We start from the raw sequence: 102244 nt of genomic DNA, 5'->3' as shown, positions 1-102244 counted from the left end.
CATGCGCGTGGCCTTCTCGCTGTTCAAGCAACACGCGATGTTCGATGCCCGCCTGGCGGCCACTGTCGCTTGACGAGAACCATAGAACCTCAGCGGGAACGGTCGCGGGAGATCGGCCGCGGGGCGCCATCGTCCCGCTCAGTTCCCAACCACGTTCAGCGCGGCGGGCGCTTCGCGATCCCCAGCGTCTTCGCCAGGATGCCCAGCATCACCTCGTCCGCCCCGCCGCCAATGGACGCCAGCCGCCCGTCGCGATACAGGCGCGAGACGCGGTTCTCCAGCGTGAAGCCCATGCCGCCCCAGAACTGCAGGCAGGTGTCGGCCACCTGCCGCGTGAGCCGGCCGGCCTTGAGCTTGGCCATCGAGGCCAGCGTCAGCACGTCCTCGCCCTGCACATGCAGGTCGCAGGCGCGGTAGGTGAGAGCGCGCAGGGCCTCCACCTCGGTCTGCAGCTCGGCCAGCTTGAACTGCACCCACTGCTGGTCGGCCAGCGTGGCGCCGAACATGCGGCGCTCCTGCGCCCACTGCACCGTCTCGGCGATGCACTCCTCCATGGGCAGCAGCGAGCTGGCGGCGCCCCACAGCCGCTCCTCCTGGAACTGCTGCATCTGGTAGATGAAGCCTTGGCCCTCCTCGCCGATGCGAAAGCGTTGCGGCACCCGCACCTCGTCGAAGTAGATCAGGCCCGTGTCGCTGCTGTGCATGCCGATCTTGCGGATCTTGCGCGCCTTCTCGATGCCCGGCCGGTCCATCGGCACCATCACCAGCGACTTGTTGCGGTGCACGGGGCCGTCGCTGGTGTTGACCAGCATGCACATCCAGTCGGCCTGCAGGCTGTTGGTGATCCACATCTTCTGGCCGGAGATGACGTAGTCGTCGCCGTCCTTGCGCGCCGTGCTGCGGATGGCGGCCACGTCGCTGCCGGCACCGGGCTCGCTCACGCCGATGCAGCCCACCTGCTCGCCCGCGATGGCCGGCGCCAGGAACTCGCGCTTGAGTTCCTCGCTGCCGAAGCGCGCCAGGGCCGGTGTGCACATGTCGGTCTGCACGCCGATGGCCATGGGAATGCCGCCGCAGCGCACATGGCCCAGCTCTTCGGCCATGGCCATGGCATAGCTGTAGTCGAGCCCGCCGCCGCCGTATTCCTCCGGCTTGTTAAGGCCCAGCAGGCCCAGGGCGCCCAGGCCCTTGAAGATCTCGTGCAACGGGGCGATCTCGGCCTCTTCCCAGGCATCGACCTGCGGATTGATGGATTCGTCGATGTAGCGGCGCAGGGTCTTGCGGATCTCCTGGTGCTCGTGCGTGTATTGCATGGCGCGGGTGTCTCCTGTCGGCCTTCTGGCGCGCGCACGGTGGTGCGCGGCGGGCATACCACTCTAGAAGCGGGCCGCCCGGGAGGCTTGTGCCAAGTGGCTGCCCGGGCCGCGCCGACGGGGCCGTGGCTACCATTGCGGCCTTCTGCGTTTCCGCCCCCGAAAGCACGCCCATGACCCGCCTCGGCACTCCTCTGTCCCCCTCCTCCACCCGTGTGATGCTCCTGGGCTCCGGCGAGCTTGGCAAGGAAGTGCTGATCGCGCTGCAGCGTCTGGGCGTGGAGACCATCGCCGTCGACCGCTACGACAACGCCCCCGGCCAGCAGGTGGCGCACCGCGCCCGCACCATCACGATGAGCGACCCCGACCAGCTCGAAGCACTGCTGTCGGCCGAGCGGCCGCATCTGGTGGTGCCCGAGATCGAGGCCATCGCCACCGCCAAGCTCGAAGAGCTGGAAGAAGCCGGCCTGGTGCGCGTGATCCCCACCGCCCGCGCCGCGCGCCTGACCATGGACCGCGAAGGCATCCGCCGCCTGGCCGCCGAGACGCTGGGCCTGCCCACCAGCCCCTACAAGTTCTGCGACTCGCTGGCCGAGCTGCAGGCCGCCATCGATGGGAAGGACGGCAAGGGCATCGGCTACCCCTGCATCGTCAAGCCGGTGATGAGCAGCTCCGGCAAGGGCCAGAGCAAGATCGACGGCCCCGCCGACGTGCAGAAGGCCTGGGACTACGCCATGGCCGGCGGCCGCGTGAGCAAGGGCCGCGTCATCGTCGAAGGCTTCATCGACTTCGACTACGAAATCACGCTGCTCACCGTGCGCGCCCTGGGCGCCGATGGCCAGGTGCAGACGCAGTTCTGCGCACCCATCGGCCACCTGCAGGTCAGCGGCGACTATGTCGAAAGCTGGCAGCCCCACCCCATGCACCCCGAGGCGCTGCGCAAGGCGCAGGACATCGCCGAGCGCGTGACGGCCGACCTGGGCGGCCAGGGCCTGTTCGGCGTGGAACTGTTCGTCAAGGGCGAGGAGGTGTGGTTCAGCGAAGTGAGCCCGCGCCCGCACGACACCGGCCTGGTCACGCTGGCCACGCAATGGCAGAGCGAATTCGAGCTGCACGCCCGCGCCATCCTGGGCCTGCCGGTGGACACCACGCTCAAGAGCCCCGGCGCCAGCGCCGTCATCTACGGCGGCGTGGATGCCACCGGCATCGTCTTCGACGGCGTGGCCGAGGCCCTGGCCGTGCCCGGCACCGACCTGCGCCTCTTCGGCAAGCCGGAGAGCTTCGTCAAGCGCCGCATGGGCGTGGCGCTGGCCCATGCGGAGGATGTGGACACGGCCCGCGCGCGGGCCAAGGAGGCGGCGGGGAAGGTCAAGCCGCGGGTGGCGGACTGATCCTTCTCGCCGCACCGAACGGGCCGCGTGGCTGGCCGGTTCATCGCCAGGTCGTGACGATGGCGCAGGGGCTGCGCCCGTCCTGGCGCTGACGCTCGGCGCGCCTCAGGCCGAATAGCGCAGCCGCACCTCGCCCAGCCCTTCGATGGCACCGACCACGTCGGTGTCCACGGGCGCTGCCAGCAGCCCCGTGCACGAGCCCGTCGTGACGATCTGCCCGGGCGCCAGCGGCACGCCACGCTCGGTGCAATGCCGGGCCAGCCAGCCCACCAGCCGCCACACGTCCTGCGCCGGATTGCCGCCCGTGGTGCGCGCCGCCTCGGCATCGCCGAACTTGAGCGTGGCCTGCAGGGTGCGCAGGTCCAGGGCCGATGGGGCGAGCGGGGCCGCCTCGCCGACGACCAGCGCGCCGTGGCTCTGAAGGTCGGCCAGCCGCAGCGGCGCGGGTGCCTCGCGGCCGGCGGCCAGGCGGCTTTCCACGCATTCGATCGTGGGCACCACGGCGTCGAAGAAGCTGGCGAGTTCGTTGGGCGTGGGCATGTCCTGCCGCACTTCCAGCAGCTTGCCCACGCGCAGGGCGGCCTCCAGCTCGACCCAGCGCGCCGCGAAACGCGCGGCCGGCAGCACGGCGCCGGAGGCGTGCATGCCGGACGCAGGCAGCGGTGCGCAGTTGGGTTCGGCCTCGGCATTGGGCGCGCCGACCTTCCAGCCACCGATGCCGCTGCCCAGGTGGGCGAGGATGGCGTCCTGCACCGCGTAGGCCTCGGCGGCATCGGTTGGTAGCCAGCCCGTGGGTGCAATGCGGCGGGCAGCGGTGAAGGCGGTGGCCAGTTGCTGGCCGAGGTCGGTGATGGCAGTCATGGAAGCAGCGGTGCGATGAATGAACAGGGCAGCCGGCGAGTATGCCGGCCTCTGCAAGCCCAGCCACGTGGGATGGCCGCGCGGGAAAGCCACGTTGCGGCGGCGCTCGACCTCAGCCGGCTGCGTCCTCGGACCATTCCGCCAGCGCCTGGGCCCGGTACTCGCGCGGCGTCAGCCCCTTGTGCTTGCGGAAGAAGCGGCCGAAGTAGGCCTCGTCGCCGAAGCCCAGGCTCACGGCGATCTGCTTGATGCTGTTGGGCGTGTAGATCAGCTCGCGCTGCGCCTCGTGCAGCAGGCGCGCATTGATCACGTCCAGGCTCGACAGCCCCAGCACCTCTCGGCACAGCCGCGTGAGCTGTCCGGCCGTGATGCCCAGCAGCTCGGCATAGGCGGGCACCGGCAGGTGCTCGCGGTAGCGCGCGTCGACCAGGCGGCGGAAGGTCTCGATCTGCTCGGCGCGGCGCGAGCGCGGCCGCGCCAAATGCTCCTTCTTCAACCGGTGCAGCCGCGCCACCTGCACCAGCAGGGCCGTGAGCAGCGACATGCCGGCCGCGGTGTGGCCCGTGTCGGCCAGCCGGTGCTCGGCCTCGATGGCGTGGAAGAGCGGCATCAGCCGCGCCAGCTCGTCGGCCGTCAGCGGCATCAGCTGCGGCGTGCGCAGCGTCTCGCGCAGGGCCGGCATCACCAGGTCGGCCAGCGATTCCAGGGGCCGCTGCGCGGCCGTCACCACCGGGCCGTCGGTGTCGTCGGAGAAGCGGAAGCTGTGCACGGTTTGTGCGGGAACGAGGACCAGGCAGGGCGCCTCGGCCTCCAGCCGCTCGTGGTCCACCAGCACCCGCACGCGGCCCTGCTGCAGCACCAGCAGCTGAAGGAAGGCATCGTGGGTATGGGGCTGGATGTCCCAGTTGTAGGGCTTCGAGCGTTGCGGGATCCACTCGAAGTCGAAGCTCGCGAGCCAGCCGGGACTGGCCTGGTCGCCATAGAGCGAGTAGTTGGGAATCGCGCGCGCCATGCGCCGGAATTGTCCGGGTCTTGGCTGGAATCGTCAAAGCGATGGCCGGTGGCGACGCCCAGAATTCCCTCGGCATCACGACAACAGGAGACATCGCCATGACGGCCCTTTCCACGGCCCATCCGTCCACCGCCTCGCCCGCTGCGGCCGGCGCATCCGCCCACTGGCTGGGGCTCGCGCAGCAGGTCTGCGTGGTCAGCGGCGCGGCCAGCGGCATCGGCGCCGCCATCGCCCGAGCCCTGGCCCAGGCCGGCGCGCGCGTGGCCCTGCTGGACCGCGATGCCGAGGGCTGCGCCGCCATGGCGCACCGGCTGCAGCAGGACTTCGATGCGCAGGCGCTGGCCATTGCCTGCGACATCTCCGACGAGGCCGCCGTGGCAGCCGCCGCCGCGCAGGTGCGCGAGTCGCTGGGGCCGTGCAACGTGCTCGTCAACAACGCCGGCCTGCTGCGTGCCGGCGGCCTGGCCGACGTGGGCCTGGCGCAATGGAACGAGGTGCTGGGCATCAACCTGGGCGGCTACCTGCTGTGCGCGCGGGCCTTCGGCGCGGACATGCGCGCGGCCGGCCGCGGCAGCATCGTGAACGTGGCCTCCATCTCGGGCCGCTTTCCGCAGAGCGGCAGCGGGGCCTACAGCGCCAGCAAGGCTGGCGTGCTGCTGATGTCGCGCCAACTGGCCGTGGAGTGGGGTCCGCACGGGGTGCGCAGCAATGCGGTACTGCCCGGCATGATCCGCACGGCCCTGTCCGCGAAGTTCTACGAAGAGCCCGGCTTCGAGGCCCGACGCGCCGCCATGACGGCCAGCCGCCGCATCGGCGAGCCCGAGGACATCGCCGATGTCGCGCTCTTCCTGGCCAGCCCGCGCTCGGCCTATGTCAACGGCGCGGAGATCCTCGTCGACGGCGGCATGGCCAACATGCTGATGGACATGGTCCCTCGCCCTGGTTTCAACAAGCAATAAGGAGACATTCCATGAGCAAGGATTTCGACCTGCTGGTCGTCGGCTCCGGCGCGGCCGGGCTGACCTGCGCCATCACCGCGAAGAAGCGCGGCCTGACCGTGGCCGTGCTGGAGAAGGAGCCCGTCTTCGGCGGCACCACGGCGCTGTCGGGCGGCGTGCTGTGGATTCCGATGGGCCCGCATGGCCGGCAGCAGAACCCGGCCGACACGCGCGAGGCCGTGCGCACCTACCTCATGCAGGAGAGCGGGCGCTTCTACGACGAGGCCACCGCCCAGGCCTTCATCGAGCACGGCCCGGCCATGGTCGACTTCCTGCAGCGCGAGACGCAGATGCAGTTCGTGCCCACGCTGTACCCCGACTACCACTGCGACGCCCCCGGCGGCGCGCAGGTCGGGCGCTCGATCCTGGCCGCGCCCTACGACATCCGCGGCCTGGGCGAGGACATGGCGCGGCTCAAGCCGCCGCTGGAGACCATCACCTTCATCGGCATGATGTTCAACTCCTCCAACGCGGACCTGAAGCACTTCTTCCGCGCGACGAAGTCGCTGACCTCCGCGCTCTATGTTGCGCGGCGCCTGGCCACGCACATCAAGGAGCTGGCACTCTACCGCCGCGGCGTCCAGGTCACGAGCGGCAACGCGCTGGCCGCACGGCTGGCGCGCTCGGCATTGGATCTGGGCATTCCCATCCTCACCAGCACGCCCGTCCGCGGCCTGCTGGAAGAGGGCGGCCGCATCACCGGCGTTCGCGTGGAGGGCGAGGGTGGCCCGCGCGAGCTGCGCGCCCGCCATGGCGTGGTGCTGGCCTGCGGCGGCTTTCCGCACGACGCCAAACGCATCGCCCAGGCCTATCCGCATGTGCGTCGCGGTGGCGAACACCTGTCGCCCACGCCCGAGAGCAACACGGGCGACGGCGTCAATCTGGCCGAGGCCGCCGGCGGCGTGGCCGACATCCGCTATGCCGACAGCGCGGCGTGGATGCCCGTCTCGCGCGTGCCGCTGGGTGGTGGCCGCTTCGGCGTCTTCCCGCACCTGCTCGACCGCTACAAGCCCGGCGTGATCGCGGTGCTGAAGAACGGCCGGCGCTTCTGCAACGAATCGGAGTCGTACCACGACGTGGGCGCGGCACTCACCCGCGCCTGCGAAGGCCAGACGGAAACGGTCATGTGGCTGGTCTGCGACAAGGCCTGCCTGGCCAAGTACGGGCTGGGCTACGTCAAGCCCGCACCCCTGCCCATCGGCCCGCACCTGCGCAGCGGCTACCTGCTGCAGGGCCGAACGCTGGCCGAACTGGCGGCCGAGGCGGGCATCGACCCGCAGGGCCTGGAAGCCACGGTGCGCGCCTACAACCCGCCGGCCGAACGCGGCGAGGACCCGGCCTTCGGTCGCGGCAAGACCGCCTTCAACCGCTACCTGGCCGATCCCGAACACCGGCCCAACCCCTGCGTCGCACCCGTGGCGCAGGGGCCCTTCTATGCCGTGCGGGTGGTGATGGGCGACCTCGGCACCTTCGATGGTCTGCAGACCAGCCTGGCGGGCGAGGTGTTGCGACGCGACGGTCAGCCGATCCCGGGCCTGTATGCCACCGGCAACGACCGCGCGAGCATGATGGGCGGCGCGTATCCTGGGGCCGGCATCACCCATGGACCCAACATGACCTTCGCTTATCTCACGGCCCACCACATCGCCGACCAGGCCCTGGCGCCGCGCGCGGTGCCTGCCGCCGTCGTGCCGGCGCGGGAAGAGGTGGCCGTATGAACGCTGCCGCCGTGTCCGCACCGCCCGCCATCGCGGCGCCGCCGGGCAAGCCGCTGGTGGACCACCGCATCTACACCATCGCGCTGCGCAAGATGCCCGAGTTCCTGCAGGTCTTCAACGAACTGGCCATGCCGGTGCTGATGCAGACCCTGGGCCATCCGCTGGGCTTCTGGACCAGCCTGGTCGGTCCGCAGAACCAGTTCGTGCATTTCTGGGCCTACGAAGACCTGGCCGACTACGAACGCCGCAGCGCCGCACGGGACGCGCATCCCGACTTCGCGCGCTACCTTGCCGCCTCGGGCCACCTGATCACGGCGCAGGAGACGCGGCTGATCCGGGCGGTGGCGATGCCGGGGTGGGTGGCCGGGGCGTAGGGCCTCATCCGGCCCGGTGCGTTTCGAGCCACTCCTTCAGCGCGTCGTTCATCCGGGTCTGCCAACCGGGGCCACTCGCACGGAAGGCTGCGAGCACCTCATGGTCGATGCGGATGGCCACCTGCTCCTTGGTGGCGGAGCCGGCCGGACGCCCGCGCCGGCGCGCTGCTGCCTGCATGCCCGCCTTCATCTCCTCGCGCGAGAGCGGGCGGTCTACTTCATCCTCGCCGTCCCAGACGAGGTGCCGGTCCTTCGGCAAGGCCCGCACAGCGGCAGCGACTTGCGCGCGGGACATCTCATTCACTTTCGAGCCACTCATCGTAGACCTCGCATTCTTCGCGGCTGGCGGGGCGGAAGCTGATGATCCTGGCCGCGCCGTCGCGGTCGGTGTGAACGACGGTCAGTACCGCCAGGACCTCTAGCACATACGAGAAAGACATGACCCGCAACTCGCCGCCGCGTTGGACGTCGACGTCGAGCCGGTAGCGCGAGTCGAGCACCCGATGGGCGTCGGCGAAGTCCAACCCGTGCTTGCGCAGATTGGCTGCACGCTTGGCTTCGTCCCAGATCAGTCGCCTCCCCATCGAATTATTGTAGATGCGATAAATGGCCGGTGGGCGCCGTGAAGTGACCCCCATCCATCACCCCGATCTCCGCCGCGAGCCGGGGCATGAATTCCATCTGGTCCAGCACGTCGCGCTGCAGATCCACGCCGGGTGCGATCTCGAACAGCTCCACGCCCTCGGGCGTCAGGCGGAAGCTGGCGCGCTCAGTGAGGTAGAGCACCTGCTGGCCGCGCACCACGCCCTGCGGGCCGCTGAAGGTGATCTGGTCCACCCGCTTGACGAGCTTCCTCACCGCGCCCTGCTGCAGCACCCGCAGCCGGCCGTCACCAGTGGCCAGCTTCACGCCCTTGGCCGCCAGCGTGCCGCAGAACACCACCTTGCGTGCGTTCTGCGCGATGTCGATGAAGCCGCCCGGCCCCACGGTCACGCCGCCCAGGCGCGACACGTTCACGCAGCCTTCCTCGTCGAATTCGCCGAAGCCCAGGAAGGCCACGTCCAGGCCGCCGCCGCCATAGAAGTCGAACTGCGTGGCCGCGTCCAGCATGGCCGTGGCATTGCGCGCATAGCCGAAGAGCACGCCGTCCATCAGCGTGCCGCCGTAGGTGCCGTGCTCGATGGTCTGGTAGATGCGATGCTGCTCGTTGCGCGCCGCGATCAGCTTGGCCACCGCGTCGGGTACGCCCACGCCGTAGTTGATGACGGGCCGCGCCTTGTCGGTGTTGAACAGCTCCACGGCGGCGCGGCGCGCCACGGCCTGGCGCTCGCCGAAGACCTCCTGCGCCGCGGCCAGTTCGCGGGCATGGTCGGCGGCCTCGCTCTGCGCGCGGGCGGCGCCGGTGAGCTCACCGCTGAAGGCCGGGTCGAAGGGAATGTCGTAGCTGGTGCGCTGCGCCGGGTCGACCACGATGGCATCGACCCAGGCCGAGGGAATGCGCACCTCGCGCGCCTTGAGCGCGCCGCGCGGCAGCCGCTCGGCCACCTGCACGATCACGCGGCCGCCGCTGTTGCGTGCGGCCAGCGCCAGCGAGGGCGCATCGAGATTGGCGGCCTCGTGCTCGAAGCTGATGTTGCCGTCCTCGTCGGCCGCGCTGGCGCGCACCAGCGCCACATGGATGGGGAAGGGCTTGTAGCGCAGCCATTCGCGGCCATCGAGGGTCAGCACCTCCGCCAGGTCGTCCTGGGCCGCGGCGTTCATGCGGCCGCCGCCGTGACGCGGGTCGCACACGGTGCCCAGGCCCACATGGCTGATCAGGCCGGGCCGGCCGGCGCCGATCTCGCGCAGCAGCTGGCTGCTCACGCCGCCCGGCAGGATGTAGGCCTCGATGCGGTTCTCCAGCGCCAGCTGCTGCATGGCCGGCGACCACACCCAGTGGCCGCCGATCACGCGCCGCACCAGTCCTTCGTGCGCGAAGCAGTTCATGCCCTTGGTCTTCTTGTCGCCGATGCCCAGCGCATGCACCAACGTCAGGTTGCGCGGCGCCTGCGTGGCCAGGAAGCGGGCCTGCACGGCCTCGAACAGGTGCGTGGCCTCCATCAGCCCCCCGCCGCCGCCCATCAGGCCCACGGTGTCGCCATCGCGGATCAGGGCCACCGCCTCGGCGGCCGTCATGAATTTGCCGTCTGCCATCGCGGGCCTCAACGGTGGATGTCGAACAGGGCCGCGCCCTTGCGCAATGCCGACTTGGCGATCACGCCGCGGTGGATCTCGCTGGTGCCGTCGAAGATGCGGTAGATGCGCGCATCGCGGTAGTAGCGCTCGATGGGCAGCTCCTTGCAGAAGCCCATGCCGCCGAAGACCTGCACCGCGCGGTCCACCACGCGGCCCAGCGTCTCGGCCGCATGCACCTTGACCATGGCGATCTGCTCGCGGGCATCGAAGCCCTGGTCCAGCATCCAGGCGGCCTGGTAGACCATCCAGCGCGCGGCGTTGATCTCGATGACGCTGTCGGCCAGCATCTGCTGCACCATCTGGAAGTCGCCGATGCGGGTGTCGAACTGCCGGCGCTCGCCGGCGTACTGCAGCATCAGCTCGCACACATGGCTGGCCTTGCCCACGGCGCGGGCGCCCACCTGGGCCAGGCGCACCACGTTCAGCGCCCCCATCGCCAGCTTGAAGCCCTGGCCCTGCGCGCCCAGCAGGGCGGCGTCTTCCAGCGGCACGTTGTCGAAGAAGAGCTCCACGTGCGGCGTGCCGCGCAGGCCCATCATCTGCTGGTCCTTGCCGACGGTGAAGCCGGGCAGGCCCTTGTCGACCATGAACATGCTGATCTCCTTCTCGCCCGTGCGGGCCGAGACGAGGAAGAAGTCGCTCCATTCGCCGTCGCTGATGAAGTGCTTGCCGCCGTTGAGCACCCAGCCGGCGTCGGTCTTCCTAGCATGGGTCTTGATGCCCGCCGCGTCGGAGCCGGCGCCGGGCTCGGTGATGGCGATGGCGCAGGTGCGCGTGCCTTCCACCGAGGGCTTGAGCCAGCGTTCGACCTGGTCGCCGCGGCAATGCAGCAGCGGCTCGTAGACGTTGCCGAAGGCGCGGCGGATCAGCTGGTCGCTGGTGTGGCCGAACTGCTCCTCGCAGAGCACGCGGTCCAGGTTGGAGAGCCCGCCGCCGCCCAGTTCGGCCGGCATGTTGAGGGCATACAGGCCCAGCGCGCGGGCCTTGTCGTGAATGGCCTGCGCCTGCGCGCGCGGCAGGGCGCCGTGGTCCTCGAGGGTCTGCTCCAGGGGATGCAGTTCCTCGGCGATGAATCGACGGACGGTGTCGATCATCATCTTCTGTTCGTCGTTGAGGGCGAAGTCCATGGTGTCTGGCGATGAATGAATGGGCAAAGGAAGGGCGATGGCCGCTGAAGGAGGCCATGCGCGATGTGTCGGGTTTGCGCCTCTCCCCTCTGGGGAGAGGTGGGGTGAGGGGCCTGGGCGGTGGATGGGCTGCGGGGCAGATAAAGGCCGCGGCCCTCACCCCAACCCTCTCCCAAAGGGAGAGGGAGTCAGGCCACGCTCAAGGCTAGGCACTGCTGAACCAGCGGGCGCCGAAGAAGAAGGGCAGGCGCGAAATGCGGTTGGCGGGGATCAGCATGGCGAGATGTGCAGCGCTGCGGTCAACTCACGAACGGCATCGACGCCCGCAGGCACTGCGCCGCCCACTCGGCCGGCGGCTCCTGCGCCTCGCGCGCATGGTTCGTCACCTCCACGCTCACGGGCAGGTCGGCCGGCAGGGCGGCGAAGAGACCATGCAGTTCGATGCTGCCTTCGCCGGGCAGCAGCCGGGCGCAGCGTGCGGTGTGGATCATCTCGTCGGTGCTGAAGTGCGTGCCGGCCTCGGCATCGCAGATCTGCGCGTAGTGCAGCAGCGCGCGCGGAATGGCGCGGATGTCCGCCAGCGTGCTGCTGCTGCGGCCGAAGTGCAGGGCGTCGACCAGGATGCCCGCATTGCCCGGCGATCCGGCGTTGCGCACCACGCGCAGCGCGGCGGCGGCATCGCGCACGCCGGTCCACGGCATGAACTCCAGGTCGGCCGTCATGCCGAAGGGCTTCATCACCTCGCACAGGCGGGCGTAGTTCTGCGTCAGCCGGGCCTCGTCGCCGTCGTCGCCGGCCACCAGGATGGCGCGGGCGCCCAGCGCGGCGCCGATGTCGTAGAGCGGGTCCCAGCGGTGCGGGTCGAAGTCGGCGTCGATGCGGATGATCTCCAGGTCGAACACGCCCACGCCGGTGTCGCGCAAGGCGGCCTGGGCCTCGCGCAGCGCGGCCGGCTGGCCGATCAGGTGCTGCTGCTGCGCGCCCGGTGCGTTGGGCCAGAGGCGCAGGCCGACGAAGCCGTAGCCGGTCTGCGCGGCCAGGCGCACCGCCTCGGCGGGCGTGCAGCGGTGGCTGCTCAGGTAGGCGAGGGAAAGCGGGCGGACCATGGTCGCTGCGTCACTTCATCGGCGAGACGGCCGTGGGCATCGCGATGGTCGAGACCATCTCGGTGGTCAGGTGGGCCGGCCCGCCCTTGGGCGGCCAGATGCCCTGGGCCACCGCGTCGGCGCGGGCGCGGCTGCGCGCGTCCAGCGTGGGGTAGGCCCAGATGTTGGTGAAGCGCGCGGCGCCGTCCAGCGCCACCATGGCCACCACGCAGGGCGAGAGCTTCTCGCGCGGCGGCAGGTATTCCTGCCACAGGTCGATGGTGGGCTGCGTGCCGCCCGGCTTGATGCCGTAGGTGCGGATCTCGTAGACCGGCCCCTGGATGCCTGACTCGGCACTGGGCCTCGCGGGCTTCATCCAGTCGAAGCCGCGGTAGCTGTGCTGCTCCAGCCGCTGGTAGATCTCGCCGCAGCCGAAGGGGCTGGCGCTGGCCTGCGTGCGGGCGCGCTCGGCCTCCAGCGCGCCCAGGCTGTCGAAGCCGCGCAGCACCAGCATCTGGTTGAGCACGCCGATGTCGGTGAACCAGCAGCCCAGCAGTTGGCCCTGCGCCTCGGGTGCGGTGGCGAAGGCCTGGACGGCGGTGGCGGCCGTGCCGGCGGTGCCCATGGGCAGGGTCAGCGTGGCGAGTTCGTAGTAGTGCATGCGATGGATTCCTCGTGAAGGGAGTGGGGCGCCGTGGCGGCCGAACGCGCAGGCGCCGAAGGTGGCTCCAGCGGCACGCCGGCCGCGTGGTGGCCGGCGATGAAGCCGAAAGTCATGGCCGGGCCCAGCGTGATGCCGCCGCTGGGGTAGTGGCCGCCCATCAGGCTGGCCATGTCGTTGCCGGCGGCATAGAGGCCGGGCACGGGCCGGTCGTGGTCATCGAGCACGCGGGCCTGCGTGTCCACGCGCAGTCCGGCAAAGGTGCCCAGGCTGCCGGCCACCACGCGCACCGCATAGAAGGGGCCGCGCTGCAGCGGGGCCATGCAGGCATTGGGCTGGCCGGGGCGGGCCTCGCCCTGGATGCGGTTGTAGGCCGTCTCGCCCTTGCCGAAGTCGAGGTCGCGGCCGGTGGCGGCCATGGCGTTGTAGCGGGCGACGGTGTCGGCAAGCCCTGCCGCGTCGATGCCGCAGGCGGTGGCCAGCTCAGCCAGCGTGCGGCCGCGGCGCAGGTAGCCGCGCTTGCGCCAGCCGTAGGTGGGCATCGGCCAGGGCTTGGCGGCGCCCAGGCCGAAGCGGCGGAAGAAGTCGCGGTCGCACACCAGCCAGGCCTGCACCGGCTCGCCGGGCGGCGTGGCGGCCAGCAGGCCCTGCATGAAGTCGTGGTACGAGTCGGCTTCGTTGACAAAGCGCCGGCCGTTGGCACGCACGGCGATCAGCCCGGGCTTGGCGCGTTCGATCAGGTGAGGAAAGTGGCCGGTGCTGCCGTCCTTGCGCGGCACCAGCGAGACGGGCGCCAGCGCGGCGGCCTGCAGCAGCCCGGTGGCCATGCGGCCGCCCGCGGCTTCGCCCAGCCGCAGTCCATCGCCCGTATTGCCCGGGCTGGCGGCGGAGTGATGGTCGAGGCCCTCGGGGCCGGCATGCGGCAGCAGGCGGGCCTTGCGCGCCGCGTCGTGCGGGAATCCACCGCAGGCCAGCACCACGCCGCGTGCGGCCTCGATGGCGAGCGGGCCCCGGGGCGACATCACCTCGGCCCCGGCCACACGGCCGTCCTTGTCCAGCAGCCGGCGCGCGGGATGGGCGGTGAGGATCTGCACGCCAGCCTCCAGCGCCGAGGCGGCCAGCGCCGCAACCAGCGCATTGCCGTTGACCAGGCACCGCCCACGGCCATGCAGCAGCCGGTCGCGCGCATGGGCCAATACGCGCCGCGTCACGTACAGGAAGGACGCGGGCGAGGTCGTCGCGTCCAGAAAGTGCCGCAGCTCCCGGCCCGAGGCGATGCCCATGCCCCACAGCGTGGTCTCGGGCAGCGGCGGCTTCAGGTCGCGCAGCCGCGCACCCAGGCGCCGGCCGTCGAAGGGTGCGGCGCAGACCGATCGGCCGCCCGTGCCCGCATGCGGGCTGCGGCCATGGAAGTCGGGAATCGCATTGCCGTCGATGAACTGCAGGGCGGTGCGGCGGCGGAAGAACTCCACCATGCGAGGCGCCTGCGTGAGGAAGGTGCGGGCGCGGGCCTCGTCGAACTGCGCACCCAGCTCGTGGCGCAGGTAGGCCAGTGGTTCCTCCAGCGGCTCGTCGATGCCCGCCGCACGCGCCAGCGGATTGCGCGGCACCCACATCCAGCCACCGCTCCAGGCCGTGGTGCCGCCGAACTGCGGCTCCTTCTCGACCACCACCACCTTCAGCCCCAATTGCGCCGCCGTCACCGCGGTGGCCAGGCCGCCCGCGCCCGAGCCGATGACCAGCAGGTCGCAGGTCAGGGTGCGTGCAGAGGTGGCGGCGGGGGCGTCGGTCGGGCGGGCAGGCATGAAGGGTGCCGTCAGGCGGCGTAAATCGGAAGACGGCCTGGCGGACCGGCCGGTGCCGTCTTCTGGAAGAAGGGCGAGGTGCCGCTGGCGGCCGCCATCTGCGCGGCCGTCTCCAGCAGTTCGGGGGCGAGGGCGCGCATGCGCTCCTCGGTGAAGCGCACGGTGGGCCCGGCGACGGTGATGGCGCCGATGGGCGGCCGGCCGACGGGCTGCACCACGGCGCCGATGGTGCTCAGGCCCGGCGTGTAGGTGTCGATGGTGAGGGCATAGCCGCGCTCGCGCGTGGCGTGCACCATGGCCATCATCTCCTGCACCGTGCGCGGCGCATTGGGGCCGTACTCTTCGGGCCGGCCCAGGCCCTGCCGGGTGGCCAGGGCGATGGCTTCGTCGTCGCTCAGCGCCGCCATCCAGGCCAGGCCTGAAGACGAGCACGACAGCCGCGCATCGCTGCCCATGTCGGGGTCGTAGCGCAGGCCCTGGCGGGCGCCCTGGGCGCGGGCCACCCAGGTCAGGCGCTCGCCGTCGATCACCGACAGCCGCGCCAGCTCGCCCGACAGCTGCGCCAGCCGATCCAGCAGCGGCTGCGAGAAGTCGACGATGCCGCTGTGGCTGAGGAAGGACAGGCCCAGCGATGACAGCTTGGTGGTCAGCATGTACGAGCCCAGCTCGCGCGTCTGGCGCACGTAGCCGGTGCGCGTCAGGTCGGCCAGCAGGCGGTGGGCGGCGCTGCGCGGCATGTTCAGCGTGTCGGCGATGGCGGCCAGCTCCAGCCCTTCGCCGTGGCGCGCCAGCAGTTCGAGGATGCCCAGGGTTCGATCGAGTACGCCGCTCATCGGAGATGTCCTTCTCGTGGTCTTGGAATGAGGCGGGCAGCGTACAGGATGCGCACAGCCGGATCAGCCCAGCGCCACGGTGGCGCCGCGCACGGCGGCGTCATGGAGGGCCAGCGTGGCGGCCAGGGTGCGCAGGCCGTCCGCGGCGCTGCACAGCGGCACCGTGGCGCGGCCTTCGATCAGGTCGACGAAGTGGTCGAGCTGGCGGGTATAGGGGTCGGCGGCATGCACGGCGGTCTGGGTGCGCGTCATCTCGGCATGCCAGCTGCGATCGCCCGCGTAATGCCACAGCGACAGATCGGGCAGCGACAGCGAGCCCTGCGTGCCCGCGATGAAGTGCGAGTTGACGGCCTGCCGCGGGTACTGCGGCTGCTCGCCGGCGCAGAAGTCCCAGCACCAGGGCGCGGTGGCGGTGTCCGACACCATCACCGTGCCCAGCGCGCCGCTGGCGAACTGCAGGCTGGCCACAGCCGTGTCCTCCACGTCGAAGCCGCGCGTCGCCCGGCTGGCGAAGGCCTGCACCGATGCCACCTCGCCCAGCAGGAAGCACAGCATGTCGATGTCGTGGATCAGGTTGATCAGCACCGGCCCGCCGCCGCTCTGGCGCCGCCAGGCGGCCTCGAAGTAGGAATCAGGCTTGAGGAAGGTGGCCATGGCCTGCGCGGCCACCACGCGGCCCAGCCGGCCCTCCTGCAGCAGCTGGCGGGCACGTTGCAGGATGGGGTTGTGCCGCCGGTGGTGGCCCACCAGCACCGGCACGCCGCGCGCGGCCTGGGCCTCGGCCAGGTGGCGGGCGTCTTCCACCGTGCCGGCCACCGGCTTCTCGACCAGCACCGGCACGCCCGCGGCCAGGAAGTCCAGCGCCACCGGCACGTGCGTGGCGTTGGGCGTGGCCACGATGGCGCCCGCGGGCCGGTGGGCGGCCAGCAGCTCGGCATGGCTGGCGAAGCAGGGCACGCCCGCCGCTTCGGCCAGCGCCCGTCCGGCCTCGGTGGGATCGGCAATGGCGCACAGCCGCGCCCGGCTGCTTTGCTGCAGGCGGTCGATGTGCGTGCGGCCGATGACGCCGGCGCCGATGAGCGCGATGGGGGCCTTCTGGGGCATGGGCGGGATGTCTCCTTGGCCGCGACTGTAGGTGGATTTGAAATGAAGTTCAATAGTTGAACATAATTCCATTTATCGATAGGATCGCCGCCAACGCTGCCGCCACCTTCGCCGGCAGACCCGAACATCCAGGAGACAGCCAATGTCCGAGCCCCAGCTCAGCGGCGCCACGCGCGTCCACTTCATCGTGGGAGATCCCATCGCGCAGGTGAAATCGCCCGCGGGCGTCACGCAGGCCTTTGCCGAGCGCGGCATGGACTCCATGGTCATGCCCGCCCATGTGGCGCCGGCCGACCTGGACACCTGGCTGGCCGGCGTCTCGCTGGCCAAGAACGTGGACGGCGTCATCGTCACCGTGCCCCACAAGTTCGCCTGCGCGGCGCTGTGCGCCACGCTGTCGGAGCGCGCGGCCTTCCTCGGCGCCACCAACACGATGCGCCGCACTGCCGACGGCCGCTGGCATGGCGACATGTTCGACGGCCTGGCCATGGTGGCCGCGCTGCGCGACCGCGGCGGCGAGCCCGAGGGCCGCCGCGCGCTGCTGGTGGGCGCGGGCGGCGCCGGCTCGGCCATCGCCCATGCGCTGGTGATGGCCGGCGTTGCGTCGCTGGACATCCACGACGGCGACATCGCCCGCCGTGACGCGCTGGTGGCACGACTGGCGGGGTTGGGCCGCTGCCCCGTCGGCGTCGGCTCGGCCGATCCGGCCGGCTACCAGCTGGTGGTCAACGCCTCGCCCGCCGGCATGCGCGACGACGACCCGCTGCCCGTGGACGTGCAGCGGCTGGCGCCCGACGCCTTCGTGGGTTGCGTGGTCACGCAGCCGGCCGTCACGCCCCTGATCGCCGCCGCCCGTGCGCGTGGGCTGGGCACCGCCACCGGCACCGACATGTTTGCCCGCGTGCGCGACCTGATGGTCGACTTCCTGGCGGAGCCCCAGTCGTGAAGCGGCTGCAGACGCTGGCCGATCTGCCCGAAGGCGCGGCCTTCGACCTGGTGGTCATCGGCGCGGGCGGCGCCGGCATGGCCGCGGCCCTGTTCGCGGCCCTCGACGGTCAGCAGGTGCTGCTGGTGGAGCGCACCGCGCATGTGGGCGGCACCACCGCGCTGTCGGCCGGCACCTGTTGGGTGCCCGGCACGCGCGAAGGCGCCGCGGTCAACCCGGCCGACACGCTGGCCGAGGCCGCGCGCTACCTCGACAACGCCATCGGCGAGCACTCGCCGCGCGCCTTGCGCCAGGCCTTCCTGGACCACGGCGCCGAAGCCATCGCCCAACTGGCGTCACGCACCGAGGTCAAGCTCCGCGCCTACCCCCGGCACCCCGACTACATCTCCGACCTCGAAGGCTCGACCGTCGCCGGCCGTGCGCTGGAGCCGCTGCCCTTCGACGGCCGGCTGCTGGGCGAGTGGTTCGCGCTGCTGCGTCCGCCCATCCCCGAGTTCACCGTGCTGGGCGGCATGATGGTCGACCGCACCGACATCAACCACCTGCTGGGCATGACGAAGTCCTTCGCCTCGCTGCGGCATTCGGTGCGCCTCCTGGCGCGCCATGGCCGCGACCGCCTGCGCCATGCGCGCGGCACGCGGCTGGTCATGGGCAATGCGCTGGTGGGGCGGCTGCTGTATTCGCTCTCGCGCCTGCCCAACGTCACGCTCGCCATGGAGACCGAGCTGATGCGGCTGCAGCGCAGCGACACCGGCGTCGACGGCGTGGTGCTGGCCCAGCGCGGCCAGCGCCGCAGCGTGGCCGCACGCGCTGGCGTGGTGCTGGCCAGCGGCGGCTTCAACCGCCACCCCGAGCGACGGCAGGCCCTGCTGCCCGGTGCCGACATCGGCTGGTGCCCCGGCGCGCCCGGCCACACCGGCGAGGCCCACACGCTGGCCGAGGCCGTGGGCGCGCGTTACGGCAGCGGTGCGATGAGCACGGCCTTCTGGGCCCCGGTCTCGCGCCGCATGCGCAGCGATGGCAGCACCGCCCTGTTCCCGCATTTCGTCATGGACCGCGCCAAGCCGGGCGTGCTCACGGTCAATGCCGCGGGGGAGCGCTTCGTCAACGAAAGCACCTCGTACCACCTCTTCGGCCTGGCCATGCAGCAGCCCGGTGCCGACGGGCAGCCCTCCGTCCCCGCCTTCCTCATCTGCGATGCCGCGGCCCTGCGCAAGTACGGCCTGGGCATGGTGCGCCCGGGTGGCAAGGGCCTCGCGCCCTTCCTGGCCGATGGCTACCTCACGCAGGCTGACACGCTGGCCGGCCTGGCGCAGGCCCTGGGCATCGATGCGCAGCGTCTGCAGGCCACGGTCGAGCGCTTCAACACCCTGGCGCGCAGCGGCGTGGACAGCGACTTCCACCGCGGCGAGACCGCCTACCAGCGCAACCTGGGCGACCCGGCATGGCCCGGACCCAACTCCTGCCTCGGTCCGCTGGAAGAAGGGCCCTTCTATGCCGTGCGCCTCTATCCGGGCGACATCGGCGCGGCCCAAGGCTTTGCCACCGACGCCGACGCGCGCGTGCTCGACGCGCAGGGCCAGCCCATCGCGGGCCTCTATGCGGTGGGCAACGACATGCACTCGATCATGGGCGGCGTCTACACGGCGCCGGGCATCACCCTCGGCCCGGGCCTCGTCTTCGCGCACCTGGCGGCGCGGCATGCGGGCTCGCGCCTGCGCGAGGCCGTCACCCCCTAGCCGCCACGCGCCACACGTGCATGACAGACCGGGCAAACCCCAGTCCCTCATGCACGAAAAGTCCGGCGAATGGCCGGAAATGTCGAAGCAGCCCCAGGGCAGGGATCGAAGAATCCACCCCCACACGCAGCCATGACCGGCGGCCTCGAAAGTCCGGTTGGCGCGGGCCCCGCCCGCAGCCTTGCCACCAGAGCAACGACGACAGGAGACAGACATGCCGACCCTCGGCCAACCCCATTCAACAGCCGGCACGGCGCTGATCACCGGCGCCGCGGACGGCATCGGCTGGGCCACTGCGCAGTGCCTTGCGCAGCGGGGCTGGCGCGTGGCCCTGCTGGACCTGCGCACCGAGGCCGCGCAGGCCCGCGCCGCCGAGCTGGGCCCGCAGCACCTGGGCCTGGGCTGCGACGTGAGCGATGCCGGTTCCGTCCAGGTGGCGGTGGCCGCCGCGCAGACCGCGCTCGGCCGCATCGACGCCCTGGTCAACAACGCCGGCATCGGCGAGCAGGCCGCGCCCACACTGGCGCAGACGGCCGAGGGCTTCGACCGCGTGCTGGCCGTGCACCTGCGCGGCAGCTTCCTCATGACGCAGGCCGTGCTGGGCTTCATGCGCGAGCAGCCGCGCGATGCCCGTGGCAACCGCGGCGCCATCGTCAACATCGGCTCCATCGCCAGCTTCGGCGGCATCCCGGGCCGCAATGCCTACAGCGCCGCCAAGGCCGGCGTGCTGGGCATGACGCGCGCACTGGCCTGCGAGTGGGCCCGCGAAGGCATCCGCGTGAATGCGGTGGCGCCCGGCTATGTGCGCACCGCGCTGGTCGCGGCTCTGGCCGAGCGCGGCGATGTGGATGCCTGCGCGGTGGCCGAGCGCACGCCGCTGGGCCGCATGGCCGAGCCCGAAGAGATCGCCGAAGCCATCGCCTTTCTGGCCTCGCCTGCCGCCAGCTATGTGACCGGCGCCACGCTCAGCGCCGACGGCGGCTGGAGCGTGCTGGGCGCGCCCGCCCAGGCCCTGGCGCCGCTGTGAGCGGGCCGCACCCGGCCGCCACCTTTCCCACCGCACACGCATCACGGAGACGACCTTCATGCTGACCATCAACCTCTTCAACGGGCTGGTCTACGGCGCCCTGCTGATCATCATGTGCTCGGGCCTGGCGCTCATCTACGGCCTGCGCCGGGTGGTGAACTTCGCGCACGGCTCGCTGTACATGCTGGGCGCGTACATCGGCTACTCGGTGGCGCTGCGCTACAACTTCTGGGCCGCGCTGGTGGCGGCGCCGGCCATCATGGCGCTGCTGGGCGTGCTGCTCGACCGCTACGGCTTCCGGCTGCTGCAGGACCGCGATCCGCTCACCGTGGTGCTGGTCACCTTCGGCCTGCTGCTGGTGATCGAGGACTTCGTGCAGACCACCTGGGGCAAGAGCAACCTGTCGGTGGAGGCACCCGCCGTGCTGGCCACCTCCATCGACTTCTTCGGCACGCCGCTGCCGGCCTACCGCGTGGCGGTGATCGGCGTCGGCGCGCTGGTGGCGCTGGGCCTCACCGGCTGGCTGCGCTTCTCGAAGGCGGGCCTGTTCGTGCGGGCCGCCAGCACCGACCCGACCACCACCGCCATGCAGGGCGTGAACACCGATGCGCTGTCGGCCGGCGTGGTGGGCCTGGGCACCGCCCTCGCGGGCCTGGCCGGCGTGGTGGCGGCGCCCTTCCTGTCGCTGTCGCCGTCGATGAGCAGCGACGTGATCATCGATTCCTTCGTGGTGGTGGTCGTGGGCGGCCTGGGCTCGCTGGCCGGCGCCTTCGTCGCCGCCATGGTGCTGGGCATGGTTCAGTCGCTGGGCGCGGTGTACCTGCCCGACCTCTCGGCCATCCTGCCCTTCGTGATCATGGTCGCGGTGCTGATCTGGCGACCCGCCGGCTTTGCCGGTAGCCGGACGTGAACGCCACGCAGAAGACATCAGGGAACCAGAGGAGCGCATTCATGACAAGCAATGTTCGTATCGGCCTGGCCGGCGCCGTGGCGCTGGCGTTGGGGGGCGCGGTGGCGCTGGGCGTGGGCTCGGGCACGCTGCTGTCGCTGTTCACGCAGGCGGTGATCTATGGTGTCTTCGCCTCGGGCGTGGGCTTGCTGCTGCGGCAGAACGGCATGGTCAGCTTCGGCCATGCGGTGTTCTTCGGGCTGTCGGGCTACACCGTGGGCATCGTGATGGAGCTGGGCTGGATGCCGGCCGAGCTGGCCATCGTGGCCACGCTGGCGGCGCTGATGCTCTTCGCGCTGCTGGTGGGCCTGGTGATCGTGCGCGTGCCCGGCGTGGCCTTCAGCATGATGACGCTGGCCATCGGGCAGATGTTCTTCCTGACCGCCTCGCGCTCGCGCGGGCTCACCGGCGGCGCCGACGGCATGAACATCAACTGGCCTTCCACGCTCTTCGGCGTGCCGCAGTCGCAGCTGCTGCAGCCGGCCGTGCTCTTCATGGTGTGCTGGACGGTGCTGGTGCTCACGCTGCTGGTCCTGGCGCTGCTGCTGCGCGGACGCTTCGGCAGCGTGACCGAGGCGGTGCGCGACAACGAGGAACGTGCCCGCTTCATCGGCCTGCGCACGCTGCTGCCGCGCGCCGCCATCTATGCGCTGTCGGCCGGCGTGGTGGCCGTGGCCGGCCTGCTGTCGGCGCTCAACACCGGCTTCGTCTCGCCCGAGGCGCTGCACTGGAGCGTCTCCGGCGTGGCGCTGATGATGGTCGTGGTCGGTGGCTACAAGGCCCTGTGGGGCCCGCCGCTCGGCGCCATCGTCTACTTCATGTTCAAGGACGTGCTGGGCGACTGGGCCACGCACTGGATGGCCATCTTCGGCGTGGCGCTGATCACCGTGATCGTGTTCTCGCCCACCGGCATCGCCGGAGCGCTGCAGAAGCTGTGGAACCCCAGGCGGCGCGACGCGGCATCGCCCGCCACCGCGAGTGCCGGCCACACGGCCGCACCCGCCACGCCCGTGGCGCGCCCCGCCACCTCGGCCCGCTGAGCCGCATCGCAACCAGGAGACAACAGGCATGAGCGACTACGTGCTGCAGGCCCGCGACGTGGCCATCCACTACGGCGGCGTGAAAGCGGTGGACGGCGTGGAGCTGACGCTGGAACGCGGCCAGATCCGCGGCCTGATCGGCCCCAACGGCGCCGGCAAGTCCACCGTCATCGACGCCATCACTGGCCGCCGCCGGCTCACCCGCGGTCAGGTCTTCCTGCGCGGCGAAGACGTGAGCGCCCTCGGCCCCGTGCAGCGGCGCCAGCGGGGGCTCTCGCGCAGCTTCCAGCGCACCAGCGTCTTCGGCCAGATGCGCGTGCGCCGGCAGGTGGCGCTGGCCTCGCACTGCATGAACCCGAAGGACAGCGAGGCCGACGCGCAGGCCGTGCTCGAAGAGTTGAACCTGGCCCACCGTGCCGATGACGTGGCCGAAGACCTCGGCTACGGCGAGCAGCGCCGCCTCGACCTGGCCCTGGCCCTCGTCGGCCGGCCCACCGTGCTGCTGCTGGACGAGCCCATGGCCGGCCTGTCGGTGCAGGAATCGCACGACCTGGCGCGCCACCTCAAGGCGCTGACCTCGCGCTGGAACGTGTCGGTGCTGCTGGTGGAGCACGACATGGACGTGGTGTTCGGCATCAGCGACGCCGTCACCGTCTTCGAACTCGGCCGCGTGATCGCCAGCGGCGAGCCTGCCGCCGTGCGCGCCAATCCGCGCGTGCGCGAGGCCTACCTGGGGAGCGCCGCATGAGCACGACCAAACACCGCAACGCCATGAACGACGGCGTCCTGCTCGAACTCGACCGCGTCGATGCCTTCTATGGCGCGGCCCACATCCTGCACGGCCTGTCGCTGCAGGTGCGCGCGGGCGAGCGCGTGGCCCTGGTGGGACGCAACGGCGTGGGCAAGACCACGGTGGTCAACACCATCCTGGGCCTGGCCAGCCTGCGCGGCGGCCAGGTGCGCGTGGGCAGCCAGATCCTGCTGCGCCCGCGGCCCTACAACGCGGCGCAGAACGGCGTGGTGGTGGTGCCGCAGGGCCGGCGCATCGTGGCCAACCTCACGGTCGAAGAGAACCTGCTGCTGGGCGCCGCCACCGGCCGCCCCGGCCACTGGACGGTGCCGCGCATCTACGAGCTCTTTCCCATCCTGCAGGAGCGCGCCCACACGCCGGGCACCGCGCTCTCGGGCGGCCAGCAGCAGATGCTGGCCGTGGGCCGCGCCCTCATGGCCAACCCCTCGCTCATCCTGCTGGACGAGCCCACCGAAGGGCTGGCGCCCGTCATCGTCGACCAGCTCGCGGTCATCTTCAACCAGGTGGCGGCGCAGGGTACGGCGCTGCTGCTCATCGAGCAGAACATGAGCCTGGTGGTGCGCGTGGCCGAGCGCTACTACGCCATGGCCAAGGGCGCCGTCATCGCGCAGGGCGCGGTGCACGACAGCCGCGAAAGCCTGCAGGACCTGGAGGCGCACGTCATGGTCTAGCGCCATTGACTGCCCCTGAGAACGCCGCTCATACGCCACTCACACGCCGCGCGCGCATCGCCCGCACGCGCAGGCCGCACGCAGCAACCCCGCAAACACGGCTGCCGGACCGTCTTCCGGCGCACATCTTCATCCACCCGAGGAGACACAACCATGCACAGCTCGAACCCATCCATCTCGCGCCGCGCCGCCACCGCCGTGGCCGCGGCCCTCGTCGCCACCGGCGCCGCCATGCCCCTGGCCGCCTGGGCCCAGGGCAAGGAGCCGGTCAAGGTCGGCCTGGTGTCCTCCAAGTCCGGCGTGTTCGCGCAGCAGGGCGAGGAGGTGATGCGCGCCGTCAAGTTCGCGGCCGACGAGGCCAATGCCAAAGGCGGTGTGGACGGCCGCAAGGTCGAGGTGGCCGAGGCCGACGACGAGGGCACGCCCGACGCCGGCCGCCGCGTGGCCGAGAAGCTGGCGCGCGAGGGCAACAACCTGCTCATCGGCTCGATCCCTTCGTCCATCTCGCTGGCCATCGCGCAGAACCTGGACCGCTGGGACGCCGCCTACTTCGTGGTGGCCAGCAAGTCCGACAAGCTCACCGGCGACACCTGCAAGCCGCGCAGCTTCCGCACCAACCACTCGGACGCGATGGACATCGCCATGATCAACGAGTGGGCCAAGGACCTGAAGGAAAGCACCTTCGCCGTGCTGGCCGCCGACTACGTGTGGGGCCGCGACTCGGGCGAATCGTTCAAGAAGGCCGTCGAGGCCAACGGCAAGAAGGTGCCGCTCTCGCTGTATGTGCCGCTGGGCACCAAGGACTTCTCGCCCTACATCGCGCAGCTCAAGAGCAGCGGCGTCGAGGCCATCTGGGTGGCCGAGACCGGCCGCGATGCCATCGCCTTCGTCAAGCAGGCCGAGGAGTTCGGGCTCATCCCCAAGACCAAGCTCATCGGCCATGCGCTGATCCAGAACTTCATGATCAACGCCACCGGCAAGGCGCTGGAAGGCACGCCCGGCAACACGGCCTACACCGCCACCATCGACAACCCGCGCAACAAGGCCTTCGTGACCGCGTGGAAGGCCAAGTTCAACCGCGTGCCCACCGACAACGAAGGCCAGGCCTACAACGGCATGCAGGTGATGTTCGACGGCGTGAAGAAGGCCGGCAGCGTCAAGCCCGCCGATGTGTCGAAGGCGCTGCGCGGCGCGCAGCTCGACACCATCTACGGCACCGTGACCATGCGCGCCGCCGACAACCAGCTGCTGCTGCCCAACTACGTGGCCCGCGCCAAGACGGTGGACGGCGCCATCGTGCCGGTGATCGAGCACGTCTTCCCGCCGTCGATCGTTCCCGCACCGTCGCCCGCCTGCAAGATGTGAGCGGCGCCGTCATGCCTTCCGCCACGGCCGACGACGCCCCCCGCCTGCCCACGCATGTACTCGTCACCGGCGCGGCCGGCGGCATCGGCCGCGGCATCTGCCTGGCGCTGGCCCGGCAGGCCCGGCGCGCCGGCAGCACCCTGCACATCAGCGCGGCGGCCAGCCAGCCCGGCGACAAGCTGGAGCGGCTGCTGGATGAGCTGCGCGCCGAGGGCATCACCGCCGGCGGCGTCACCGGCGACCTGACCCAGCCCGACGCCTGCCGCGCCCTCGTGGCCCAGGCGCAGGACGCGGCCGGCGACCTGGGCGCGCTGGTCTGCAACGCCGGTGCCTCCGGCCCGGGCCGGCTGGCCGACCTGACGGTCGAGCAGTGGGACCACACCTTCCACCTCAACGCCCGCAGCGCGTGGCTGCTGGCCCAGGCCGCCCGGCCGCAACTGGCGCGCACCCGCGGCAGCATCACCGCCATCGCCTCCATGTCGGGGCTGATGCCGCACCCGGGCTATGGGGCCTATTCCCCGGCCAAGGCCGCCCTCGTCATGCTGTGCCGCCAGCTGGCGCAGGAATGGGCGTCCGACGGCATCCGCGTCAACGCCGTCTGCCCCGGCATGATCCGCACCCCGCTGACCGAGGCCGTCTACCAGGACGACGCCACCCACCAAGCCCGCCGCGCCCTGGTGCCCCTGGGCCGCATCGGCACGGCCGACGACGTGGGCGAGGTGGTGGCCTTCCTCACCAGCCCCGGCGCCGCCTATGTGACCGGCCAGGCGCTGACGGTGGACGGGGGCGTGGCGGAACACATGCTGGGGATGATTCCGGGAAGGCCGGGGAAGGGGGCGTAGTGCGGCGGCCGAGCAGGGGTTGCGAATGCCGTGGCGTTACGCGACCGCGTTGTTTTTGATGTCAAAGCTGCCGACGACGGTCCCTGCGCTGCCTCCGGATGCGTTTTGCATCAGGTATTCCTGCTTGATCTTGGCAAAGGACAGGTGGATTTCTTCGAAATGACCGCCACCGCCGCCGCATGGGCTCACCTTCGTGATCAGCACGTCGGAAAGCGTGATTTTCATGAAGTCGAGCGGAAGGCCCCCTGCCTTTCTCAACGTCAAGACAGCCTGGGCGAAGCGCCTGCCAGCAAAGCAGGCCGTCATCAGCCCAGGGGACGCTCGATCAATGTTGTGGATCAGCTCCATGTCATGGGCCGTCGCTTTCGGAGCGCCGCCGCCCGAGCCGCTCATCATTCGTCCCTCCTGATGAACCGCCCAGCTCCACGACGTGATGTCTATTTCTCCGAGATGCTTGGAGTCCTGCGATTCACCGGTGATGCCGTCTATTTTTAGAAAGATATCCGAGGCCATTGATTTCCCTTGAGTTTAGCGAATTATTTTGAGCCAGCCGTAAAACCGGAATGCGAGGTACACGGCAATAGGAAACCAAAGAATGACCAACGAATTGATCGCCGTGAATTCCATCTCTTCCACGCCGATATAGTTCATCAGTCCGAAAATGTCCAGCCATCCTACGATTCGCAGCCAACCATAAAAGGTGCTGTCTGAGCTATAAATCAGCCATGCGCTGGCGAGCACGCCCGCTGGCCATGTGCAAATAAACAGCAGAGTGGCCAACGACGCGCGTACTGCCCTCGAGGTCAAGACCTTCATTCGGTCACCTCGACGACGCCGTATGCGAAGCCCGTTCCGTCGGGTATCGGCATGCGGACGGTCCCAAGCAGCCTCTTGCGCAGCCTGCTGAAGGCGGCTTTGTCGGAAAGTGTGATGCACCCCTCGCTGATATTCAGACGGCCATGCGGATGCAGCCGGAAGTTTCCCCTGCGGACGCCATTCACGAAAGTTTCGTCGTCGACCTTTCCATCGTCTCGGTACAGGGCGAACCATGTGGAATGATCGTTGTCGTTGACCCAGTCGACGGCGGATGTGTAAAGCCTGGAGAAGAATCCCCCGCTGCCTCTGTCAACGATGTAATACCTTCCCACAGGGAGAGGCCCCACGCCCGGCTTGTCAGAATAGTCGGCGTTGTTTTTGGAGCTTCCGTCCCTGCCCGAAAATGCGGCGAACTCGCCGACGCCTTCGCATCGCAGCGAAGACAGTTCACGTTTGTCCAATTTGAATTTGCAGTTGATAGGCATGCTGGGGCCTATTTTCTGCATTGCTTTTCATCAGAAAGGGCATGCCAAAAATGCTAGAGAGTTTGGGCGTTAAATATTTCCGGAAAAAACTGGAGTGATGCTGTCGAATTCGGTGCTGTAGGGGCGCGAGGGCACCGAGCGGCTGCGCCGACACTTGGCAGCGCGCGCTGAGGCCCGTCCAGCGCGACGGCACCGGCGAAGGCGCGCCGCGTTTATCGGGCGTAGGCGAGCCCTTCTTCCCAAGCCTGCGCCAGTTGCTCGCGCAGCGCCGCCGTCACGCGCGTGTCGCCTTTGGCCTCTTCCAGCGTCGCGCGCATGGCCTCTGCGATCCGGACCAACACTTCGGCGGGCTGCGCAACACCGCATACCCGGCGGCCAAAGTCCACCAACTCATCGGTCGTCGGATACGCCTTGGTCTGGTGCTTGCCCGCGAACAGCTTCAGCGCAAGGGTGCGGTCCTCCAACTCAGGTCCGCCCGGCGAGCGGGCGTACCTGTAGATGGAGGTCGTGACGACATCGAACATGGGCGCCAGCCACATCTCTTCGCGGGAGCGATAGAGCAATCCGAAGTTCTTGAGGTGCGCATCGCCGTTGTGGACCATGACGGAAAAGGCCACCTGCTCGAAGAAGCGATGCAGGTTGCTGCTGTGAAGCTGGAACTGACGCAGCAACTCGGCGACCCGCTGGTAGCTGCCCTGGTACTTGCGGTCCGACAGAACGTCGCGCACGCGCAGCCCCGCCAGCGCCGCAATGTCCTCGAAGCCAAGCCGCTCCACGGGGCCCTCCGCGTGGACGACCAGGTCGAAGCGGTCCAGAACCAGCATCTGCCCGTCGTCGGACAAAGCAAACGTCGGCACGTCGATGCCGGCGCGCCGCGCGGCGGTCAGGCACAGATATTCATTGGCCGCCAGTCCGGGGTAGGCAGGACTCGCCGCCTTGACGATGAGCGATGGGATGGGCACGGTCGGGCGGTCCGGCACCATGATCTTGGGCTGCATGCCTGCGATGCCCGCACCCGTGCTCAGGTAGGCCGCCACCAGCTCGCTGAACACCTCTGGCGTGTACGGGGTGCGCAGCAGTTCTTGCTTGCTCAGCGTGCGTGGCAAAGCGGGCGCGGCATGTTCCGGCAGGCTGTACCCGAGCCGCCCAATTCCGTTGCGCCCGACCAGCGCCAGCATGTGCATGGGCGTCATTGGCTGCTTGGGAAACAGCGCGCGGATCCTCATGAACAGGTCGCCTTCGGGAAGGTTCTGATCCATGGGCGGAAACAGGTCGCCGTCCTGCCAGGTCAGGCGCTCGCTGGGCGGCATCAGCAGGGCCACGGTGGGCTGCTCCGGCTCCGGCGACAGGTAGCGAAACTCGTACGTCGACGTCCGCAGCAACTGTCCCGCGTAGACAGCTTCTCCGATGGAGACGTCCAGCAGGCGAATCTTTTCAGGGAGCATCGTCGTCGTCCTGGAACCGCGCTGCGACTTCGCTGGCAGAGGGCAGCCCGGACCGTTCCAGCCGCAGTGCCAGGCCGAGTGCGCCCAACACGGCCAGAAGGGAGGACACGGTGGAGTCTTCGCCCGCTTCGAGCCGGTAGACCACTTCGCGAACCTTGCCCGCCTTCTCGGCGAGTTCGGACTTGTTCATGCCGAGCGCTTCGCGGTGTGCGCGCAACTGACGGCCAAGTTCGTCTGGTAGCCTGATTTTGTCAGTCATGGCTGACATCATAGGCTCGAACGCCGATTTCGTCAGTTATAGCTGACGCCATACGCTAATGTTGAGATAGGGAACTTCCTGTGCCGCTAGCTGGCGCAGGAATGGGCGGCCGACGGCATCCGCGTCAACGCCGTCTGCCCCGGCATGATCCGCACCCCGCTGACCGAGGCCGTCTACGAGGACGCCGCCACTCACCAGGCCCGCCGCGCCCTGGTGCCCTGGGCCGCATCGGCACCGCCGATGACGTGGGCGAGGCGGTGGCCTTCCTCACCAGTTCCGGCGCTGCGTATATGACCGGGCAGGCGCTGACGGTGGACGGGGGCGTGGCGGAGCACATGCTGGGGATGATTCCGGCGAGGCCGGAGAGGTCTTAAGAATGTTGGATATCCGGCAGATTCGATAGTGCTTCCTCTATGTAGGGAAGCAATGCTTTTATATTCAAGGAGCTAATTTTTCCCGCGCGCTGAATCATTTCTGCTTTTAGCAACTTGTTGATTGCTGAAAGCCAATCCTTTTCTATGGTCAGGTCCGAGTTGAACATGTCGTGAGCGTAGCGCTCCTTCAAAGCAAACCCTATCTGATTCCTGTCATCCGAAGACCCATTCATGAACTTGTTGATAAAATCTTCGGGCGCAATGAGATGCAAGATTGGAGTCCGATAATAGATATTTTCTTCGCTATTACTGTGTAAAATTCTCTGACAAAAAAGACGCGTGTCTGTTGTCATGAGCTGTAGAAGTTCTGCTGCTTGTGCTGGGAGGTGGCCTTTGAACGTCCGGCTTCGGCTTTCCTCTATATATCTCAAAAAGCCTCTGAAATCATCATCATCACTACTTGCAAATCCGAGGCCTGCGTACGCGTCGACTTCCAAACCAGTGGATCGAGCACCAGGATAGAACTCCGAGATATCCAGCTTACTCCAAAAATCGTCGATATATCCTTGTGCTTCCGAAATTATATTGGAAACGCTTTTTTGATATATTCCATTCTTGGAAAATTTAATAAAAAGTCCGACCACATGGGCTATTTCTCCGGCTGAACAAAATACACGGGAGTCCCAGTCACCTTGAACTTCAATCAAGACTTTTTCGAAGTCAACATCTGAAAGCCCCATCCCGTGCCAAAGCTTAACCCAAGACGGTTGTTGTTCTTTTTGAAAATATTTGCTATTGCGGATGGACTCATTGATTTCCGAAGAAGGGACGGATCCTGTTGAGAAGAACTTCTCCCATGTTGAAGTCTTTATAAGCTCTGGGTAAAGGTTAAGTCCGGAGTATTTTTTATATATGTCATGGAAAGGCTTGTTAGGATCCACTTCTCGTTGCTTACTGTAAATGTGCGAGAAGATATCGGGAATCAGTCTTCTCAGATCTTGCGGGGCCACCGTGTTCGTGCGCACTTCAAAAGAGTAAACCATGAAAATTGCAAGCAAATCTCTTGTTAGCTGCTTTAGCTGTAAAGCTTCGAAATGCAATTCCTGCAAAAGCCTAGCAAAATCCCACAATGTATGGCGAAGTACTCTAAGGTTCTTATAGTTGGAGTGTTCGTAAGCCTGAATGATTAATGCTCGATTTTCTTCAATTATTGATTTAAGTGGGGTGGTTTCTAACTCCGCGGAAAAAGCCTCTAAAGCGGATTCCAACTCTGGAACTACCTCGAAACTCCGACCTATGGTCTTTTCCTTGATTCTATTGCAGCTTAAATTAAGATCCTCTTGACTTTTCGCCAATTCTTTTTCGTTGGCAATAACTATTGATTTTAAGCCAGCTTGTTCAGTGAATTGGTTTATATAGCCTAGAATGTCAGTGGTAGCTATTGAGCTCCGTTCGAGGTCGTCGAAGATGAGTATTTTCTCTGCGGCAAGAGATACTCTGTCTAAAATACGATCATTAGGAATTCCGCCCGTAACGCTACCATCGTTTTTTCCGTCTGAGTCCAGATCGAAATTTATGGTTGTCTTAAGTGCTCCCCGTAATAAACGGTTTAAAATTCGTACTGGCTTCGATCCAAGCACTGGATGCAGTAGTCGGAAGAATTCGGATTCGATGTCGTCGAATGATTGAACCCCATAGAGACTTACATATAAGGCATGCTTTTCTATCTCGGGATGCATGCCAAGAAAATTCTTAATAAACCAAGTCTTGCCGCTACCCCAAGAGCCACTCAGAAGAACGGCATATCCAGGGGATTTCGGCAAATTACAGTAATATTTGAGAAATTCTCTTATATGATCGTTTTCCTTCATTCTGCTTTTCCCAAATGAGGTGTGTTGTACAAGACCAAATATGCGTATAGGATGCCCGAAGCTACGCGCAAAGGCAATGACGAAAAAAAAGCGCCTGGAGGCGCTTTTTTGAGTGTTGACGCGGATTAAACCAACAACGCATTCACCCTTCGCACATAAGCCGCCGGATCCTCCGGCAGCCCCCCCTCGGCCAGCAGCGCTTGGTCGAACAGGATGTTCGCCAGGTCATCGAAGTGCGCCTCGTCGCGCTCCAGCTTCTTGACCAGCGGGTGCTCGGCGTTCACTTCCAGCACCGGCTTGACCTCGGGGGCCTTCTGGCCGGCCTGCTTGAGCATGCGGGCCAATTGCGTGCTCATGCCGTGCTCCTGCACCACCAGGCAGGCGGGCGAGTCGACCAGGCGGGTCGTCACGCGCACGTCCTCGGCCTTGTCCTTGAGCGAGGCCTTCAGCTTTTCCAGCACCGGCTTGAAGGCTTCGGCGGCCTCTTCGGCGGCCTTCTTCTCGGTCTCGTCCTGCAGCTTGCCCAGGTCCACCGCGCCCTTCGCCACGCTCTGCAGCGGCGTGCCGTCGAACTCGGTCAGGTACGACAGCGCCCATTCGTCCACGCGGTCGGTCATCAGCAGCACCTCGATGCCCTTCTTCTTGAAGACCTCGAGCTGCGGGCTGTTCTTGGCGGCGGCCAGGGTGTCGGCGGTGATGTAGTAGATGGCCTCCTGGCCGTCCTTCATGCGCGCCTTGTAGTCGGCCAGCGAGACGGTGGCGGCGTCGCTGGTGGTCGAGGCAAAGCGCAGCAGCTTGGCGATGCGGTCGCGGTTGGCAAAGTCCTCGCCCAGGCCTTCCTTCAGCACCGAGCCGAACTCGGCATAGAACTTGGCGTATTTGCCCGCGTCCTCGCTGGCCTTGGCGGCGTCAGCGTCGGCCTGCTCGCCTTCCTTCTTGTCGACCACGTCGGTCACGCCGTCGGCGGCCGGCGATTCAGCGGGCGTGGCGGCGGCGGCCTTCTTGGCCAGGTCTTCCAGCATCGACAGCACGCGCTTGGTGCTGCCGTCGCGAATCGCCTTCACGTCGCGGCTTTCCTGCAGCAGCTCGCGGCTGACGTTCAGCGGCAGGTCGGCCGAATCGATCACGCCCTTCACGAAGCGCAGGTACGAGGGCAGTAGCGCCTCGGCCTCGTCCATGATGAACACGCGCTTGACGTACAGCTTGAGGCCGCCCTTGTGGTCGCGGTTCCACAGGTCCATGGGCGCCTTGGCCGGGATGTACAGCAGCTGCGTGTACTCGGTGCTGCCTTCCACGCGGTTGTGGCTCCAGGCCAGCGGCGCTTCGTAGTCGTGGCTGATGCTCTTGTAGAACTCGACGTACTGCTCTTCGGTCACGTCCTTCTTGGCGCGCGTCCACAGGGCGCTGGCCTTGTTGACGGGCTCCCACTCGCCGGTGGCGACCATCTCGCCGCCCTTGTCGTCCTCGCCTTCCTTCCACTCCTCCTTCTCCATCAGGATGGGCAGGGAGATGTGGTCCGAATACTTGCCGATGACCTGCTTGAGCTTCCAGCCGTTGAGGAATTCGTCGGCGTCCTCGCGCAGATGAAGGATGACGCTGGTGCCGCGCTTGTCGCGGGTGATGGTCTCGACCTCGAAGTCGCCGGTGCCGGTGCTGCTCCAGCGCACGCCCTGGTCGGCCGGCAGGCCGGCGCGGCGCGACTCGACCACGATGCGGTCGGCCACGATGAAGCCCGAATAGAAGCCCACGCCGAACTGGCCGATGAGCTGCGCGTCGGCCTTCTGGTCGCCCGACAGGCGGCTCATGAACTCGCGCGTGCCGCTCTTGGCGATGGTGCCCAGGTGGTCGATGGCCTCCTGCTGCGACAGGCCGATGCCGTTGTCGGTGATGCTCAGGGTGCGGGCCTTCTTGTCGAAGGCGACGCGCACTTCGAGGTTGGGCGCGTCTTCGTACAGGGCCGCGTTGTCCAGGGCCTCGAAGCGCAGCTTGTCGCAGGCGTCGGAGGCGTTGGAGATCAGCTCGCGAAGAAAGATCTCCTTGTTGGAGTAGAGCGAGTGGGTGACCAGGTGCAGGAGCTGGGCCACTTCGGCCTGGAAGGAATGGGTGTTCTTGCTCATGTCGTGCTGCTAAGTGGTTGAAATGCCGCCCAAAAACGGAAACGCCCCCAAAGCTTGGGGGCGGTGGGCGGATTATCAACCCCCCTGTCGCGGCCCGAATCGGCCGGACGGGGCAGGCGGTCCGACCGGCGCCAGGGCACCGGCGGAGCGCGCAGCGGCGCTCAGTTGAGCGGCAGCGAGGTCGACTGGCCGATGGCCTCGGTGCCGGCCGGGTGCGCGGCGGCGATGGCGTCGGCCTGGGCGCGGCTGCCGTCGCCCGGTTGCAGCAGGGCGGGCATCACGGTCGATTGGCCGACGGCCTCGGTGCCCACGGGATGGGCGGCGGCCATGGCGCCGGTGTTGACCTCGTCGCGCGACATCGTCGAGTTGAGCGGGGCCATGCCGGTGGACTGGCCAATGGCCTCGCTGCCGCCGCCGTTCCAGGCGGATTGGGCCCAGGCGCCCACGGTGCCGGTGGCCAGAACAGTGCCCAGTGCCAGGCCGGCGGCCAGGCGGAAGGTTGCAGGTGCGCGCATGTCGATCTCCTCGTTCACAACAACAGGGTGGGTCGCGCGCCGGCTGCGCCATGCTGGCCGGCGGACCCGCCTTGGGCCACTCTAGGTGGCGTTTCTGAGTTGGAAATGAGACGGCGACGGCATGTCGCCCAGGTGCACGCGGGCGCGCAGGCCGCTGCGGTGCTCCGGGCCGCGGCGGTTGATCAGTGCGATGCGCAGGCCGTGGCGGCGCGCCACGCTGGCCGCGATGGCCAGACCCAGCCCGCTGCCGCCGACGGCAGCGCCCGGCGCGCGGTAGAAGCGGTCGAACACGCGGGGCAGCACGTCCTCGGCGATGCCCGGGCCTTCGTCCACCACGTCGACGACCGGCTCGCCGGTGGGCAGGGCATGCAGCACGAGGTCCACGCAGCCGCCCGGCAGGCTGTGGCGCACGGCATTGTCGAGCAGGTTGTCGAACAGGCTGCGCAGCTCCACCGGCGAGCCTGGCCGCTGCAGCGACTGCAGCTCGGGCGCGGTGCGAAAGCCCAGGTCCACATGGCGCTGCTCGGCCATCTCGGAGAACTGGGCGACGGCGTCGCGCAGCAGCGGCACCAGGGGCACGGCCTCGGGTTGCAGCGGCTCGGCCGCCTCCTGCCGCGACAGGCGCAGCAGCTGGGCCTGCAGCCGCTGGGCGCGGGAGACGCCGGCCTCCAGCTGCGCAAAGCTCTGCCGGGCCGGGCCGTCGGGAATGTGCGGCCGCAGGTTGTCCAGCTGCAGGCCGATGGCGGTGAAGGGCGTGCGCAGCTCGTGCGCCGCATCGGCCACGAATCGCTGCTGCGCCTGCAGCGCCGCCCGCAGCCGGCCGAGCACGGCGTTGAAGGCCTGCACCAGCGGCCGGATCTCGGCCGGCACCCGCTCGGGCGGCATGCCGCGCGGGCTGCGCTCGTCCTGCGCGGCCACCTCGCGCGCCACGGCCCGCAGTGCCCGCGAGCCGCGCCACACCACCAGCCATTGCAGCAGCAGCGTGGCGGGCAGCAGCGCCAGGATCGGCAGGCCTTCGGCCAGCGCCCGCTTGAGCGAGCGTTGCTGGCGGAAGGCGCGGCTTTGCAGCACCTGCACCCGCAGCCGGTCGACACCGTCGGCCGGTGCGGTGTAGACGCGCCATCGCTGCTCGGGCAGCGGGCCGGTGCGCAGCTCCACGAAGCCCGGCTGGGCCTGCAGCGGCACGGCCAGTTCGGCGGAGGCGGCTTCCTGCTGCCGGCCATCGGGCGTCCACAGCTGCACGACGAGGGCGCCGCGGCGCGCAATGGCCTCGGCGTCGACGGTGGGCAGCTCGCGCACATGCCGGCGGCCGGCGTAGGACTCGGCCAGCGAGCGCATCTGGTCGTCGCGCAGGCCTTCGATGATGCGGCCGTAGACCGCGTAGGCGCCCCAGGTCGTCAGCAGGCCGGCCACCAGGTGCAGCATCACCAGCCAGCCCAGCAGCCGCCGGCCGAGCGAGGACGCGGGCCGGGCGCGCGTCGCGCTTTCAGTCGCGACCATGGCCAGGGGACGGGGGCGCGGCATCGGCCGGGGCGGCGCCCGGTGCTGCCGCCGCCGCGGCGCTCACGCGCCAGCCCAGGCCGCGCATGTTGCGGATCACGTCCGCGCCCAGGCGGCGGCGCAGGCCGTAGATGAGCACGTCCAGCGCGTTGCTGTTCACCTCGTCGTCCCAGCCGTAGAGGCGCTGCTCCAGCTGGGCCCGCGAGAGCACCGCGCCGGGGCGCTCCAGCAGGGCGTGCATCAGCGCGAACTCGCGCGCGCTCAAGGGCTCGTGCCGGCCGTCCGGCAGATGCAGCTCGCGCGTGGCCAGGTCGAGCTGCAGTTGCGGCGTGCCGATGCGGGGCTGCGCGGCGCCGCCATGGCGTCGGACCACGGCGCGCATGCGGGCGAGCAGCTCGCGCAGGGCGAAGGGCTTGGGCAGGTAGTCGTCGGCGCCGAGGTCCAGGCCGGCCACGCGGTCGTCCAGGCCGTCGCGGGCGGTGAGCACCACCACCGGCGTGCGGTCGCCGCGAGCGCGGGCACGGCGCAGCAGGGCGGTGCCTTCCTGCCCGGGCAGGCCCAGGTCGAGCAGCACGCAGGCATAGGCGCCATCGGCCAGGGCACGCTCGCCGCTGAGCCCGTCGGCCGCCCAGTCCAGCGACCAGCCCTCGCGCGCCAGGCCCTGGCGCAGGCTGGCCGCGATCATCTCGTCGTCTTCCACCAGCAGGGCGCGCATGGGGTGTCTCCGGGTCGTGCTCGGCCCGGGACGCTAGGCGCCGACGCTTAAGGCAAGCTGATCGACCCCATCGGCCTGCTGGCGCTCAGAACCGCTCGTCCGCCCCCAGGTAGCGCCACTGCCCCTGCGGCAGCTGCCCCAGCACCACGTTGCCGATGCGGATGCGCTTGAGGCCCACCACGCGCAGGCCCACGGCCTCGCACATGCGGCGGATCTGGCGCTTCTTGCCTTCCTTGAGCACGAAGCGCAGCTGTTCGGGGTTCTGCCAGTCCACGCGCGCCGGCCTGAGCGGCTGGCCATCGAGCGACAGGCCGTGGCGCAGGCGCGCGATCTGCTCGCGCGGAAAGACGGACTGCACGTCGATCGTGCGCTCCTGGCCGCCCATGGGCCAGCTCACGCGCACGAGGTATTCCTTCTCGATGTCCGAGTCCTCGCCGATCAGCTGGCGGGCGACGCGGCCGTCCTGCGTCAGCACCAGCAGGCCGACGGAGTCGATGTCGAGCCGGCCGGCGGGCGCCAGGCCGCGCAACTGGTCGGGCGCAAAGCGCTGGCGGCTGCCGTCGCCGCGCCAGTGGTTGCGTGGCTGCACCAGCGTGACGGCGGGCTGGTGGCCGTCCTCGGCCTGGCCGCTCACGTAACCGACCGGCTTGTGCAGCAGGATGGTGACGCGCTGCTCCTGCTGGCCCTGGGCGCGCTTGTCGACCTCGATGCGGTCGGCCGGCCCCACCTTGACGCCCATGGCGGCGACCTGGCCGTTGACCTTGACCCAGCCGCGCTCGATCCACGCATCGGCCTCGCGCCGCGAGCACAGGCCCAGGTCGGCCATGCGCTTGTTGAGTCGGATCGGGTCGGGCGTGTCGGTCATCGGGAGGGCGGACGAGGGCAGGGATGGCGGGCGGGCCGCCATTCTCCCCTCACACGAAGCCCAGCACCCCCAGCACGGCGCCGACGCCCAGCAGCCACAGCAGGTGCACCCGCGTGCGCCACACGATCAGCCCGGCCACGGCGGCCAGCAGCCAGACGGGCCAGCGCGCATGGCCCGCGACCTCGTTGCTGCGCGCCAGCACCCAGCCGGTGGCCACCAGCAGCCCGACGGCCACCGGCGCCAGGCCTTGCTTGAAGGCCCGCACGCCACGGTGCGTGCGATTGCGGTGCGCCCAGCGCGTCGCCAGCAGGGTCAGCACGCTGCTGGGCAGCAGGATGCCCGTCATGGTGGTGGCCACGCCCAGCAGGCCGAGCAGCCAGGCATGCAGGCCGGCCCCGATGCCGCCGCCGGCGTTCAGGCCCACGTTCCAGCCCATCAGCGCCACGAACAGGATGTTGGGCCCCGGGGCGGCCTGGGCGATGGCCACCGAGGCGTTGAACTGCATCGGGTCCAGCCAGCCCTTCTGCGCCACCAGGTAGCGCTGCATGTCGGGCAGGGTGGTGATGGCGCCGCTCACGGCCATCATCGACAGCAGCATGTATTGGCCGAGCAGGTTCAGCCAGTCGTGCCAGTGCAGGGTGATGCTCATGGGCGACCGCCTTTCAGGGCTTGAGCCGCGTGAAGGTCCACACGCAAGCGGCCCCGCCGACGAGCAGCAGTACCCAGCCCAGCGGCACGCGCGCCAGCGCGATCAGCACGAACACCAGCGCCGCGATGCCCACGCCGGCTGCGAAGCCCAGCGGATGCGCACGCAGCGAAGGAATCAGCTTGACGCCCGTGGCGGCGATGACGCCGCCGGCCACGCTGCTCATGCCGCGCAGCGCACCGGCCACGCGTGGGTCGTTGGCATAGTGGGCATGCAGCACGGCCAGCACCAGGATCACCGCCAGCGGCAGCACCAGCATGCCGGCCAGCCCCGCCAGTGCGCCGCGCAGGCCGAAGTGCCGGTCGCCCAGCATCAGCGCCAGGTTGATGACGTTGGGACCGGGCAGCACCTGGGCCACGGCCCAGTCCTCGATGAACTGTTCCTTGGTGAGCCAGCGCTTGCGCTCCACCAGTTCGCGCTGCACCACGGCCAGTACGCCGCCGAAGCCCTGCAGCGCGAGGATGGTGAAGGAGAGGAAGAGGTCGGCGAGGGATTCGGGTCGTGCGGGCGCCTGGTGCGGGGCGGCGTCGGCATCGGCCACGGAGGGCGGCACTGGCATGGCGGCGGATTATGCGGGCGGGCCTGCGGCGCCCGGGGGGCGGGGTCAGCGGCAACTCAGTTCAGTCGCCCAGGCGACCTGCCTGCTGCCGGTCAGTCGCTCAATTGACTGAGGCGCGGCGCGGCCTGCTCCGACACTGCGTGCGGTCCGGTCTCGCCGGGCCGAAATCCAAGGAGACAAGTGCATGTTCAAGACCACGGCAGCGGGCCTCGCGCTCGCCTGCGCCCTCGGCGCCCACGCGCAGCAGCAGACCCTCAAGATCGCCCTCATCGACCCGCTGAGCGGCCCGATGGCCGACGTCGGCAAGATCTTCGAGAACCATCTGCGCTTCGCGGCCGACACCATCAACGCCGCCGGCGGCATCGATGGCGTCAAGCTGGAGGTGCTGGCCTTCGACAACAAGCTGTCCACGCAGGAAAGCCAGGCCGCGCTGCAGGCCGCGGTGGGCGCGGGGGTCAAGGCCGTGTTCATCGGGGGCGGCTCGGCCACCGTCTCTGCCGTCATCACGGCCGCCAACCGCAACAACGAGCGCAACCCGGACAAGTCGGTGCTGGTGTTCAACTTCGGCGGCATCGATCCTGACCTGGTCGGCAAGAACTGCTCCTTCTGGCACTTCATGACCGAGGCGCAGGTGACGATGCGGATGAAGGCCTATGCCGACTTCGTCAAGAAGACGCCGGAGATCAAGAAGGTCTACTTCCTCAACCCCGACTACAGCTTCGGCCGGCAGTGGACGGCCTTCGGCAAGACCCTGCTGGCCGAGGCACGGCCCGACATCCAGATCGTGGGCGAGGACTTCTTCCCCACGGGCACGGTGAAGGACTTCGCGCCCTACATCGCCAAGATGCGTGCCGCAGGCGCCGACACCGTGGTGTCGGGCAACTGGGGCAACGACATGGCGCTGATGATCCGCGCCGCCGGCGACTCGGGCTACAAGCTGCGCATCCTGACGCACAGCAGCGCCAACAAGTCGACCATGATCGCGCTGGACGCGGCACCGACGGTGCGGCTCAACATGATCGGCGAGTGGTTCCCCGGCGCCGACAACCCAACGGCCGCCAAGCTCGAGAGCGCGTTCGAGGCCAAGTACAAAGAGGCCTTCTATCTGGTGCGCCTGTCCACCGCGACCGAACTGCTGGCCCAGGGCGTGCGCAAGGCCCGTTCCACCGATCCGAAGCAGATCGCGTCGGCGCTCGAAGGCATCTCTTACAAGTCCATCCTCGGCGACGTCAGCGTGCGCAAGGAAGACCATCAGTTCATGGCGCCGCAGTACGTCTATGCCAATCACCCCGTCGATGGCAAGACGGTGAAGAAGGGTTTCGACGGGACGAAGCAGGGCTTCGTCGCTGAATCGCTCACGCCGGTGAGCGCGCTTGCCGTGCCCAACCAGTGCGACATGAAGCGACCGGCGGGGCTCTGACGCCATGACGTCCAGACCCTGGCTGGGAAGCTATCCCGAAGGCGCGAGCTGGAGCGCGCCCCTGCGTCTGACGGCGCTCACGGCGCTGCTGGGCGACGCCGAGCGCCGCTGGCCGCAGCGTGTCGCCGTGCGCCAAGGCGACACGGTGCTCGACTATTCCACGCTGGCGCAGCATGCGCGGCGCGTGGCCGGCGGGCTGCGCGAACTCGGCGTGCGGCCTGGCGTGCATGTCGGCCTGTACCTGCCCAACGTGCCGCAGTACATCGTGGCCTTCTTCGCGGTGCTGCAGGCCGGCGGCACGGTGGTGAACTACTCGCCGCTCGATGCCGGCCAGACGCTGCGGCACAAGGTGGAGGACAGCCGCACCCGGCTGATGATCACCTTCGACGCGCCGGAGCTGCTGCAGAAGATGGCGCCCATCGCTCAAGACGGGCTGCTGCAGACGCTGGTCGTGGCGCGCGCGGACGACTTCGCGCACGCCGCAGCGCCGACGCCATTGCAACCCGGCCCGCGCGTCGCCTTCGCGGCCTTGCTGGCCGCCGAGGCCCTGGCCGCGCCCCATGTGCCGGCGGACCTTGCGCAGGCCATCGCCGTGCTGCAGTACACCGGCGGCACCACGGGGCAGCCCAAGGGCGCCATGCTGAGCCACGCCAACCTGAGCGCCGCGGTGTCGCAGGTGTGGCACACGCTCGTGGGTTCCGGCACGCTGGCGGAGGGCGAGGAGCGCTTTCTGGCCGTGCTGCCGCTGTTCCACATCTACGCGCTGGTGGTCAACCTGCTGTTCGGGCTGTCCATCGGTGCCGAGCTGTCGCTGCACCAGCGCTTCGACCTGGAGGCGACGCTGCGCGAGTTCGTCGAGCGCAAGACCACGGTCTTCCTCGGCGTGCCGACCATGTACGTGGCCTTCGTGGGCCATCCCGACATCGGCCGGCTCGACCTGTCCTCGCTCAAGTTCTGCAACTCGGGGGGCGCGCCGATCGCGGCCGAGGTCTACCAGGCCTTCGTGCGCATGGCCCAGTGCCGCCTGCAGGAGGGCTGGGGCATGACCGAGACCTGCACCATGGCCACCGCCTCGCCCGGCTTCAGCCACTACCGGCCCGGCTCGTGCGGCATTCCCGTGCCCGGGGTGGACGTCAAGGTGATCGACCTGCAGGATCAACATGACCTGCCCGAGGGCGAGCACGGCGAGTTGTGCATCCGCGGCCCCAACGTGATGGCCGGCTACTGGAACCGGCCGGACGCCACCGCCGAGGCCTTCACGCCCGACGGCTATCTGCGCACGGGCGACATCGGCTACATGACGCCCGATGGCTTCGTCTACATCGTGGACCGCACCAAGGACATGCTGATCTGCGGTGGCTTCAACGTCTACCCGCGCAACATCGAGGAGGCGATCTACCGGCATCCATCGGTGGAGGAGGTGATCGTGATCGGCGTCCCCGATGCCTACCGCGGCCAGTCGCCCAAGGCCTTCATCAAGTTCAGGCGGGGCGCGCCGCGGCCCACGCTCGAAGCCCTGAAGGCCTTCCTGGCCGACTACCTCGGCAAGCACGAGATGCTGCAGGCCATGGAAGCCCGTGACGAGCTGCCCAAGACGGCGGTGGGCAAGCTGTCGAAGAAGGATCTGCAGGCCGAAGTGGCTGCACGCGCCTGAGCGCGCCGCGCGGCGGACGCGTCAGGCCCGGCCAGGGGCGGGCGGGGCGTGGCGTCTCAACGTCCGCGCCTGGCCAGCCTCAGGTGCAGCACCCCCATGCCCACCGCCAGCGCCGCGCCCCACCAGTAGTCCACCGGCAAGCCCAGCAGCCAGTGCGGATGCCAGTGCGCATGCACCGGGTCGAGCCGCGCCCAGCCATAGGCCGGGTTGACCACGAACCACAGGCAGTCCTCGCTGACCCAGAAGGTGGCCAGGCCGCCCAGGGCCAGCACGAAGTCGCTCCAGCGCCAGCGGCCGTTGAAGGCCAACGGCATGAAGAAGACCAGCAGCATGAAGCTGAACACCCAGGCGTGGTAGCCGGTCATGGCACGTCCGCCCCAGAAGATGTCGAGCAGCCAGTGGTGCTCGATGCGCCACGTGGGCAGCGAGGTGGCCCAGCCCGCGCCGCCTTCGATCTGGATCTCGGCATTGGCGAAGAAGAAGCCCATCAGCAGCGCCCAGGCGTAGTAGCCGAGCACGCGGCGCAGGCTGCTGGCGTGTCCTTGGGCCAGGGGTGTGGCGATGGTCCAGGTCAGCGGTGCCGTGGAAGCGCGGCCCTCGGTGCGCGTGCCGCGCGGCGGTCGGATGGCGCTCATCGGCCGGCTCCTTCGATCACTTGCGTCAACACGGCGCGCGCGGCGCCCGGCTTGCCCAGCGCGCGGCTGCGCTCGGCCATGGCCCGCAGTCGCGGCGCGTCGGCCATCAGCCGGGCGATCTTGTAGTCCAGGCCGATGGCGTCGTCGGTGAGCCAGGCGGCGCCTTCCTCCAGCAGGTGGATGGCGTTGTGCTCCTCCTGCCCCGGGATGGGCGAGGTCAGCAGCATGGGCCGGCCCAGCGCCATGCATTCGGAGATGGTCAGCCCGCCGGGCTTGGTCACCACCAGGTCGGCGGCGGTCATCAGCCGGTCCATCTCGGTGGTGAAGCCGATGGGCAGCAACCGGCCGGCGTGCTGCGCGGCCAGCGCCTGCAACTGCGCATGGGCCTCGGCATTACGGCCGGCCACGGCGACGAGCTGGAAGTCCTGTCCCGGCAGTGCGAGCACGCGCCGCGCCATGCTGGGCAGGTCCCCCACGCCGGCGCCGCCCGAGACCATCAGCACCACGCCGCGCGCGGTGTCCAAGCCCAGGCTGCGTACGGCCGCCTCGCGCTCGGCGGTGGCCACGTCGAAGGCCGGCATCACCGGGATGCCCGTGACATGGATGCGTGCCGCCGGAAGGCCGCGGGCGCGCATGCGGAAAGCCACCTCTTCATTGGCCGCGAAGTAGCCGGCCAGGCCCGGCACGATCCACATGTTGTGCAAGTCGTAGTCGGTCACCTGCAGCCACAGCGAGGCCGCGAGGCGCGCGCGTTGCTGCTCGCGCGCCAGCAGCTCCGCTGGCAGGAAGTGGGTGCAGACGATGGCATCGGGCCGCTCACGGGCGATCTGGCGCAGCAGGTCGCGGGCGCTCAGCCGCTCGATGCCGCGGCGCAGGCGCTGCGAGGCGGCGCTGTGCGGCGTGGCGTCGGCCTTGCCGTGCAGGTACGACCACACGTCGGGCGCGCGATTGACGAGCCTGATGTACCAGTCGGTGTAGACCTTGCGGAAGCCCGCGGCCACATGCGCCATCGCGTCGATGTGCACGCATTGCCAGCCGGGCCAGTGCAGCTGCGCCGTGGCCGCGAGGGCCTGCGCGGCACGGACATGGCCGTTGCCTGCGCTGACGCTGAGGATGAGAAGCTTGCCGGGTTGCTGAGGTGTCATGGTTCGGTGTTCTGGCGGCGCGCCGCGCGCCGTCCCTGTGGGGCGCGTCCTCCCTGCCGCAGCGCGGGCAGGTCGAGCACCCGCAGTCCACCGTACTCTACGTGTATGACACCTTGTGACGAGAGCGCCATCAGCGACTCGTTGACCCGCTGGCGTGACAAACCCACGAGATACGCGAGTTCCTGCTGCGTGATACGCAGCATCTCGCCCACGCGCGGGAACAGCACCGGGTTGAACAGCGCCGCCAGGTTGCGCGCCACGCGGGCGTCGGTGTTGTTGAGGCGGTCGATCTCCACCGCCGCGATGAACTGGCCCAGCCGCTCGTTGAGCTGGTTCATGACGAAGCGGTTGAAGCCGATGGAATGGTCGAGCAGCCAGTGGAAGCTGTCCAGCGGCAGGCCGGCCACCACGCTGCGCCGCAGCGCGCTCACGTTGTAGCGGTAGGGTTCGCGCTTGATGGCCGTGCCCTCGCCGAACCAGCCGCCCGGCGACAGGCCGCTGTAGGTGACCTGGCTGCCATCGGCGCGGTCGTTGCTCATCTTGAGCAGGCCCTCGATCACGCCGAACCAGTAGGTGGGCGCGCGGCCCACGCGGCAGACCTGCTCGCCCACCTCGGCCTCGCCCACCACCAGCGCGGACTCGGCCCGGCGGCGTTCCGCGGGCGCCAGCGCGTCGAGCCAGGGAATCGCCTGCAGTTCGGCCTCGGTGGCGGGCCGCACCCGGTCGCGGATCCCACGGACAGTGGCCTTGGCGCTGCGTTGGCTTCGTTCGCCCATGGGGAAAGTCCCGAGAGTGGAGTCCCTAGGATTGTCGTCACAACGACACCAGGACGTCAAAGTGACGCCTAAATTGCGCGGCGTGGAACCTCAAGCCAACACCTTCCCCCGCCTGCTGATGGCGCATGCGCGCCAGCGTCCGGATGCGCCCGCCGTGCGCGAGAAGGACCTGGGCATCTGGCAGACCTGGAACTGGTCGCAGGCCGCGACCGAAGTGCGCGAGCTGGCCTGCGGCCTGGCCAGCCTGGGCTTTGCGGCCGGCGCCAACCTGGCCATCGTGGGCGCCAACCGGCCGCACCTGTACTTCGCGGTGGTGGCGGCCCAGAGCGTGGGCGGCGTGCCGGTGCCGCTCTACCAGGACGCGGCCGCCGCAGAGATGGTGTTCATGCTGGACGACGCCGGCATCGAGTTCGTCTTCGCCGAGGACCAGGAGCAGGTCGACAAGCTGCTCGAATGCCGCGAGCTGCAGCAGGCCGCCAAGCCGGGCAGCGCCGGCCTGCGCACCATCGTCTACGACGATCCGCGCGGCCTGCGCCACTACGACCAGCCCGGCCTGATGAGCTACGAGCATCTGCGCGCGCTGGGCCGGGCCTTCGATGCCGCCACGCCCGGTTTCTTCGACCGCGCGGTGGCGGCCGGCCAGCCCGACGACGTGGCCGTGATCCTCTACACCTCGGGCACCACCGGCCGGCCCAAGGGCGTGTGCCAGACGCATGCCAGCTTCATGTCCGCGGGCCGCGGCGGCGTCGAGACCGACCGCCTGGGCCCCGGCGACGACATCATGAGCTACCTGCCCATGGCCTGGGTGGGCGACCACCTGTTCTCGGTGGCGCAATGGCTGGTGGGCGGCTTCACGCTCAACTGCCCCGAGTCCGCCGCCACCGTGATGAACGACATGCGCGAGATCGGGCCCAGCTACTACTTCGGCCCGCCACGCACCTTCGAGGGCCTGCTCACGGCCGTGTCGATCCGCATGGAGGACGCCGCCGCCCCCAAGCGCTGGATGTATGCGAAGTTCATGGCCCTGGCCCGCCGCGTGGGCGCCGACATCCTGGCCGGCCGGCCGGTGGGCTTGGCCGACCGGCTGATGTATGGGCTGGGCAACCTGATGGTCTACGGCCCGTTGCGCAACGTGCTGGGCATGAGCCGCATCCGCGTGGCCTACACCGCCGGCGCGGCCATCGGGCCCGACCTGTTTCGCTTCTACCGCTCCATCGGCGTCAACCTCAAGCAGTTCTACGGCCAGACCGAGACCTGTGCCTATGTGTGCCTGCAGCGCGACGGCGACGTCAAGCTCACCAGCGTGGGCACGGCCGCGCCGGGCATGGAGCTCAAGATCGCCGACAGCGGCGAGGTGCTGGTGCGTGGCGTCTCCGTGCTCAAGGAGTACTACAAGCGCCCCGATGCCACGGCCGAGGTGCTCGATGCCGAGGGTTACTTCCACACCGGCGATGCCGGCGTGATCGACCACGAGGGCCACCTGCGCATCATCGACCGCGCCAAGGACGTGGGCCGCCTGGCGGGCGGCGCGATGTTTGCGCCGAACTACATCGAGAACAAGCTCAAGTTCTTCCCGCAGATCAAGGAGGCCGTGTGCTTCGGCCATGCGCGCGAGGAGGTCTGCGCCTTCATCAACATCGACTACGAGGCCGTGGGCAACTGGGCCGAGCGCCGCGCGCTGCCCTACGGGGGCTATGTGGACCTGGCGGGCAAGGCCGAGGTGCTGCAGCTGGTGCGCGAATGTATCGAGCAGGTCAATGCCGATCTGGCCGCGGAGGAGGGCATGGAAGCCACGCAGATCGCGCGCTTCCTGGTGCTGCACAAGGAGCTGGACCCGGACGACGACGAGCTCACCCGCACCCGCAAAGTCCGCCGCGGCTTCATCGCCGACAAGTACGCCGTGCTGGTCGAGGCGCTCTACGCCGGCAAGACAGAGCAGTTCATCGAGACGCAGGTCAAATTCGAGGACGGCCGCACCGGCAGCGTGAGCGCCACGCTCAAGATCGTGGAAGCGCGCTGCTTCCCGCCCGTGAAGGCCGCCGCATGAACGCCCGTACCTCCGTCCGAAACGGCGCTTGCACCGAAGGTCATCCATGAATGCCACCACCGCCCAGGAGCTGGCCATGGCCGCCAGCGCGCCCGTCACCGGGCGCCGCATCGGGGACGTGATCCTCGACGTGCAGAACATCACCCTGCGCTTCGGCGGCGTCAAGGCGCTCACCGACATCAGCTTCGATGTGCGCGAGCACGAGGTGCGCTCGATCATCGGCCCCAACGGTGCCGGCAAGAGCTCGATGCTCAACTGCATCAACGGCGTCTACCAGCCGCAGGAAGGGCAGATCACCTTCCGCGGTCAGACCTTCCGCCACATGAACTCGCGACAGGTGGCCGAGATGGGCGTGGCCCGTACCTTCCAGAACCTGGCCCTGTTCAAGGGCATGAGCGTGCTGGACAACATCATGACGGGCCGCAACCTCAAGATGAAGTGCGGCCTGCTCGCCCAGGCCTTCCGCCTGGGCCCGGCCGAGCGCGAGGAGATCCGCCACCGCGAGTTCGTCGAACGCATCATCGACTTCCTGGAGATCCAGGCTTGGCGCAAGACGCCGGTGGGCCGCCTGCCCTACGGCCTGCAGAAGCGCGTGGACCTGGGCCGCGCCCTGGCCATGGAGCCGCAGGTGCTGCTGCTGGACGAGCCCATGGCCGGCATGAACGTCGAGGAGAAGCAGGACATGAGCCGCTTCATCCTGGACGTGAACGACGAGTTCGGCACCACCATCGTGCTGATCGAGCACGACATGGGCGTGGTGATGGACATCAGCGACCGCGTCGTGGTGCTGGACTACGGCAAGAAGATCGGCGACGGCGCGCCCGACGAGGTGCGCAACAACCCGGAGGTGATCCGGGCCTACCTGGGTGCGGAGCACTGACATGGGCTTTTTTCTAGAAACCCTCTTCGGCGGCCTCATGGTGGGCATGCTGTATTCGCTGATCGCGCTGGGCTTCGTGCTCATCTATAAGGCCAGCGGCGTCTTCAACTTCGCGCAGGGTGCCATGGTGCTGTTCGCGGCGCTGGCCATGGCACGCTTCGCGGAGTGGTTCCCGAAGCTGCTGGGCTTCGAGAGCCTGCTGCTGGCCAACCTGCTGGCCTTCGTCGCGGCCATGGGCGTGATGGTGATCGTGGCCTGGCTGATCGAGCGGCTGGCGCTGTCGAAGCTGGTCAACCAGGAGCACATCACGCTGCTCATGGCCACGCTGGGCATCACCTACTTCCTCGACGGCCTGGGCCAGACGCTGTTCGGCAACGACATCTACAAGATCGATGTCGGCATGCCCAAGGACCCGATGATGCTGTTCGAGGGCACCTTCGAAGGCGGCCTCCTGGTCAGCAAGGAAGACCTCATTGCCGCATTGGTGGCCGCCGCGCTGGTGCTGGCGCTGAGCCTGTTCTTCCAGAAGACCTCCACCGGCCGCGCGCTGCGCGCCGTGGCCGACGACCACCAGGCGGCGCAGTCCATCGGCATTCCGCTCAACCGCATCTGGGTGATCGTGTGGTCGGTGGCCGGCTTCGCGGCGCTGGTGGCCGGGATCATCTGGGGCTCCAAGCTGGGCGTGCAGTTCTCGCTGTCGCTGGTCGCGCTCAAGGCATTGCCGGTGGTGATCCTCGGCGGCCTCACCTCGGTGCCCGGCGCCATCATCGGCGGCCTGCTGATCGGCGTGGGCGAGAAGCTGTCCGAGATCTACCTCGGGCCCATGCTGGGCGGCGGCATCGAGATCTGGTTCGCCTACGTGCTCGCGCTTGTCTTCCTGCTCGTGCGGCCCCAGGGCCTGTTCGGCGAAAAGATCATCGACCGCGTCTGAAGGACTGCCATGCTGTACAGAGAGAACGGACAGTTCAAGTCGAGCTATAGGGCGGACCAGCAGATCTTCCCGATCCTGCAGGACCGCGTTGCCATCCTCGCGCTGCTGGTGGTGGCCTTCGCCGCGGTGCCCGCGCTGGCGTCGGAATACTGGCTGCGCGCCATCCTCACGCCCTTCCTCATCCTCTCGCTGGCCGCGCTGGGGCTGAACATCCTGGTGGGCTACTGCGGGCAGATCTCGCTGGGCACCGGCGCCTTCATGGCGGTGGGCGCCTATGCGGCCTACAACTTCCATGTGCGCATCGAAGGCATGCCGCTGATCGCCTCGCTGCTGCTGGGCGGGCTGTGCGCCACCGGCGTGGGCGTGCTCTTCGGCATCCCCAGCCTGCGCATCAAGGGCCTGTACCTGGCGGTGGCCACGCTGGCCGCGCAGTTCTTCACCGACTGGGCCTTCCTGCGCATCCAGTGGTTCACCAACAACTCGGCGTCAGGCTCGGTGAGCGTGGCGGGGCTGAACGTGTTCGGCCTGCCCGTGGAGACGCCGGCGCAGAAGTACCTGCTGTGCCTGGCCTTCGTCAGCGTGTTCGCGCTGCTGGCCAAGAACCTCACGCGCAGCAGCATCGGCCGTGAGTGGATGGCCATGCGGGACATGGACGTGGCCGCCGCCGTCATCGGCATCCGGCCGGTCTACGCCAAGCTCACGGCCTTTGCGGTCAGCAGCTTCATCGTGGGTGTGGCGGGCGCGCTGTGGGGCTTCGTGCACCTGGGCGCCTGGGAGCCGGCGGCCTTCAGCATCGACCGCTCCTTCCAGCTGCTGTTCATGGTGATCATCGGCGGCCTCGGCTCGATCATGGGCAGCTTCTTCGGCGCGGCCTTCATCGTGCTGCTGCCCATCTTTTTGAACCAGCTGCCGGGCTGGTTCGGCCTGTCGATGTCGACGGCGCTGGCCTCGCACCTCGAATTCATGATCTTCGGCGCGCTGATCGTGTTCTTCCTGATCGTGGAGCCGCATGGGCTCGCACGGCTCTGGTCCACGTTCAAGGAAAAACTGCGCCTGTGGCCCTTCCCGCATTGAGTTCCCGTCGTTCATGCCCAACCAGAAGGAGACAACCATGAAGCTGAAATCCCTCGTCCTGGCCGCAGCGGCCTTCGCTGCCCTGGCGGGCACGGCCGGCCAGGCCCTGGCGCAGGCCAAGGAGCAGTTCTTCCCGCTGCTGGTCTACCGCACGGGGCCCTATGCGCCGAACGGCACGCCCTGGGCCAATGGCAAGCAGGACTACATCAAGCTGGTCAACGCCCAGGGTGGCATCAACGGCGTGAAGATCGCGTACGAAGAGTGCGAGACGGGTTACGCCACCGACAAGGGCGTGGAATGCTATGAGCGCCTCAAGGGCCGTCCGGGTGTGGCGGTGTTCGATCCGCAGGCCACCGGCATCACCTTCGCGCTGACCGACAAGGTGCCGCAGGACAAGATCCCGCTCATCACGCTGGGCTACGGCCTGGGCGCGTCGCAGGACGGCAATGTCTTCAAGTGGAACTTCCCGCTCATGGGCAGCTACTGGACCGCGGCCGACATCCTCATCCAGCACCTGGGCAAGAAGGAAGGCGGGCTGGACAAGCTCAAGGGCAAGAAGATCGCCCTCGTCTACCACGACTCGCCCTTCGGCAAGGAGCCGATCCCGCTGCTGCAGGAGCGCGCCAAGCTGCATGGCTTCGACCTGTCGCTGATCCCGGTGACGGCACCGGGCGTGGAGCAGAAGTCGGCCTGGCTGCAGGTGCGCCAGCAGCGGCCCGACTTCGTGCTGCTGTGGGGCTGGGGCGTGATGAACTCCACCGCGCTCAAGGAGGCCGTGGCCACGGGCTATCCGCGCGAAAAGATGTACGGCGTGTGGTGGGCCGGCGCCGAGCCCGATGTGCGCGACGTGGGCGCCAATGCCAAGGGCTACAACGCGCTGGCGCTCAACACCTCGGGCACCGAGCCCAAGGTGATCCAGGACATCCTCAAGACCGTGCACGACAAGGGCCAGGGCACCGGCCCGCGCGACGAGGTGGGCTCGGTGCTCTACACCCGCGGCGTGATCATCCAGATGCTGACTGTCGAGGCCGTCAAGCGCGCGCAGGAGCGCTTCGGCAAGGGCAAGGTCATGACCGGCGAGCAGGTGCGCTGGGGTCTGGAGAACCTGGCGCTCGACCAGAAGAAGCTGGACGCGCTGGGCTTTGCGGGCGTGATGCGGCCCATCAGCACCAGCTGCCAGGACCACATGGGCTCCAGCTGGGCCCGCGTGCACACCTGGGACGGCGCCAAGTGGGGCGGCATGTCCGACTGGTACCAGGCGGACGAGGCCATCCTGAAGCCGCTGGTCAAGGCGACGGCGGACAAGTACGCGACCGAGAAGAAGCTCACGCGACGTGACGCCGCGGACTGCCAAAGCTGACCCACCCCCGGGCGCCTTCGGCGCTCCCCCTCCAGGGGGCGACACCTGCGGCCCGGCCAGGCCGGCTCCGCGGTGTCTCCCGCCTGGCGCTGCAAGCGTCCGACCCGCCCGTCCCGTACCGACCATGAGCGACACACCACGCAACATCCTTCTCGACGTCAACGGCATCGAGGTCATCTACAACCACGTGATCCTGGTGCTCAAGGGCGTCTCGCTGCAGGTGCCCGAGGGCGGGATCGTGGCGCTGCTGGGCGGCAACGGCGCGGGCAAGACGACCACGCTGCGCGCCGTCTCCAACCTGCTGGCCGGCGAGCGCGGGGCGGTGACCAAGGGCAGCATCACGCTGCGCGGCGAGCGCATCGAGGCGCTGTCGCCGGCGGCGCTGGTCAAGCGCGGGCTGGTGCAGGTGATGGAAGGGCGCCACTGCTTCGCGCACCTGAGCATCGAGGACAACCTGATGACCGGCGCCTACACCCGCACCGACGGCAAGGCCGCGGTGGCCGAGACGCTGGAGAAGGTCTATGCCTACTTCCCGCGGCTCAAGACGCGCCGCACCAGCCAGGCGGCCTACACCTCGGGCGGCGAGCAGCAGATGTGCGCCATCGGTCGCGCGCTGATGGCCAACCCCAGCATGGTGCTGCTGGACGAACCCTCGATGGGCCTGGCGCCGCAGATCGTCGAAGAGGTCTTCGCCATCGTGAAGGACCTCAACGAGAAGGAGCGCGTCACCTTCCTGCTGGCGGAGCAGAACACGCGCATGGCGCTGCGCTTCGCCAACTACGGCTACATCATGGAAAGCGGGCGCATCGTGATGGACGGTCCGGCCGAGAGCCTGCGCGAGAACGAGGACGTGAAGGAGTTCTACCTCGGCATGGGCGGCGCCGACCGCAAGAGCTTCCGCGACGTCAAGAGCTACAAGCGCCGCAAGCGCTGGCTGGCCTGAGAAGGTGTGAACGGACCCGTCATGCCCGCTCGGCCATGCCGGATCCATTCACACCTTCTGAGACCCGACGCCACCCCCGACCTTGCCGCCAGCCTGTCATGACCGACTTCTACGACGACCTCGAAACCCGTGCGCCTGAAGTGCGCGAAGCCGCCCTGCTGGCCGCGTTGCCGGCACAGATCCGCCACGCGCAGCAGAAGGCGCCCGCCTTCGGCCGCATCCTGCAAGCGGTGGATGCGGCCGCGGTCGACAGCCGCGCCGCCCTGGCCCGCTTGCCCGTGACGCGCAAGAGTGAGCTGCTCGCGCTGCAGCAGGCAGGGCGGGCGGAAGACGCCTTCGGCGGCTTTTCCGCCGTGGCGCGTGGCCCGGCCATGCCGCGCGTCTTTGCCAGCCCCGGGCCCATCTACGAACCGCAGGGGGCCCATGGCGACCATTGGCGCGTGGGGCGGGCACTCTTCGCGGCCGGCTTCCGTTCGGGCGAGCTGGTGCACAACAGCTTCAGCTACCACATGACCCCGGCAGGCGCCATGATGGAGAGCGGCGCCCAAGCGCTGGGTTGCAGCGTCTTCCCCGGTGGCACCGGCCAGACCGAGCAGCAGCTGGAGGCGATGGCCGACCTGCGCCCCGATGGCTATGCGGGCACGCCCAGCTTCCTCAAGATCCTGCTGGAGAAGGCGGCCGAAAAGGGCCTGCGGCTGCCATCGCTGACCAAGGCACTCGTGTCGGGCGAGGCCTTTCCACCGAGTCTGCGCGCACATCTCGCAGGCCTGGGGGTGCAGGGCCTGCAGTGCTACGCCACGGCCGACCTGGGCCTGATCGCCTACGAGACGCAGGCCCGCGAAGGGCTCGTGGTGGACGAGGGCGTTCTGGTCGAGATCGTGCGGCCGGGCACCGGCGACCCGGTGCCCGACGGCGAGGTGGGTGAGGTGGTCGTGACCACCTTCAATGCCGACTATCCGTTGGTGCGCTTTGGCACTGGCGATCTGTCGGCGGTCATGGCCGGACCCTGCCCGACGGGTCGTACCAACCAACGCATCAAGGGCTGGATGGGCCGCGCCGACCAGACCACCAAGATCCGTGGCATGTTCGTGCACCCGGGGCAGGTGGCCGACATCGCGCGGCGCTTTCCTGAGATCGGACGCGCACGGCTGGTGGTCGAGGGCGCCACGGGCGACGACCGCATGACGCTCAAGGTCGAATGCGGCGATGCACCCGAAGGGTTGCAGGAGCGGGTGGCCGCTGCCATCCGCGACGTGACCAAGCTGCGTGGCGACGTACTCGTCCAGCCGCCCGGCAGCCTGCCCAATGACGGCAAGGTCATCGAGGACGCGCGCAGCTACAAATGAACGCACAAAGGCCGCCTGGTGCTTGCCAGGCGGCCTTGCTGAGGGTGGATGTGCCGTCGAGCAGGAACCCGTCTTTCTACGCGCGGGCGTCAGGCGTCTGCCAAGGCGGCGGCGAACAGCTTCACCATCTCCCGGTTGAAGGCCGGAATGTCCTTGGGATTGCGGCTGGTCAGCAACTGGCCGTCGACGATGGCCTCCTGGTCGACCCAGCGCGCGCCGGCATTGGACAGATCATTCTTCAGCGATGGCCAGGACGTCATCTGCTTGCCCTTGACGACTCCCGCATCGATGAGCGTCCAGGGGCCGTGGCAGATGGCGGCAATGGGCTTACCGGCGTCGGCGAAGGCCTTGATCAGCGCGATGGCCTTCGGCTCCAGCCGCAGGGCGTCGGGATTCACCACGCCGCCGGGCAGCAGCAGCGCGTCGAAGTCATCGGCCTTGGCGCCATCGAGCGCCACATCGACCGGGAACTTGTCGGCCTTGTCGTGGTGATTCCATCCCTGCACTTGGCCCTTCATCGGCGAGACGATCTGCGTCTTCGCGCCCGCCTGGTCCAGCGCCTTGCGAGGCTCGGTCATCTCGACCTGTTCGAAGCCGTCGGCGACGAGGATGGCGACCTTGAGGTCCTTGAGGGAATCGGTCATGGGGTGTTCCTTTCGTGTGTGGGTGGGAGTACGAAGGGTTCACCCTAGGTGCCTGCGCGCCGGGCCCCATCGGCCGGAGGCCGCAACCCATGTCGGACAGGTCGACGGGCGTGGGGGCCCGCAGATCAGTAACGCATCTCGATCAGCCGCTCGCGCATGGCCTGCAGCGCCGCGCGCATCCGATCCACCTCGGCTGGCGCGCAGACCGAGAGGATCTCGTCGGTGAGGGCGCTCACCGCCTTTTCCGCCCGTGCGTAGAGGCGCCTTCCCTTGGCTGAGATGGCCACCATCACCGCCCGGCCGTCGTGCTCGGCACCTCCCCGCGTCACCAGGCTGCGCTCCTCCAGCCCGTGCAGCATGCGCGTCAGCCGGGTGCGCTCGTAGGCTGTCCACTGGGCCAGTTCCTGCATGGCCATGGGCCCGCGGCTGTGCAGCGTGCCCAGCGTGCGCCATTCGGTGGTCAGCAGGCCGTAGGGGCGCAGCACGTCCTGCAGGGCGCGGTCGCGCCGGTACACCACCTGGGTGCAGAGAAAGAAGATGTGGTCTTCGAGTTCCATGGGGCCGTGCCTCCGGTCGCGGCCTCGCCAATGTAGCCGCGACGGCGGCGCCCGCCATCCCCTTTTGTGTGCATATGCACGCAGTGGCACGCTCTTTGCTCGAATTGACCTGACGACGTGTCCAGCCCAGGGTCCGTGCGCCAGATCCGTGCATCCGCACGCAGATGGTGGCCGGCGACTTGAACCGCCCCGCAGCGACGGCGCCACAACCTCAACCGACTGTTTGTGGAGAAGCCACGCATGCATGACACCGCCGCCTTCCTGGCCGCGCTGGGCGATGTGCCCGCCATTTCCGATCCCGACGTCGTCCGGCGCAAGAGCCGCGACATGACGGCCAACTTCAGCCCCGTGATGAAGGACGACGCCCTGCGCCACGTGGCCGACGTGCTGGTGCAGCCGCGCGACCGGGCAGACGTGCTGCGCGTGGCCTCGGCTGCGGCGCGCACCCGCATGCCGCTGGTGATGCGCGGGGCCGGCACCTGCAACTTCGGCCAGGGCATTCCGCTCGCCGGTGGCGCCATGGTCGACATGACGGCGCTCGACCGCGTGCTGGGCACCGACGGTCCGCGCGTGCGGGCCGAGCCCGGCGCGCGCATGGCCGCCATCGACGAGGCCACGCGGCCCGGCGGCTGGGAGCTGCGCATCCATCCTTCCACCAAACGGGTGGCCACGCTGGGTGGCTTCGTCGGCGGCGGCCATGCCGGCGTGGGCAGCTGCGCCTGGGGCATCCTGCGCGACCGCGGCAACATCCTCGGTCTCGAAGTGGTGAGCGTGGAGGACGAGCCGCGCACCGTGCAGCTGCGCGGCGATGCGGTCAACCGCGTGCACCATGCCTACGGCAGCAACGGCATCATCACCGCCATCGAGATGCCGCTGGCGCCCGCCTGGGCCTGGCGCGAGGCGGTGGTGGTGTTCCCCGAGTTCATGACGGCGGTGGAGTTCGCGCATGCGCTCTCCACCTCCGACGGCATCGTCAAGAAGCTGGTCAGCGTGCTGGGCGGGCCCATCTGGCGCATGATGCGCATGCTCAAGGACCTGGGCGGCGCGGACCACGACGGCATGGTGCTGGCCATGGTGGCCGAGCCCTTCATGGAGGGCTTCGATGCCCTGGTGGCCGAATTCGGCGGCCATCTCGCCAGTGTGGCGGCCGAGGGCCAGGGCCCTTACCGCGTGCCCATCTACGAGCTGGCCTGGGGCCACACCCGCCTGCATGTGAACCGTGACCATCCCGAGGTGGTCAGCAATGTGGGCCTGTACCTCGACCCGGACCTGGTGGGTGCCATCCGCCGCAGCCACCGCCGTTTCGGCCATCTGCTGGGCATGCATTTCGAGGCCAAGCGCTTCGACGGCAAGCTGAGCTTCCAGGGCTCGCCCTTCTTCCGCTACGAAGGCGACGAGCACCTGGCCGAGATCATGCGCGGCATGGCCGAAGACGGCGCCATGGTGGCCAACAACCACACCTTCCTGGTCAAGGAAGGGGGCATGAAGTCGGTCGACGCCGAGGACCGTGCCTTCAAGCAGGCCATGGATCCGCACGGCCTGATGAACCCCGGCAAGCTGCGCTTCGACGAGGCCGCCGCGCGCGAGAGCACCGGAGGCGATCTGCCCAGCGCCGGCTGGCGTTTCCGTGGCGCCCAGGCCGCCGAGCCCGCCGACGCCTGATGCGCGCGCCTCTCCCATCCATCATCCCCGTCCGAGGACTTCTGCCATGAACGCCCCCCACACCCTCACCCGCCGCAAGACTCTGGCCGCCCTCGGCGGCGCGGCGCTCGTCTCCGGCATGCCCGCCTTCCTGCCGCGCGCCAATGCGCAGGGCCTGACCAAGGTGAGCTTCCAGACCGGCTGGCTGGCCCAGGCCGAGCACGGCGGCATGTACCAGGCCGCCGCCACCGGCATCTACAAGGAGCATGGCCTGGAGGTGGAGATCCGCCCCGGCGGTCCGCAGGTCAACACGGTGCAGCTGTTCATGGCCGGCAGCTCCGACTTCGCCGAGGCCGACGGTTTCCGCGCCTTCGCCTATGCCAAGGACAAGCTGCCGGCCGTGGCCATCGCCGCCTTCTTCCAGAAGGACCCGCGGGTGCTGATGTCGCACCCGGGCACCGGCAGCGACACGCTGGCCAGCCTGAAGGGCAAGCCGCTGTTCGTCGCCACCACCGGCCGCCAGACCTACTGGCTGTGGCTCAAGGCCAAATACGGCCTGACCGACGACCAGCTCAAGCCCTATGCCTTCAGCCTCGCGCCCTGGCTGGTCGACAAGCAATCGACCGTGCAGGGCTACCTGACCAGCGAGCCCTTCAACGCCCGCAAGTCCGGCGTGGAGCCCGTGGTGCACCTGCTGGCCGACCAGGGCTTCGACAACTACGCCAGCGTGGCCATGGCCACGCCCAAGATGGTCAAGGAGCAGCCGGAGTTGGTGCAGCGCTTCGTCGATGCCACGGCCAAGGGCTGGAAGAGTTACCTCAATGGCGACCCGGCGCCGGGCAACGCCCTGATCAAGAAGCACAACCCGCAGATGGGCGACGACGTGATCGCCTATGCCATCGGCGCTATGCGCCAGTACGGCATCGTCGAGACGCCCGAGGCACAGGCCGCCGGGGGCATCGGCGCGATGAGTGCGGCGCGCTGGCAACGCTTCTACGATGCGATGGTGGCCGCCGGTGCGCTGGCGCCCGGCCTGGATGTGAAGTCCGCTTACACGATGCAGTTCGTGGGCGGAAAGCGGGCGTGAAACACCCCCATGCCGCTTCGCGGCTCCCCCTCTCTTGCGCCTTCGGCTTGGAGGGGGCGCACCCCGCGGCCTGGCATAGCCAGTTCCGCGGGTGCACGGGCATGGCCTGCTCCGCGGCCCTTCGATCCTTGCGGCCATGCTGACAGCAACGGAGACTCGATCGACATGACCCACGCCTTCTTCCAGCCGCCCGAGGGCGGCACCTACGCCCTGCGCCAGGTGCGCGCGCCGCGCTGCCTGATCGACGATCCGGCGGCGGACCGCCTCGCGCCCGCCGGCGATGGCGATCTCGTCGCACTGGACCTCGCCATTGAGGCCGGCCGCATCGCCGCCATCGCGCCCGCCGGCAGCCTCGCGCCCGAGCGCGGGCCGCACCTGGACGACTCGCTGGCGCTGCCCTGCTTCGTCGACCTGCACACCCACCTGGACAAGGGCCACATCTGGCCGCGCCAGGCCAACCCCACCGGCGACGGTGCGGGCGCCTCGCGCGCGACCATGGCGGACCGCACGAAGAACTGGCATGCCGAGGACGTGCGACGGCGCATGGACTTCGCGCTGCGCACCGCCTATGCAAAGGGGGTGTCGGCCATCCGCACGCACCTCGATTCGCTGGCGCCGCAGGCCGACATCTCCTTTCCCGTCTTCCGCGAGATGCGCGAGCGTTGGGCGGGGCGCATCGCGCTGCAGGTGTCGTCCATCGCGCCGGTGGACATCTTCCTGGGCGAAGAGGGCGTGCACTTGGCGAACGTGGTGGCCGAAAGCGGCGGCAACCTGGGCTGCGTGACCCGCTCGCAGCGCCACCCGGCCGAGGCCACGCCGCCCGAGATCGACGAGGGCATCGCGCGCCTTCTGACGCTGGCCACCGAGCGTGGCCTGGACGTGGACCTGCACGTGGACGAATCCACCGACCCGCGCGCCCGCTCGCTGATCCGCATCGCCAGGGTCGCCATCGCGCAGGGCTTCAAGGGCCGCATCCTGTGCGGCCACTGCACTGCGCTGGCGCTGCAGACCGACGAATTCATCGCCGAGACCATTGCCGCCTGCCGCGAGGCCGGCATCGCCATCGTGAGCCTGCCCACGGTCAACATGTACCTGCAGGACCGCAGCGTCGATGCCATGCGCACGCCGCGCTGGCGGGGCGTGACGGTGCTGCACGAACTCAAGGCGGCCGGCGTGCCGGTGGCCGTGGCCGGCGACAACTGCCGCGACCCCTTCTACGCCTACGGCGACCACGACATGCTGGACACCTACACCCAGGCGGTGAAGATCCTGCACCTGGACCATCCCTTCTCGGACTGGATCCGCGCCGCCAGCGCCACCCCTGCGCAGATCATGGGCCTCGATGGCTTCGGCCTGCTGCGTGTGGGCAACCCGGCCGACCTGACGGTGCTGCGCGCCCGCAGCTATTCCGAGCTGCTGGCCCGCGCGCCCTTCGACCGCGCGGTGATCCGCGCCGGCCGCGCCATCGACACCACGCTGCCCGACTACCGCGAGCTGGACGACCTCGTCATGCCGCGCTGAGCGGCGTCGATGGGGGCGCCGGTGCGCCGGCATCGCGCACGCCCGGCAGGCCGCGCAGATGGGCGGCGATGGCCTCGATGGCATGCCGCACCTTGGCCGGCTGGCCATCGCGCTGCGGCGTCACGGCCCACACGGGCAGGGCGGGCGGCTGCCACTGCGGCAGCACGGGCACCAGGCGGCCGGCCTGCAGGTCGTCTTCCACGTCCGCCCGAACCGCCAGCACCAGACCCAGACCGCTGGTGGCCATCTGGTGCAGGCTGAGCTGGTTGTTGCTGGTCACGCGCACGGGCAGGGTGTGCTCGGCCAGAGCCCCGGCCGGGCCGGTGAGCGAAAGCGCCAGCGTGCGGCCGTCGCGCGGGGCGCCCACCCATTGATGAGCGGGCAGGTCCGCCGGCGTGTGCGGCACGCCGGCCGCGGCCAGGTAGCCCGGCGCGGCGCAGATCAGGCTCTGGAAGTCGCACAGCCGCCGTGCCGCCCAGCCCGAATCGGGCAGCCGGCCGGCGCGCAGGGCGAGGTCTATGCGCGCGTCCACCAGGTCGATCATGGCGTCGTCCACCTGCAGCCGCAGCTGCAGCGCGGCATGGGCCGCCAGCAGCGGCGTCAGCGCGGGCGCCAGATGCCGGGCAAAGCCCACGGGCGCCGACACGCGCAGCTCGCCTTCCGGCGCCTCGCGCGCCAGTGCCAGCTGGGCGCGGGCCAGTTCGGCCGCCTCGACCATGCGCTGGCAGTGGGCGGCAAAGCGCGCGCCGGCATCGGTGAGCGCCAGCTTGCGCGTGGTGCGGTGGAGCAGGGTGACGCCGTGGGCCTGCTCCAGCGCGCGCAGCTGCTGGCTCACGGCCGAGGTGCTCACGCCCAGGCGGCGGGCGGCGGCGCTGAAAGAGCCGCTGCGCACCACCTCGGCGAAGAGCGCGAGGCGCTTGAGGTCGTCCATTGTGAAGCTGGGCTAAATGAAATTGTCTGGATTCTCAGACTTCTGGCTTGATCGTGAAGTCCATAACCTACGGGGCATCGTCATCACACACGGTGCGGACTCCGCCCCAGGAAAGGAACAACCATGAACGTCGCCCTGATCGGCGCCACCGGCTTCGTCGGTGCCGCCCTGCTCGAAGAACTGCTCGCCCGCGGTCACCAGGTGCGCGCGCTGGCACGCACGCCGTCCAAGCTGGCCGCGCGTGCTGGGCTGACGGTGCTCCAGGCCGATGTGCTGGATGCCGCTCAGGTCGCCAAGGCCGTGACCGGCGCCGACGCCGTTGTCAGCGCGTTCAACCCGGGCTGGGAGCACCCCGACCTGTATAACCAGTTCCTCGCCGGCAGCCAGGCCATCGCCGAGGGTGCGAAACAAGCTGGCGTGAAGCGCCTGATCGCCGTGGGTGGCGCGGGCAGTCTTTTCGTGGCGCCCGGCGTGCAACTGGTGGACACACCCGAGTTCAAGAACCATGTGCCGGCCAACGTGGTGCCGGGCGCCCAGGCCGCGCGCGACGAACTCACGCGGCTGCAGAAGGAAGAGACCGCGCTGGACTGGACCTTCGTCTCGCCCGCGCCCATGCTGGCGCCGGGCGAGCGCACGGGCCGCTACCAGTTCGGCGGCGACGCCGTGCCGATGAAGGACGGCCAGCTGGCCGGCATCACCGCCGCCGACCTGGCCGCCGCCATCGTGGACGTGCTGGAGCAGGGCCGCTACCTGCGCGAGCGCTTCGTCGCGTTCTCCTGACCCGGTTGCGGTGCCTCAGCGCACCAGCGGATTGGGCGTGGGCGCCTCCACGCGGCGCAGCAGGTTGCGGTCGGTGTGGTGGAAGGGCTCCGTCTGACCCGCGATCTGCAGCACCGTGTCCTCCTCGTAGCCCCAGGTGCCGTCGTCGTTGATCGTCACCTTGATGCGGAATTCGGTGGTGCGGAAGGCCTCCTGCAGGAAGGGCGCGGAGCAGATGCCCCAGGTCTCCAGCCCCTGCGTGGCGACCAGCTCGAAGCTGCGCGCATCGGCCGCCACGGTGCCGGCGGCCATCGCCACCTGGCCGCGCGGGATGGTCAGGGTGTGCATCACGCAGCCGGTGGCCGGCTCCCACAGCCAGTAGCCCACCTGCTCGTGGTAGGTCTTGACCTGGTCGGGCTTGGTGATGTGGGTGTGGTAGCGCAGGCCATAGAGCAGCTGGGGCCCGTTGGTCACCGGGTCGATGGGCTGCAGGCTGATGCGCTCGACGAAGGCCTGCTTCTTCGGCCCTTCGGCCTTGGGCTTGACGTCGAGCCCGCGGGTGCCCTCCCACACGCCGGCCATGGGCCCGAGCGGGCCCAGGTTGGCCAGGGTGTGCAGGTCGACGTCGCGGGGTTCGGTGTAGATGTCGCGGGCGGGAGCGTTCATGGCGTTTGTCGTGTTGCGGACGGAAAAGCGGCCGGGACTGTAGCGTGAGCACGCCCCGTGCCCGCCGCGACCTGCCCACGTCCTGTGATCGAGCGGCCGCGGAGCAGGCCATGCGCGAACATCCGCGGAACCGGCTCCGCCGGGCCGCAGGATGTGCCCCCTCGAAGGGGGGAGGCGGAGTGCGAAGCGCGCAGCCTGGGGGGGGGCTCAGCTTTGTTTCCAGGGCAGGCCACGCTTGCGCCAGCCGCCCTTGTTTCCACGGTGGCCGTCCGTGTCCGCGTCGCCCTCGAAGCCTTCGAGGATGTTGTAGGCCTCGATGCCCAGCTCGGTGGCGCGCCGGGCCGCGGCCACGGAGCGCACGCCGCTGCGGCACAGCAGCACCACCTTGCCGCCCGGCGGCACGGCCGCGCGCAGGGCCTCGTCGAAGCCGGCGTTCATCGCCATGCCGGGCCACTGCTTCCAGGCCACAGCCACGGCGCCGGGGACGAAGCCCACCCATTCGCGCTCGGCGTCGGTGCGCACGTCCACCAGCACGGCCTGGCCGGTGGTCATCCAGTGGGCGGCCAGTTCGGGCGTCACGTCGCCCGCGTAGCCCTCGGCGGGGCGGGGCTGGTTGTCATCGTGGGAGGCAGGGGCTTGGGTCATGGTCGGCAGTCCGGAAAAAGGGCGGCTGCTATTGTTCCTCCAAGCCCGCCGACCGCGCCGCCGCGGTCCTTTCCCGCCAACGCCTTGCGCCTGCCGCGCGTTGAAAGCCCACCATGCCGAACCGTCCCTGCCGACCTCTCATGCCTGCGCTACTGGCCGTCCTCATGGCCGGAGGCGCCACGCTCGCCACGGCGCAGAGCACCGACACCCGCAAGCCCGGGCCCTTCGAGCGCGCCCAGCAGCAGCGTTACGCCAACACGCCGTCGATGCGGGCGATCCAGCAGGGGGCGGACTTCAACACCCAGCAGCCGCCACCGCCGGTGGTGCCGTCTCCGCCGCCGCGCTGGCACCCGCACCGGCCGCCCGTGGTGATCTACGAGGACAGCCGCTACGCCCCCTGGGGCAATGCGCCCGAGGCTGCACCGCAGCGCCCCGCCAGCCGGCAGGACACGCCGCAGATCTGGTACGGCGGGCCGCTGCAGCAATAGCCAACGCCCGCCTTGGCTACAGTGGCGCCTCCTGCAACCCTGGAGACGCGCCGCATGGCCTCGTCCACCCCTTCCTTCGACTTCGACCTCTTCGTCATCGGCGGCGGCAGCGCCGGCGTGCGCGCAGCCCGCATGGCCGGCCAGCGGGGCGCCCGTGTGGCCCTGGCCGAATGTGCCGAGCTGGGCGGCACCTGCGTCAACGTCGGCTGCATTCCCAAGAAGCTCTACAGCTACGCGGCCGGCTATGCCGAGGCCTTCGAGGAGGCGCCGGGCTATGGCTGGCACATCGACAGCGCGCCGCGCTTCGACTGGAGCCGGCTCAAGACCGCGCGTGCCAAGGAGATCCACCGGCTCAACGGCGTCTACCAGGGCCTGCTCGACGGCGCCCGGGTCACGCTGCTGCGCGGCTGGGCGCAGCTGGTGGACGGCCACACGGTGCAGATCGAGGGCCAGCGCCACACCGCGCGCCATGTGCTGATCGCCACCGGCGGCGCGCCCTTCCTGCCCGACGTGCCTGGCAAGGAACTGGTGAAGATCTCCGACGCCATGTTCGACCTGCCGGCCTTTCCACGCCGGCTGATGGTGATCGGCGGCGGCTACATCGGCTGCGAGTTCGCCTCCATCTTCCGCGGCCTGGGCGCGGAGGTGACGCTGCTGCACCGCGGCGCCCACATCCTCAACGGCTTCGACCACGACGTGCGCGAGTTCCTGGCCCGCGAGATGGGCCGCGCCGGCATCGACCTGCGCATGAACCAGGAGGCCGCTTCCTTCACCAAGGGCGAGGGCGGCGAGATCGTCGCCACGCTGGCGCGCGGCCAGCGGGTGGCGGCCGATGTGGTGCTGGTGGCCACGGGCCGCCGGCCGCTCACGGCGGGCATGGGCCTGGAGGAAGCGGGCGTCAAGCTCGACGAACGCGGCGCCGTGGTGGTCGATGCCGAATACCGCAGCAGCGTGCCCTCGGTGCTGGCCATCGGCGACGTCTCCACGCGTCTGCAGCTCACGCCGGTGGCGCTGGCCGAGGCCATGGTGGTGGTGGACCGCCTGTTCGGCGAAGGTCGCCGCACCCTGGACTACGAGTACATCCCGACCGCCGTCTTCACCCACCCCAACGTGGGCACCTGCGGCCACACCGAGATGGAGGCGCGCACCAGGTTCGGCGAAGTGCGCATCTTCAACAGCGAGTTCAAGCCGCTGCGCCACACGCTCTCCGGCCGCGGCGAGCGCTGCTTCATGAAGCTGGTGGTGGATGCGAAGAGCGACCGTGTGGTCGGGCTGCACATGGTGGGCGCGGACGCGGGCGAGATCGTGCAGGGCTTCGCGGTGGCCATGCGCGCCGGTGCCACCAAGGCCGACTTCGACCGCACCATCGGCATCCATCCGACGGCGGCAGAAGAGTTCGTGACGATGCGCGAGCCCACGGTCGGCTGAGGGTGCGCCGGGCCGCGCGCCGGACGTCGGCGACCGCAGGCCACGGAAGCGTCATGAGGCGCTGGCATGTGCATTGCAAAATGCCCGCATGCCCTACATGCCGCCATTCATCGCCCCCACCCGCTTCACCGATCCCGACGCGGCGCTGGCCCAGGTGCAGCGCATCTACCAGGAGGGCCTGGCGCACCTGCGCGAGTCGATGCAGCGCTTCGTGGCCGGCGAGACACTGCCCGGCCGGGTGCGGGCCTGCTACCCCTTCGTGCGGGTGCACACCCACACCAACACGCGCTATGCCACGCCTGCCACCTCGGGCCTGAGCTACGGCTTCGTGGCCGGTCCTGGTCGCTACGAAACCACGCTGAGCCGGCCCGACCTGTTCGCCCGCTACTACCGCGAGCAGTTCCGGCTGATCCTCGCCAACCACCAGATCGAGCTGGAGATCGGCACCGGCAGCGAGCCGATCCCGATCCACTTCTCCTTCGCCGAGAACGAGCACATCGAGGGCAACCTGAGCGCCGAGCGACGCGCCCTGATGCGCGATGTGTTCGACCTGCCCGACCTGGGCGCGATGGACGACGGCATCGCCAACGGCACGCACATCACGCGGCCGGGCGAGGCCGAGCCGCTGTCGCTGTTCACCGCCGCGCGGGTGGACTATTCGCTGCAGCGCCTGCGCCACTACACGGGCACGGCGCCGGAGTGGTTCCAGAACTTCGTGCTCTTCACCAACTACCAGTTCTACATCGACGAGTTCGTGCGCCTGGGCCACGAGGCGATGGACGACGAGAAGAGCGAATACATCGCCTTCGTCGAGCCCGGCAACGTGGTCACGCGCCGTCGCGGCCTCACGCCCGAGCAGTCGGGCGACCTCGCCGAGCGCATCGGCGCCATGCAGGGCACGCCGCCCGGGCGGCTGCCGCAGATGCCGGCCTACCACCTGGTGCGCGCCGACCGCAGCGGCATCACCATGGTCAACATCGGCGTCGGTCCGGCCAATGCCAAGAACATCACCGACCACATTGCCGTGCTGCGTCCGCACGCCTGGATGATGCTGGGCCACTGCGCCGGCCTGCGCAACACGCAGCAGCTGGGCGACTACGTGCTGGCCCATGCCTACGTGCGCGAGGACCATGTGCTGGACGAGGAACTGCCGCTGTGGGTGCCCATTCCTGCGCTGTCCGAGATCCAGCTGGCGCTGGAGCAGGCCGTGGCCGAGGTCACCGGCTGCAGCGGTGCCGAGCTCAAGGCCATCATGCGCACCGGCACCGTGGCCACCACCGACAACCGCAACTGGGAGCTGCTGCCGGGCAACGAGCCCCAGCGCCGCTTCAGCCAGAGCCGCGCCGTGGCGCTGGACATGGAAAGCGCCACCATCGCCGCCAACGGCTTCCGCTTCCGCGTGCCCTACGGCACCCTCCTGTGCGTCAGCGACAAGCCGCTGCACGGCGAGATCAAGCTGCCCGGCATGGCCAACCACTTCTACCGCGAGCGGGTGGAGCAGCATCTGCGCATCGGCATGAAGGCCATCGACATCCTGCGAGTGGAAGGCACCACGCGCCTGCACAGCCGCAAGCTGCGCAGCTTTGCGGAGGTGGCGTTCCAGTAGCAGCCCGCCGGTTCAGGCCGCTGGCGTGAGCCAGTGGCCCGTGCCTTCCAGGTACGGCGAAGGCCGGGCGCTGCTCCAGCGCAGCGGCAGCGCCCCGCGTCGGCGCCAGCCGCCTTCCACCTGCAGGCGCAGCACGCGCGTGACGCCCTCGAAGCCCAGTGCCTCGGGCGTGCCCGTCAGTACCTCTGCGCGCGCGGACAGCTGCAGCAGGTCGCCCCGCTCGAAGTCCACGAAGAGCAGTCCTGCCCACGGGTGCAGCAGCAGGTTGCCCAGGGTGTTGAAGAAGCGGTTGCCGTGGAAGTCCGGCACCGCCAGGCTGCCATCCGCCGCCACCTGCACGAAGCCCTGCCGGCCGCCGCGGTGGGACACATCCACGCCCTCGGCCGGCCGGGCCGGGTCGGTGGCATGCGGATGCGCGCTGGCGATGAACAGGGTGTCGGCCTGGGCGATCAGCGCGCGGGCGGACGCATCGAGGCCGGTCAGCGCCTCGGCCGCGGGCGGCGCGTGCGCAACTGTGTGCGGCGATGCTTCACGGGCCTGGATGTAGCGCGGGCAATTGCCGAAGCTCTGGCCCATGGCCAGCTCGAAGCCCGCGCCATCGACGGCAGTCACCCGGCCGTTGAGCCGGTTGCGCCGCCGCGTGTGCGGCTCGATGCCGAGCAGGCCCACTGGCGCGTCCGGCCGCAGTGCCGTCGCCATCGGGTCGGCGCCATCGGGCAGGGCGTCGATGCGCAGTCGGCGCGGATCGGGTGACTGCATGAAGCCCGGCGCGCCGGTCAGCAGGCTGGCCCACGGGCGCTGACGTTCGTCCAGGCTGCCCACCACCACGAACGGCAATTGCGCGAAGAAGTCGCGGTGCTGCTGCGGCATGTGGTCGCGGATCACGCGCGGCCCCAGGGCGGCGAGCTGGGCATCCACGCCCTCCTGGCGTTGCAGGGCGATCTCGCCGTCGTGGAAGGTCATGGTGTGTCCCTCCGGGTGCTCAGGCCAGCAGGCCGATGCGCGAGCGCGGCATGGGCAGGAAGCCCGGCAGGGCCTCGATGCGGGCCAGCCAGGCCCGCACCTGCGGATAGGCGTCCAGCGCCACATGGCCTTCCGGCGCATGGGCCACGTAGGCGTAGTGGGCAATGTCCGCCAGGGTGGGGCGGGCGGCGGCCAGGAAGTTCTGCGTGGCCAGATGGGCGTCCATCACCTGCAGCAGGGCGTGGGCCCGGGCCACCGCGGCCTCGTCCGTGGGACGGCCCATCAGCAGGGCGATGCGCGCGGCGGCCGGGCCGAACGCCAGGGGCCCCGCTGCCAGCGACAGCCAGCGTTGCACCCGGGCGGCGCCCACCGGGTCGGCCGGCAGCCACAGGGTCGGATCGGGCGCATACCGGGCGTTGAGGTAAACGAGGATGGCGTTGGAGTCGGCCAGCACCACGTCGCCGTCCTGCAGCACGGGCACCTGGCCGAAGCGGTTCATCGCCAGGAAGGCCGGACGCTTGTGCTCGCCGGCCTTCAGGTCCACGACCTGGCTGCGCCAGGGCAGGCCCAGCAGCGACAGGAACAGGCGCACGCGATGCGCATGGCCCGACAGCGGGGCATCGTGGAGCACGAGGGCAGGGGCGGCCGGGGCCGGCTCGGAGGCGGGGGTGTGTTCAGGCATGCGCCCATTGTTTTTTGATACGGCCGACGGATCAATGCGAATCCATGGAAGACATTGCTCCGCTTTCCGGTGTAATCGCCGCATGGATCGACTCAAGGCCATGCAGGTGTTCGTGCGCATCGCGGAGCAGGGCAGCCTGACGCGGGCGGCGGATGTGCTGGGCAGCTCCCTGCCCGCGGTGGTGCGCACGCTGGCCGCGCTGGAGGCGCACCTGGGGGTGCGGCTCTTCCAGCGCAGCACGCGGCGTGTCGCGCTGACCGAGGACGGCCGCCGTTACCTCGACAGCGCGCGCGAGGTACTGGCCGTCGCCGACGCCGCCGACCGCGCACTGACGCAGGAGGCGGGCGAAGCAGCCGGCCAGCTCATGGTCACGGCGCCGGTGCTGTTCGGCCACATGTACGTCGCGCCCGCGATCGTGGGCTTCATGCGCGCGCATCCGCAGGTGCGCTGCCGGGTTCTGCTGCACGACCGGCCGGTGAACCTGGTGGAAGAGGGCATCGACGTCGGCATCCGCATCAGCCGGCTGGAGGATTCGTCACTGGTCGCACAGCAGCTTGGCAGCATCCGGCGCGTGGTGGCCGCCAGCCCGGCGTTGCTGCGCGAGCGCGGCCTGCCGCTGCACCCGCGCGATCTGGCGAACGCGCCGGCGGTGCTCGGCCAGCTCGACGGTGCGCCCCACTGGTCCTTCGACGTGCCGGACCGGCGCGTGCCGATGCAGGTCCCGCTCGACGTGCGGCTGGCCTTCAACCACATCGCACCGGCCGTGGAGGCCTGCGCCGCGGGCATGGGCTTCGGCCGCTTCTTCTCCTACCAGGTCCTGGGTCATGTGCGGGAGGGGCGCCTGCAGCTGGTGCTGGAAGACTTCGAGCCTGCGCCGCGGCCCGTGAACGTGATCTACCCGCATGCGCGCCACCTTCCGGCGCGCACCCGTGCGTTCGTCGCATGGATGAAGAAGGCCTTCGACGGGCTTCGGCTGTGAGCGCCGCAGGCGCCATCGCCGCCAGGCGGCCGCCTTCTCAGTTCACCGCTTCGCCGAACTCGGCGATGAAGGCTTCTGCAAAGGCCGCACTGCCCGTGATCGACAGGTGGAAGCTGCGCAGCGCCGGGCCCTCCTGCCGCTCCTCCAGGTCGGCGTCCCAGTCGCCGCCTTCCTCCACGGGGCCGCGCCGGCCGCGGAAGCGGCGTGCGGCCCAGCCCATCACCGTCTCGATCTCGGCGCGCACGGCGGCCTCGCGCTCGGGGCCGACGGTGGCCAGGGCTTCGAACAGGCTGCTGTCGTCGCCGCCGTCGCTGTGGTCGAAGAGCAGGTAGTCCAGCGTCATGGCTGCGGGTCCTCGGACGCAGAGGGCGCCGAGGGCGCAGCGGTGGCTGCCGCTGCAGCCGCGGGAGAGCCGCCGGCCGACTTGGCTGCCGCGGCGCGCAGCTTGTCCTTCTTGTTCGGCCGCCTGCCCTTGATGCCGCCGCCGGCCGCCGGCGCATCGGCCGGCGCCGTCTCCTGCGGCTCGAAGCCCGCGATCTGCTCGCGCGGCACGCGCAGGCCCTGGCGCTTCTCGATCAGGCGGAAGTGCGCCTCGGCCGCGGCCGGCACGAAGCTCACGGCCACGCCGCTGGCACCCGCGCGGCCGGTGCGGCCGATGCGGTGCACATGGTCGGTGGGCGAGCGGGCCAGGTCGTGGTTGACCACCGCCGGCAGCTGCGCGATGTCGATGCCGCGCGCCGCCAGGTCGGTGGCCACCAGCACCTGCAGCCGGCCGGCCTTGAAATCGGCCAGCACCTGCGTGCGCTTGCCCTGGCCCAGCATGCCGTGCAGCGGCTCTGCCGCGAGCCCGCCCTTGCGCAGCTTGTCGGCCACGGTCTCGCAGGCGTGCTTGGTGGCGACGAACACCAGCACCTGTGGCCAGCCCTCGGTGGCGATCAGATGGCGCAGCAGGGCGGTGCGGCGGCCCTCGTCCACCGCGATGGCGCGCTGCGCGATCTGCGGCAGCTCGGCCACCGGCGCGGGCGCCGTCACGGCCACGGGGTCGTGCAGCAATGCGTCAGCCAGCTGCACGGTGCGCGGCGCGAAGGTGGCGGAGAAGAGCAGGTTCTGACGCTGCGCCGGCAGCTCGTCCAGGATGGCCTGCAACTCTTCGGCGAAGCCCAGGTCCAGCAGGCGGTCGGCCTCGTCCAGCACCAGCACGGCGCAGTCCTGCAGGCGCAGCGCGTTGTGGCGCGCCAGGTCGAGCACGCGGCCCGGTGTGCCGATCACCAGGTCCGCGCCACCGCGCAGGGCCATCAGCTGCGGGTTGATCGAGACGCCGCCGATGGCGCGCACCACCTTCGGCCGCTCGGGCAGTGGCGCCGCCAGTTCGGCTACGGTGTCGGCCACCTGCGCCGCCAGCTCGCGCGTGGGGACCAGCACCAGGGCGTGCAGCGCGCGGCGCGAGCGGTGGCGCGGCGCCTCGTGCCAGCGCTGCAGCAGCGGCAGCACGAAGGCGGCGGTCTTGCCCGAGCCGGTGTGGGCCAGGGCGCGCAGGTCGCGGCCCTGCAGTACCACCGGAATGGACAGGGCCTGGATGGGCGTGGGCGCGGCATAGCCTTGCTCGGCCGCGGCCTGCAGGAGTTCGGGGCGCAGGCCCAGGTCGGCGTAGGTGGGAGAGGTGGACACGATGCGAAAGGCCGGAAGAGCGCCGAAGAAGGGCTGCGGATTGTCCGCCTTCAGGCCCGGCCTGCGGGCGTGTCGGTCAAGGCGCCGTATGCGCGATGACGGCACGGGCCTTTGCCACAATGCCGCGTGCCTGCCGATCCGACCCCCTCCACCGCCGCCTCGACCGCGCCGCTGCTGCAGGCCCGCCACCTGCGCAAGCGCTATGGCGAGGCCACCGTCGTCGACGACCTGAGCTTCGAGATCGCGCCCGGCGAATGCCTGGGCGTCATCGGGCCCAACGGCGCCGGCAAGACCACCACCATCCGCATGTGCCTGGGCCTCACCGCGCCCGATGCCGGCGAGATCGAGGCGCTGGGCGGCCTGCACATGCCGCGCGATGCGCGCGCCATCAAGGCGCAGTTGGGCGTGGTGGCGCAGTACGACTCGCTGGACCCGGACTTCAGCTGCGCCGAAAACCTGGTGGTCTATGCGCGCTACTTCGGCTTCTCGCGCCGCGAGATCGCACCGCGCGTGCCTGCGCTGCTGGACTTTGCAGCGCTGTCGCACAAGGCCGACGCCAAGCCGGGCGAGCTTTCGGGCGGCATGCGCCGGCGGCTGTCGCTGGCGCGCGCGCTGGTCAACGACCCGAAGCTGCTGATCCTGGACGAGCCCACGACCGGCCTCGACCCGCAGGCCCGTCACCTGATGTGGGAGCGGCTGCAGACCTTGCTTCAGCAGGGCAAGTCCATCCTGCTGACCACCCACTTCATGGACGAGGTCGAGCGCCTGTGCCACCGCCTGCTGGTGGTGGACCATGGGCGCAAGATCGCCGAGGGCCGCCCGCGCGAGCTGATCGCCGAGCACCTGGAGCCGCATGTGGTCGAGGTCTACGGCCAGGGCAGCGCCGGGTCGGCCCAGGCGCTCGCCGAATCGCCCGCCTTGCGTGCACTGGCGCAGCGCACAGAGCTGAGCGGCGAGACCGTCTTCTTCTACACGCGCGATGCGCGACCGCTGCTGGAGGCCCTGGGTACGCACGAGGGCCTGCGCACCTTCCACCGGCCCGCGAACCTGGAGGACCTGTTCCTCAAGCTCACGGGTCGGCAGATCCGGGAAGGCGGCTGATCCCATGAACGAGAACACGAACATGCCCTCTGTCTGGTCGCCGCCGGCCGTCACGCGCCGCTGGTGGCCCGTCTTCCTGCGCAATCTGCTGGTGTGGCGCAAGCTGGCCGTGCCCAGCCTGATCGGCAACATCGCCGAGCCGCTGATCTGGCTGGTGGCCTTCGGCTACGGCATGGGCGCGCTGGTGGGGCAGGTGAAGGTAGGGAGCGAGTCGGTGCCCTACATCCTGTTCCTGGCCAGCGGCTCGATCTGCATGAGCGCGATGAATGCGGCCAGCTTCGAGGCGCTGTATTCGTCCTTCTCGCGCATGCATGTGCAGAAGACCTGGGACGGCATCATGAATGCGCCGGTGGGTCTGGACGACGTGGTCTTCGCCGAGCTGCTGTGGGCCGGCTTCAAGTCGCTGTTCACCGTCACGGCCATCCTGCTGGTGATGCTGGGCCTGGGCATCAGCCACAGTCCCAAGCTGCTGGTGGCCTGGGTGATCCTGGCAGGGGCGGGCATCGTGTTCTCGTCCATCGCGCTGATCTTCAATGCGCTGGCCAAGGGCTACGACTTCTTCACCTACTACTTCACACTGTTCATGACGCCCATGATGTTCCTCTCGGGCGTGTTCTTTCCGCTGGAGCAGTTGCCGGAGGTGGTGCGGGCGGTGGCGGCCTGGCTGCCGCTGGCCAATGTGGTGGCGCTGGTGCGGCCGCTCTTCATGGACCAGTGGCCCGCGCAGCCGCTATTGCACCTGGGCGTGCTGGCCGCCTATGGCATCGCGGCCTTCTGGCTGGCGCTGGGGCTCACGCGTCGCCGCTTCCGCAGCTGAGCCTCGCGCCCCGCCCACCCCATCAGCGGCTGCTGCCGCCCGAGGTTCCGCCGCTTCCCGAGGCGCCGCCCGAACCCGAGCCGGCGCCCATGCTGCCCGAGCCAGAGGTGCCGGAGCTTCCGGAGCCCATGCCACTCGTGCCCGCGCCGGTACCTGCGCTGCCCGACCCCGAGCCGCTGCCCAGACCGCCGGGGCCGCCTGTGCCCGTGCCGGTCGGCCCCTTGCCCCCGCGGTTCCCCATGTCGCCGCTGCTGTTGCCCGATCCGCCGGTGGTGCCGGCATGGGCGCCCGAAGCACCGCTGCCACTGCTGCTGCCCTTGCGCCGGTCATCGTCGCGGTTGCCCATGCGCCCGGTGCTGGAACTGCCGCTCGCGCCGCTGCCGGACTGCTGCACCGTGCTACCGCCGGACGAACCGCCGCTGGTGCCCATGCCCCCTGACGAGGACGTCTGCGCAAAGGCCAGACCCGCACTGCACAGGGCGGCGGCGATCAGCATCGGACGAAAGGGGCGGAATGAAATGCGTGTGTCTTGCATGAGAGTCTCCTTGGGTGGGACGGCGCCGCAGCGATGCGGTACCGGCTCCGGACCCTCCAGCGACATGCCGGTCCTGGCCCAGGAACAACTCCACCGTGAGCCGGCTTGTTCCTGCGCCGGGTGGGGCCAGGCCGACCTGGGCGTAGGCCAAGGCGCCCCTCTGGCGCACGAAAAAAAACAGCGCCCCGTGGGCGCTGTCAGCACAAGACGTGATGGCGGTCCGGCTTATCCGGCGGCCTTCACCTTCAAGCGCCACGCATGCAGCAGCGGCTCGGTGTAGCCGCTGGGCTGCTCGACGCCCTTGAACACCAGGTCCTGCGCCGCCTTGTAGGCGAAGGAGGTGTCGAAGTGGCCCGCCATGGGCTTGTAGAGCGGGTCGCCGGCGTTCTGCTGGTCCACCACCGCCGCCATGCGCTCGAAGGTGGCGTTGACCTGCTCCTTCGTCACGACGCCGTGCAGCAGCCAGTTGGCGATGTGCTGGCTGCTGATGCGCAGCGTGGCACGGTCTTCCATCAGGCCGACGTCGTGGATGTCGGGCACCTTGGAGCAGCCCACGCCCTGGTCGATCCAGCGCACCACGTAGCCCAGGATGCCCTGCACGTTGTTGTCCAGCTCCTGCTGCTTCTCGGCGTCGCTCCAGTTGGGCGTCGCGGTGATCGGCACCTGCAGAAGGTCGTTCAGGATCGCGTCGCGCTCGGCTTCGGCGTCGATCTTCTCCAGCTCCTTCTGCACGTCGGCCACGCTGACCTGGTGGTAGTGCAGCGCATGCAGCGTGGCGGCGGTGGGCGAGGGCACCCAGGCGGTGTTGGCGCCGGCCTTCGGGTGGCCGATCTTCTGCTTGAGCATGTCCGCCATCAGGTCGGGCATGGCCCACATGCCCTTGCCGATCTGCGCCTTGCCGCGCAGGCCGCAGTTCAGGCCGGTGAGCACGTTGTTGCGCTCGTAGGCGGCGATCCACTTCGTGCCCTTGATGTCGCCCTTGCGCAGCATCGGGCCGCCCTGCATGGCGGTGTGCATCTCGTCGCCGGTGCGGTCCAGGAAGCCGGTGTTGATGAAGGCCACGCGCGCCGGTGCGGCGGCGATGCAGGCCTGCAGGTTGACGCTGGTGCGGCGCTCCTCGTCCATGATGCCCAGCTTGACGGTGTTGGCCGGCAGGCCCAGCAGCTGCTCGACGCGGCCGAAGAGCTCGTTGGCGAAGGCCACTTCGGCCGGGCCGTGCATCTTGGGCTTGACGATGTAGATGCTGCCGGTGCGCGAGTTGCGGATGCCGTTGGCGCCCTTGCCCTGCAGGTCGACCATGGCGATGGCGGTGGTGACGACCGCGTCCATGATGCCCTCGGGAATCTCCTTGAGACCGTCGGAAGAGCCCCACAGGATCGCCGGGTTGGTCATCAGATGGCCCACGTTGCGCACGAACATGAGCGAGCGGCCGTGCAGCGTGACCTGGCCTTTGCCGTCGGGCGCGGTGTAGACGCGGTCGGGGTTCAGGCGGCGCACGAAGGTCTTGCCGCCCTTGGCCACTTCCTCGGTCAGCGTGCCCTGCTGGATGCCGAGCCAGTTGCTGTACGCCAGCACCTTGTCCTCGGCATCGACCACGGCCACCGAGTCCTCCAGATCGAGGATGGTGGACAGGGCCGATTCCAGCACCACGTCGGCCACGCCGGCCGCGTCGGTCTTGCCGATGGGCGTGCTGCGGTCGATCTGGATGTCGACGTGGATGCCGTTGTGCCTGAGCAGCACCGACGAGGGGTTCGCCGCGTCGCCCTGGTAGCCGACGAAGGCCGACGGGTCCTTCAGGTGCGTGCTGCTGCTGTGCAGGGCGATGACCAGCTGGCCGTCCTTCACGCTGTAGCCGGTGGCGTCCTTGTGCGAACCGTTCACCAGCGGTGCGGCCTGATCGAGCACCTCGCGGGCGAAGGCGATCACCTTGGCGCCGCGCACCGGGTTGTAGCCCTTGCCCTTCTCCGCGCCATCGGTCTCGGGGATCGCATCGGTGCCGTACAGCGCGTCGTACAGCGAGCCCCAGCGCGCGTTGGCGGCATTGAGCGCGTAGCGGGCGTTGAGGATGGGCACCACCAGCTGCGGGCCGGCCTGCAGGGCCAGCTCGGCATCGACATTCGCAGTCGTGGCCTTCGTGCCCTTGGGCTGGGGCAGCAGGTAGCCGATCTTCTCCAGGTGGGCGCGGTAGGCCGGCATGTCGGTGATGGGGCCGGGGTGGGCCTTGTGCCAGGCGTCCATCTCGCTCTGGAGGCGGTCGCGCTCGGCCAGCAGGGCGGCGTTCCTGGGCGCCAGGTCGGCCACGATGGCGTCGAAGCCCTGCCAGAAGGCGGCGGGCTGCAGGCCGGCGGCGGGCAGCACCTGCGACTCGATGAAGCGGTGCAGTTCGGTGGCGACTTGCAGTCGGTGGACGGTGGTGCGTTCGGTCATGCGTGTTCTCGGGGTGCGGCGGGGCCGCGAATGGGTTGCACGGGGGCGGGCGGTCGGCGTCAACGCACAAGCATGCGGCCGACGCTCGGGCTCCACTGTATTAGAGACAGGGCCGCAGATTAATCGCCGGATGAGGCGTTGATTCGTGACAGGAATGAGGGTAATTGCCGCGTCGGCGCGCTGCATTGGACCGGTGCAGGCTCACACCGCCGGACCCCGCGCGCCGCGACTTTCAGGCTGAAGGAGCGGCCAGACTGGCGTCGATCCAGCCTTCGATGTCTTGGGCGCCGGCAGGCTCGGCCGTGAAGAGGAGCCGAAAGAGAAGCGGCGCCACCAGCCTGTCCATCACACACTCGACGGGTGGCGCGGCCACGCCGCGCGCCTGGGCACGGGCCAGGAGCACCCCGATCTGCATCGCCACGAAGCTCGCGCACCGGCAGGACGGGGGCTCCTCCGGCGACTGCGCGGACAGCACATCGCGCAGCATGCCGCGGCCGGGCTGCGAGGACATCTCCTCGTTGTACTGCTCGGCCCAGGCCAGCAGGTCGCCACGCAGCGAGCCGGTGTCGGCCGGTTCGCCCTCGGGCCGCATGCGCTCGACCGACACATCGGCCAGCAGTTGGGCGAGGTCGCCCCAGCGGCGATAGATGGTCGATGGCGTGACCCCCGCGCGTGCGGCCACCATCGGAACCGTGAGCGCCTCGCGACCATGTTCCGCGGTCAGCTCGCGTGTGGCCCGGTGCACCGCCTCCTGCACGCGCGCGCTGCGGCCGCCGGGGCGGGGCGCGGTGCGGTTTCCAGGGATCGATGAAGCCATGCTTCCAATATTAACGCAAAGAATTTGCGTTAATGACCCACTGCGCACACAATCCGCAAACGCAAATATTTTGCGTTAAAGGAGCTTTTCGATGCCTGCCCCCGCTCTTGCCCCGTCGGCGCCGGCCGCTGTTCGCCGCCTTCCGTCGCGCGCTGCCTTCGCACTGGTCGTGGCACTGGTGATCACCTTCCTGGCCGCGTCGAGCGCGCCCTCGCCGCTGTATGCGCTGTATCGGGAGGCCTGGGGCTTCTCGGCGCTGGTGCTCACCGTGGTGTTCTCCAGCTACGCATTCGCGCTGCTCGCGGCCCTGCTCGTCTTCGGCGCGCTGTCGGACCACCTGGGTCGGCGTACCGTGATCCTGGCCGCGCTGGTGCTGGAGATCGGCGCTGTTGCGCTCTTCTGGCAGGCGGGGTCGGTGGGCTGGCTGATCGCCGCCCGCGTGTTGCAGGGCATCGCCACCGGCATGGCCACGAGCGTGATGAGTGCGATGTTGCTCGACCTGAACCCGGTCCGTGGCGCGCTGTTCAACAGTCTCTCGCCCATGATCGGCATGGCGGTGGGCGCGCTGGGCGCCAGTGCGCTGGTCCAGTTCGCGCCCGAGCCCATGCACCTGGTCTACGAGGTGCTTCTGGTCGCGCTGGTGCTCCAGGCGCTGCTGGCGCTGCGCCTGCCGGAAACCGTCACGCCGCGGCCGGGTGCCTGGGCCTCGATGGTGCCGCGCGCGCACGTGCCGCCGCCTGCCCGCGCGCTGGTCCTGCGGCTCATGCCGCTCAATACCGCCGGGTGGGCGCTGGGCGGCTTCTACCTGTCGCTGGGGCCGACCCTGGCACGGCTCGTGACAGGCCGGGCCACGCCGCTGGCCGGCGGCGTGCTCATTGCCACGTTGGTGCTGACGGGAGCCGCCGCGATGTACGTGGTCCGCCAGCGGCCCGCGCGCCGCGTGCTGCGTGCCAGCGCCGCACTGCTGGCCGTGGGCCTCGCCGTCACCCTGTTCGGCGTGCATGCGCAGCAGGCCCTGCCCTTCTTCGGTGGCACGGTGGTGGCGGGCATGGGCTTCGGCGCCAGCTTCAATGCGGCCGTGCGCAGCCTGGTGCCGGTGGCCACGCCTCACGAGCGGGCCGGTCTCATGTCCAGCTTCTTCGTGCTGAGCTACCTGGCCTTCAGCGTGCCGGCCATCCTGGCGGGCCTGGCCGTGGGCACCTTCGGCCTGCATGCCACCACGCTGGGCTACGGCCTCGTGCTGGTGACGCTGGCGTTGCTGGCATGGAAGACGACGCACGAGCGGGCCTGACCCCGGGCCGCAGCAGGAGGCGCACGCCCGGCGCAGCCCTGCCAGCGCCGCTCTCGCCCACTGAGCGCCGATAACATCGGCGGTTTTTCGGAGCGCGCATGAACCCCGGCCAGGTGCCCATCGACCCCATCGACACAGGCGATGGCGTGCCACGGGCCAAGGCCGCCCGCTCCGCTGCCGCCGACGCGCTGCGCCGTGTTGGACCAGGAACGACCGCATGACCGACACCGCCCCACAGCCCTTGCCCTACACCGGGATCCGGGTCGTCGAGTTCACCCACATGGTCATGGGCCCCACCTGCGGCCTGCTGCTGGGCGACCTGGGGGCCGAGGTCATCAAGGTGGAGCCGGTGGCCGGCGACGACACCCGCCGCCTGCTCGGCGCCGGCGCCGGCTTCTACCCGGCGTTCAACCGCAACAAGAAGAGCGTGGCGCTGGACCTGAAGACGCCCGAGGGCCTGGAGGCCGCACGGCGGCTGGTGGCCACGGCCGACATCGTGAGCGAGAACTTCCGCCCCGGCACCATGAAGAAGCTGGGCCTGGACTACGACACGCTGCGCCGCGACAACCCGCGCCTCATCTACGTGAGCCACAAGGGCTTCCTGCCCGGCCCCTACGAGAACCGCACCGCGCTCGACGAGACGGTGCAGATGATGGGCGGCCTGGCCTACATGACCGGCCGTCCCGGCGATCCGCTGCGCGCGGGCAGCAGCGTCAACGACATCATGGGTGGCCTCTTCGGCGCCATCGGCGCGATGGCCGCACTGCGCCGGCGCGAGCAGACGGGCGAGGGCGGCGAGGTGCAGTCGGCCCTGTTCGAGAACAACATCTTCCTGGTCGCCCAGCACATGCTGCAGTACGCCGCCACGGGCGTTGCGGCCGATCCGATGCCCGCGCGCATCTCCTCCTGGGGCATCTACGACGTCTTCACGGTGAAGGACGGCCAGCAGATCTTCCTGGCCGTGGTGAGCGACAAGCAGTGGCCCGTCTTCTGCCGCGCCTGCGGCCTGGAGGACCTGCTGGCCGACACGCGCCTGGCCACCAACAACGACCGCGTCCGCGCCCGCTCCTGGATGATGCCGATCCTGCGCGAGCGTCTGGCGGCCCGCAGTGCGGCCGAACTGACCGCGCTGTTCGAACAGCATGCGCTGCCCTTCGCGCCCATCACACGCCCGCACGAACTCTTCGAGGATCCGCACCTGGTGGCCAGCGGCGGTCTGGCGCCGGTGCGCATGAACGACGGCCACATGGCCCAGGTGCCGCTGCTGCCCTTGACGATCGACGGCGTGCGTCCGCCCCTGCGCCTGCAGCCGCCGGCCATCGGCGAGCACACGCGCGAGCTGCTGCGCGCCGCCGGCTATGCCGAGGCGCAGATCGAGGCCATGGTGGCAGCCGGCGCGGCCGCCGCCACGGCCGGCTGACTGACCGGTTGGCAAGGGGGCGCGACATGGACCGCCTCACGCAGATGGAGACCTTCGTGGCCGTGGCCGCGCGCGGCAGCCTGGCGGCCGCGGCCAAGGCCGAGGGCGTGGCCGCCGCCATCATCGGCCGGCGGCTCGATGCGCTGGAGGAGCGCCTGGGCGTCAAGCTGCTGCTGCGCACCACGCGGCGCCTCACGCTCACGCACGAGGGCAGCGCCTTCCTGGAGGACTGCCAGCGCCTGCTGGCCGAGGTGGCCAATGCCGAGGCCAGCGTGAGCGCGGGCGGCGTCAAGGCCAGCGGCCATCTGCGGGTGACCGCGCCGGCCGGCTTCGGCCGCCGCCATGTGGCGCCGCTGGTGCCGCGCTTCCGTGAACTGCATCCGGAGGTGACGGTGTCGCTCAACCTCAGCGACCGTGTCATCGACCTCGCCGGCGAGCATTACGACTGCGCGGTACGTGTGGGCGATCTGCCCGACTCCTCGCTGGTCAGCATGCGCCTGGGCGACAACCGCCGCCGCTGCGTGGCCACGCCGGCCTATCTGCGTCGGAACGGCGTGCCGCGACATCCCTCGGACCTGGCGCGCTTCGATTGCCTCACGCTCAGCAGTGACGCCTCGCAGACGCGCGGCTGGGCCTTCCAGGTGCCGCGGCAGGATGGCGAGGGCGTGGAGGTGGTGCACCTGAAGCCCTCGGGCCCGCTGGACTGCACCGACGGGCAGGTGCTGCACGACTGGTGCCTGGCGGGCCTGGGCATCGCCTGGCGCAGCACCTGGGAGGTGGAGGCGGAGATCGACGCTGGCCTGCTGGCGCCGGTACTCGACGAATTCGCGGCGCCACCGAACGGCATCTACGCCGTGTTCCCCGAGCGCCGGCATCTGCCGCTGCGGGTGCGGCTGTGGCTGGACTTCCTCAAGGCCCAGTACGGCCGCGCCGACTACTGGGGGCGCGTGGGCTGAGGTGATCTGCGTTGGCTCCCTCTCCCCTTGGGGGAGAGGGGAGTGGATGCCCGGCGAATGCGCGGGCGACCGCCTACTTCTGCTTCTGATAGGCCTCGTGCGCCGCTTGGCCGCGGTCGGTGTCCTTGCGGCCGCTTTCCAGGTCGTCCAGGGCGCGCTTGCCGCGCTCGGTGGGCTGGCCGTCGCGCGCCTCCTGGCTGTCGGCGGACTGGTCGCGCTCGTGCGGCATGCGCGGCGCGTGGCCGTGGCTCTGCTTGGTGCGGGTCTGGCCTTCGCCAGCGGGATCGGGCTTTTCGGTGGGAGCGTTGCTCATGGGGGCGGTCTCTTGCTTTGGCGGGCGCGGTCGCGCCGCTCTTCGACCCCAATGGTGGCGCAGCGGCTCGGCGCGGCGGTAGGACGCCCCGGCCAGCCGCTGTAGGCCGGCTCAGTCGCGGGCGGCGTTGCCCAGGCGCCGGACCTGCGCCTGGTACTCCCGCTCCACGCGCGCGATGCGGCCTTGCCGCGCATCCTCGCTCACCCACTGCGCCAGACGGGCATGGCGCAGCGCCAGGTCGCGCTGCATGCGCGCGGCCTCCAGCAGCGCGCTGTCGTCGGCGGGCTCGTAGCCCAGGTCGGCCTGCAGCGAGCGCAGCACCGCCCGCTCCGCGTCCGCGCCGGGCGCGCGGCCGTAGTCCAGCAGCAGGTTGCGCAGCCCGGCCTGCTGCTCGGCCGGCAGGTCGCGCCGTACGACGATCTGCGCGGGCGGGGTGGGCAGCGAGGTCCACAGCACCTGCAGTCGCCCCGCCTCGGCGGGAAACAGGGCCTGGAAGCGCTCGAAATCCGTGCTGTTGGTGGTGGCCACGTCGGCATCGCCATTGGCCACGGCCAGGGCGTTGTCCTGGTGGTTGCCCACCGTCTCGGCCTTGAAGCTGGTCTCGATGTCGACGCCATGCGGCAGGAAGAGCTCCGACTGCGGCACGATGAAGCCCGACACCGAGCGGCGGTCGCCGCGCGCGATGTGCCAGCGTTCGGGGTTCTGCAGCACGGCGTCCAGCGAGGCCGGGCCGCCGTTCAGGCGCCCCAGCAGCAGCGCCCGGTGCTCCACCTGCCGCGGGTCGCGCCGTCGGCGCACCTGCGCCAGCACCTGCATCGGGCCGCTCGTCACGGCGTCCAGCGCCATCTTGCCGGACAGCAGCGCGAAGTCGACGCGGCCGTGCTGCAGGGCGCGGTCCAGCGTGTCGTACTGGAAGGCGCTGAACACCGTCACCGGCCGCCGCAGCGTCGAGGCGATGGCCAGCAGCAGTGGCTCCCAGCGGCGGCGGCTCTCGACCGCGTCGCCCATCGGCAGCAGGCCGAACACCAGGGCGGCGGGCGCACCGGCGCGCTCGCCGCCGGGCCGCGCACCGGCCGCGAGCCCCGGCGCCAGTGCCGCGCCGGCGCCCAGGGCGAGGGCACCGACCAGCAGCCGGCGGCGGCCTTCAGCGCCCGTCATCGCGCAGGGCGGCCATCTGTTCGGCGAAGGCCGCGTCCAGCCGCTGCAGCCGTGCCTGGCGGGCTTCCTCGTTCACCCATTGCGCGGTCATGGCGTTCTGGCGCGCCAGCTGGTAGGCCAGGCGGGCCGCCGGCACCAGCGAGCTGTTGTCCGCCGGCAGGAAGCCCGCCAGGTCGTGCAGGGACTTGAGCACCGCCCGCTGCGCCTCGCCGCGCGCGCCCGGCGCCTTGCCGTAGGCCACCAGGAAGGCCTGCACCTGGCCCCGCAGCGCGGGCGGGTAGCCGTTGCGCATGACGATCTGCGCATGCGGGATCAGGTCGGATTCCCAGATCACCCGCAGCCGCCGCGCCTCGGCCGGGAACTGCAGGCGGAAGCGCTCGAAATCCGCGGTGTTGTTGGTGGCCACGTCGGCATCCCCATTGGCCACGGCCAGGGCGGTGGCCTGGTGGGTGCCCACGGTCTCGCTGCGGAAGCGCTCCATGGCGATGCGGTTGGGCAGGAAGAGCTGCAGCTGCGGCACGATGTAGCCCGACACCGAGCGCGGCTCGCCGCGAGCCAGGCGCCAGCGCTCCGGCTCGGCCAGCAACGCCTCCAGCGAGGGCAGGGGCCCGCCCTCGCGCACCAGCAGCAGCGCGCGGTAGCCGGGCAGGCCGTCGTGGCGCGTCACCTGCGCCAGCACGCGCATCTGGCGCAGCGTCACGGCGTCCAGCGCCATGCGGCCCGAGAGGAAGGCGATGTCCACCTCGCCGCGCTGGATGGCCTGGTCCAGCGCCTCGTACGAGGTGACCGACAGCACCGTCACCGGCCGTCCGATGGCCCGCCCCATGTCCGCCAGCAGCGGCTCCCAGTCGTTGCGCGACTCGAAGGCGCCGCCCAGCGGCAGGATGCCGAAGCGCACCGGCGCGGCCGCCGGCGCCGGCGCAGTCGGCGGCAGCACCTGCTGCGCAGCCGACAGGCTGGCGGCCAGGCCGATCCACAGCGCGGCCAGGGCCTGCGCAGCCCGCCTCAGGGCGACGCCGGCGACAAGGCAAGGGCGCCGGAGGCGCCTCTGAGGCTGGCAGTCGGGACGGGCGGCGGCGAGGGGCGCGGGCATGGCTGACTGAACGGGTTAGAGCGAATGCGCAGTCGTGGTGCGGCTGCGGACAATTCACAATTAGAAAACATTCGACGTTTTTTCTGTGACGTTTCTCACATGAGCGCCCTGCCGGGCCGTTCCCAGCCAATGCGCACGGCCGCCGAAGCCGCCGACGGTCCGCCCCGGGCCGCCGCGGCGCGGCCCGTGCCGGCGGCGCACACCGGCCCCGCCACCAGCGCGCCACCGCCGCCGCGGCAGGGGCGCGGGGCGCGTTTCTCGCTGGCGCGGCTGTCGCTGGGCCAGCAGATGGTGCTGCTGGCCGTGTTGCCGGCCACCCTGGCCATGATGGGTGCCATCGGCGTGCTGATGCGCCAGTACCTGGACGGCATGACCGAGCTGGTGCGGGCGAATGCCCAGACCGTGGGCCTGCAGCTGGCCACCGCCGCGCAGGCGCCGCTGGCGCAACTGGACCGCCGCGCCCTGCTGCGGCTGGCGCAGTCCGGCATCGCCCAGCCGCATGTGCAGCAGGTGCAGGTGTGGTCGGACGACGGCGAGATCCTGGCCAATGCCGAGACGCAGGACCGCGCGCGCGGCGCCGGCCTGCGCGCCGTGGTGCCGGTGCCTGCGCTGGACGGTCGCGGTTCTGGCGGGCAGGTCATGGTGGAGATGAGCCTGGATGCCGTCGGCAGCGCCCGTCGGGCCGTCTGGCTCAACGTGCTGCTGGCCCTGGGCGCCAGCCTGGCGGGCGTGGCCCTGGCGGCCGGCTGGGCGGCGCGGCGCATCAGTGCGCCCATCCGCCGCCTGGCGCGCGCCGTCGACCGGCTGGGCGCGGGCGAGGAGGCCCATGTCGCCATCGAGGGCGCGGCCGAGGTGCGCCGGCTGCAGCACGGCTTCAACGCCACCGCCCATGCCCTGGCCGAGGGCCGCCGGCTGCTGCAAAGCCGCATCGAGACGGCCACGGCCGAGCTGGCCCGCAAGAACGCCCAGCTCGAAGTGGCCAGCCAGGCCAAGACCCGGCTGCTGGCCGCCGCCAGCCACGACCTGCGCCAGCCGCTGCATGCGCTCACGCTCTTCGCCGACGGCCTGGCCAATGGCGAGACCGATGCGGGCAAGCTGCAGCGCATCGCCCACATCCGCGAGTGCGTGGACTCGCTGGACCGGCTCTTCCTGGAGCTGCTGAACCTGTCGCAGCTGGACGCCGGCGTGCTGCAGCCCCAGTGGGCCGACTTTCCGCTGGATGCGGTGTTCGACGAGATCAGCCGCAACTTCCGCCCCGTGGCCGAGCAGCAGGAGCTGCGCCTGGTGGTGCGCAAGACCGACCTGTGGGTGCGCTGCGACCAGGTGATGCTCACGCGCGTGCTGTCGAACCTGGTCTCCAACTCGCTGCGTCACACGCCCGGCGGCGGCGTGCTGGTGGCGGCGCGGGGGCGCGGCCGCTCGGTGCGGGTGGAGGTGTGGGACACCGGCATCGGCATCGCGCCCGAGCATCAGTCGCGGGTGTTCGAGGAGTTCTACCAGGTCGATCCGCAGCAGTCGCGCGGCACCCGCGGCATGGGCCTGGGCCTGGCCACGGTGCAGCGGCTGGCGCGGCTGCTCAACACCCGGGCCGAGCTGCATTCGGTGCCCGGCCGCGGCACGCGCGTGCGGCTGCTGCTGCGGGCGGCGCATCCGCCGGCCCATGCCGTGGTGCGCCCGGCCGCCACGATCACCCAGCCGCTCACCCTCTCGGCGCCGTCCGGCGACGTGCGGCTGGACGGCCTGCGCATCCTGGTCATCGACGACGAGGCGGGCATCCTCGAAGGCCTGCAGGTGGTGCTGGGCGCCAGCGGCGCCACCGTGATGGCCGCGCAGGGCCGCGAAGAGGCCCTGGCCCTGGCCGACGCCTGGGAAGTGCCGCCCGACGTGGTGGTCAGCGACCTGCTGCTGCGTGCCGGTGACAACGGCCTGGCGGTGCTGGAGGCGCTGCGCCGGCATCCCAAGGGCATCGGCGACGACACCGCCTGCCTGCTGGTCACCGGCGAGACCAAGCCCGAGCGCCTGCGCGAGGTCGCCTCGGCCGGCGTGGCCGTGCTCTACAAGCCGGTGTCGCCCCGGCTGCTGCGCCAGGCGATCCAGGCCCAGGTGGTGGCGCGCGGCATCGCGCCGGACGGCGGCCCGCCTGCGCGAGCGGTGTAGGCCATCGGATATAGCGCCGGCCGCCTGCGGCGCCGGCAGCCCGCCTCGCTAGTCCCTCCGCCTTATCGCCCTCGGCGCGGGCGCTTCGTACAGTGGGCGGCCGCCCGTTCCTGCCCCCTCCATGCCCGTCTGCTCCCCCTTCCGCCAGCGCCTGCGGGCCGCCCTGCTGGGCCTGGCCCTGCTCGCCAGCCTGGGGCCGGCGCATGCGGCCGGCTGGACGGTGCTGCTGGCCGACGACGCGCCCGGCCATGCCGAATTCGCCCGCGAGCTGCGCGTGGCCCAGCCCTCGGCCGAACTGCTGCGCCTGCCGGCGGGCGCCGCACCCGAGCCGGCCGAGGCCGAAGACGAGCGCACCGCCGCCAATGCCGGCGTGCGCACCCGCAGCCTGCGGCCCGCCGCCATGCCCGAGCGCCTGACCGTCGCCGTGGGCGCGGCGGCGGCCCGTGCGGCGCTGGACCGCGGCGGCAGCGAGCCGCTGCTGCTCGCCATGCTCAGCCGGCTGGACTACGAGGGCCTGCGTCCCTTGCCCGCCTTGCGCATGCCGGGCCGGCGCATCGGCGTGCTGCTGCGCGAGCCCTCCTTCGCCGACCAGCTCGCCCTGATCGACGCCGTGCTGCCCGGGCGCCGCCGCCTGGGGCTGGTGGCCACCGCCGAATCCGAGCCCATGCTGCGCGAACTGCAGCGCGCTGCGGCCGGCGGCGAATGGTCGCTGCAGGTGGAGCAGGCGCCCGATGCGCTGTCGCTGGCCGGCGCCCTGCGCGCCGTGCTGCCGCGCTGCGAGGCCCTGCTGGTGCTGCCCGACGCCATCGGCAGCAGCCAGGCCGCCACGCTGGCGGTGCTGCATGCCGGCGCCAGCGCGGGCGTGCCCGTCTTCGGCAGCAACGAGGGCATCGTGCGATCGGGCGCGCTGGCGGCGGCCGTCTCCACCCCGGCGCTGCTGGCGCGCCAGGCCCAGGCCATGGGCCGGCGGCTCGCCGCGGCGGGCGGTGTGACGCCCATGCCCGTGGTCGAGAGCGCCTCGCCCGCGGTGGCCCGGGTGAATCCCAATGTGGCCCGCAGCCTCGGGCTTGTGCTGCCCACCGAGCAGTCGCTGACCGAGCGCTTGGCCGGACAGAGATGAGAGCACCCCCCCATGCCGCTGCCACGCTCCGGGCGGCCGCCAGAGGCGGCTGCTCTTCGGGCACGTCCAAGCCTGCGCAGGCAGGCTTGGAGCCGCGGCCCTCAGCCCCTCTCTTGCGCCTTCGGCTTCGAGGGGGCGCACCCAGAGGCCTGGCGAAGCCAGTTCCTCGGGTGCCCTGGCGTGGCCTGCTCCGCGGCCTTCTGACCATTGAGGGTGCGCGGGTGTCCGGCGCGGTGGATCGTTGAAATGATCGTGGGCTCGCTTGCCGGGGGCGATCCGCGGCCGGCTGACACGGCATCCGGCCGGCTGCTCGTGGTGCGCGGCAGCCTGCAGCGCGACCTGGTGCGGCTGGGGCTGCTGCCCTGCGCGGTGGTGGCGCTGCTGCTCACGGGCTGGCTCACCCACAGCCGGCTCGCGATGCTGGACGACGTGTTCGCGGCCGAGGGGCGGGCCATCGCGCGGCAGGTCGCCGCCATGTCGGACCTCAGCCTCTATGCCGGCGACGTGGCCGCGCTGCAGAGCGTGGCGCAGGCCGCGCTGCGCGGCGGCCAGGCCAGCCGGGTGGAGATCAGCAATGGCGCCGGCATCCATGTGGTGGCCGCCGGCGCCGATGCCACCCACCCGGACCGCCTGCGCAGCTTCACCGCACCCGTGCTGCTGCGCGAGGCCTCGCGCACCATGGCCTTCGCGCCGCCGGGCGTCACCGCGGCCGGCGATCAGGCCATCGGCAGCGTGGTGGCCCTGCGCGACACCACGCAGCTGCGCCGCGCCCGCATCCAGTCGCTGCTGACCGGCATCGGCATCGGCCTGCTGGCGCTGGGCGGCGCCTGGCTGGCGGTGCGGCACATGGCGCGCGACATCGCCCGGCCGCTGCGCCGCGTGACGCAGACCGTCGCGGCGCTGCAGGCCGGCCAGTTCGACGCCCGCTGTGCCATCGCCGGGCGCACGCCGCGGCGCGGCCGGCCCATGCACGAGTTCGCCACCCTGGCCGACGACGTCAACCGCATGGCCGAGCAGTTGCAGCGCCACAAGCAGGCCAGCGACGAGCGTGTGCGCGAGGCCACGGCCGTGGCCCTGGAGCGCATGACCGAGGCCGAGCAGGCCGCGCTGTCGCGCTCGCGCTTCCTGGCTGCGGCCAGCCACGACCTGCGCCAGCCGCTGCATGCCATGGGCCTGTTCATCGACGGCCTGCTCACCGGCGCGGCCGAGACGCAGCGGCCCGCCCTGCTGCGGCTGCAGGAGAGCACGGCCTTCATGAGCCTGCTGCTGGACGACCTGCTGGAGATCTCGCGCCTGGACGCGCGCGTGCTCACGCCCGAGGTGGCCGACCTGCCGCTGGCGCCGCTCTTCGATGCGCTGGCCGCGCAGCATGCGGCCCATGCGGCGGCCGCCCGCGTGCGCGTGGCGTGGCGGGCCCGCGGGCTGGCCGTGCGCAGCGACGGCGGCATGCTCCAGCGCGTGGTCGGCAACCTGGTGGCCAACGCCATCCGCCATTCACCGCCGGGCGGCACCGTGCTGGTCACGGCGCGGCGGCGCGGGGGCGACCGGGTGCGCATCGAGGTGCGCGACCGGGGCGTGGGCATCGCGCCCATCCACCAGCAGCGCATCTTCGAGGAGTTCTACCAGGTGGCCAACGTGGAGCGCGACCGGCGCCAGGGCTTCGGCCTGGGGCTGGCCATCTGCGCCCGGCTGGCCACGCTGCTGGGCAGCCGCATCGGCCTGAACTCGGCGCTGGGCTGCGGCAGCACCTTCTCGCTGGCGCTGCCGCAGGCCCAGGCCGCCCCGCAGGTCGCGCCCGTGCCCGCGGCCTCGGTACCGCCCGGGGAACCGTCGCTTGCCGGCCTGCGCTGCCTGCTGGTGGACGACGACGCGCACATCCGCATCGCCACGGCCGAGCTGCTGGCCCAGTGGGGCTGCGAGGCCGTCTGCCTGGCCAGCGCGCGCGACGCCGTCGCCTGCCTCGGCGCGCCGGGCGAGCGCTTCGACCTGGTGCTGTGCGACCTGCAGCTGGCCGAGGGCGAGGACGGCCTGGACGTGCTGGCCGCCGCGCGCCGGCTGCAACCCGATGCGCTGGCGGTGGTCATCTCGGGCGCGACCGGTCCGCAGGCCCTGCAGCGGTTGCGCGCCGCGGGCGCGACCGTGCTGACCAAGCCCGTCGCGCCCGCCCGGTTGCGCGCCTTGCTTGCCACGTTGAAATGATGCCTCGATCCCCCTTGGAGCCCACTGCATGCGCGATCCCAGCGAACTGAGCGGCATCCGCCCCTTCATCGCCACGCCCTGCCATGGCGCGCAGGTGGGCAGCCTGTATGCGCGCAGCCTGCTGGGCCTGGCCAACCTGGCCTGGCAGCACGGCTTCGCCATGCAGACACGGCTGCTCGACGGCGACAGCCTGATCACCCGCGCCCGCAACCGGCTGGTGGCCGAGTTCATGGCCGACGCACGCTGGACGCATCTGTTCTGGATCGATGCCGACATCGGCTTCGAGCCCGAGGCGGCGCTGCGCCTGCTGCTGGCCGGGCGGCCGGTGGTGGCCGGCATCTATCCCTACCGCACCTCGGCCTGGCCGCAGCAGGGCCTGCCCCAGGCGCTGCCCGCGGGCAGCCGGCAGGCCGACTTCGACGCCCGCTACGCGCGCTATCCGCTCAACGTGGGCGACACGCCGGTCACGGCCGATGCCGACGGCTTCGTGCCGGTGCTGGACGCGCCCACCGGCTTCATGCTGATCGAGCGCGGCGTCTTCGAGCGCATGGCCGAAGCCATGCCCGAGCTGCGCTACACGCCCGACCCTGGCGACCATGCCAACGCGCACCTGCCGCACCACCGCTTCTTCGACGTGATGGCCGAGCCCGGCGGCGGCCGCTACCTGAGCGAGGACTACGCCTTCTGCCGCCGCTGGCAGCAGCTGGGCGGCACCGTCTGGGCCGACCTGCAGTCGCGGCTGTCGCACCAGGGCCAGCAGGTGCAGGTGGGTGACCTGGGGCGGGCGCTGGCGGCGCGCATGGGGCCGACCCCGCCGCCCGCGCCGGGCGACTGAAGCCGCCGCGCGTCCGTCACACCACCAGGTGCGCCTCCAGCGCCTCGCGGCCCAGGGCACGCATCTCGCCCTGCAGCACGCAGCGGCCATGGTCCAGCACCAGCACGTCGCTGGCGATGGCCTCCAGGAAGCTCAGGTTCTGCTCGACCACGATGAAGCTGCGGCCCTCGGCCGTGGCCTCGTGGATGCACTGCGCCATGCGGTCGATGTTCTCGGGCTGCACGCCTTCGGTGGGTTCGTCCAGCATCGTGAGCGGCGCTGCCAGTGCCATCGTGCGCGCGAAGGACAGCAGCTTGCGCTCGCCGCCGCTGAGCGCGCCGGCCCGTTGCGCCAGCCGTTCGCGCAGCCGGGGAAAGCGTGCGAAGAGCGTGTCGTAACGGGCATCGCGGCGGCGGCCGATGTGCAGCCACAGGTTCTCCTCGACGCTGAGCTCGCCGAACACCACGTTCTCCTGCGGCGCATAGGCGATGCCGGCCGCCAGCCGCGCATGCGGCGGCAGGGCGCGCAGGTCCTGTCCGGCCCATGCCAGCGTGCCGCCGGCCACCGGCAGGAAGCCGGCCAGCGCCTTGAGCAGCGTGCTCTTGCCGACGCCGTTGCGCCCCAGGATGCCCAGCACGCGACCGGGCGCGGTGCAGCCGGACACGCCGCGCACCACCACCGTGTCGCCGTAGCCGCACTGCAGATCGTCGAACTGGAGGACGGGAGGTTTCTTCATTTGCGGGCTCCGGCATAGACGGTGCGCACCGCCGGGTCGGCCTGGATCGCTGCCATCGGCCCGTGGGACAGCAGCCGTCCCTGGTGCAGCACCAGCACGTCGCCGCCCAGGGCGGCCACGGCGGCCAGGTCGTGCTCGATCAGCAGCGCTGCCGCGCCCAGTTCATGCACGGACTCGCGGATGACATCGATCATGCGGTGGGTCTCCGCCGGCGAGAGGCCGGCGCAGGGCTCGTCCAGCAGCACCAGCCGGGGCTCGGGCAGGAGCGTCATGACCAGCTCCAGTGCCTGGCGCTGCCCTTGCGACAGCTGGCCGGCGGGCAGGGCCTGCTGCGCCTGCAGCTCGGGAAAGCGCGCCAGCAGCCGGTGCAGCAGCGGCGTGTGCCAGCCCAGCGGCGCTGCGCCCAGCGCCGCCAGGGGCGCCAGGCGGCCGGCCCACAGGGCGACCTGCAGGTTCTGCGCCACGCTCAGTGCCGGGAAGACCGACGGGATCTGCAGCTTGCGGCCCACGCCGTGCCGGGCAACACGCCAGGCGTTCAGGCCGGTGATGTCGGCCTCGCCGAGCTGCACCGTGCCGCCGCGCACCGGCAGGCGGCCGGTCATGGCGTTGAAGGCCGAGGTCTTGCCGGCGCCGTTGGGTCCGATCACGGCCCGGATGCCGGGGCCCTCCAGCGCCAGCGAGAGGCCGTCGAGGATGCGCACCCCTGACTGGCTGCAGCGCACCGCGTCGAAGCGCAGCGCCGGCACGCCGGCCGGGCTCGCGGATGGCGGCGCGGCCACCGGGCGCGCGGGCGCGGGGGCGAGCCAACGGTCGGTCCAGCGCGCGGCCAGGCCGGCCAGCCCCTCGGGCAGGAAGCGCACCACGGCGATGAACAGCAGCCCGACCGCCACCTCCCAGTAGGCGAAGGCATCGCGCAGCTCCGACGACAGCCAGCCCACCGCCACCGCGCCGAGCAGGGCGCCCAGCGGGCTGGCCTTGCCGCCCACCGCAGCCCAGATCACGAACTCGGTGGACAGCACGAAGCCCATCGCCTGCGGCGTGACGATGCCCTGATGCGCCGCGAACAGCACGCCGGCCACGCTCGCCAGCAGCGCCGACAGCGCATAGGCCTTGGCCTTGATGCGGTCGGTGGCATAGCCGAAGAGCTGCATCCGGTCCTCGCTCTGCGCGATGCCCGACCACAGCGTGCCGATGGGCCGCCGCAGCCACAGCCCCAGCAGGCCGGTGGAGACCACGGCCGCCGCCGCCACCAGCCAGTAGAGGTGGCCGAAGCGGTCCAGGCCCGGCAGCTCGGGGATGTCGCCCAGGCCGTTGAAGCCGCCGGTGACGCTGCGCCACTGCAGCGCCGCCAGGCTGCCCAGCATGGCCATGGCGAGCGTGATCAGCGAGAAGTAGGGCCCGCTGCGCAGGCTGCGGGCGAACAGCAGCCGCGCCACGACCCAGGCCAGCAGCGCCGGCAGCAGCAGCGCCGCCGCCAGCGCCCCGGCGCCCGTCGGCGTCGCGAGCCCGGCCTTGAGCGCACCGCCGGCCAGGTAGGCACCGAGGCCGAAGTACAGCGCATGGCCCAGCGGCAGGAAGCCCAGCCGGCCCCAGCACAGGGCCACGCCCTGGGTGGCGATGCCGTAGATGAGGAACAGCGCCACCTGGTAGGCCAGGAAGTCGTTGCCGGCCAGCGGCAGGACCACGAGACCGGCAGCCAGCACGGCGGCGGGCGCAAAGGCGCCCAGGCGGCCGAGCGCTGCCGGCCCGCTGCGGGCGACGGCGGGACGGGCCAGGTCAGCGGCGGGCAAGGAGTCCATCGGGTTTGAGCCACAGGAAGAGGATCGAAAGCACCAGCACCACGGCGTAGCCGCTGGTCTGGCCGGCAATGCTGCTGACCACCGCCTGCGTGCCGCCGATGGTGCCGACGCCCCCCAGCAGCCCGCCCAGCGAGCCCAGCCCGCCCACCACCAGCACGAAGAAGGCGTCGAGCAGGTAATCCACGCCGATGCCGGGCTCCACGCGCACCAGCGGCGCCAGCAGCACGCCCGCCGCGCCGGCCAGCACCACGCCCACCACGAAGGTGCGCGAGGCCAGTCGGCGCGTGTCGATGCCCAGCGCCTGCGCCAGCACCGGGTTGCCCGTCATGGCCCGCACGCGCAGGCCGGCGGTGCTGCGCCGCCACCACAGGCCGATGGCGACCAGCAGCAGGGCCACCAGCAGGATCAGGCCCAGCCGGTAGGCCGGGTAGGCGGTGGCGCCCAGCATCAGCGGCTGCGCCAGCGGCGTGTCGAGCGTCTGGTAGCCCTTGCCCCAGATCGCCTCCACCGTCTTGCGCATCAGCATGGCCAGCGCCCAGGTGGCCAGCAGCGTGTCGAAGGGGCGGGCATACAGCGGGCGGATCAGCCAGCGCTCGACCGCCCAGCCCAGCGTGCCGCACACCACCACGGCCAGCGGAAAGGCGGCGGGCAGCGGCCAGCCCCAGCCCTGCACCGTGACCACGCAGTAGGCGCCGAGCATCACGAACTCGCCGTGCGCCATGTTCATCACGCCCAGCAGGCCGAAGACGATGGCCAGCCCCAGCGTGGTGAGCGTCAGCGTGGCCAGCTCGTAGACGATGTTCAGTCCGTGCAGGACCAGGCTGCCGTCCACCGTCACACCTTGCAGCTCTGGCCCGAGGCCACGCGCGGGAAGGTCTTGACCACGCGGAAGCCCTGCGCGTCCACATCGGCCAGGTAGATGTCCTGCTCCACATGGCGGTTGTGCATGGTGACCGCGCCGCGCGGGCCGGTGTAGCTCGCGCCTTCGCTGGCGGCGTCCATCTTTGCGGTATCGAGGCTGCCGGCCTTGCGGACGATGGCGTCCATCATGAGGAAGCCTTCGTAGGTGGATTCCGCCAGCCCGTTGAGCGCGGGCGCCTGCGCGCCGAAGCGTGCCGCATAGGCCTGGGCGAAGGCCTTGGCGCCGGCGGTGTCGATGCGCGCGAAATAGCCGGAGCTGGAGTACAGGTTGCGCGCATTGGCCACGCCGATGCCCGCCAGCGTGTTCTCCTCGATCAGCGTGCCCAGTCGCAGTGCCTTGTCGGCCAGGCCGAAGCTGGCGAAGGCCTTGTTGAAGTTGACCGAGGCGCCGCCCACCAGCGACACCAGCACCGCGTCGGCGCCGCTGTCGCGGATGCGGGCCAGCGTGGCGTCGAAGTTGTCCACGGTGAAGGGCAGGTATTCGTCGCCCACCACCTGCGCGCCGGTCTGGGCGATGTAGGTCTTGGCCGTGGCATTGGTATTGCGGCCCCAGATGTAGTCGTTGCCCACCAGGTACCACTTGGTCGGCTTGCGCTCGGCGGCCAGCCAGGGAATGACGGGCTGCAGCTGCTGCTGCGGCGTCTCGCCGTTGACGTAGGTGGCGCGGGCGCATTCGCCGCCCTCGTAGATCGGCGTGTAGAAGTAGGGCACCTGCCCCTTGAAGAGGCCGACCAGCGCGCCACGCACGGCGCTGTCGTGCATGCCCACCACGGCGGCGGCGCCCGAGCCCTTCCACAGCTTGAGCGCGGTCTGCGCGGCCTCGGCCGGTGGCAGTCCGGCATCGCCGAACAGCAGCTCCAGCTTGCGCCCGAGGATGCCGCCACGGGCATTGAGCGTCTCGGCGGCCAGCTGGGCGCAGGCCTTGGCCGAGGGGCCGAACAGGCCGGCCGGCCCGCTCTGCGGGATGAGCACGGCCACCTTGAGCGGTGTTTCGGCCAGCGCGGGCGGCAGGGCCAGGGCAGCGCCGGTGGCTGCGCCGCTGCGGATGAAGTCTCGACGGTTCATGGAATCCTCCTCGTGAAGCCAGGGAAAGGGATGGCGCGCAACGACCTTCTCAGTCGAGCGGCGGCAGGGCGGGCGGGGGCAGCACGCGCTCGATCGCGGCGCCGATGGCGAGCAAGCGGCGGTCGCTGCCGGCCGGGCCGTCCAGCGCCAGGCCCACGGGCAGCCCGTCGGGCCCCACGCCGGCAGGCAGGCTCAGCCCGGGAATGCCGGCATTGCTGCCCGGATCGGTGTTGCGGATGTAAGTCAGGAAGGCCGGCTGCGGCGTGCCCAGGAATTCCACCCCGCCGCCGGCCAGCAGTGGTCGCGCGGTCAGCGGCGCGGTGGGAAAGGCCAGCGCCTCCACCTGCGCCTGCGCGAAGGCCTCGCGGTAGAGCGCCTGCAACCGCTCGCGGGCGGCCAGGGCCTCGCGGTAGGCAGCCTCGGGCACGCCGTCCTTCAGCAGCGGCTGCAGCAGGCCGGCCACGTCGGGGCTGCCGATGCCGGCGAGCAGCGCGGGCAGGTCGACGTCGTGCCCGGCCTCGCGCAGGTAGCCGGGCATCTGCGCCATGAATTCGTAGAGCGCCACCGGGAAGCCGACGGCGTCGTTGAGCGCGTCCAGCTCGGGCAGGGCCACCTCGACCAGCACCACGCCGGCGCGCTCCAGCGCCTGCCGGGCCTGCGCCATCACGGCGGTGACCGAGGCATCGCAGGCATCCCAGAAGCGCTGCGTCGGCAGGCCCAGGCGCAGGCCGCGCAGCGGGATGTCGGCCAGCGGCGTGGCGTCCTGCGCCATCACGGCGTCCAGCAGGGCCAGGTCGTGCACGCTGCGGGCCATGGGGCCGGCGGTGTCGCGGGTGGCCGAGATGGGCGCGATGCCGCCGCCGGGAATGCGCCCCACCGTGGGCCGCAGGCCGGCGATGCCGCACAACGCGGCCGGCAGCCGCACCGAGGCGCCGGTGTCGGTGCCCAGGGCGGCGGGCACCAGCCCGGCACTCACCACCACGGCGCTGCCGCCACTGCTGCCGCCGGGGATGCGATCCGGCGCCCAGGGGTTGCGGATGCGGCCGGTGACGGCGTTGTCGCTGGAGATGCCGAAGGCCAGCTCGTGCATGCCAGCCTTGCCGGCCACGACGGCACCCGCTGCCCGCAGGCGGCGCGCCACCTCGGCATCGGCGCGCGGGCGGCGGCCGTGCAGCGCGCCCGTGCCGGCGCCGGTGGGCAGGTCGGCGGTGCCGATGTTGTCCTTGAGCGCGAGCGGGATGCCCGTGAGCGCCGGCGCGTCGCCGCGCGCCAGGGCTGCGTCGGCTTGCGCGGCCTGGGCGAGGAAGGGCGTCGGGTCGAAGGCCACGTAGCCGTTGAGGTGGGCCAACTGCTGCGTGCGGGCGGCGAGGGCCTGCGCCAGCTCAGCGGCGCTGAAGTGCTTCTGCGCGAGGCCCTGCTGCAGCGCGGCGATGCCGAGCCGGTGGAGCGGTTGCGGGTTTTCCATAGGCGGAGGGTGGGCGCACGGGGGTGCCGCGGGAGGGCCGGCACGCGTACGCTCGAAGGAGTTGATGCAGCGGAAGGCTACCCAGCAGCCGCTTGCCAGGCACCCGTCGAGATTGACGGGACGCGCAGTGGCGAAGATGGCTGCATCTGGCACGACCGTTGCTGCATCCGCTGCCACCGGCAGCGGCCGGCGTCCGACCCGCACCCTTTCACGCCCAGCACCAGCGATGTACCTCTCGAATGACCAAGTGGCGGCACTGTCCGAGTGCTACCGGGTGCTTGCGAGCGCGGACGACCTGCACGAGCTGCGGCACCTGCTGGTCCCCGCGCTGGCGCGGGCGCTCAGGGCGCAGTCGCTGGTGTCGCGCGACTACGACGCCGGCAGCCGCCGCTACGCCATCAGCTTCGCCCACAACCTGGATGAAGCGCACGCCCAGCGCTACGAGGCGCATTTCCAGTTCTGCGATCCGATCACGCCCGTGCTCCAGCCGCTGCGCTGCGGCGGCTTCGCGCATGCGCTGCCGCGGGCGCAGCTGGTGCGCACCGAGTTCTACAACGACTTCCTGCGGCCCTACGAGATGCACCGCGGGCTCAACCTCTACGCCTGCGACGGCGACACCTTCGTCGGCGACATGCTGGCCTTCCGCAGCGAACGCCAGCCCGAGTTCGAGGACGGCGAACTGGCCATCCTGCGGATGCTGGAGCCGTCGTTCACGGCGGCGCTGCTGCGGCTGCGCAAGGTCCGCACGGCGCCGCTGGCGACCGTGATGGACGACGCAGCGCTGCTGGGCGTGCTGGCCCGCCAGTCGCTGACGCCGCGCGAGGCGGAGGTGGCGCTGCTGGTGTTCCGCGGCTGTGCCGACAAGGAGATCGCCCGCAGCCTGCAGCTGCAGCCGACCACGGTGCGCTACTACCTCAACAACGCGGCCGAGAAGCTCGGCGCCCGGGGCCGGACGCGGCTGGCCCACCGTGTCTCGCAGCTCGCTGCGGCACCGGCGGCGGGTGGCGTCCGGACGCACTGACGCCGACGCCGCACGTCCGCACGCGGCGGCACAGCCCACCCGCGGCGCGGTCTTGTGCCCGCATCGGCCCGGTGCGCCACGGGCCCCTTCCATAATCGACCGGATGCCGATCCTGCACGCCGACGACCTGCTCCGCATCCACACCTACGCGGCCATCGAGCCCGGCCCCCGGCTGTTGGTGATGGGCGGCGTACACGGCGACGAGACGGGCGGCACGGCGGGCATCGAGCGCCTGAAGGCCGAGCTCGACGGCGGCACACTCGGCGTGGCGCGGGGCCGGCTCACGCTGGTGCCGGTGGCCAATCCGCTGGCGCGGCGGCTGATGCAGCGCGAGGGCGAGCGCAACCTCAACCGCGCCTTCCGCCCCCGCACCGAGCCGCGCGACTACGAGGACCGGCTCACCAACCTGCTCGCGCCGCTGATCGCGCAGCACGAGGTGCTGCTGGACCTGCATTCCTTCGAAAGCCCCGGCGAGGCCTTCGCCATGATCGGCCCGCGCGACAACCCGGGCCCGCTGGAGCCCTTCGCCCGCGCCGAGGAAGAAGGCCGCCTGGCCCTGCACATCGGCACGCCCACCATCGTGGAAGGCTGGCTGGACGTCTACGCCGCGGCCATCGCGCGCCGCGCGGGCGGCGTCGCGCCGTCCGAGGACGAGATCGACTACGGCCGCGGCACCAACGAGTACATCCGCAACTGCGGCGGCTACGGCGTGACGCTGGAATGCGGGCAGCACCGCGACCCGATGGCGCCCGAGGTGGCGTGGCAGGCCATCCGCCGCACGCTCGCGTTGCTGGGCATGGCGCCGCTGCCCGAGGGCCTGGCCGCGCATCCGCCGGCACGGCCGCGCCTGCTGCGGCTGCGCGATGTGACCGACCGGCTGCACGAGGGCGATGTCTTCGTGCGCGAGTGGGCCACCTTCGACGCCGTGAAGGCGGGCGAGCTCATCGGCCATCGCCACGATGGCAGCGAGGTGCGGGCCGCCGCGGACGGCCACATCGTGTTCCCGAACCCCGTCGCGCGGGTGGGCACCGAGTGGTTCTACTTCGCCACGCCCAGCGAGCGCCTGCTGGGCTGAGGAGCGCGGGCCGGCCCGCTGCCTGCTCGCTCCTCGGAGCGCGTGGACTGCAGGCGCGGGAGGGGCCTGCGAGCGTTCAGGCCGCCGGCCGCAGGCGCGTCACCAGCGTCTGCAGCGCATGCCGCACCGTCGCCGCGCGCACGGCGGCGCGGTCGCCGCTGAACAGGCGCCGCTCCGTCCAGCACTGGCCGTCCAGCGACCAGCCGAACCACACGGTGCCCACCGGCTTCTCGGCCGAGCCGCCGCCCGGGCCGGCCACGCCGGTGACGGCCACCGCCGCCTGCGCGAGGGAATGCGCGACGGCGCCTTCGGCCATCGCCCGCGCCACCGGCTCGCTCACCGCGCCATAGGCGGCGATGAGGTCGGCCGGCACGCCCAGCATCTGCGTCTTGGCCTCGTTGGAATAGGTGACGAAGCCGCGTTCGAACCAGGTGCTGGAGCCGGCCAGGTCGGTGCAGGCGCCGGCGATCAGGCCGCCGGTGCAGCTCTCGGCGGTGGCCAGCATGCGGCCGCTGGTGCCCAGCAACTCGGCCAGTTGGCGCACCAGCGCGGGCAGGTCGGGCGGCTCGTCGGCGGCGGGCGGGACGGGGGCGATGATCATGGTCGTCGGCCTGGAAGTCGGAATGCGGAAATCGGCGCGATCACCAGAACGCGCGCGCCAGCGCGATCACCAGCAGCGTGCAGAAGGCCGCCACCAGGTCGTCCAGCAGGATGCCCAGGCCCGACAGGGCCCAGCGCGGCGCCGTCGGGTCGTGGGGGATGAGCCGGTCGGCCCAGCCCACGGGCCCGGGCTTGGCGGCGTCGAACAGGCGGAACAGCGCAAAGGCCACGATCTGGGCCAGCAGCCCGGCCGGCAGCACCAGCCACAGCACGAGCCAGATGGCCGCGATCTCGTCCCAGACCACGGCGCCCGGATCGGGCACGCGCAGATTGCGCGCCGCCACCGTGCACGCCCACCAGCCGACAGGCCAGGCGGCCAGCGTCACCACGCCGAGCGCGAAGGGCGACAGCACATGCGCCAGCACGACGAACACCGCCCATCCCCACAGCGTGCCGGCCGTTCCCGGCGCCACGCGCGAGAGGCCGGAACCGAAGCCAAGGGCGATGGCATGCGCCGGATGGGCGCGCAGGAAGGCCCAGGTGGGCCGCACCGGCGGCAGGGGCAACACGCCGGCAGGGGCAGCGGAGAAGGCGGGCGCGTCGGGGGGAGAAGACGGAGCAGCGGACATGAGCCGCCGATGGTAGACCCGGCCTCGCGGGATGCCCAGCCTGTCGCCTGCGTCGGTCGGACTGCCTCCCTCTCCCGCGAGGGGTGAGGGGCTCTGGATCCGCAGGCCGCGTGTGACGGCCCGCGAGGCGGCCCCTTCAGCCTGCGGCGACCGTCTGCGCGCTGCGCCCGGCCAGTTGGGCCAGCAGCGCGCCGGGGTCGGCCGGCAGCCGGTCGCCGCGCCAGGCCACGTGCTGGTCGGTGCGCACCAGCAGCAGCGCATGGGCATAGGCGGCGGGCAGCGGGCCGGCGGCCACCGGGTCCACCACCGTGAGTGGCATGCCCAGTGCGTTGGCCGCGGCCTGCAGCGGTGCCACGTCCACCGCCGGGTCCAGCCGCAGCAGCGTGTAGCCCGTGCCCAGGAGGTCGTAGAGCGAGCGGCCGTCTGCCAGCCAGAAGTGCGGCGCGCGGCAGCCGGGCACCGTCGAGGGCGTGAAGTCGCCCATCGAGTAGGCGGGCGGCTGGGCGCCGTCGTCCACGATCAGCGGCGAGCCGGCGTAGAAGTAGCCGAAGTTCAGGCCCGCGCAGCAGAACTGCTGCACGTTCAGGTCGTAGGCCTCGCGGCCCACGCGCGCGCGCTCGGCGTCGGCCTCGGGGCCCTGGGCTTCGATGTTGGGCGGCACGGCGCCGCGGGCGCGGATCATCTTCTGCGCATGGTCCATGGCGAAGTGCGACACCTGCTCGGTGATCGGCTGGCGCTCGGCCTGGTAGGCGTCGAGGATGGCCTCGCCGCCCCAGCCGTGCAGCCGGGCCGACAGCAGCCAGGCCAGGTTCACGGCATCGGCGATGCCCGCGTTCATGCCGTAGCCGGCATAGGGCACCCACAGGTGCGCCGCGTCGCCGGCGATGAACACGCGGCCGTTGCGCAACCGGTCTGCCACCAGGCGGCGGCCCACCCAGTCCTCGCGGCTGATGACCTCGTAGTGGAAGTCGGGGCCCACGCCCAGGATGGCGCGGATCGACCAGTCCCGGTCCACGGCGTCGAAGTCGGCCTCGTGCGGATGCAGGTGGTTGTGTACCAGCCAGTCCTGCTGCCCGTCGATCGCGAAGACGGTGCCGCAGCGCTCGGGGTTGACGGCATAGCAGCACCAGGCGTCCTTGTCCGTCAGCAGGGCCTTGAGCCCTGGCGCGCGGATGAAGGTGGACTGCACGCGCTGGATCACCGGCGTGCCTTCGAGCTTGGCGCCCATGGCCTTGCGCACGCCGGAGCTGCCGCCGTCGCAGCCCACCAGGTAGCGGGCGCGCAGCGGGCGCGTGGCGCCGCTGTCCAGGTCGAGCAGTGTGGCCGTCACGCCGTCCTCGTCCTGCACGAACTCGGCCACCTGGGTGCGGTTGAAGAGCTGCACGCCCGGCTGCGCCGCGGCATGGTCCAGCAGGATCGGCTCCAGGTAAATCTGGTTGATGCGGTGCGGAGGCTCGGGCGTGGGCCACCAGCCGTCGGGGCCTGCGGTGTCGGTGTAGCGCGTGCTGCGGCCCGGGATGGGGATGCGCGTGAGTTCGGTGCCGGTCACGCGGGTGCGGAACACCACGTCGTTCGGATAGTCGGGCGGCAGGCCCGCATCGCGCAGGCGCGCGGCCACGCCCAGGCGGCGCAGCTGCTCCATGGTGCGGGCCGACACATGGTTGCACTTGACGCTGGGCGGCTCGCCATAGCGGCGCAGTTCGGCCACGGCCACGCGGTGGCCGCGCTGCGCCAGGTCGGTCGCCAGCGTCAGGCCGACGGGGCCGCCGCCGACGATCAGCACGTCGGCGTCGAAGAGGGAGGATGAAGAGGCGGAAGAAGTCATCGTTGCAGTCTTGTCAGTCCAGCTTGATTTGGGCGGTTTTGATGACCTGGCCCCACTTGCGCGTCTCGCTCTGGATGTAGCGCTCGAAGGCCTGTGGCGTGTCGGGCGCCGGCTCCACGCCCTGGGCGCGCATGGCGGCCTGGTTCTGTGGATCGCGCAGCGCAAGGTTGAAGGCCTCGTTGAGCTGCGTGACGATGGCCGTCGGCGTGGCGGCCGGTGCTACCACGCCGAACCAGCCGGTGGCGTCGTAGCCGGGTAGGCCGGCTTCGGCCAGCGTGGGCACGTCGGGCAGCGAGGGCAGGCGCTGCGGACTGGTGACGCCGAAGGCGACCAGCTTGCCGGCACGGATCTGCTGCAGCGCGGCCGGCAGGTCGACCATGGCCAGCGGCACCTGGCCCGCGATGGCGTCGATGGCCGCCGGGCCCGAGCCGCGGTAGGGCACGCCCACCACCCTGGCCTCGGCCATCTGCTCGAACAGGGCCGTGGCCAGGTGCATGGCGGTGCCGTTGCCGCCGTGGCCCACCGACAGCCCGCCCGGCTTGCTGCGGGCCAGCGCGATCAGCTCGCGCAGGTTGCGCGCCGGCACCGAGGGGTGGCCCACCAGCACGAAGGGAATGGCCGCCAGCATGCCCACGGGCTTGAGGTCCTTGAGCGGGTCGAAGGGCATCTGGGCATACAGGCTGGAATTGGCCGACAGCGCGCCGGCCGCGCCCACGCCCAGCGTGTAGCCGTCGGCCGGCGCCTTGGCCACCAGCGTGAGGCCGACGTTGCCGCCTGCGCCGGGGCGGTTGTCCACCACCATCTGCTGGCCCAGCTTCTCGTTGAGGCGGGGCGTGAGCAGGCGCACCACGGCATCGGTGCTGCCGCCGGGCGGGAAGGTGACGACCAGGCGGATGGGCTTGTCGGGCCAGTTGCCCTGGGCGCGGGCGGCCAGCGGCGCGGCCAGCAGCGCCGCCAGCGAGGCCAGGCTGGCGCGCCGCGTCAGGCCGGCGGCATGTTCTGTCGTCATCGATCTGTCTCCTGTTTTTGTCGAGGCCGCATTGAAGCGCGTCAGCATTCATTCGTAAATCGAGAAATTCGAATGAAAATTTCAGGTCACCTGATGAATCGTTCCTTCACGCCCACCATCCGCCAGCTGCGCGCCTTCGTCGCCGTCTACCAGTCGCGCCGGCTGGGCACGGCGGCGCAGCGGCTCTTCGTCACCCAGTCGGCGGTGAGCATGCTGCTGCGGCAACTGGAGGAGGGGCTGGACACGCGCCTGTTCGACCGCACCACGCGCTCGCTGCAGCCCACCGCGGCGGCCACCGACATGCTGCCCACGGCCGAGCGCATCCTGCGCGACGTCGATGCGCTGGCCGGCGGCTTCCGGGACCTGGCCACGCTGGAGCGCGGACGTGTCGCGGTCGCCATCACGCCCACGCTGGCGGGCTTTCTGTTGCCCGAGGCGGTGCGCCGTTTCGGCGAGTCGCACCCCGGCGTGCGGGTGGTGGTGGACGACTGCGCGCCCGACCAGTTCGTGGCCCGCGTGCTGGGCGAGCATGTGGACTTCGGCCTGGGCACACCCGAGCGGCCCGGCGCCGACATCGAGACCGAACCGCTGCTGCGCGACCACCTGGCCTTCGTCTGCCGGCGCGACCATCCGCTGGCCGGCCGCCGCAGCATCCGCTGGACCGACCTGGCCGGCCATCCCGTCATCACCTCGCGCGGCGGCTACGGCGTGCGCCAGACGGTGGACGTGACCGCCGCGCGCGCCGGCGTGGCGCTGGAGGTGGCGGGGGAGGTGAGCTTCCTGTCGACCGCGCTGTGGATGACGGCCAGCGGCCTCGGGCCGTCGGTGATGCCCTCGGCCTTCGCGCGGGCGCGCGGCGATGCGGACCTGGCCGTGATTCCGCTGTCGGCACCGCGGGTCTCGCGCGACATCTCGGTGGTGACGCGCCGTGGCCGCTCGCTGTCGGCGGCCAGCCGAAGCTTTATCGAGATGCTGCGGGCGCAGTGGGGCTGAGCGTCAGCCGAAGTGGTCGAAGGACGCGAAGCGCTGGTCCACCGGCCGGCCTTGCGCATCCACCACGCGCAGGCCGGGCTCGGCCTCGATGCGGCCGATGCGCGTCACCGGCACGCCGGCCGCACGCGCCGCGGCTTCGACGTCGGCCGCGCGCCCTGCCGGTGCCGTGAACGCCAGCTCGTAGTCGTCGCCGCCGGCCAGCGTCAGGCTGCGCTGCATCGCGGCGTCCAGCGCCACCGCGCCGCGGGCGGCCAGCGTGCCGGCCACGGCGTCGGCGTCGAGCCTGGCTCCCACGCCGCTGGCGCGCAGCACATGGCCCAGGTCGCCGGCCAGGCCGTCGCTGATGTCGATGGCGCTGGTGGCGATGCCGCGCAGCGCCAGGCCCAGCGCGACGCGCGGCGTCGGCTGCTCCATGCGGGTACGGGCCGCGGCGAATACCGTTTCGGGCACCGAGAGCCGGCCGCGGAACACCTCCAGCGCCAGCCGCGCATCGCCCAGCGTGCCGCTGACCCAGAGCTCATCGCCCACGCGCGCGCCGCTGCGCAGCAGGGCCGCGCCGCGCGGCACCTCGCCGAAGACGGTGATGCACAGGTTGAGCGGGCCGCGCGTGGTGTCGCCGCCCATCAACTGGCAGCCGTGTGCATCGGCCAGGGCGAACAGGCCCTGGGCCAGGCCGGCCAGCCATGCTTCATCCACCGAGGGCAGCGACAGCGCCAGCGTGAAGGCCAGCGGTCGCGCGCCGCAGGCGGCCAGGTCGCTCAGGTTGACGGCCAGTGCCTTGTGGCCGAGCAGCGCCGCATCGACCGTGGAGAGGAAGTGCCGGCCCTCGACCAGCATGTCGGAGGAGACGGCCAGCTGCATGCCCGGTGCCAGGTCCAGCAGCGCGCAGTCGTCGCCCACGCCCAGCGCCACTGCGCCATCGGGCACCGCCGGGCGCTGGAAGAACTGGCGGATCAGATCGAATTCACCCATGTCGATCAGCCCACCGGCGTGCGGAAGCGCTCGGCCGCCTGGCGCACCACCTCGGCCAGCAGCCGTTCGCGGCCCTGGCGCTCGCGCAGCCAGCGGGCGTCGTTCTCGCTGGCCTCGACCGAGCTGCGCAGGCGGCCGAAGGCGCGGGTGGCGTCGAGCACGGCGGCATGCGGCTCCAGCATGGTCATGGTGCGCAGGATGTGCTCGCGCAGCGGCATGTGCTCGCCGTTGGACGGGTCCACGTACACCGCGTCCAGGCCGAAGCGGCAGGCCTGGAAGCGGTTGTAGGTGTAGACCAGGTAGTCGTCCTCGCTGGGCACGAAGGGCTGCTCCTGCAGGAAGTACGCGGCCAGCGTCTGCACGTAGCCGGCCAGCGCCGCAGCGCGCTCCACCGTGAGCGGCGTGTCGAAGACGCGGATCTCGATGGTGCCGTACTCGGGCTTGGGCCGGATGTCCCAGTAGAAGTCCTTCATGCTCTTGACCACGCCGGTGCGGGTCATGCGCGCGAAGTAGCCCTCGAACTCCTTCCACGACAGCGTGAAGGGCGCGCGGCCCGACAGCGGGAAGGCGAAGACGGAATTGAGCCGCGCCGAGTCGAACTGCGTGTCCTGCCCCTGCACATAGGGACTGGAGGCCGACAGCGCGATGAAGTGCGGGATGTAGCGGCTCATGCGGTGCAGCATCAGCAGCGCCGAATCGGCATCGGGGCAGCCCACGTGCACGTGCTGGCCGAAGATGGTGAATTGCTTGGACAGGTAGCCGTACAGCTCCGACAGCTGGCGGAAGCGCGGCTTGTCGTAGATGCGCTGCTCGTGCCACTGCTGGAAGGCATGCGTGCCGCCGCCCAGCACCGCGATGTTGAGCTTGCCGGCCACCTTGACCAGCGCGTCGCGAAGCGGCCCCAGCTGCTGCAGCACCTCCTCGGCCGAATGGCAGACGTCGGTGGAGATCTCGATCATGCTCGAGGTCATCTCCGGCACCACGCTGCCGCGCAGGTCGAACTGGGCCATGCCGCGCAGCATGTCCTCGGCATAGGGTGCGAGGTCGTAGTCGTGGGTGTTGACCAGTTGAAGCTCCAACTCCACGCCCAGCGACAGCGCCTTGGAGCTGCGGAAGGGCTCCAGCGGCACCACGCGGGCATCGGCTTCGCGCTGGGCGCGCGTCGGCTCGGCGGCCGGGGGCGAGAAGGGCGAAGGGGGGTTGTCCAGAGGGCTCATAAGGCAACCTCCATCTTGACGCTGCCCCGGACAGGTGCTGAGGTGGCGAACCGACTTCCGTGCCCTCGTGGTGACTGCCCGTGGCGCTG

Annotated in this window: 97 protein-coding genes and 1 pseudogene; 44 read left to right on the top strand and 54 right to left on the bottom strand. The window is 70.4% G+C overall.

The window, feature by feature from the left end; translation table 11 throughout:
- Nucleotides 1-155: 155 nt before the first annotated feature.
- A complete protein-coding gene (locus ABIC63_RS24125; RefSeq protein ID WP_354321661.1) occupies nucleotides 156-1313 on the bottom strand; it encodes an acyl-CoA dehydrogenase family protein in 1158 nt (385 codons plus the stop codon).
- Nucleotides 1314-1486: 173 nt separating this feature from the next.
- Between ABIC63_RS24125 and purT the strand changes: the two genes are divergently transcribed.
- Nucleotides 1487-2704: a formate-dependent phosphoribosylglycinamide formyltransferase gene (gene purT, locus ABIC63_RS24120; RefSeq protein ID WP_294367656.1), complete on the top strand. Its 1218-nt coding sequence runs from the start codon at nucleotides 1487-1489 to the stop codon at nucleotides 2702-2704.
- A 105-nt stretch (nucleotides 2705-2809) separates the two neighbouring features.
- Here the strand turns inward: purT and ABIC63_RS24115 are convergent, their stop codons facing one another.
- Together ABIC63_RS24115 and ABIC63_RS24110 are read right to left on the bottom strand one after the other, a co-directional pair.
- Nucleotides 2810-3565 carry a 2-keto-4-pentenoate hydratase gene (locus ABIC63_RS24115; RefSeq protein ID WP_354321660.1) on the bottom strand — a complete coding sequence of 252 codons (756 nt, stop codon included), beginning with the start codon at nucleotides 3563-3565 and terminating at the stop codon, nucleotides 2810-2812.
- A 112-nt stretch (nucleotides 3566-3677) separates the two neighbouring features.
- Nucleotides 3678-4577: a helix-turn-helix domain-containing protein gene (locus ABIC63_RS24110; RefSeq protein ID WP_294367660.1), complete on the bottom strand. Its 900-nt coding sequence runs from the start codon at nucleotides 4575-4577 to the stop codon at nucleotides 3678-3680.
- A gap of 98 nt (nucleotides 4578-4675) precedes the next feature.
- Here ABIC63_RS24110 and ABIC63_RS24105 point away from each other — a divergent pair, with 98 nt between their 5' ends.
- The 3 genes from ABIC63_RS24105 to ABIC63_RS24095 are packed head-to-tail and all read left to right on the top strand — an operon-like array spanning nucleotide 4676 to nucleotide 7667.
- Nucleotides 4676-5536 carry an SDR family NAD(P)-dependent oxidoreductase gene (locus ABIC63_RS24105; protein WP_354321659.1) on the top strand — a complete coding sequence of 287 codons (861 nt, stop codon included), beginning with the start codon at nucleotides 4676-4678 and terminating at the stop codon, nucleotides 5534-5536.
- A gap of 11 nt (nucleotides 5537-5547) precedes the next feature.
- A complete protein-coding gene (locus ABIC63_RS24100; RefSeq protein WP_354321658.1) occupies nucleotides 5548-7293 on the top strand; it encodes an FAD-dependent oxidoreductase in 1746 nt (581 codons plus the stop codon).
- Complete coding sequence (locus ABIC63_RS24095; protein WP_354321657.1) at nucleotides 7290-7667, top strand: NIPSNAP family protein; 378 nt, start codon at nucleotides 7290-7292, stop codon at nucleotides 7665-7667. The genes ABIC63_RS24100 and ABIC63_RS24095 overlap by 4 nt, the downstream gene beginning before the upstream one ends.
- 4 nt (nucleotides 7668-7671) lie before the next feature.
- On the opposite strand, the gene ABIC63_RS24090 is transcribed toward ABIC63_RS24095, so the two are convergent.
- The 9 genes from ABIC63_RS24090 to ABIC63_RS24050 all read right to left on the bottom strand — a co-directional run bounded on the left by ABIC63_RS24090 (nucleotide 7672) and on the right by ABIC63_RS24050 (nucleotide 16517).
- A complete protein-coding gene (locus ABIC63_RS24090) occupies nucleotides 7672-7962 on the bottom strand; it encodes a BrnA antitoxin family protein (protein WP_294367665.1) in 291 nt (96 codons plus the stop codon).
- A 1-nt stretch (nucleotide 7963) separates the two neighbouring features.
- Entirely contained in the window at nucleotides 7964-8251 is a 288-nt protein-coding gene (locus tag ABIC63_RS24085; RefSeq protein WP_294367666.1) for a BrnT family toxin, read from the bottom strand.
- Between the two features lie 4 nt (nucleotides 8252-8255).
- A complete protein-coding gene (locus tag ABIC63_RS24080; protein ID WP_354321656.1) occupies nucleotides 8256-9860 on the bottom strand; it encodes an acyl CoA:acetate/3-ketoacid CoA transferase in 1605 nt (534 codons plus the stop codon).
- 8 nt (nucleotides 9861-9868) lie between these two features.
- Nucleotides 9869-11029, bottom strand: a complete 1161-nt coding sequence (locus tag ABIC63_RS24075; protein WP_354321655.1) for an acyl-CoA dehydrogenase family protein — start codon at nucleotides 11027-11029, stop codon at nucleotides 9869-9871.
- A gap of 299 nt (nucleotides 11030-11328) precedes the next feature.
- Nucleotides 11329-12135 carry a sugar phosphate isomerase/epimerase family protein gene (locus tag ABIC63_RS24070; protein WP_354321654.1) on the bottom strand — a complete coding sequence of 269 codons (807 nt, stop codon included), beginning with the start codon at nucleotides 12133-12135 and terminating at the stop codon, nucleotides 11329-11331.
- A 10-nt stretch (nucleotides 12136-12145) separates the two neighbouring features.
- Nucleotides 12146-12775, bottom strand: coding sequence for an NIPSNAP family protein (locus ABIC63_RS24065; RefSeq protein WP_295525179.1), 630 nt, complete (start codon nucleotides 12773-12775; stop codon nucleotides 12146-12148).
- A complete protein-coding gene (locus ABIC63_RS24060) occupies nucleotides 12748-14580 on the bottom strand; it encodes an FAD-dependent oxidoreductase (protein ID WP_354321653.1) in 1833 nt (610 codons plus the stop codon). Before ABIC63_RS24060 ends, ABIC63_RS24065 begins: the two co-directional genes overlap by 28 nt.
- Nucleotides 14581-14591: 11 nt before the next feature.
- A complete protein-coding gene (locus ABIC63_RS24055; RefSeq protein WP_354321652.1) occupies nucleotides 14592-15413 on the bottom strand; it encodes an IclR family transcriptional regulator in 822 nt (273 codons plus the stop codon).
- A gap of 63 nt (nucleotides 15414-15476) precedes the next feature.
- Entirely contained in the window at nucleotides 15477-16517 is a 1041-nt protein-coding gene (locus tag ABIC63_RS24050) for a Gfo/Idh/MocA family protein (protein ID WP_354321651.1), read from the bottom strand.
- Nucleotides 16518-16659: 142 nt separating this feature from the next.
- On the opposite strand from ABIC63_RS24050, the gene ABIC63_RS24045 reads away from it, so the two are divergent.
- The 9 genes from ABIC63_RS24045 to ABIC63_RS24005 all read left to right on the top strand — a co-directional run bounded on the left by ABIC63_RS24045 (nucleotide 16660) and on the right by ABIC63_RS24005 (nucleotide 25907).
- The gene (locus ABIC63_RS24045; RefSeq protein ID WP_354321650.1) at nucleotides 16660-17463 is read left to right on the top strand and encodes a shikimate dehydrogenase family protein; all 804 of its coding nucleotides are present in this window, start codon (nucleotides 16660-16662) and stop codon (nucleotides 17461-17463) included.
- Nucleotides 17460-19202: an FAD-dependent oxidoreductase gene (locus tag ABIC63_RS24040; RefSeq protein WP_354321649.1), complete on the top strand. Its 1743-nt coding sequence runs from the start codon at nucleotides 17460-17462 to the stop codon at nucleotides 19200-19202. Before ABIC63_RS24045 ends, ABIC63_RS24040 begins: the two co-directional genes overlap by 4 nt.
- Before the next feature lie 214 nt (nucleotides 19203-19416).
- Nucleotides 19417-20229, top strand: a complete 813-nt coding sequence (locus tag ABIC63_RS24035; RefSeq protein WP_354321648.1) for an SDR family NAD(P)-dependent oxidoreductase — start codon at nucleotides 19417-19419, stop codon at nucleotides 20227-20229.
- Between the two features lie 58 nt (nucleotides 20230-20287).
- Nucleotides 20288-21139, top strand: coding sequence for a branched-chain amino acid ABC transporter permease (locus tag ABIC63_RS24030; protein ID WP_017759334.1), 852 nt, complete (start codon nucleotides 20288-20290; stop codon nucleotides 21137-21139).
- Between the two features lie 41 nt (nucleotides 21140-21180).
- Nucleotides 21181-22218 carry a branched-chain amino acid ABC transporter permease gene (locus ABIC63_RS24025; protein WP_354321647.1) on the top strand — a complete coding sequence of 346 codons (1038 nt, stop codon included), beginning with the start codon at nucleotides 21181-21183 and terminating at the stop codon, nucleotides 22216-22218.
- Between the two features lie 28 nt (nucleotides 22219-22246).
- Complete coding sequence (locus ABIC63_RS24020; RefSeq protein WP_017757558.1) at nucleotides 22247-22966, top strand: ABC transporter ATP-binding protein; 720 nt, start codon at nucleotides 22247-22249, stop codon at nucleotides 22964-22966.
- A complete protein-coding gene (locus ABIC63_RS24015) occupies nucleotides 22963-23700 on the top strand; it encodes an ABC transporter ATP-binding protein (protein WP_354321646.1) in 738 nt (245 codons plus the stop codon). The genes ABIC63_RS24020 and ABIC63_RS24015 overlap by 4 nt, the downstream gene beginning before the upstream one ends.
- Before the next feature lie 153 nt (nucleotides 23701-23853).
- The gene (locus tag ABIC63_RS24010) at nucleotides 23854-25065 is read left to right on the top strand and encodes an ABC transporter substrate-binding protein (RefSeq protein ID WP_017757556.1); all 1212 of its coding nucleotides are present in this window, start codon (nucleotides 23854-23856) and stop codon (nucleotides 25063-25065) included.
- A gap of 11 nt (nucleotides 25066-25076) precedes the next feature.
- Nucleotides 25077-25907 carry an SDR family NAD(P)-dependent oxidoreductase gene (locus ABIC63_RS24005; RefSeq protein ID WP_354321645.1) on the top strand — a complete coding sequence of 277 codons (831 nt, stop codon included), beginning with the start codon at nucleotides 25077-25079 and terminating at the stop codon, nucleotides 25905-25907.
- Nucleotides 25908-25943: 36 nt separating this feature from the next.
- On the opposite strand, the gene ABIC63_RS24000 is transcribed toward ABIC63_RS24005, so the two are convergent.
- The 5 genes from ABIC63_RS24000 to ABIC63_RS23980 all read right to left on the bottom strand — a co-directional run bounded on the left by ABIC63_RS24000 (nucleotide 25944) and on the right by ABIC63_RS23980 (nucleotide 28912).
- Nucleotides 25944-26420 (bottom strand): Hcp family type VI secretion system effector, encoded by a 477-nt coding sequence (locus ABIC63_RS24000; protein ID WP_294367700.1) that lies wholly within the window; start codon nucleotides 26418-26420, stop codon nucleotides 25944-25946.
- A 15-nt stretch (nucleotides 26421-26435) separates the two neighbouring features.
- Nucleotides 26436-26723, bottom strand: a complete 288-nt coding sequence (locus tag ABIC63_RS23995) for a hypothetical protein (RefSeq protein WP_354321644.1) — start codon at nucleotides 26721-26723, stop codon at nucleotides 26436-26438.
- Nucleotides 26720-27208, bottom strand: coding sequence for a DUF2778 domain-containing protein (locus ABIC63_RS23990; protein WP_354321643.1), 489 nt, complete (start codon nucleotides 27206-27208; stop codon nucleotides 26720-26722). The genes ABIC63_RS23995 and ABIC63_RS23990 overlap by 4 nt, the downstream gene beginning before the upstream one ends.
- Before the next feature lie 212 nt (nucleotides 27209-27420).
- The gene (locus tag ABIC63_RS23985; RefSeq protein ID WP_354321642.1) at nucleotides 27421-28653 is read right to left on the bottom strand and encodes a type II toxin-antitoxin system HipA family toxin; all 1233 of its coding nucleotides are present in this window, start codon (nucleotides 28651-28653) and stop codon (nucleotides 27421-27423) included.
- Nucleotides 28643-28912 carry a helix-turn-helix domain-containing protein gene (locus ABIC63_RS23980; protein ID WP_354321641.1) on the bottom strand — a complete coding sequence of 90 codons (270 nt, stop codon included), beginning with the start codon at nucleotides 28910-28912 and terminating at the stop codon, nucleotides 28643-28645. Before ABIC63_RS23980 ends, ABIC63_RS23985 begins: the two co-directional genes overlap by 11 nt.
- A 90-nt stretch (nucleotides 28913-29002) precedes the next feature.
- Here ABIC63_RS23980 and ABIC63_RS23975 point away from each other — a divergent pair.
- Nucleotides 29003-29286: pseudogene (locus tag ABIC63_RS23975) on the top strand (SDR family NAD(P)-dependent oxidoreductase).
- Here the strand turns inward: ABIC63_RS23975 and ABIC63_RS23970 are convergent.
- The 8 genes from ABIC63_RS23970 to ABIC63_RS23935 all read right to left on the bottom strand — a co-directional run bounded on the left by ABIC63_RS23970 (nucleotide 29283) and on the right by ABIC63_RS23935 (nucleotide 38134).
- Nucleotides 29283-31157, bottom strand: a complete 1875-nt coding sequence (locus ABIC63_RS23970; protein ID WP_354321640.1) for a P-loop NTPase fold protein — start codon at nucleotides 31155-31157, stop codon at nucleotides 29283-29285. The pseudogene ABIC63_RS23975 and the gene ABIC63_RS23970 overlap by 4 nt on opposite strands.
- A 125-nt stretch (nucleotides 31158-31282) precedes the next feature.
- Nucleotides 31283-33274, bottom strand: coding sequence for a molecular chaperone HtpG (gene htpG, locus ABIC63_RS23965; protein WP_354321639.1), 1992 nt, complete (start codon nucleotides 33272-33274; stop codon nucleotides 31283-31285).
- A gap of 161 nt (nucleotides 33275-33435) precedes the next feature.
- Nucleotides 33436-33789, bottom strand: coding sequence for a hypothetical protein (locus ABIC63_RS23960; RefSeq protein WP_294367717.1), 354 nt, complete (start codon nucleotides 33787-33789; stop codon nucleotides 33436-33438).
- An 81-nt stretch (nucleotides 33790-33870) separates the two neighbouring features.
- Entirely contained in the window at nucleotides 33871-35289 is a 1419-nt protein-coding gene (locus ABIC63_RS23955; RefSeq protein WP_354321638.1) for an ATP-binding protein, read from the bottom strand.
- Nucleotides 35276-36004 carry a response regulator gene (locus tag ABIC63_RS23950; protein ID WP_354321637.1) on the bottom strand — a complete coding sequence of 243 codons (729 nt, stop codon included), beginning with the start codon at nucleotides 36002-36004 and terminating at the stop codon, nucleotides 35276-35278. Before ABIC63_RS23950 ends, ABIC63_RS23955 begins: the two co-directional genes overlap by 14 nt.
- An 85-nt stretch (nucleotides 36005-36089) precedes the next feature.
- Nucleotides 36090-36869 carry a pseudouridine synthase gene (locus ABIC63_RS23945; RefSeq protein WP_114801502.1) on the bottom strand — a complete coding sequence of 260 codons (780 nt, stop codon included), beginning with the start codon at nucleotides 36867-36869 and terminating at the stop codon, nucleotides 36090-36092.
- Nucleotides 36870-36918: 49 nt separating this feature from the next.
- Nucleotides 36919-37518: a chromate transporter gene (locus tag ABIC63_RS23940; RefSeq protein ID WP_294367725.1), complete on the bottom strand. Its 600-nt coding sequence runs from the start codon at nucleotides 37516-37518 to the stop codon at nucleotides 36919-36921.
- Between the two features lie 13 nt (nucleotides 37519-37531).
- Nucleotides 37532-38134 carry a chromate transporter gene (locus ABIC63_RS23935; RefSeq protein ID WP_354321636.1) on the bottom strand — a complete coding sequence of 201 codons (603 nt, stop codon included), beginning with the start codon at nucleotides 38132-38134 and terminating at the stop codon, nucleotides 37532-37534.
- Nucleotides 38135-38318: 184 nt separating this feature from the next.
- Between ABIC63_RS23935 and ABIC63_RS23930 the strand changes: the two genes are divergently transcribed.
- Together ABIC63_RS23930 and ABIC63_RS23925 are read left to right on the top strand one after the other, a co-directional pair.
- Nucleotides 38319-39554: a branched-chain amino acid ABC transporter substrate-binding protein gene (locus ABIC63_RS23930; protein ID WP_294367727.1), complete on the top strand. Its 1236-nt coding sequence runs from the start codon at nucleotides 38319-38321 to the stop codon at nucleotides 39552-39554.
- A gap of 4 nt (nucleotides 39555-39558) precedes the next feature.
- Nucleotides 39559-41208, top strand: coding sequence for a long-chain-fatty-acid--CoA ligase (locus tag ABIC63_RS23925; protein ID WP_354321635.1), 1650 nt, complete (start codon nucleotides 39559-39561; stop codon nucleotides 41206-41208).
- Between the two features lie 56 nt (nucleotides 41209-41264).
- On the opposite strand, the gene ABIC63_RS23920 is transcribed toward ABIC63_RS23925, so the two are convergent.
- The 3 genes from ABIC63_RS23920 to ABIC63_RS23910 are packed head-to-tail and all read right to left on the bottom strand — an operon-like array spanning nucleotide 41265 to nucleotide 43764.
- The gene (locus ABIC63_RS23920; protein WP_354321634.1) at nucleotides 41265-41843 is read right to left on the bottom strand and encodes a hypothetical protein; all 579 of its coding nucleotides are present in this window, start codon (nucleotides 41841-41843) and stop codon (nucleotides 41265-41267) included.
- Entirely contained in the window at nucleotides 41840-42988 is a 1149-nt protein-coding gene (locus ABIC63_RS23915; RefSeq protein ID WP_354321633.1) for an MGDG synthase family glycosyltransferase, read from the bottom strand. Before ABIC63_RS23915 ends, ABIC63_RS23920 begins: the two co-directional genes overlap by 4 nt.
- Nucleotides 42985-43764 (bottom strand): Crp/Fnr family transcriptional regulator, encoded by a 780-nt coding sequence (locus ABIC63_RS23910; RefSeq protein WP_354321632.1) that lies wholly within the window; start codon nucleotides 43762-43764, stop codon nucleotides 42985-42987. Before ABIC63_RS23910 ends, ABIC63_RS23915 begins: the two co-directional genes overlap by 4 nt.
- A gap of 118 nt (nucleotides 43765-43882) precedes the next feature.
- On the opposite strand from ABIC63_RS23910, the gene ABIC63_RS23905 reads away from it, so the two are divergent.
- From ABIC63_RS23905 to ABIC63_RS23875, 7 genes are all read left to right on the top strand, one after another.
- Nucleotides 43883-45811, top strand: a complete 1929-nt coding sequence (locus tag ABIC63_RS23905) for an AMP-dependent synthetase/ligase (RefSeq protein ID WP_354321662.1) — start codon at nucleotides 43883-43885, stop codon at nucleotides 45809-45811.
- A gap of 46 nt (nucleotides 45812-45857) precedes the next feature.
- Nucleotides 45858-46691: an ABC transporter ATP-binding protein gene (locus tag ABIC63_RS23900; RefSeq protein WP_354321631.1), complete on the top strand. Its 834-nt coding sequence runs from the start codon at nucleotides 45858-45860 to the stop codon at nucleotides 46689-46691.
- A 1-nt stretch (nucleotide 46692) separates the two neighbouring features.
- On the top strand, nucleotides 46693-47622 hold the full coding sequence (locus ABIC63_RS23895) for a branched-chain amino acid ABC transporter permease (RefSeq protein WP_354321629.1): 930 nt from the start codon (nucleotides 46693-46695) through the stop codon (nucleotides 47620-47622).
- A gap of 9 nt (nucleotides 47623-47631) precedes the next feature.
- Nucleotides 47632-48696, top strand: coding sequence for a branched-chain amino acid ABC transporter permease (locus ABIC63_RS23890; protein ID WP_294367736.1), 1065 nt, complete (start codon nucleotides 47632-47634; stop codon nucleotides 48694-48696).
- Nucleotides 48697-48733: 37 nt separating this feature from the next.
- Nucleotides 48734-50056 carry an ABC transporter substrate-binding protein gene (locus tag ABIC63_RS23885; RefSeq protein ID WP_354321628.1) on the top strand — a complete coding sequence of 441 codons (1323 nt, stop codon included), beginning with the start codon at nucleotides 48734-48736 and terminating at the stop codon, nucleotides 50054-50056.
- A 124-nt stretch (nucleotides 50057-50180) separates the two neighbouring features.
- Entirely contained in the window at nucleotides 50181-50999 is an 819-nt protein-coding gene (locus ABIC63_RS23880; protein ID WP_354321627.1) for an ABC transporter ATP-binding protein, read from the top strand.
- A 98-nt stretch (nucleotides 51000-51097) separates the two neighbouring features.
- Complete coding sequence (locus ABIC63_RS23875) at nucleotides 51098-52345, top strand: phenylacetate--CoA ligase family protein (RefSeq protein ID WP_354321626.1); 1248 nt, start codon at nucleotides 51098-51100, stop codon at nucleotides 52343-52345.
- An 89-nt stretch (nucleotides 52346-52434) separates the two neighbouring features.
- On the opposite strand, the gene ABIC63_RS23870 is transcribed toward ABIC63_RS23875, so the two are convergent.
- Together ABIC63_RS23870 and ABIC63_RS23865 are read right to left on the bottom strand one after the other, a co-directional pair.
- Nucleotides 52435-52989 carry a type 1 glutamine amidotransferase domain-containing protein gene (locus ABIC63_RS23870; RefSeq protein ID WP_354321625.1) on the bottom strand — a complete coding sequence of 185 codons (555 nt, stop codon included), beginning with the start codon at nucleotides 52987-52989 and terminating at the stop codon, nucleotides 52435-52437.
- A 125-nt stretch (nucleotides 52990-53114) separates the two neighbouring features.
- A complete protein-coding gene (locus ABIC63_RS23865; protein WP_294367762.1) occupies nucleotides 53115-53546 on the bottom strand; it encodes a MarR family winged helix-turn-helix transcriptional regulator in 432 nt (143 codons plus the stop codon).
- A 240-nt stretch (nucleotides 53547-53786) separates the two neighbouring features.
- On the opposite strand from ABIC63_RS23865, the gene ABIC63_RS23860 reads away from it, so the two are divergent.
- The 3 genes from ABIC63_RS23860 (at nucleotide 53787) to ABIC63_RS23850 (ending at nucleotide 57795) form a co-directional block, all read left to right on the top strand.
- On the top strand, nucleotides 53787-55208 hold the full coding sequence (locus tag ABIC63_RS23860) for an FAD-binding oxidoreductase (protein WP_354321624.1): 1422 nt from the start codon (nucleotides 53787-53789) through the stop codon (nucleotides 55206-55208).
- A gap of 46 nt (nucleotides 55209-55254) precedes the next feature.
- Complete coding sequence (locus tag ABIC63_RS23855; RefSeq protein ID WP_354321623.1) at nucleotides 55255-56274, top strand: ABC transporter substrate-binding protein; 1020 nt, start codon at nucleotides 55255-55257, stop codon at nucleotides 56272-56274.
- Nucleotides 56275-56439: 165 nt separating this feature from the next.
- A complete protein-coding gene (locus ABIC63_RS23850) occupies nucleotides 56440-57795 on the top strand; it encodes a cytosine deaminase (protein ID WP_354321622.1) in 1356 nt (451 codons plus the stop codon).
- Here the strand turns inward: ABIC63_RS23850 and ABIC63_RS23845 are convergent.
- The gene (locus ABIC63_RS23845; RefSeq protein ID WP_354321621.1) at nucleotides 57782-58726 is read right to left on the bottom strand and encodes a LysR family transcriptional regulator; all 945 of its coding nucleotides are present in this window, start codon (nucleotides 58724-58726) and stop codon (nucleotides 57782-57784) included. The genes ABIC63_RS23850 and ABIC63_RS23845 overlap by 14 nt on opposite strands.
- 123 nt (nucleotides 58727-58849) lie before the next feature.
- Here ABIC63_RS23845 and ABIC63_RS23840 point away from each other — a divergent pair, with 123 nt between their 5' ends.
- Nucleotides 58850-59506 (top strand): NAD(P)-dependent oxidoreductase, encoded by a 657-nt coding sequence (locus tag ABIC63_RS23840; RefSeq protein ID WP_354321620.1) that lies wholly within the window; start codon nucleotides 58850-58852, stop codon nucleotides 59504-59506.
- A gap of 15 nt (nucleotides 59507-59521) precedes the next feature.
- Here the strand turns inward: ABIC63_RS23840 and ABIC63_RS23835 are convergent, their stop codons facing one another.
- Nucleotides 59522-60151: an FABP family protein gene (locus tag ABIC63_RS23835; protein ID WP_354321619.1), complete on the bottom strand. Its 630-nt coding sequence runs from the start codon at nucleotides 60149-60151 to the stop codon at nucleotides 59522-59524.
- A gap of 207 nt (nucleotides 60152-60358) precedes the next feature.
- On the bottom strand, nucleotides 60359-60796 hold the full coding sequence (locus tag ABIC63_RS23830; protein ID WP_354321618.1) for a rhodanese-like domain-containing protein: 438 nt from the start codon (nucleotides 60794-60796) through the stop codon (nucleotides 60359-60361).
- A gap of 140 nt (nucleotides 60797-60936) precedes the next feature.
- On the opposite strand from ABIC63_RS23830, the gene ABIC63_RS23825 reads away from it, so the two are divergent.
- The 3 genes from ABIC63_RS23825 to ABIC63_RS23815 all read left to right on the top strand — a co-directional run bounded on the left by ABIC63_RS23825 (nucleotide 60937) and on the right by ABIC63_RS23815 (nucleotide 64318).
- Nucleotides 60937-61284 (top strand): hypothetical protein, encoded by a 348-nt coding sequence (locus ABIC63_RS23825; protein WP_354321617.1) that lies wholly within the window; start codon nucleotides 60937-60939, stop codon nucleotides 61282-61284.
- Between the two features lie 54 nt (nucleotides 61285-61338).
- Nucleotides 61339-62712 (top strand): glutathione-disulfide reductase, encoded by a 1374-nt coding sequence (gene gorA, locus ABIC63_RS23820; RefSeq protein WP_354321616.1) that lies wholly within the window; start codon nucleotides 61339-61341, stop codon nucleotides 62710-62712.
- An 88-nt stretch (nucleotides 62713-62800) separates the two neighbouring features.
- A complete protein-coding gene (locus ABIC63_RS23815; protein ID WP_354321615.1) occupies nucleotides 62801-64318 on the top strand; it encodes an AMP nucleosidase in 1518 nt (505 codons plus the stop codon).
- Between the two features lie 12 nt (nucleotides 64319-64330).
- Here the strand turns inward: ABIC63_RS23815 and ABIC63_RS23810 are convergent, their stop codons facing one another.
- Both ABIC63_RS23810 and ABIC63_RS23805 read right to left on the bottom strand, forming a co-directional pair.
- On the bottom strand, nucleotides 64331-65281 hold the full coding sequence (locus tag ABIC63_RS23810) for a pyridoxamine 5'-phosphate oxidase family protein (RefSeq protein ID WP_354321614.1): 951 nt from the start codon (nucleotides 65279-65281) through the stop codon (nucleotides 64331-64333).
- Between the two features lie 19 nt (nucleotides 65282-65300).
- The gene (locus ABIC63_RS23805) at nucleotides 65301-65963 is read right to left on the bottom strand and encodes a glutathione S-transferase family protein (protein WP_354321613.1); all 663 of its coding nucleotides are present in this window, start codon (nucleotides 65961-65963) and stop codon (nucleotides 65301-65303) included.
- 82 nt (nucleotides 65964-66045) lie between these two features.
- Between ABIC63_RS23805 and ABIC63_RS23800 the strand changes: the two genes are divergently transcribed.
- Entirely contained in the window at nucleotides 66046-66942 is an 897-nt protein-coding gene (locus tag ABIC63_RS23800) for a LysR family transcriptional regulator (protein ID WP_354321612.1), read from the top strand.
- 37 nt (nucleotides 66943-66979) lie between these two features.
- On the opposite strand, the gene ABIC63_RS23795 is transcribed toward ABIC63_RS23800, so the two are convergent.
- Together ABIC63_RS23795 and ABIC63_RS23790 are read right to left on the bottom strand one after the other, a co-directional pair.
- Nucleotides 66980-67285 carry a hypothetical protein gene (locus tag ABIC63_RS23795; protein ID WP_354321611.1) on the bottom strand — a complete coding sequence of 102 codons (306 nt, stop codon included), beginning with the start codon at nucleotides 67283-67285 and terminating at the stop codon, nucleotides 66980-66982.
- Nucleotides 67282-68610: a DEAD/DEAH box helicase gene (locus ABIC63_RS23790; RefSeq protein WP_354321610.1), complete on the bottom strand. Its 1329-nt coding sequence runs from the start codon at nucleotides 68608-68610 to the stop codon at nucleotides 67282-67284. The genes ABIC63_RS23795 and ABIC63_RS23790 overlap by 4 nt, the downstream gene beginning before the upstream one ends.
- Nucleotides 68611-68736: 126 nt before the next feature.
- Between ABIC63_RS23790 and ABIC63_RS23785 the strand changes: the two genes are divergently transcribed.
- A complete protein-coding gene (locus tag ABIC63_RS23785) occupies nucleotides 68737-69711 on the top strand; it encodes an ATP-binding cassette domain-containing protein (protein WP_354321609.1) in 975 nt (324 codons plus the stop codon).
- A gap of 4 nt (nucleotides 69712-69715) precedes the next feature.
- The gene (locus tag ABIC63_RS23780; protein ID WP_354321607.1) at nucleotides 69716-70528 is read left to right on the top strand and encodes an ABC transporter permease; all 813 of its coding nucleotides are present in this window, start codon (nucleotides 69716-69718) and stop codon (nucleotides 70526-70528) included.
- 22 nt (nucleotides 70529-70550) lie between these two features.
- Here the strand turns inward: ABIC63_RS23780 and ABIC63_RS23775 are convergent, their stop codons facing one another.
- The 3 genes from ABIC63_RS23775 to ABIC63_RS23765 form a co-directional block, all read right to left on the bottom strand.
- Nucleotides 70551-71063 (bottom strand): hypothetical protein, encoded by a 513-nt coding sequence (locus ABIC63_RS23775; RefSeq protein ID WP_354321606.1) that lies wholly within the window; start codon nucleotides 71061-71063, stop codon nucleotides 70551-70553.
- Nucleotides 71064-71288: 225 nt separating this feature from the next.
- On the bottom strand, nucleotides 71289-73490 hold the full coding sequence (locus ABIC63_RS23770; RefSeq protein WP_354321605.1) for a malate synthase G: 2202 nt from the start codon (nucleotides 73488-73490) through the stop codon (nucleotides 71289-71291).
- A gap of 232 nt (nucleotides 73491-73722) precedes the next feature.
- A complete protein-coding gene (locus ABIC63_RS23765) occupies nucleotides 73723-74307 on the bottom strand; it encodes a TetR/AcrR family transcriptional regulator (protein WP_354321604.1) in 585 nt (194 codons plus the stop codon).
- Between the two features lie 91 nt (nucleotides 74308-74398).
- Here ABIC63_RS23765 and ABIC63_RS23760 point away from each other — a divergent pair, with 91 nt between their 5' ends.
- The 4 genes from ABIC63_RS23760 (at nucleotide 74399) to ABIC63_RS23745 (ending at nucleotide 77974) form a co-directional block, all read left to right on the top strand.
- Nucleotides 74399-75598, top strand: coding sequence for an MFS transporter (locus ABIC63_RS23760; protein WP_354321603.1), 1200 nt, complete (start codon nucleotides 74399-74401; stop codon nucleotides 75596-75598).
- 98 nt (nucleotides 75599-75696) lie between these two features.
- Nucleotides 75697-75819, top strand: a complete 123-nt coding sequence (locus ABIC63_RS23755; protein WP_354321602.1) for a hypothetical protein — start codon at nucleotides 75697-75699, stop codon at nucleotides 75817-75819.
- The gene (locus ABIC63_RS23750; RefSeq protein WP_354321601.1) at nucleotides 75816-77018 is read left to right on the top strand and encodes a CaiB/BaiF CoA transferase family protein; all 1203 of its coding nucleotides are present in this window, start codon (nucleotides 75816-75818) and stop codon (nucleotides 77016-77018) included. The genes ABIC63_RS23755 and ABIC63_RS23750 overlap by 4 nt, the downstream gene beginning before the upstream one ends.
- A gap of 26 nt (nucleotides 77019-77044) precedes the next feature.
- A complete protein-coding gene (locus ABIC63_RS23745; RefSeq protein ID WP_354321600.1) occupies nucleotides 77045-77974 on the top strand; it encodes a LysR substrate-binding domain-containing protein in 930 nt (309 codons plus the stop codon).
- 73 nt (nucleotides 77975-78047) lie between these two features.
- Here the strand turns inward: ABIC63_RS23745 and ABIC63_RS23740 are convergent, their stop codons facing one another.
- The 3 genes from ABIC63_RS23740 to phnD form a co-directional block, all read right to left on the bottom strand.
- Complete coding sequence (locus tag ABIC63_RS23740) at nucleotides 78048-78287, bottom strand: hypothetical protein (protein ID WP_294367829.1); 240 nt, start codon at nucleotides 78285-78287, stop codon at nucleotides 78048-78050.
- A 111-nt stretch (nucleotides 78288-78398) separates the two neighbouring features.
- Nucleotides 78399-79445: a phosphate/phosphite/phosphonate ABC transporter substrate-binding protein gene (locus ABIC63_RS23735; RefSeq protein ID WP_354321599.1), complete on the bottom strand. Its 1047-nt coding sequence runs from the start codon at nucleotides 79443-79445 to the stop codon at nucleotides 78399-78401.
- Nucleotides 79432-80538, bottom strand: a complete 1107-nt coding sequence (phnD, locus tag ABIC63_RS23730; RefSeq protein WP_294367834.1) for a phosphate/phosphite/phosphonate ABC transporter substrate-binding protein — start codon at nucleotides 80536-80538, stop codon at nucleotides 79432-79434. The genes ABIC63_RS23735 and phnD overlap by 14 nt, the downstream gene beginning before the upstream one ends.
- A gap of 99 nt (nucleotides 80539-80637) precedes the next feature.
- Here phnD and ABIC63_RS23725 point away from each other — a divergent pair, with 99 nt between their 5' ends.
- The 4 genes from ABIC63_RS23725 to ABIC63_RS23710 all read left to right on the top strand — a co-directional run bounded on the left by ABIC63_RS23725 (nucleotide 80638) and on the right by ABIC63_RS23710 (nucleotide 86849).
- Nucleotides 80638-82695 (top strand): ATP-binding response regulator, encoded by a 2058-nt coding sequence (locus ABIC63_RS23725; RefSeq protein ID WP_354321598.1) that lies wholly within the window; start codon nucleotides 80638-80640, stop codon nucleotides 82693-82695.
- 121 nt (nucleotides 82696-82816) lie between these two features.
- Nucleotides 82817-83815, top strand: a complete 999-nt coding sequence (locus ABIC63_RS23720; RefSeq protein ID WP_354321597.1) for an ABC transporter substrate binding protein — start codon at nucleotides 82817-82819, stop codon at nucleotides 83813-83815.
- 246 nt (nucleotides 83816-84061) lie between these two features.
- On the top strand, nucleotides 84062-86014 hold the full coding sequence (locus ABIC63_RS23715) for an ATP-binding protein (protein WP_354321596.1): 1953 nt from the start codon (nucleotides 84062-84064) through the stop codon (nucleotides 86012-86014).
- Between the two features lie 28 nt (nucleotides 86015-86042).
- The gene (locus ABIC63_RS23710) at nucleotides 86043-86849 is read left to right on the top strand and encodes a hypothetical protein (protein WP_354321595.1); all 807 of its coding nucleotides are present in this window, start codon (nucleotides 86043-86045) and stop codon (nucleotides 86847-86849) included.
- Between the two features lie 16 nt (nucleotides 86850-86865).
- On the opposite strand, the gene ABIC63_RS23705 is transcribed toward ABIC63_RS23710, so the two are convergent.
- The 5 genes from ABIC63_RS23705 to iaaH are packed head-to-tail and all read right to left on the bottom strand — an operon-like array spanning nucleotide 86866 to nucleotide 92814.
- The gene (locus tag ABIC63_RS23705; protein WP_294367846.1) at nucleotides 86866-87564 is read right to left on the bottom strand and encodes an ABC transporter ATP-binding protein; all 699 of its coding nucleotides are present in this window, start codon (nucleotides 87562-87564) and stop codon (nucleotides 86866-86868) included.
- Nucleotides 87561-89363, bottom strand: a complete 1803-nt coding sequence (locus ABIC63_RS23700) for a branched-chain amino acid ABC transporter ATP-binding protein/permease (RefSeq protein ID WP_354321594.1) — start codon at nucleotides 89361-89363, stop codon at nucleotides 87561-87563. Before ABIC63_RS23700 ends, ABIC63_RS23705 begins: the two co-directional genes overlap by 4 nt.
- Nucleotides 89341-90195, bottom strand: a complete 855-nt coding sequence (locus ABIC63_RS23695) for a branched-chain amino acid ABC transporter permease (protein ID WP_294367849.1) — start codon at nucleotides 90193-90195, stop codon at nucleotides 89341-89343. The genes ABIC63_RS23700 and ABIC63_RS23695 overlap by 23 nt, the downstream gene beginning before the upstream one ends.
- Nucleotides 90196-90197: 2 nt before the next feature.
- Nucleotides 90198-91349, bottom strand: a complete 1152-nt coding sequence (locus ABIC63_RS23690) for a substrate-binding domain-containing protein (protein WP_294367851.1) — start codon at nucleotides 91347-91349, stop codon at nucleotides 90198-90200.
- Between the two features lie 49 nt (nucleotides 91350-91398).
- Entirely contained in the window at nucleotides 91399-92814 is a 1416-nt protein-coding gene (iaaH, locus tag ABIC63_RS23685; RefSeq protein WP_354321593.1) for an indoleacetamide hydrolase, read from the bottom strand.
- A gap of 226 nt (nucleotides 92815-93040) precedes the next feature.
- Here iaaH and ABIC63_RS23680 point away from each other — a divergent pair, with 226 nt between their 5' ends.
- Both ABIC63_RS23680 and ABIC63_RS23675 read left to right on the top strand, forming a co-directional pair.
- A complete protein-coding gene (locus ABIC63_RS23680; protein WP_354321592.1) occupies nucleotides 93041-93835 on the top strand; it encodes a helix-turn-helix transcriptional regulator in 795 nt (264 codons plus the stop codon).
- Between the two features lie 103 nt (nucleotides 93836-93938).
- Entirely contained in the window at nucleotides 93939-94910 is a 972-nt protein-coding gene (locus ABIC63_RS23675) for a succinylglutamate desuccinylase/aspartoacylase family protein (protein WP_294367864.1), read from the top strand.
- Between the two features lie 76 nt (nucleotides 94911-94986).
- On the opposite strand, the gene ABIC63_RS23670 is transcribed toward ABIC63_RS23675, so the two are convergent.
- The 4 genes from ABIC63_RS23670 to ABIC63_RS23655 all read right to left on the bottom strand — a co-directional run bounded on the left by ABIC63_RS23670 (nucleotide 94987) and on the right by ABIC63_RS23655 (nucleotide 98973).
- Nucleotides 94987-95511, bottom strand: coding sequence for a CinA family protein (locus ABIC63_RS23670; protein ID WP_354321591.1), 525 nt, complete (start codon nucleotides 95509-95511; stop codon nucleotides 94987-94989).
- 40 nt (nucleotides 95512-95551) lie between these two features.
- On the bottom strand, nucleotides 95552-96139 hold the full coding sequence (locus ABIC63_RS23665; protein ID WP_354321590.1) for a phosphatidylglycerophosphatase A family protein: 588 nt from the start codon (nucleotides 96137-96139) through the stop codon (nucleotides 95552-95554).
- A 136-nt stretch (nucleotides 96140-96275) separates the two neighbouring features.
- The gene (locus ABIC63_RS23660) at nucleotides 96276-97964 is read right to left on the bottom strand and encodes an FAD-dependent oxidoreductase (protein ID WP_354321589.1); all 1689 of its coding nucleotides are present in this window, start codon (nucleotides 97962-97964) and stop codon (nucleotides 96276-96278) included.
- A gap of 13 nt (nucleotides 97965-97977) precedes the next feature.
- Entirely contained in the window at nucleotides 97978-98973 is a 996-nt protein-coding gene (locus tag ABIC63_RS23655; RefSeq protein WP_294367875.1) for a Bug family tripartite tricarboxylate transporter substrate binding protein, read from the bottom strand.
- 93 nt (nucleotides 98974-99066) lie between these two features.
- On the opposite strand from ABIC63_RS23655, the gene ABIC63_RS23650 reads away from it, so the two are divergent.
- Complete coding sequence (locus ABIC63_RS23650; protein ID WP_354321588.1) at nucleotides 99067-99966, top strand: LysR family transcriptional regulator; 900 nt, start codon at nucleotides 99067-99069, stop codon at nucleotides 99964-99966.
- Nucleotides 99967-99969: 3 nt separating this feature from the next.
- On the opposite strand, the gene thiL is transcribed toward ABIC63_RS23650, so the two are convergent.
- Together thiL and ABIC63_RS23640 are read right to left on the bottom strand one after the other, a co-directional pair.
- Nucleotides 99970-100938 carry a thiamine-phosphate kinase gene (gene thiL / locus ABIC63_RS23645; protein ID WP_354321587.1) on the bottom strand — a complete coding sequence of 323 codons (969 nt, stop codon included), beginning with the start codon at nucleotides 100936-100938 and terminating at the stop codon, nucleotides 99970-99972.
- 5 nt (nucleotides 100939-100943) lie between these two features.
- A complete protein-coding gene (locus ABIC63_RS23640; protein ID WP_234193722.1) occupies nucleotides 100944-102068 on the bottom strand; it encodes a YbdK family carboxylate-amine ligase in 1125 nt (374 codons plus the stop codon).
- Nucleotides 102069-102244 lie beyond the last annotated feature (176 nt).

Origin of the sequence: Pseudacidovorax sp. 1753, from assembly GCF_040544975.1 — a bacterium.
Classification (GTDB): domain Bacteria; phylum Pseudomonadota; class Gammaproteobacteria; order Burkholderiales; family Burkholderiaceae_C; genus Xenophilus.
The sequence above is the reverse complement of the archived record's forward strand: the minus strand, read 5'-3'. Positions and strand labels throughout refer to the sequence as shown.

Excerpts from the sequence above, each read along its gene's own strand:
- ABIC63_RS24125 (WP_354321661.1), bottom strand. The coding sequence starts at position 1,313 with ATGCAATACACGCACGAGCACCAGGAGATCCGCAAGACCCTGCGCCGC.
- purT (WP_294367656.1), top strand. The coding sequence starts at position 1,487 with ATGACCCGCCTCGGCACTCCTCTGTCCCCCTCCTCCACCCGTGTGATG.
- ABIC63_RS24115 (WP_354321660.1), bottom strand. The coding sequence starts at position 3,565 with ATGACTGCCATCACCGACCTCGGCCAGCAACTGGCCACCGCCTTCACC.
- ABIC63_RS24110 (WP_294367660.1), bottom strand. The coding sequence starts at position 4,577 with ATGGCGCGCGCGATTCCCAACTACTCGCTCTATGGCGACCAGGCCAGT.
- ABIC63_RS24105 (WP_354321659.1), top strand. The coding sequence starts at position 4,676 with ATGACGGCCCTTTCCACGGCCCATCCGTCCACCGCCTCGCCCGCTGCG.
- ABIC63_RS24100 (WP_354321658.1), top strand. The coding sequence starts at position 5,548 with ATGAGCAAGGATTTCGACCTGCTGGTCGTCGGCTCCGGCGCGGCCGGG.
- ABIC63_RS24095 (WP_354321657.1), top strand. The coding sequence starts at position 7,290 with ATGAACGCTGCCGCCGTGTCCGCACCGCCCGCCATCGCGGCGCCGCCG.
- ABIC63_RS24090 (WP_294367665.1), bottom strand. The coding sequence starts at position 7,962 with ATGTCCCGCGCGCAAGTCGCTGCCGCTGTGCGGGCCTTGCCGAAGGAC.
- ABIC63_RS24085 (WP_294367666.1), bottom strand. The coding sequence starts at position 8,251 with ATGGGGAGGCGACTGATCTGGGACGAAGCCAAGCGTGCAGCCAATCTG.
- ABIC63_RS24080 (WP_354321656.1), bottom strand. The coding sequence starts at position 9,860 with ATGGCAGACGGCAAATTCATGACGGCCGCCGAGGCGGTGGCCCTGATC.
- ABIC63_RS24075 (WP_354321655.1), bottom strand. The coding sequence starts at position 11,029 with ATGGACTTCGCCCTCAACGACGAACAGAAGATGATGATCGACACCGTC.
- ABIC63_RS24070 (WP_354321654.1), bottom strand. The coding sequence starts at position 12,135 with ATGGTCCGCCCGCTTTCCCTCGCCTACCTGAGCAGCCACCGCTGCACG.
- ABIC63_RS24065 (WP_295525179.1), bottom strand. The coding sequence starts at position 12,775 with ATGCACTACTACGAACTCGCCACGCTGACCCTGCCCATGGGCACCGCC.
- ABIC63_RS24060 (WP_354321653.1), bottom strand. The coding sequence starts at position 14,580 with ATGCCTGCCCGCCCGACCGACGCCCCCGCCGCCACCTCTGCACGCACC.
- ABIC63_RS24055 (WP_354321652.1), bottom strand. The coding sequence starts at position 15,413 with ATGAGCGGCGTACTCGATCGAACCCTGGGCATCCTCGAACTGCTGGCG.
- ABIC63_RS24050 (WP_354321651.1), bottom strand. The coding sequence starts at position 16,517 with ATGCCCCAGAAGGCCCCCATCGCGCTCATCGGCGCCGGCGTCATCGGC.
- ABIC63_RS24045 (WP_354321650.1), top strand. The coding sequence starts at position 16,660 with ATGTCCGAGCCCCAGCTCAGCGGCGCCACGCGCGTCCACTTCATCGTG.
- ABIC63_RS24035 (WP_354321648.1), top strand. The coding sequence starts at position 19,417 with ATGCCGACCCTCGGCCAACCCCATTCAACAGCCGGCACGGCGCTGATC.
- ABIC63_RS24030 (WP_017759334.1), top strand. The coding sequence starts at position 20,288 with ATGCTGACCATCAACCTCTTCAACGGGCTGGTCTACGGCGCCCTGCTG.
- ABIC63_RS24025 (WP_354321647.1), top strand. The coding sequence starts at position 21,181 with ATGACAAGCAATGTTCGTATCGGCCTGGCCGGCGCCGTGGCGCTGGCG.
- ABIC63_RS24020 (WP_017757558.1), top strand. The coding sequence starts at position 22,247 with ATGAGCGACTACGTGCTGCAGGCCCGCGACGTGGCCATCCACTACGGC.
- ABIC63_RS24015 (WP_354321646.1), top strand. The coding sequence starts at position 22,963 with ATGAGCACGACCAAACACCGCAACGCCATGAACGACGGCGTCCTGCTC.
- ABIC63_RS24010 (WP_017757556.1), top strand. The coding sequence starts at position 23,854 with ATGCACAGCTCGAACCCATCCATCTCGCGCCGCGCCGCCACCGCCGTG.
- ABIC63_RS24005 (WP_354321645.1), top strand. The coding sequence starts at position 25,077 with ATGCCTTCCGCCACGGCCGACGACGCCCCCCGCCTGCCCACGCATGTA.
- ABIC63_RS24000 (WP_294367700.1), bottom strand. The coding sequence starts at position 26,420 with ATGGCCTCGGATATCTTTCTAAAAATAGACGGCATCACCGGTGAATCG.
- ABIC63_RS23995 (WP_354321644.1), bottom strand. The coding sequence starts at position 26,723 with ATGAAGGTCTTGACCTCGAGGGCAGTACGCGCGTCGTTGGCCACTCTG.
- ABIC63_RS23990 (WP_354321643.1), bottom strand. The coding sequence starts at position 27,208 with ATGCCTATCAACTGCAAATTCAAATTGGACAAACGTGAACTGTCTTCG.
- ABIC63_RS23985 (WP_354321642.1), bottom strand. The coding sequence starts at position 28,653 with ATGCTCCCTGAAAAGATTCGCCTGCTGGACGTCTCCATCGGAGAAGCT.
- ABIC63_RS23980 (WP_354321641.1), bottom strand. The coding sequence starts at position 28,912 with ATGACTGACAAAATCAGGCTACCAGACGAACTTGGCCGTCAGTTGCGC.
- ABIC63_RS23970 (WP_354321640.1), bottom strand. The coding sequence starts at position 31,157 with ATGAAGGAAAACGATCATATAAGAGAATTTCTCAAATATTACTGTAAT.
- htpG (WP_354321639.1), bottom strand. The coding sequence starts at position 33,274 with ATGAGCAAGAACACCCATTCCTTCCAGGCCGAAGTGGCCCAGCTCCTG.
- ABIC63_RS23960 (WP_294367717.1), bottom strand. The coding sequence starts at position 33,789 with ATGCGCGCACCTGCAACCTTCCGCCTGGCCGCCGGCCTGGCACTGGGC.
- ABIC63_RS23955 (WP_354321638.1), bottom strand. The coding sequence starts at position 35,289 with ATGGTCGCGACTGAAAGCGCGACGCGCGCCCGGCCCGCGTCCTCGCTC.
- ABIC63_RS23950 (WP_354321637.1), bottom strand. The coding sequence starts at position 36,004 with ATGCGCGCCCTGCTGGTGGAAGACGACGAGATGATCGCGGCCAGCCTG.
- ABIC63_RS23945 (WP_114801502.1), bottom strand. The coding sequence starts at position 36,869 with ATGACCGACACGCCCGACCCGATCCGACTCAACAAGCGCATGGCCGAC.
- ABIC63_RS23940 (WP_294367725.1), bottom strand. The coding sequence starts at position 37,518 with ATGAGCATCACCCTGCACTGGCACGACTGGCTGAACCTGCTCGGCCAA.
- ABIC63_RS23935 (WP_354321636.1), bottom strand. The coding sequence starts at position 38,134 with ATGCCAGTGCCGCCCTCCGTGGCCGATGCCGACGCCGCCCCGCACCAG.
- ABIC63_RS23930 (WP_294367727.1), top strand. The coding sequence starts at position 38,319 with ATGTTCAAGACCACGGCAGCGGGCCTCGCGCTCGCCTGCGCCCTCGGC.
- ABIC63_RS23925 (WP_354321635.1), top strand. The coding sequence starts at position 39,559 with ATGACGTCCAGACCCTGGCTGGGAAGCTATCCCGAAGGCGCGAGCTGG.
- ABIC63_RS23920 (WP_354321634.1), bottom strand. The coding sequence starts at position 41,843 with ATGAGCGCCATCCGACCGCCGCGCGGCACGCGCACCGAGGGCCGCGCT.
- ABIC63_RS23915 (WP_354321633.1), bottom strand. The coding sequence starts at position 42,988 with ATGACACCTCAGCAACCCGGCAAGCTTCTCATCCTCAGCGTCAGCGCA.
- ABIC63_RS23910 (WP_354321632.1), bottom strand. The coding sequence starts at position 43,764 with ATGGGCGAACGAAGCCAACGCAGCGCCAAGGCCACTGTCCGTGGGATC.
- ABIC63_RS23905 (WP_354321662.1), top strand. The coding sequence starts at position 43,883 with ATGGCGCATGCGCGCCAGCGTCCGGATGCGCCCGCCGTGCGCGAGAAG.
- ABIC63_RS23900 (WP_354321631.1), top strand. The coding sequence starts at position 45,858 with ATGAATGCCACCACCGCCCAGGAGCTGGCCATGGCCGCCAGCGCGCCC.
- ABIC63_RS23895 (WP_354321629.1), top strand. The coding sequence starts at position 46,693 with ATGGGCTTTTTTCTAGAAACCCTCTTCGGCGGCCTCATGGTGGGCATG.
- ABIC63_RS23890 (WP_294367736.1), top strand. The coding sequence starts at position 47,632 with ATGCTGTACAGAGAGAACGGACAGTTCAAGTCGAGCTATAGGGCGGAC.
- ABIC63_RS23885 (WP_354321628.1), top strand. The coding sequence starts at position 48,734 with ATGAAGCTGAAATCCCTCGTCCTGGCCGCAGCGGCCTTCGCTGCCCTG.
- ABIC63_RS23880 (WP_354321627.1), top strand. The coding sequence starts at position 50,181 with ATGAGCGACACACCACGCAACATCCTTCTCGACGTCAACGGCATCGAG.
- ABIC63_RS23875 (WP_354321626.1), top strand. The coding sequence starts at position 51,098 with ATGACCGACTTCTACGACGACCTCGAAACCCGTGCGCCTGAAGTGCGC.
- ABIC63_RS23870 (WP_354321625.1), bottom strand. The coding sequence starts at position 52,989 with ATGACCGATTCCCTCAAGGACCTCAAGGTCGCCATCCTCGTCGCCGAC.
- ABIC63_RS23865 (WP_294367762.1), bottom strand. The coding sequence starts at position 53,546 with ATGGAACTCGAAGACCACATCTTCTTTCTCTGCACCCAGGTGGTGTAC.
- ABIC63_RS23860 (WP_354321624.1), top strand. The coding sequence starts at position 53,787 with ATGCATGACACCGCCGCCTTCCTGGCCGCGCTGGGCGATGTGCCCGCC.
- ABIC63_RS23855 (WP_354321623.1), top strand. The coding sequence starts at position 55,255 with ATGAACGCCCCCCACACCCTCACCCGCCGCAAGACTCTGGCCGCCCTC.
- ABIC63_RS23850 (WP_354321622.1), top strand. The coding sequence starts at position 56,440 with ATGACCCACGCCTTCTTCCAGCCGCCCGAGGGCGGCACCTACGCCCTG.
- ABIC63_RS23845 (WP_354321621.1), bottom strand. The coding sequence starts at position 58,726 with ATGGACGACCTCAAGCGCCTCGCGCTCTTCGCCGAGGTGGTGCGCAGC.
- ABIC63_RS23840 (WP_354321620.1), top strand. The coding sequence starts at position 58,850 with ATGAACGTCGCCCTGATCGGCGCCACCGGCTTCGTCGGTGCCGCCCTG.
- ABIC63_RS23835 (WP_354321619.1), bottom strand. The coding sequence starts at position 60,151 with ATGAACGCTCCCGCCCGCGACATCTACACCGAACCCCGCGACGTCGAC.
- ABIC63_RS23830 (WP_354321618.1), bottom strand. The coding sequence starts at position 60,796 with ATGACCCAAGCCCCTGCCTCCCACGATGACAACCAGCCCCGCCCCGCC.
- ABIC63_RS23825 (WP_354321617.1), top strand. The coding sequence starts at position 60,937 with ATGCCTGCGCTACTGGCCGTCCTCATGGCCGGAGGCGCCACGCTCGCC.
- gorA (WP_354321616.1), top strand. The coding sequence starts at position 61,339 with ATGGCCTCGTCCACCCCTTCCTTCGACTTCGACCTCTTCGTCATCGGC.
- ABIC63_RS23815 (WP_354321615.1), top strand. The coding sequence starts at position 62,801 with ATGCCCTACATGCCGCCATTCATCGCCCCCACCCGCTTCACCGATCCC.
- ABIC63_RS23810 (WP_354321614.1), bottom strand. The coding sequence starts at position 65,281 with ATGACCTTCCACGACGGCGAGATCGCCCTGCAACGCCAGGAGGGCGTG.
- ABIC63_RS23805 (WP_354321613.1), bottom strand. The coding sequence starts at position 65,963 with ATGCCTGAACACACCCCCGCCTCCGAGCCGGCCCCGGCCGCCCCTGCC.
- ABIC63_RS23800 (WP_354321612.1), top strand. The coding sequence starts at position 66,046 with ATGGATCGACTCAAGGCCATGCAGGTGTTCGTGCGCATCGCGGAGCAG.
- ABIC63_RS23795 (WP_354321611.1), bottom strand. The coding sequence starts at position 67,285 with ATGACGCTGGACTACCTGCTCTTCGACCACAGCGACGGCGGCGACGAC.
- ABIC63_RS23780 (WP_354321607.1), top strand. The coding sequence starts at position 69,716 with ATGAACGAGAACACGAACATGCCCTCTGTCTGGTCGCCGCCGGCCGTC.
- ABIC63_RS23775 (WP_354321606.1), bottom strand. The coding sequence starts at position 71,063 with ATGCAAGACACACGCATTTCATTCCGCCCCTTTCGTCCGATGCTGATC.
- ABIC63_RS23770 (WP_354321605.1), bottom strand. The coding sequence starts at position 73,490 with ATGACCGAACGCACCACCGTCCACCGACTGCAAGTCGCCACCGAACTG.
- ABIC63_RS23765 (WP_354321604.1), bottom strand. The coding sequence starts at position 74,307 with ATGGCTTCATCGATCCCTGGAAACCGCACCGCGCCCCGCCCCGGCGGC.
- ABIC63_RS23760 (WP_354321603.1), top strand. The coding sequence starts at position 74,399 with ATGCCTGCCCCCGCTCTTGCCCCGTCGGCGCCGGCCGCTGTTCGCCGC.
- ABIC63_RS23755 (WP_354321602.1), top strand. The coding sequence starts at position 75,697 with ATGAACCCCGGCCAGGTGCCCATCGACCCCATCGACACAGGCGATGGC.
- ABIC63_RS23750 (WP_354321601.1), top strand. The coding sequence starts at position 75,816 with ATGACCGACACCGCCCCACAGCCCTTGCCCTACACCGGGATCCGGGTC.
- ABIC63_RS23745 (WP_354321600.1), top strand. The coding sequence starts at position 77,045 with ATGGACCGCCTCACGCAGATGGAGACCTTCGTGGCCGTGGCCGCGCGC.
- ABIC63_RS23740 (WP_294367829.1), bottom strand. The coding sequence starts at position 78,287 with ATGAGCAACGCTCCCACCGAAAAGCCCGATCCCGCTGGCGAAGGCCAG.
- ABIC63_RS23735 (WP_354321599.1), bottom strand. The coding sequence starts at position 79,445 with ATGACGGGCGCTGAAGGCCGCCGCCGGCTGCTGGTCGGTGCCCTCGCC.
- phnD (WP_294367834.1), bottom strand. The coding sequence starts at position 80,538 with ATGCCCGCGCCCCTCGCCGCCGCCCGTCCCGACTGCCAGCCTCAGAGG.
- ABIC63_RS23725 (WP_354321598.1), top strand. The coding sequence starts at position 80,638 with ATGAGCGCCCTGCCGGGCCGTTCCCAGCCAATGCGCACGGCCGCCGAA.
- ABIC63_RS23720 (WP_354321597.1), top strand. The coding sequence starts at position 82,817 with ATGCCCGTCTGCTCCCCCTTCCGCCAGCGCCTGCGGGCCGCCCTGCTG.
- ABIC63_RS23715 (WP_354321596.1), top strand. The coding sequence starts at position 84,062 with ATGATCGTGGGCTCGCTTGCCGGGGGCGATCCGCGGCCGGCTGACACG.
- ABIC63_RS23710 (WP_354321595.1), top strand. The coding sequence starts at position 86,043 with ATGCGCGATCCCAGCGAACTGAGCGGCATCCGCCCCTTCATCGCCACG.
- ABIC63_RS23705 (WP_294367846.1), bottom strand. The coding sequence starts at position 87,564 with ATGAAGAAACCTCCCGTCCTCCAGTTCGACGATCTGCAGTGCGGCTAC.
- ABIC63_RS23700 (WP_354321594.1), bottom strand. The coding sequence starts at position 89,363 with ATGGACTCCTTGCCCGCCGCTGACCTGGCCCGTCCCGCCGTCGCCCGC.
- ABIC63_RS23690 (WP_294367851.1), bottom strand. The coding sequence starts at position 91,349 with ATGAACCGTCGAGACTTCATCCGCAGCGGCGCAGCCACCGGCGCTGCC.
- iaaH (WP_354321593.1), bottom strand. The coding sequence starts at position 92,814 with ATGGAAAACCCGCAACCGCTCCACCGGCTCGGCATCGCCGCGCTGCAG.
- ABIC63_RS23680 (WP_354321592.1), top strand. The coding sequence starts at position 93,041 with ATGTACCTCTCGAATGACCAAGTGGCGGCACTGTCCGAGTGCTACCGG.
- ABIC63_RS23675 (WP_294367864.1), top strand. The coding sequence starts at position 93,939 with ATGCCGATCCTGCACGCCGACGACCTGCTCCGCATCCACACCTACGCG.
- ABIC63_RS23670 (WP_354321591.1), bottom strand. The coding sequence starts at position 95,511 with ATGATCATCGCCCCCGTCCCGCCCGCCGCCGACGAGCCGCCCGACCTG.
- ABIC63_RS23665 (WP_354321590.1), bottom strand. The coding sequence starts at position 96,139 with ATGTCCGCTGCTCCGTCTTCTCCCCCCGACGCGCCCGCCTTCTCCGCT.
- ABIC63_RS23660 (WP_354321589.1), bottom strand. The coding sequence starts at position 97,964 with ATGACTTCTTCCGCCTCTTCATCCTCCCTCTTCGACGCCGACGTGCTG.
- ABIC63_RS23655 (WP_294367875.1), bottom strand. The coding sequence starts at position 98,973 with ATGACGACAGAACATGCCGCCGGCCTGACGCGGCGCGCCAGCCTGGCC.
- ABIC63_RS23650 (WP_354321588.1), top strand. The coding sequence starts at position 99,067 with ATGAATCGTTCCTTCACGCCCACCATCCGCCAGCTGCGCGCCTTCGTC.
- thiL (WP_354321587.1), bottom strand. The coding sequence starts at position 100,938 with ATGGGTGAATTCGATCTGATCCGCCAGTTCTTCCAGCGCCCGGCGGTG.